A 92,723-nucleotide genomic window follows, 5' to 3' on the forward strand; every position below is an offset into this window, starting at 1 on the left:
GATACCCCCCACGCCCGCCAGCATGTTGGACAGAAACTTTTCATGCCCCGGAACATCAATAAAACCCAGCACGCGACCGTCAGGCTGGGGCCAGTAGGCATAGCCCAGATCGATGGTCATGCCGCGCTTTTTCTCTTCCGGCAGGCGGTCGGCGTTTATGCCGGTAATCGCCTGCAGCAACGTGGTTTTTCCGTGGTCGACATGACCGGCGGTGGCAATAATCATTTCAACAACATCTCCAGAAATCGCTCTTCATCTTCAAGGCAGCGCAGATCCAGCCACATTCGGCCATCGTAAATCCGCCCGATAACCGGCGCGGGCAGGCCACGCCAGCGCGCCGACAGGGCTTCAAGGTGGCTGCCGCGCCCGTCACGCGGGGTGAACGTGAGCGCTTCACTCGGCAGCCTGTCCACCGGCAGCGAACCGCTGCCAATCTGCGACTGGCAGGGTTCAATGCGAACGTCAAAATCGGGGTAGTGCGGGGCAATGCGCGGCAGCAGTAATTCGGCCTGGGCGCGAATGGAGGCGGCATCGCGGGTTAACAGACGCAGCGTGGGCAGGCGGTCGCCCAGTTTCTCCGGATGGAGATAGAGCCGCAGCGTCGCCTCCAGCGCGGCAAGCGTCATTTTATCGGCTCGCAGGGCGCGCTTGAGCGGATGCTGCTGCAGCCTCGCAATCAGCTCGCGCTTGCCGACGATAATTCCGGCCTGCGGCCCGCCAAGCAGCTTGTCGCCGGAAAAGCTGACCAGGCTGACGCCTGCGGCAATCATCTCTTGCGGCATCGGCTCTTTCGGCAACCCGTAAAGGCTCAGATCCACCAGCGAGCCGCTGCCGAGATCGGCAATCACCGGAATATTCAGTTCGCGGCCAATCGCCGCCAGCTCGCCCTCTTCAACCGTTTTGGTGAAGCCTTCAATATGGTAATTGCTGGTGTGAACCTTCATCAGCAGGGCGGTATTTTCATTCACCGCCGCGCGATAATCTTTCGCATGGGTACGGTTAGTGGTGCCCACTTCATGCAGCGTGCAGCCCGCCTGGCGCATCACGTCCGGAATACGAAACGCCCCGCCAATCTCCACCAGCTCGCCGCGGGAAACCACCACCTCTTTGCCGCTGGCGGTGGCCGCCAGCATCAGCAGCACCGCTGCGGCGTTGTTATTCACAATGCAGGCATCTTCCGCGCCGGTCAGCTGGCACAGCAGGTCCGCCAGCGCCCGGTCACGATGCCCGCGTCCGGCGCCGTCCAGATCGTACTCCAGCGTCACGGGCGCCCGCATGGCCTGCACAACCGCCGCGATAGCCTCTTCCGCCTGCTGCGCGCGGCCCAGGTTGGTATGCAGCACGGTACCGGTCAGGTTAATCACCGGGCGTAACGCGCTTTGCGCTTTCTCATCCAGCCGGTGCTCAACTTCCTGCTCCCACGCCGCGCACCATTCGGGCAAGGCGTTTTCTGACTGAATAGCGCATCGGGCTTCGTCCTGAAGCAGGCGTAACATCTCCACCGTCGCGGTATGGCCAAAACGCTCAACGGCAGCATGAATGCGGGGCTCGCGAAGGAGACGGTCGGTAGCGGGGATCTGGCTGTACAGCGAATGATGAGTAGTCATGAAAGCGCCTGGCGAGTAAATATCTTCCCCCCTCCCGACGGGAGAGGGAGTTAACATGTGGAGGGATTGTACCGCCTCCGACGCCGAAGTGTTATATACCCTAAATAATTCAAGTTGCATGAAGGCGGCGACGCAGTGAATCCCCAGGAGCGTACATGAGTACGTGACTGGGGTGAACGAGGAAAGCCAACGCACATGCAGCTTGAAGTATGACGGGTATAACCCGCGTCAAGCCTTTGGCGGTTCTGTCCGGGCAAAGCTCTCGCGGCTAAAAAGCGTGTCTGCCAGTTTCACCAGCAGCGGACGGTCGACGCACCAGCCAGGGGAAACCCGGCGGAAGTTGAGATAGCCGATGGCGCAGGCAATAGCGATAGTTGCCAGGTTCAGGCTGTCGGTTTGAATCTTTCCCTCCCGGATAAGCTGTTCGCACCTGTCCAGGCTGCGGCTGATTTTTTCCCGCTGGCGTAACAGTTCCGTTTCCGACTGCTGGGCGGCGGGCCTTGCCTGTTCACGCACGGAGGTTAACGCCGCATCCATAATGCCATCGGCCAGGGCTTCAATTTGCTTCACTGCCAGCGCCGCTTTTGGGTCAGCCGGCAGCATTGCAGGGGCAACGCCCAGCAGCTCGATATACTCCGCAATAATAGGGGAATCGAACCAGTATTCACCCTCGTCCGTCACCAGCGCCGGGACTTTCCCCAGCGGGTTGTACTGCGCGACGCCGTTTTCAGCGTTATAGGGCTGTTCATTGATGAATTCAAATTCAATCCCTTTCTCCAGCAGGAGAATCGAGATTTTTCGCACGAAGGGACTGGTGTAGCTACCGATGAGTTTCATTGCCTGATCCTTGATGCCGGAAAAAAGTCAGTATGGATCAAGCGATGAAAAAAGGGCAGGTATGCGTGTCGCATTCCTGCCCTGGAAGGATTAGTGATCGAGGTAGAGGTAGTGCATCCAGCTGGTCATGCGCAGCAATACTTTACGCATCACCGAGACGTGGGCGAAATGGTCCGAGTAGACCGCCACCTGGGCATAGATACCGTCTGGCAGCGCATCGACTTCCGCATTCGGATCCAGCTCAATCGTACCCAACACGCCGTCCGTTCCCGGCACCACCGTCAGCGACTGCAGCGCGCCCTGCGCCTGATAGGAGCCTCCCGGCACCACCGGCAGAATCGCGGTGAGCTTCCCGGAGAACACCTGGCCCGGCAGCGCGTTAAACACCACCTCCGCTTCATCGCCCGGCTTCAGACGCAGCAGCGAGTTCTGACGGAACTGGGCCACGATCTGACGCTTCTGTTCAGGAATAAAGACCATCACCGGACGCAGCGGCAGCGCGGCGGCGTACGTCCCCGGACGGATCAGCACCTGGGTGATGTAGCCATCGCTTGGCGCACGGACCACGGTCTGATCCAGATTGTATTTCGCTTCAGCAAGCTGCGCGCGTAAGGAGGCAATCTGCGACTGCTCGCCGTTCACCATGCTGTCCAGCTGGCTTTGAATCTGCGTCTGTTCGGCAACGGAGCCTTTCACCATCGCATCCTGTGCGAGATAATTTTGGCGCGCGTTGTCGATATCGCTTTCAGAAAACGGATTCACCTTTGCCTGGCTGCCTTTCAGGTAGCGCTGATAATCTTTAAACAGACGATCGCGTTCAGCCGACACGCGGGTGGTATTGGCGACCGCTTCCGAAAGCTGCGCTTTCAGATTGTCGATATTGTGCGTTGCGGTCACCAGGTCGGCCTGGAGTCTGTCGACGCGTGCCTGGTAGCGGCCCGGATCCAGTTTAAATAACACTTCGCCTTTTTTAATAAGCTGGTTATTTTTATCGGTCACTTCACTGACCACCCCGGTAACCTGCGGCGTAATTGGAATAGAAATAACCGCCTTTTGCGCCGTAAAGGTGTACGGATGGTTATAGTTCATTAACAGAATAAGCCCGGCAACAATAAACACCCCGCCTAATGTCGCGGTGGCAAGCGTCCACTGGTTTACCGGAATACGGAATATTTTAAAAATCACCCAGGCAAATGCCACATAGGTCAAAATAATTAACAGATCCATGATTAGCGCTCCAGCGTGTTCTTATCAGCGGTGGGCTGTACCGCGGCCAGCTTTTGTTCTAATTCGGCCACACGTTTGGCCAGCGCATCCATGCCCGGAACCTCATCAGGCTTGGTGATGTGGTTTTGCATCCCCCAGCCGCGATCTTCACGGTACAGCGTGGCCCATATCCACAGGAACGGCCAGATGGCATGGAGCGTAAACAGGCTAATCCAGCCTGCCGTGTGAATCGCATCGGCATGCGGATGGTTTCGCTTTTTGGCCATATTATAAGGAATGTCATGGATGGCGATGATTCCATAAAAGAGAACCAGAAATACAAAAATCAATACGCCCAGCGCAAAATAGTTGAGAAACATATTCTCCTCACTTAAACAACGTCAACTCATTGAATTAATAAAACAGTACGCAACCTAATTAATTTATTTTGAAATACAGAAGGTACACTGGTTATTTCAGAGCCGGGGAGTATCGTTTTTTATAATATCTCCGTGCAAGTTTATAAGCGTGTCAAAATATATCCTGAATAATAATATACTTAACCTTACAATATGAGCGTAATCCACGTTTTAACTTTTCGCCATACCACACATCAAAAGTGGTTTTTTAGCTTAACGTGTCGCGCTATGCCATCCTGACGCCGAATCGCTAAGCAGAGTTTGCCGCCGATCACAGCCGGAGAAATCTGCATAAAAATATTTTGTGAAATCAGTCACAATCCAGAAACAAACCCACAAAACCAAATCGTGACAACCATCACAGAAAAGGGTGGTTTTTGCCGCATTTCTCGCCATCGCATTTTTTTTACCCACCTTTTTTGTGACTAAGATCACTTCATTGACATCCACACCCCCTACCTTTACGTGATGTGCGTCACATAAATTTTCGCTGTCTGGACAGTTGAACGATTCAGTGCCAGATTTCACAGCATCAGAACAGGGCCCGGCTACCTCTGCCGCCTCATTAACAATAAACCTCGGGCCGCAAGCCTAAGCGTAAACAGAAGAAGGGGTGTTTTATGTCATCCGATTTCAAGATCAAAGTTCAAAGCTTTGGTCGTTTCCTCAGCAACATGGTGATGCCAAATATCGGCGCGTTTATCGCGTGGGGTATCATCACTGCATTGTTCATTCCGACAGGGTGGTTGCCTAACGAAACGCTGGCGAAACTTGTTGGCCCAATGATTACCTATCTCCTGCCGCTGCTCATCGGTTTCACCGGTGGTCGTCTGGTGGGCGGTGACCGTGGTGGCGTAGTGGGTGCCATCACGACCATGGGTGTTATCGTCGGTGCGGATATGCCGATGTTCCTCGGTGCAATGATTGCCGGTCCTCTGGGCGGCTGGGCGATTAAGAAATTCGACGTCTGGGTTGATGGTAAGATCAAATCCGGCTTCGAAATGCTGGTGAACAACTTCTCTGCGGGCATCATCGGGATGATCCTCGCGATTCTGGCGTTCCTCGGCATTGGCCCAGCGGTTGAAGTGCTGTCTAAAATTCTGGCGGCAGGCGTTAACTTTATGGTGGCGCACGACATGCTGCCGCTGGCGTCTATCTTCGTTGAACCGGCGAAAATCCTGTTCCTGAACAACGCCATCAACCACGGTATCTTCTCGCCGCTGGGTATTCAGCAGTCTCACGATCTCGGCAAGTCTATCTTCTTCCTGATTGAAGCCAACCCAGGTCCGGGTATGGGCGTACTGCTGGCGTACATGTTCTTTGGTCGCGGCAGCGCTAAGCAGTCTGCTGGCGGTGCGGCAATCATTCACTTCCTGGGCGGTATCCACGAAATTTACTTCCCGTACGTGCTGATGAACCCACGCCTGATCCTGGCCGTTATCCTTGGCGGTATGACCGGCGTGTTCACCCTGAGCGTGCTGGGCGGCGGTCTGGTGTCTCCAGCTTCTCCGGGTTCTATCCTGGCGGTGCTGGCGATGACGCCAAAAGGGGCGTACTTCGCGAACATCGCGGCCATCTGTGCGGCCATGGCCGTCTCCTTCGTGGTCTCTTCTATCCTGCTGAAAACCAGCAAAGTGAAAGAAGACGACGATATTGAAGCGGCGACCCGTCGTATGCACGACATGAAAGCCGAATCCAAAGGCGCGACCCCGCTGGCGGCTGGCGACGTGTCTAACGACCTGAGCCACGTGCGTAAAATCATCGTTGCCTGTGACGCCGGTATGGGTTCCAGCGCAATGGGTGCAGGCGTGCTGCGTAAGAAAGTGCAGGATGCGGGTCTGACCAACATCTCCGTCACCAACAGCGCCATTAACAGCCTGCCGCCGGACGTTGACCTGGTCATCACGCACCGCGACCTGACCGAACGCGCCATGCGCCAGGTGCCGCAGGCACAGCACATCTCGCTGACCAACTTCCTCGACAGCGGCCTGTACACCAGCCTGACCGAACGTCTGGTTGCGGCGCAGCGTCACGAAGACAACGAAGTGAAAGTGCGCTCAAGCCTGCAGGACAGCTTTGACGAAAGCAACGCCCACCTGTTCAAACTGGGTGCGGAAAACATCTTCCTCGGTCGCACAGCAGCAACCAAAGAAGAAGCGATTCGCTTTGCCGGCGAGCAGCTGGTGAAAGGCGGCTACGTTCAGCCTGAATATGTCGACGCAATGCTGGAACGCGAAAAACTGACGCCAACCTACCTGGGCGAATCCATCGCGGTGCCGCACGGTACGGTTGAAGCGAAAGATCGCGTCCTGAAAACCGGCGTCGTATTCTGTCAGTATCCGCAGGGCGTGCGCTTCGGTGAAGAAGAAGACGACATCGCCCGTCTGGTGATTGGTATCGCCGCTCGCAACAACGAGCACATTCAGGTGATTACCAGCCTGACCAACGCGCTGGACGATGAGTCTGTCATTGCGCGTCTGGCGAGCACCACCAGCGTGGAAGAAGTCCTGGCACTTCTTAACAAATAAGTCCTCTTCCCTCTCCCCCATGGGGGAGAGGGCTAGGGTGAGGGGAAAAAGTTCCTCACCCCAGCCCTCTCGGGTAAAAACATTGATGAAGGTTAACACTATGAAAGCATTACATTTTGGCGCAGGTAATATCGGTCGTGGTTTTATCGGTAAACTGCTGGCAGACGCGGGCATTACGCTGACATTCGCCGATGTGAATCAGGTGGTCCTGGATGCCCTGAATGCGCGTCATAGCTATCAGGTCCATGTAGTCGGTGAAAACGAGCAGGTTGAGACGGTATCCGGCGTCAACGCGGTCAGCAGCATCGGGGAAGACGTTATCGACCTGATTGCCAGCGTCGATCTGGTCACCACGGCCGTGGGTCCGGTCGTTCTTGAGCGCATCGCCCCTGCGGTTGCGAAAGGCCTGGCAAAACGTAAAGCGCAGGGCATCGACGCTCCGCTGAACATCATCGCCTGCGAAAACATGGTGCGCGGCACCACGCAGCTGAAAGGCCACGTGCTCAACGCTGTAGCCGACGAAGACAAAGCCTGGGTTGAAGCGCACGTTGGGTTTGTGGATTCCGCCGTGGATCGCATCGTTCCGCCGTCTGAATCCGCCACCAACGACCCGCTGGAAGTGACCGTGGAAACCTTCAGCGAGTGGATCGTGGATAAAACCCAGTTTAAAGGCGCCCTGCCGACCATTCCGGGAATGGAATTAACCGATAACCTGATGGCATTTGTCGAACGCAAACTCTTCACGCTGAACACCGGGCATGCTATAACCGCGTACCTCGGAAAATTGGCCGGTCATCAGACCATTCGTGATGCGATCCTCGATGAGAAGATCCGCGCGGTGGTAAAAGGGGCAATGGAAGAGAGCGGCGCGGTGCTGATCAAACGCTACGGTTTTGATGCTGATAAACACGCAGCATACATCCAGAAAATCCTCGGTCGCTTTGAAAATCCGTATCTGAAAGATGACGTTGAGCGCGTGGGCCGTCAGCCTCTGCGCAAACTGAGCGCGGGCGACCGTCTGATTAAGCCGCTGCTGGGCACGCTGGAATACGGCCTGCCGCACGCCAACCTGGTGAAAGGCATTGCCGCCGCGATGCACTACCGCAGCGAGCAGGACCCACAGGCGCAGGAACTGGCTCAGCTTATTGATGACAAAGGCGCGCAGGCTGCGCTGGCGCAGATTTCCGGTCTGGACGCCAACAGCGACGTGGTTGTGGAGGCGGTTAACGCATACAACGCAACCAAATGATGCACAGTGCGGCGCAGGTTAACCTGCGCCCAGATAATAGATTGTCAGATATGCAGGCAATAATGGAACAAACCCAGGCCTTTGAAAATCGTGTGCTTGAGCGTCTGAATGCTGGCAAAACCGTACGAAGTTTCCTGATTGCCGCCGTCGAGCTGTTAACCGAGGCGGTGAATATCCTGGTGCTTCAGGTGTTTCGCAAAGACGACTACGCGGTAAAGTATGCTGTAGAACCGTTACTGGACGGAGACGGACCGCTGGGCGATTTATCCGTGCGTCTGAAGCTGATTTATGGTCTTGGCGTGCTCAACCGACAAGAGTATGAAGATGCGGAGCTGTTAATGGCGCTGCGCGAAGAGCTCAATCATGACGGTAACGAGTACACCTTTACCGATGATGAGATCCTGGGGCCCTTCGGCGAACTGCACTGCGTCAGCGCGCTCCCCCCTGCTCCCCATTTTGACAACAGCGACCCTGAGCTCTACGCGATGCAAAAGCTGCGTTATCAACAGGTTGTCCGTTCCACGATGGTGCTCTCCCTGACTGAGCTGATTTCCCGGATCAGCTTAAAAAAAGCGTTTCAGAAGTAAGCCCGCTCACATTGGTGTATCCTTCCCTGTAAATTCCCCGTTTTCAGAGTTATTTGTCATGAAAGAAGTCGAAAAGAACGAAATTAAACGCCTGAGCGACCGCCTGGATCTGATCCGCCACCAGATGGCTGGCCTGTCACTGGTCGATTCCGCCGAGAAGTACGCCGAGCTGGAAAAAGAAGCCGCCACGCTGGAAACAGAAATCGAGCGCCTGCGCGAAGTGAAGGGCCAGAAGCTGAGCAAAGAAGCGCAGAAGCTGATGAACATGCCGCACCGCCGCGCGATCACCAAAAAAGAACAGGCCGACATGGGCAAGCTGAAAAAAAGCGTCCGTGGTCTGGTGGTGGTACACCCGATGACCGAGCTTGGCCGCGAAATGGGCCTGAAAGAGATGACGGGCTTTTGTAAGACCGCGTTCTGATACTTCCCCCTCTCCCTGTGGGAGAGGGCCGGGGTGAGGGCATCAGGCCCCACCCTGCTTCAAATTGGCCCTACCAATCCCCCTTTTCTTTCTTCCCCGGTTCACAATTCCATTATTTCCGCTCACAAACTCATTGCCTGACCATAACATTTGGTTAACCATTCATTGTCATTAACCCTACAACACAACATTGGCAGGACCACTTTTACACAACCTGTGACGCAGAGTTGAGCGGAGACTCACCCGCAGCGCAGGCTGTCTGGTCCCCAGGAGACCTGCATGAGCCTCTGGCAACAAAACTACGACCCGGCCGGAAATATCTGGCTGTCGAGCCTGATCGCATCGCTTCCGATCCTGTTCTTCTTCTTTGCGCTGATTAAGCTCAAGCTGAAGGGCTACCTCGCCGCGACGTATACCGTTGCCATCGCTCTGATGGTGGCGCTGTTCTTCTACAAAATGCCGGTCGATCGCGCGCTGGCCTCCGTCGTCTACGGTTTCTTCTACGGCCTGTGGCCGATTGCGTGGATCATCATCGCGGCGGTCTTTGTCTATAAAATCTCGGTGAAAACCGGGCAGTTCGACATAATCCGCTCGTCGATTCTTTCCATCACGCCGGACCAGCGCCTGCAGATGCTGATTGTCGGCTTCTCCTTCGGGGCATTTCTGGAAGGTGCGGCAGGCTTTGGCGCACCGGTGGCGATCACCGCCGCGCTGCTGGTCGGTCTGGGCTTTAACCCGCTCTATGCCGCTGGCCTGTGCCTGATTGTGAACACCGCGCCGGTTGCGTTTGGCGCGATGGGTATTCCGATTCTGGTGGCCGGACAGGTCACCGGGCTGGACAGCTTCGAGATCGGCCAGATGGTTGGCCGCCAGCTGCCCTTCCTGACCATTATCGTCCTGTTCTGGATCATGGCGATTATGGACGGCTGGCGCGGCGTGAAGGAGACCTGGCCTGCGGTGATGGTGGCGGGCGGTTCGTTCGCTATCGCTCAGTACCTCAGCTCGAACTTCCTCGGCCCGGAGCTGCCGGACATCATCTCTTCGCTGGTGTCGCTGGTCTGTCTGACGCTGTTCCTGAAACGCTGGCAGCCGGTGCGTATTTTCCGCTTCGCCGACATGGGCGCCTCGCAGGTCGATCAAACCCTGGCGCGTACGGGCTATACGGCAGGACAGGTGATCCGCGCCTGGTCGCCGTTCCTGTTCCTGACCGCAACGGTGACCCTGTGGAGCATCCCGCCGTTTAAAGCCCTGTTCGCCCCGGGCGGCGCGCTTTACGACATGGTGATTAACATCTCCGTACCGTTCCTCGACAAGATGGTCGCCCGTATGCCGCCGGTGGTGCACGCCGCTACGCCGTATGCCGCGGTCTATAAATTCGACTGGTTCTCCGCCACCGGTACCGCCATCCTGTTTGCCGCTATTCTTTCCGTGGTGTGGCTGCGCATGAAGCCTGCGGCCGCGGTGCAGACCTTTGCCGCGACCATTAAAGAGCTGATGCTGCCGATTTACTCCATCGGCATGGTGCTGGCGTTCGCGTTTATCTCGAACTACTCCGGCCTGTCATCGACGCTGGCGCTGGCGCTGGCCCATACCAGCCACGCCTTCACCTTCTTCTCGCCGTTCCTCGGCTGGCTGGGGGTGTTCCTGACCGGTTCCGATACCTCGTCTAACGCCCTGTTTGCCGCCCTGCAGGCAACGGCAGCCCAGCAGATTGGCGTGTCGGACGTCCTGCTGGTGGCCGCGAACACCACCGGCGGCGTGACCGGGAAAATGATCTCTCCACAATCCATCGCCATTGCCTGTGCGGCGGTGGGACTGGTCGGTAAAGAGTCGGATCTGTTCCGCTTTACCGTGAAACACAGCCTGATATTCACCTGTATGGTCGGGGTGATCACCACCCTGCAGGCCTATGTCTTAACCTGGATGATCCCATGATAGTGATGCCCAGACGCCTGTCCGACGAGATTGCCTCTCGCGTACGGGCGCTGATTGAAGAACAACAGCTTGAAGCGGGCATGAAGTTGCCCGCCGAACGCCAGCTTGCCGCCCAGCTTGGCGTGTCGCGCAATTCACTGCGCGAGGCGCTGGCGACGCTGGTCAGCGAAGGCGTGCTGGTGAGCCGTCGCGGCGGCGGCACCTTTGTGCGCTGGCAGCATGACGACTGGTCCGAGCAAAACATCGTGCAGCCCCTGAAGACGCTGATGGAGAACGACCCGGACTACAGCTTCGACATCCTTGAAGCGCGTCACGCCATCGAAACCAGTACCGCCTGGCACGCGGCCATGCGGGCAACCGACGCCGACAAAGAGAAACTCATCGCCTGCTTTGAGGCCACGCAAAGCAGCGACCCGGACATCGCCTCCCAGGCGGACGTCCGTTTTCACCTGGCGATTGCCGAGGCGTCGCACAACGTGGTGCTGCTTCAGACCATGCGCGGGTTCTTCGACCTGCTGCAATCCTCCGTGAAGCAGAGCCGCCAGCGCATGTATCTGGTTCCGCCGGTGTTTGCCCAGCTCACAGAACAGCACGAGGCGGTGCTCAACGCCATTCTGGCCGGTGATGCCGAGGCCGCACGCAAAGCGATGATGGCGCATCTCGGTTTCGTGCACACCACCATTAAACGATTCGATGAAGACCAGGCCCGACAGGCGCGTATTACCCGTCTGCCTGGCGACAGTGATATTTCCAGGGAGAACAAAGCATGATTATTTCAGCAGCCAGTGACTATCGCGCCGCGGCGCAGCGCATTTTGCCCCCGTTCCTGTTCCACTATATCGATGGTGGGGCGTATGCCGAATACACCCTGCGCCGCAACGTGGAAGATCTGTCGGAAGTGGCCCTGCGCCAGCGCGTGCTGAAGAATATGTCTGACCTGAGCCTTGAGACAAAGCTGTTCAACGAAACGCTCTCCATGCCCGTGGCGCTCGCGCCTGTGGGCTTATGCGGCATGTATGCCCGCCGCGGTGAAGTGCAGGCTGCCGCTGCGGCGGATGCCAAAGGCATTCCGTTTACCCTCTCCACCGTGTCCGTCTGCCCGATTGAAGAGGTCGCCCCGACCATCAAGCGCCCGATGTGGTTCCAGCTGTACGTGCTGCGCGATCGCGGCTTTATGCGCAACGCGCTCGAGCGAGCCAAAGCGGCGGGCTGCTCCACGCTGGTCTTTACCGTCGATATGCCGACTCCCGGCGCGCGCTATCGTGATGCCCACTCCGGCATGAGCGGTCCGAATGCCGCGCTCCGCCGCTACTGGCAGGCCATGACCCATCCGCAGTGGGCATGGGATGTCGGCCTGAACGGTCGTCCGCACGATCTGGGCAATATCTCGGCTTACCTCGGTAAACCGACCGGACTGGAGGATTACATCGGCTGGCTGGCGAACAACTTTGATCCGTCGATCTCGTGGAAAGACCTGGAGTGGATCCGCGAGTTCTGGGACGGCCCGATGGTGATCAAAGGGATCCTCGATCCGGAAGATGCCCGCGACGCGGTCCGCTTTGGCGCAGACGGGATTGTGGTCTCTAACCACGGCGGACGCCAGCTTGACGGTGTGCTCTCTTCCGCACGCGCCCTGCCGGCCATCGCCGATGCGGTGAAAGGCGATATTGCGATCCTGGCCGACAGCGGCATCCGCAACGGGCTGGACGTGGTGCGCATGATTGCGCTGGGCGCCGACAGCGTGCTGCTGGGGCGCGCGTATCTGTATGCGCTGGCGACGGCGGGCCAGGCAGGGGTGGCGAATCTGCTCAACCTGATCGAAAAAGAGATGAAGGTGGCGATGACGCTGACAGGAGCAAGAACGATTAGCGAAATCAGCAGAGATTCCCTGGTACAGGAGTTAAGCAAATTACCGGCGGCACTGGCGCCACTTGCTCAGGGAAACGCGGCGTAAATTCTCCTCCGTTAATACACCTTTCTCACGCGCCCGATTTCCCCCTCGGGCGCTTTTTTACGCCAAAAATAACATCCAGATAACATATTGGATAAGAAAATTTGACATCCACCTGCCGTCCGCAATTGTATAGACAAGCAAATACAAGAACACAAAAACAACATCAGATCGGAGTGGAGCGTATGGCGTATTCAGGTAAGGTGGATATTCAGCAGGTGATCGATGAGAGTCCCTTTTCAGGGTTTCACTGGCTGCTCATTGTGTTGGGCTTTCTGGTTCTGGCGATCGATGGTTTTGATACGGCGGCGATGGGTTACATCGCGCCTACGCTGTCGGCAGAATGGGGGATACACAAACAGGATCTGGGGCCGGTGCTGAGCGCGGCGCTGCTGGGGCTGTCGCTGGGCGCGCTGATTGCTGGTCCGGTATCGGACCGGATGGGTCGCAAGCGCGTGCTGGTCTTTTCGTGCCTGTTCTTCGGCCTTGCGAGCCTGGGGACGGCCTGGGCGCAAAGTCTGAATACGCTCACGCTGTGGCGCTTTCTGACGGGCCTGGGCCTCGGTGCCGCAATGCCTAACGCCATCACGCTGATCTCGGAGTTTGCCCCCCAGCGCTGTCGCGCCATGGCGATTGATACCATGTACTGCGGCTTCCCTCTGGGTGCGGCGGGCGGCGGCGCGATCTCTTCCTGGCTTATCCCCCATCACGGCTGGCGAAGCGTGCTGCTGACCGGGGCGATTGCGCCGCTGATTTTAACGCTGCTGCTGGCGCTGTTTTTACCGGAGTCCGTGAAGTTTCTGGTGCAGCGCGGGAAAGACGTCATGCAGGTCCGCCGTATCGCCAGCCGGTTCGCCCGCAGCACGCTGGATGGCGTCACGGGCTTTTTCCTGGCGGAGGAGAAAGTCGCCTCTAAAAAAGGGAGCGTGTCGCAGCTGTTTTCTATGCCCTGGCTGCCCGGCACCCTGATGCTGTGGGTGACCTATTTTATGGGGCTGGTGATTTACTACGTCCTGCTAAGCTGGATGCCGACGCTGATGCAGGGGATGGGCTATGCTCTGGCGGAATCCGCCTGGCTCACCTCGCTGTTCACCTTCGGCGGCACCGCAGGCATTCTGCTCGCGGGCTGGATGATGGACCGCTGGGAAGCGCATAAAGTTGTCGCGTGTGGTTTCGTGCTGACAATGGGCCTTATTCTTTTACTGGGTATTGAGCATAACCATATCGCCCTGTTTGGCGGGCTGATTTTCCTGATGGGGATCGCGATGAACGGCGCGCAATCGGGCATGCAAACCCTGGCCGCCACCTTTTACCCTACCGAGTGCCGCGCGACGGGCATCGCCTGGATGCAGGGGATCGGCCGCTTTGGCGGCGTGGCGGGAACCATGACCAGCGCCCAGCTTCTCTCTATGCAGTGGCAGGCAGACAGTATTTTAATGATCCTCAGCGTGCCCGCTCTGGTAGCCGCTGCGGCAACCGTCTACAAAATGCTGTACAGCCGCTCGCAGGAACCCGGCGTCGCGTAGTTCCTCTCTTTTCTGCTATTCTGCCCCCGCAATTAAGGGGGCAGCATGCTTAACATCGTTTTATTCGAACCAGAAATTCCGCCGAATACCGGCAATATTATCCGCCTGTGTGCCAACACCGGTTTTCGTCTGCATATCATTGAGCCGATGGGCTTTACGTGGGACGACAAACGTCTGCGTCGCGCAGGGCTGGATTATCATGAATTTACCGCCGTCGTTCGCCATCACGATTACGCCGCGTTTCTGGATGCAGAGAAGCCGCAGCGCATGTTCGCCCTGACCACCAAAGGCACGCCAGCGCATAGCGCCGTGAGCTATCAGGCAGGTGACTATCTGATGTTTGGCCCGGAAACTCGCGGCCTGCCGGCCACGATCCTGGATGCCCTGCCCGCCGAGCAGAAAATCCGTATTCCGATGATGCCGGACAGCCGCAGCATGAACCTGTCGAACGCGGTGTCGGTGGTGGTGTATGAAGCCTGGCGCCAGCTGGGGTATCCGGGCGCCATTCTCAGAAGTTAAATGCCGTCACCATACTCGAAGGTATGGTGAATGCCGTTGAAGTGCTGATCCATGTCCATGGAAGGCTTATCGCTGTCTGGTTTACCGACGATGCGCGCCGGTACGCCAGCGGCGGTGGTATGCGGCGGCACGGGCTGGAGCACCACGGAGCCTGCGCCGATCTTCGCGCCGCGCCCGACTTCGATATTGCCAAGGATTTTGGCACCCGCGCCAATCATCACCCCTTCACGGATTTTCGGATGGCGATCGCCGCTGGTTTTACCGGTACCGCCCAGGGTAACCGACTGCAGGATCGAGACGTCATCTTCAATGACCGCCGTTTCCCCGACGACAATCCCGGTGGCGTGGTCGAGCATGATCCCGCGGCCAATCTTTGCCGCCGGGTGAATATCGACCTGGAACGTCACGGAAACCTGGTTTTGCAGGAAGATCGCCAGCGCGCGGCGGCCTTCATTCCACAGCCAGTGGCCGATGCGGTAAGCCTGCAGCGCGTGGAAGCCTTTCAGGTACAGCAGCGGCGTAGAATATTTATCGACCGCGGGGTCACGCGTGCGCACGGCCTGAATATCGCAGGCGGCAGAGGCGATCATTTCCGGGTCTGCGGCGTACGCCTCTTCCACCACTTCACGAATGGCGATAGCTGGCATGATCGAGGAAGCCAGCTTGTTGGCGAGCATATAGCTCAGCGCGCTGCCGAGATTTTCGTGCTTGAGTAGCGTCGCGTGGTAGAAACTGGCCAGCATAGGCTCGCAGTCGGCCAGCGCCCGGGCTTCGGCTTTAATATTGTTCCAGACGATATCCAGTTCTTCACACGGCATTGCTTACTCCAGACGATAGTTAATGACCAGCCAGTTCTGCGCTGGCTGGGTCATTCAGGTGACAACGGTTCCGACTAGTTACTGCTGCGCTCGTCCTTGCGCGCGCGACCTAATAAGGTCAATGCTGCCTCGCGCGCATTTTTTCCGCAATACAATACCTGATAAATTTCCTCGGTTATTGGCATTTCGACACCGAAACGGTGCGCCAACTCGCGGACTTCTTTGGTATTGCGGTAGCCTTCAACCACCTGACCAATCTTCTCCTGCGCGCCTTTAACATCGCTGCCCTGTCCGAGCATCATGCCAAAACGGCGGTTACGAGACTGGTTATCGGTACAGGTCAGCACCAGGTCGCCCAGGCCAGCCATCCCCATAAAGGTGGCCGGATCGGCACCCAGCGCTTCGCCCAGGCGGGACATTTCGGTCAGTCCTCGGGTGATCAGCGCCGTACGCGCATTGGCACCAAAACCAATGCCGTCTGACATTCCGGCACCAATCGCAATCACGTTCTTCACCGCACCGCCCAGCTGCACGCCGATAAAATCGGGGTTGCTGTAGACGCGGAAGCTCTTGCCGCAGTGCAGCAGCTGTTGAAGATCGTCGGAGAAGGCCTGATCGGTGGAGGCCAGCGAAATCGCCGTTGGCAGGCCAGCGGCCAGCTCTTTGGCAAAGGTCGGGCCGGAGATGACCGCCAGCGGGATCTCATCACCCAGCGCTTCACGGGCAACGTCCTGCAGCAGGCGTCCGGTTTCGGCTTCCAGTCCTTTTGTCGCCCAGACAATGCGCGCATCCGGGCGCATCAGCGGCTTAATCTGACGGAGCACGTCGCCAAATACATGGCTCGGAACCACAATCAGAATGTTACGGCTGGCCGCCAGCGCGGTCGCAAGGTCGCTTTCAAGGTGCAGGGAGTCGGGGAACGGAACGTCCGGAAGAAACGCCACGTTACAACGGTCGCGTTGCAGCGTTGCGATATGTTTTGGATCGTGGCCCCAGAGAACCACTTCGTGACCATTTCTTGCCAGCGTGATGGCAAGAGCGGTGCCGTATGAGCCGGCACCGATCACAGTCATTGACGCATTAACAGTGCTCATCAGGCATCCTGATGTTGTTCAGCACCTTCGCCAGCTTGCTGCTGCAGATAGTTCATGAACAGCGCATCAAAGTTAACTGGCGCAAGGTTCAGTTGCGGGAATGTACCGCGAGAAACCAGGCTGGTGATGCATTCACGCGCATACGGGAACAGAATGTTCGGGCAGTACGCACCCAGGCAATGCGCCATCTGGTTGCCTTCGATACCGCCGATAGAGAAGATGCCGCCCTGCTGAACTTCACACAGGAATGCAGTTTCTTCACCCAGAGATGCGGTAACGGTCACACGCAGCACGACTTCATACACGTCATCTGCCAGTTGGGTAGATGCGGTATCCAGATCAAGTTTAACTTCTGGCTGCCAATCTTTCTGGAAAACATGTGGCGCATTTGGCGCTTCGAAAGAGACGTCCTTGGTGTAGATACGCTGGATCTGGAAAGTCATTTCGGTGTTGTTTTGTTCTGACATGGAAATACCCTTTTTAATTGTCCTAAAGTCTCTTAGCTCAGCAGCGGATCGAGTCCACCACGGGCGTCGAGCGCATACAAGTCATCACAGCCGCCAATGTGCTGCGCATCAATAAAAATCTGCGGAACCGTCGTGCGACCACTACGTTTGATCATCTCTTCGCGTTTAATCGCGTCACCGTCGATCGGCAGTTCCTGGAACGTGACGCCTTTGCTGTTCAGCAGCGCTTTCGCACGATGACAGAACGGGCACGTCGCTTTGGTATAGATCTCAATATTGGCCATGACTGAACTCCTTATTTACCGCGTACCAAAGGAAGATTTTCCCCGCTCCAGCCGGAAATACCTTCTTTCAGCACCGTTACGTTTTCGAAGCCTGCTTTATGAAGCGCGCTGGCAGATTCCTGTGCCTGCATGCCGGTCGCATCGACAACGATAATCGGCTGGGCTTTGTGTTTCTCAAGCTCACCGACGTTGTTCGCTTTGATTTCAGCTGGCAGCAGGTTGATTGCGCCCGCAATGTGACCTTTGCGGAAATCGTCACGCTGACGCAGATCGACCACGACGGCATCTTCTTTGTTAATCAGACGCGTCGCTTCACCACGGGTGATAACCTTAATTTTAGACGTCAGGCTCTTAAATGTGGTGAACAGCACAGCAGCCAGCAGGCCAATCCACGCGATGCTCAGAACCGGATGGCGGCTAACGAATTGCATAATTTCTTGCATGGAGGGTAACTACTCCCGACTAAGTGATAAAAAAAACCAGGACAGGAGTATACCTGTGCGTTCTGGCAAATACAGCCAGCGACCATAACCTAATCCATTTTCTGCGGCATGCCACCTAAAAAAAAGCCTCAAAATGGTCTGGTGAACATCTTGCCCCTGCGCTTTCTTTGATCTTCTGCGGCTATTTGATCGATTCAGCTGTAGTAAAATTACGCAAATTTTGACTCTTGAGCATGAGGTTGTCGCAATGTCGGTTTCTAAAAAACCTATGGTACTGGTGATTCTGGATGGCTATGGCTACCGTGAAGATAGCCAGGATAACGCTATTTTCAACGCCAAAACTCCGGTCATGGATGCCCTGTGGGCGAAACGTCCGCATACGCTGATTGACGCGTCTGGCCTGGAAGTGGGTCTGCCGGACCGCCAGATGGGCAACTCCGAAGTCGGTCACGTAAACCTGGGCGCCGGGCGTATTGTGTATCAGGATCTGACGCGTCTGGACGTTGAAATTAAAGAACGCACCTTCTTCTCCAACCCAACGCTGTCTGGCGCGGTCGATAAAGCCGTTGCCGCTGGCAAGGCCGTACACATCATGGGCCTGCTCTCTGCTGGCGGCGTTCACAGCCACGAAGATCACATCATGGCGATGGTTGAACTGGCCGCCGGGCGCGGTGCAGAAAAAATCTATCTGCACGCCTTCCTGGACGGTCGCGATACGCCACCACGTAGCGCAAAAGGCTCTCTGCAAGCCTTCGAAGAGAAATTCGCCGCGCTGGGTAAGGGCCGCGTAGCATCCATCATTGGCCGTTACTACGCTATGGACCGCGACAACCGCTGGGATCGCGTTGAACAGGCCTATGACCTGATGACCCTGGCAAAAGGTGAATTCCAGTTCGCGACCGCCGTTGAGGCGCTGGAAGCGGCCTATGCGCGTGATGAAAACGACGAATTCGTGAAAGCGTCCGTGATTCGCGCTGAAGGCCAGGCTGATGCCGCCATGGAAGATGGCGACGCGCTGATCTTCATGAACTTCCGCGCTGATCGCGCCCGTGAAATCACCCGTGCGTTCGTCAACAGCGACTTCGACGGTTTTGCCCGTAAGAAAGTGGTAAACCTCGATTTCATCCAGCTGACTGAATACGCCGCAGACATCAAAGCGCCTTGCGCGTATCCGCCAGCATCTCTGGCAAACACCTTTGGCGAGTGGATGGCGAAGAACGACAAAACGCAGCTGCGTATTTCCGAAACTGAAAAATACGCGCACGTGACCTTCTTCTTTAACGGCGGCGTTGAGGAGCCGTTCAAAGGCGAAGACCGCATTCTGATCAACTCTCCGAAAGTCGCTACCTACGATCTGCAGCCAGAAATGAGCTCTGCAGAATTGACTGAGAAACTGGTTGCGGCCATCAAGAGCGGTAAGTACGACACCATCATCTGTAACTACCCGAACGGCGACATGGTTGGGCATACTGGGGTGATGGAAGCGGCAGTGAAAGCGGTTGAAGCGCTGGACCACTGCGTTGAGCAGGTAGCGAAAGCGGTTGAATCCGTTGGCGGCCAGTTGCTGATCACCGCTGACCACGGTAACGCTGAACAGATGCGCGACCCGGCGACCGGCCAGGCCCACACGGCCCATACCAACCTGCCTGTTCCGCTGATTTATGTGGGTGATAAATCACTGAAAGCAGTGGAAGGCGGCAAGCTTTCTGACATCGCGCCAACCATGCTGTCGCTGATGGGTATGCCGATCCCTGAAGAGATGACTGGTAAGCCGCTGTTCATCGTGGAATAATCGCTCCCCATGAGGGGAAAGGCGATTTTTTCAATCACATGGGTCGTGAAGCCGCTTAGGTTATCAGTCAGACCTCTGTTTTACGCCAGCGCACTCAGCGCTGGCGTATTGCTGTGCGCCGCATCCGCCCACGCGGATGACCGCGACCAGCTGAAATCCATTCAGGCCGATATCGCCGCCAAAGAGCGTGCGGTACGCCAGCAGCAGCAGCAGCGCTCCGCCCTGCTCGCCCAGCTCAAGCAGCAGGAAGAGGCGATCTCCGCCGCCACGCGTAAACTCCGTGAAACGCAAAACACCCTCGCCCAGTTGAATAAACAGATCGACGAGATGAACGCGTCGATTGCCAAACTCGAGCGCCAGCGTGACGCGCAGGAGCGCAATCTTGCCGCACAGCTTGATGCCGCATTCCGTCAGGGTGAACATACCGGACTCCAGCTGATCCTCAGCGGCGAAGAGAGCCAGCGCGGCCAGCGCCTGCAGGCCTACTTTGGCTATCTCAACCAGGCGCGTCAGGAGACGATCGCGCAGCTGAAGCAGACGCGCGAAGAGGTCTCCACGCAAAAAGCCGAGCTGGAAGAGAAACAGAGCCAGCAACAAACTCTGCTCTACGATCAGCAGGCCCAGCAGGCGAAGCTTGAGCAGGCGCGCAACGAGCGTAAGAAAACCCTTTCCGGCCTTGAATCCTCCATTCAGGAAGGTCAGAGCCAGCTCAGCGAAATGCGCGCCAACGAATCAAAACTGCGTAACAGCATCGCCCGTGCGGAAGCGGCGGCGAAAGCGCGCGCCGAAAAAGAGGCTCGCGAGGCGCAGGCCGTTCGCGATAAGCAGCAGGAAGCATCCCGCAAAGGCACTACCTACAAGCCAAGCGAGAGCGAACGTTCCCTGATGTCGCGTACCGGCGGTTTGGGCTCTCCTCGCGGTCAGGCTTTCTGGCCCGTTCGCGGTTCAATTCTGCATCGCTATGGCGAACAGCTGCAGGGTGAGCTACGTTGGAAAGGGATAGTTATCGGTGCGTCTGAAGGTAGCGAAGTAAAAGCCATTGCCGATGGCCGCGTGATTCTGGCTGACTGGCTGCAGGGTTACGGTCTGGTGGTGGTGGTCGAACACGGTAAAGGTGACATGAGCCTTTACGGCTACAACCAGAGCGCGCTGGTCAGCGTCGGCACGCAGGTGCGCGCAGGCCAACCCATCGCCCTTGTGGGCAGCAGTGGCGGTCAGGGCCGCCCGTCACTCTATTTCGAAATTCGTCGCCAGGGTCAGGCGGTCAATCCACAGCCGTGGTTGGGAAGATAAGTTTTGCTTCAATTTCGTCGAATGGTTTTCTCCGTCGTCAGCGCGCTGGCGCTGGCTGCACCAGTATACGCAGGTAAACTCGCTATCGTGATTGATGACTTCGGTTATCGTCCACACTATGAAAATCAGGTGCTGGCGATGCCGTCGGCCATCTCTGTCGCCGTCCTTCCAAATGCGCCCCACGCGCGTGAGATGGCGACAAAAGCCCATAACAGCGGTCATCAGGTGCTGATCCACCTGCCGATGGCCCCGCTCAGCAAGCAGCCGCTGGAAAAAGACACCCTGCGCCCGGACATGAGCAGCGAGGAGATCGAGCGCATCATCCGCGACGCCTATAACAAAGTGCCGTATGCCGTAGGGCTGAACAACCATATGGGCAGCGCGATGACATCAAGCCTGTACGGGATGCTCAAAGTGATGCAGGCGCTGGAGCGTTACAACCTCTACTTCCTCGACAGCATGACCATCGGCAACAGCCAGGCGATGCGTGCCGCTCAGGGAACGGGCGTAAAGGTGATTAAGCGCAAAGTGTTCCTGGATGATACCCAGAATGAAGCCGATATCCGCATGCAGTTTAATCGCGCGGTACAGCTGGCCCGCCGCAATGGCTCAGCCATCGCCATCGGTCACCCGCACCCGTCTACCGTTCGCGTCCTGCAGCAAATGCTGCCGACCTTGCCTGCCGATATCACGCTGGTGCGTCCGAGCGATCTGCTGAACGAGCCGCAGGTAGATACCTCTACACCAAATTCTGCGCAGCCCGTCCCGACAGCGCCGCGTAATCCGTTCCGCGGCGTGAAGCGCTGTGTACCGAAGCAACCGCTTGAACCGGTCTATGCGACCCGCTTCTTCTCCGTCATCGGAGACAGCATCAGTAACAGTACCCTGGTGAAATACGTCCAGCAGCAGTGGCAGGGATGGGGTAAGAAAGCCTGACGCTTATTTCGCAATCTGAGAGTCCGTCTGCTCGTTAGCAACGGACTCTTTTTTTTCCTGATGCTGATACCAGGATTTGAAATACTTCAAAAAGCTATAGGCTGTGGCATACAGTCCCGTCGCCACCCCCACTTTGCCCTTACGCCAGGCGCCGCTAAACAGATACCATTTGAAAAAAGCCCCGATGGCGCTGATTACGCCGCGCCCTATAGAGGGCCGTATTTTTTGATGTTGAACCAGGCGGGTTGTATAACAATTTAATTTGTTAAAAAGCTCATGCAGCGTGGGAAACGTATCATGTTTTACATAACCCGGAATACGTTCACAACGGAGAAAACCTTCGACCTGATCGTCTACCGGCCTGTTATTAAACCGGGACTGTTTACGATTAAAAAGACGCACAGGATAATCAGGGGATGAAACTGGATAAATCGTCCGGACTTCTTCACCCAGAACAAACCAGTGGCGACATATTCGCCATGCCATTCCGGGGTCTGGCTCATCGCCTGCTTTTAACGTTAAAACGGCATTAACCGTTTCCTGGTCAAGAATTTCGTCGCTGTCGATGCACAGGACCCAGTCATTGCTGGCTAAGGATATGGCATGGTTCATCTGCTCGCCATGCCAGCCAAATTTTTTATAGACAGGTAGCAGTCCAAAACTTTCACAAATATATCGTGTTTTGTCCGTACTGCCAGAATCGACCACGACAATTTCATCCGCTATTTTCAAAAGAGGCGGAATAACATCGTGCAATAATCTTTCAGAATTAAACGTTAATAAGCAGACCGTTATTTTAAACATTTTCCCACTCTCAATAGCAGCCTAAATTAATATTATTAATACTATATAAATGAGGAGGGACGATTAAAGTCCTGAATCACACTTTTCAAATAAGCACGCTTGAAATTTTGTCTAATTCTGAAGAGCAATAAAATAGAAAAATCTATTTTATTTCAACAGATTCTTTATAATGCAGTCAGATGAAGGGTAGCACACGGATTCAGACATGCCGCACAAAAGTAAAATTCTCCTCCTGGATACGGGTAAAGAATGGGGGGGAGGCACCAACAGTATGCTTGAGCTCCTGAAGCGAATCAATCGCGATAAATTCGATATTACCTGTTGTTTTTACAGTGATTATAGTCGTGCTGAAGGTGAGACAATTGGCCAGGTGCTCAACGGCATCGGCATCCCGCTCATCGTGATCCCTCAACGTCCGCAGCCGGTCTGGGCCAAATTGTTGAAGGAAGCGGGACGTAGCCTGCTGTTTTTCTCACGCAGCGCCCGCAAGGCATTGACGCGTCACGTGGATATCATGTGGCGCATCAGGCCTAACGTCAGCAAAATCGAGACCCTTTTCACGCAGGGCGGTTTCGATACGCTCTATATGAATAACCAGCCGGGCTCAAACGAGGAAGGCTATCTGGCGGCGGCGAACCTGCAGGCGCGGTTGATCCAGCACTGCCGCATTGAGCCCGTTTTGACCCCGCCGCTGGTAAAGCTGGTTAATGCCCATGCCACAAAAATCATCGCCGTCTCGCACGGCGTTGAACGCGTGTTGCTTCAGCATGGCGTCCGGCCCGAACTGTGTACGACGGTCAATAATGCCATCGACATCCACCAGCCTTTACCTGACCGACGCGCGATGCGCCAGCGCCTGAACATTGATGACGACACGTTTGTGTTCGGCAGTATCGGGTCGTTAATCCCTCGCAAAGCCAACCACCACACGCTGGAGGCGCTGGCACAGTTCAGCCAGAAGCATCCCGAGGCGAAATGGAAAATGGTGCTGGTCGGCGAAGGTGCCGAACGCCGCGCTTTAGCGGAACAGGCCCGAACGCTGGGAATTGAAAACCACGTCATCTTCACCGGTTTTCAGAATACCCCATTTGATTACCTCGCTACGTTTGACGCCTTTATTCTGGCCTCAAAAAGCGAAGGGCTACCGCGCGTGGTGCTGGAAGCGATGCTTCTCAATATCCCCGTGATTGGCTCTCAGGTGACCGGCACGGCGGAATTGATTGACCATGATTCGACAGGGCTGCTCTTCCCCTGGAGCGATGTTTCACAGCTTGCACAGCATCTGGACAATATCTGGGCAGACGCGGATCTGCGGGCTCGACTGGCGGCAGCTGCATACCAGAACGTCTGTCATACCTATGCCATCGAAAACTATGTCAGCGGTGTCGAAGCCGTGCTTGGCGCGCACTAACCAAACGAGATAACTATGTTTAAATTTCTTAATGCTCGCTATCGTCATATCACCGGGCGACACAACATTCCTTACAGCTCTCTGCACGTGACGGGCGCACTTGCTGCGGTGGATTCTATTGTGATTCCGTGTACCGGCGCAGATTTCGTCGAAGAAGCATTACTCTCTGCCACCTTCGCGGAACGTTATGCCACCGGGGTAAGCGAAATCGTCATCGTCAGCGATCAGCCTGAATCCGCCTTTGGGATACTGCCGCCGAAAACACGCGTAGTGACCCTTAACCTTCCGGTTCGTGAGGAAGGTTACCGCTATAAGCAGATCTACCTCAGCCGTCTGGTGAAGCTTAACGCCCCGCTGCAGGCGCGCGGTGAAGGCGTATTGATGATCGATTCCGATCTCAACCTGCTCAAGATGCCCGAGATCAACATGGCCGATATGCACATCTACTCCAGCTTCCGTCAGGGCAAAATGATTGCCAAGCTGGACGGTGCGCCAGCGGAGAAAGTGCCGGCGTATTACAAAGAGACGGTGCGCCCATATCTGGTCGATCACGTTAACGGCGCGTTTCTTGCGGCAACTAAAAAAACCTGGCGCCGTATCTGCCCGCTGTGGCTGACGCTGTTCCAGGATACCTGGGAGCTGATGGACGACACGCAGCCGCCGACCGATCAGCTGCCGCTCGCCGCGCTGCTGGACATGCTGGATTTAAAAACGGTTAACCTGGGCGACTGGATGAACTGGCCAGTCTCCAAGAAGATCGGTGGTCAGGAAGCCGTTGTGCCGAAAGAGGTGATTGGCGCGCACGGCGGTTTCCCCCTCTCCGAATGGCAGAAGTATCTTGAATCGCCGGATAACAAACTGCTGTTCAAAGGTCAGGACTACACCCGCAAGGTGCGTTACCTGACGGACGAAGAGAAAAAGAATCAGTGAAAAAAGGGGCCTCAGGCCCCTTTTTGATTACTTATCCCAGCTCAGGATCACTTTCCCTGACTGGCCGGAACGCATCGCGTCAAAGCCCTGCTGGAACTCATCGATGGAGAAACGGTGAGTAATAATCGGGGACAGATCCAGACCGGACTGGATCAGCGCCGCCATCTTGTACCAGGTCTCGAACATCTCGCGGCCATAGATGCCCTTGATGAACAGCCCCTTGAAGATGACTTTGTTCCAGTCGATAGACATGTCTGACGGCGGAATACCTAGCATCGCGATACGGCCACCGTGGTTCATGGTGTCGAGCATGGTGCGAAATGCCGGCGGCGCGCCGGACATCTCCAGGCCAACGTCAAAGCCTTCGGTCATGCCCAGCTCTTCCATCACGTCGGTCAGGCTCTCTTTCGAGACATCTACCGCACGGGTGACGCCCATTTTGCGGGCCAGCGACAGACGGTATTCATTCACGTCGGTGATCACAACGTTGCGCGCGCCCACGTGCTTGGCCACAGCAGCGGCCATAATGCCGATTGGGCCCGCGCCGGAGACCAGCACGTCTTCACCGACCAGGTCGAAGGAAAGCGCCGTGTGCACCGCGTTGCCGAACGGGTCGAAGATGGAGGCCAGGTCGTCAGAGATATTGTCCGGAATTTTGAACGCGTTAAACGCCGGGATCACCAGGTATTCCGCGAAACAGCCCGGGCGGTTTACGCCCACGCCAATGGTATTACGGCACAGGTGCGTACGCCCGCCGCGGCAGTTACGGCAGTGGCCGCAGGTAATATGGCCTTCACCGGAGACGCGGTCGCCAATTTGGAAGCCTTTCACTTCCTGACCGATACCCACCACTTCACCGACATATTCGTGACCGACAACCATCGGTACCGGAATGGTTTTCTGCGACCACTGATCCCAGTTGTAGATGTGAACGTCAGTACCGCAGATGGCGGTTTTACGAATTTTGATCAGCAGATCGTTATGACCGACTTCCGGCTCCGGCACGTCGGTCATCCAAATCCCTTCTTCCGCTTTCAGTTTGGATAACGCTTTCATCACACGTCCTCAGGCAATTACGCCCAGCTGTTTGCCGATGCGGGTAAAGGCTTCCACCGCACGTTCAATTTGTTCAGGCGTATGCGCCGCAGACATCTGGGTGCGGATGCGCGCCTGACCTTTTGGTACCACCGGGAAGAAGAACCCGGTGACGTAAATCCCTTCTTTCTGCAGTTCGCGGGCAAATTGCTGCGCAACAACCGCATCGCCCAGCATCACCGGAATGATCGCGTGGTCAGCACCGGCCAGGGTAAACCCTGCGGCGCTCATTTTTTCACGGAACAGACGGGCGTTGGACCACAGGCGGTCGCGCAGCTCAGCGCCGGACTCCACCATCTCCAGCACCTTGATGGAGGCGGCAACAATGGCCGGCGCCAGGGAGTTGGAGAACAGGTACGGGCGAGAGCGCTGGCGCAGCCACTCGACCACCTCTTTACGCGCGGCGGTATAGCCGCCGGACGCGCCGCCGAGCGCTTTGCCCAGCGTACCGGTGATGATATCCACGCGGCCCATCACGTCACAGTATTCGTGGGAACCGCGGCCATTTTCGCCGACAAAACCGACCGCGTGAGAGTCATCGACCATCACCAGCGCGTCGTATTTATCCGCCAGGTCGCACACGCCCTTCAGGTTGGCGATCACGCCGTCCATGGAGAACACGCCGTCGGTGGCGATCAGCACGTGGCGAGCGCCCGCTTCACGCGCCTCTTTCAGGCGCGCTTCCAGCTCGACCATGTCGTTGTTGGCGTAGCGGAAACGCTTCGCTTTACACAGGCGTACGCCGTCGATGATGGAGGCGTGGTTCAGGGCGTCGGAGATAATGGCATCTTCTGCGCCAAGCAGGGTCTCAAACAGACCGCCGTTGGCGTCGAAGCAGGAGGAGTACAGAATCGCGTCTTCCATTCCGAGGAAGCTCGCCAGCTTTTGCTCAAGCTGCTTGTGGCTGTCCTGCGTACCGCAGATAAAGCGTACGGAGGCCATGCCGAAACCGTGGGTGTCCATGCCGTTTTTTGCAGCGGCAATCAGCTCAGGGTGATTCGCAAGACCTAAGTAGTTGTTCGCACAAAAGTTGATCACATGGCTGCCGTCGGCAACGGTGATGTCCGCCTGCTGGGCAGACGTGATAATACGCTCTTCCTTGAACAACCCTTCCGCACGTGCGGTGTCGAGGTCGCTGTTTAACTGTTTGTAAAAATCACCACGCATTGCAATTCTCCAGACTCGGCAAATTTCGGGACATATTACCCAAACCTATAGTTCATGACGAGATGACACGTCATCTCTTGTCGTTTTTGCAGCATAAATCACGCGTACCCCTGCGCTGTGAAGGTGAATGGCTGAAGGGCAGCCATACTAATGATATGATAGAGACATTAGCGTCCGGGATTGTCCCCGGGCTCCACACTTCAAAGGTTACAGTTATGATCATCGTTACCGGCGGCGCGGGCTTTATCGGCAGCAATATTGTTAAGGCTCTCAATGACAAAGGCATCACCGACATCCTGGTGGTTGACAACCTGAAAGACGGCACCAAGTTCGTCAACCTGGTGGATCTGAACATCGCTGACTACATGGATAAAGAAGACTTCCTTATCCAGATTATGGCAGGCGAAGAGTTCGGCGAGATCGAAGCTATCTTCCACGAAGGTGCGTGTTCTTCCACCACCGAGTGGGACGGCAAGTACATGATGGACAATAACTATCAGTACTCCAAAGAGATCCTGCACTACTGCCTGGAGCGTGAAATTCCGTTCCTGTATGCCTCGTCCGCGGCAACCTACGGCGGCCGCACCTCGGACTTTATCGAATCCCGCGAGTATGAACAGCCGCTGAACGTCTACGGTTACTCCAAATTCCTGTTCGACGAGTACGTGCGTCAGGTGCTGCCAGAAGCGAACTCGCAGATCGTCGGCTTCCGTTACTTCAACGTCTACGGACCGCGCGAAGGCCACAAAGGCAGCATGGCGAGCGTGGCATTCCACCTGAACACCCAGCTGAATAACGGCGAAAGCCCGAAACTGTTCGAGGGCAGCGACGGCTTTAAGCGCGACTTCGTTTACGTGGGCGACGTAGCCGCAGTGAACCTGTGGTTCTGGGAAAACGGCGTATCCGGCATCTTCAACCTGGGTACAGGCCGCGCGGAGTCCTTCCAGGCGGTGGCTGACGCAACGCTGGCGTATCACAAAAAAGGCAGCATCGAGTACATTCCGTTCCCTGACAAGCTGAAAGGCCGTTATCAGGCGTTCACCCAGGCCGATCTGACCAACCTGCGCGCCGCAGGCTACGACAAGCCGTTCAAGACCGTTGCCGAAGGCGTAACGGAATATATGGCCTGGCTGAACCGCGACGCATAAGTATGAAGATTCTGGTGATCGGCCCGTCATGGGTGGGCGACATGATGATGTCGCAAAGTCTCTATCGCACGCTCAAGGCGCGTTATCCCCAGGCGATAATCGACGTGATGGCACCCGCGTGGTGCCGTCCGCTGTTGTCGCGTATGCCGGAAGTGAACGAGGCGATCCCGATGCCGCTTGGCCACGGGGCGCTGGAAATTGGCGAACGCCGTAAACTCGGCCATAGACTGCGCGAGAAGCGCTACGATCGGGCGTATGTCCTGCCAAACTCCTTTAAATCCGCCCTGGTACCCTTTTTTGCAGGCATTCCACATCGCACCGGCTGGCGCGGTGAAATGCGCTACGGCCTGCTGAACGATGCGCGGGTGCTGGATAAAGAGGCCTGGCCGCTGATGGTGGAGCGCTATGTGGCGCTGGCCTACGACAAAGGCGTGATGCGCAGTGCGCAAGACCTGCCGCAGCCCCTGCTGTGGCCACAGCTTCAGGTTAACGACGGTGAAAAATCCCAGACCTGCAGCGCGTTTGGTCTTTCGTCTGAACGCCCGATGATTGGCTTCTGCCCCGGCGCCGAGTTCGGCCCGGCAAAACGCTGGCCGCACTACCACTATGCGGAGCTGGCGAAACAGCTGATTGACGAAGGCTACCAGATTGTCCTGTTCGGTTCGGCAAAGGACCACGAGGCAGGCAACGAAATTCTCGCGACGCTCAGTAATGAACAGCAGGCCTGGTGCCGCAACCTGGCGGGAGAAACGCAGCTTGAACAGGCTGTTATTCTGATTGCCGCCTGTGAGGCCGTGGTCAGCAACGATTCGGGCCTGATGCACGTCGCCGCCGCGCTAAACCGCCCGCTGGTGGCGCTGTATGGCCCAAGTAGCCCGGACTTCACGCCCCCGCTTTCTCATAAAGCGCGCGTCATCCGCCTGATCACCGGCTATCACAAAGTACGCAAGGGCGATACCGCAGAAGGCTACCATCAGAGCCTGATCGACATTACGCCAGAGCGCGTTCTCGAAGAGCTTAACGAACTGCTGTTGAGCGAAGAAGGATAACGAATGCGGGTACTGATCGTTAAAACCTCTTCGATGGGCGATGTTCTGCATACGCTCCCGTCACTGACGGACGCGATGCGGGCCGTTCCCGGCATTCGTTTTGACTGGGTGGTGGAGGAAGGCTTCGCGCAGATCCCCACCTGGCATGAATCGGTTGACCGCGTGATCCCGGTGGCGATCCGCCGCTGGCGCAAAGCGTGGTTCTCCGCGCCGATTAAAGCCGAACGCAAAGCCTTCCGTGAGGCGGTGCGGGCACAGCATTACGACGCCATCATCGACGCCCAGGGGCTGGTGAAAAGCGCCGCGCTGGTGACGCGTCTGGCACACGGCGTAAAGCACGGCATGGACTGGCATACCGCCCGCGAACCGCTGGCGAGCCTGTTCTATAACCGTCGGCACCACATCGTAAAGCAACAGCATGCCGTAGAACGTACCCGCGAGCTGTTTGCAAAAAGTCTGGGCTATGCGAAACCGGAAACCCAGGGCGACTACGCCATTGCGCAGCACTTTTTGCGCAATACAGATCCCTGTGCTCAGCCTTATCTTGTCTTCCTGCATGCCACAACGCGCGACGATAAACACTGGCCGGAAACGCACTGGCGAAGCCTGATTGAACTAATGCAACCTACCGGCATCCATATTAAACTGCCGTGGGGCGCTGAACATGAGCGGCAGCGTGCAGAGCGTCTGGCAGCAGGTTTTTCACACGTCGAGGTATTGCCGAAACTGACGCTGGCGCAGGTTGCCGCGCAGCTGGCGGGAGCGAATGCTGTTGTTTCCGTTGATACAGGTTTAAGCCATTTAACCGCGGCGCTGGATCGTCCGAATATCACGATTTTTGGTCCGACCGATCCCGGATTGATCGGGGGTTACGGTAAAAACCAGCATCAGATGGTCAGCCCGACCCAGCAAACGAAGGATATCAGCGCAGATGCTATTTTTTCATTTTTACAGGGCAGCCGTTGGCTTTCCAACAGGGATATCTAACGCATGAGTTACGTATTTCTGCTGATTTTACTCTTTCCGGTGAAGCTTATCCGGAAGCTGTTCCGCAAAGAGACAGGTAAAAACCTGGTCATTCAGACAGCAAAAATCGGCGATTTTGTTAATGCAACGCCCCTTCTGGCATACCTGCAAAAAAGCGACGTGCTCATCAGTCGTAGCGTGGGTGCGCTGGCGAAGCATGATGAGACGATCGATGAGATTTTTTTTATCGAGCAGCATAAGCGTAACCTGTGGCGAAAGCTGGTCTTTGCCTGCCGGATCATGAACCGCTATGACAATGTCTATCTCCTGCAACCCAATAGCGTGAACCTCTTTTTCGCCTCCGTGTGTAACGCTAAAAACAAACAGTTTTTAAGCACGTACACGCGCAGATGGTATCACGGTATTTTCTATGCAACGGCAGACGGTACTGTTGAACACGGTAAGAAGACTCTTTCAGTCACGAACTATCTCAAACTGGCCGATCGCACCTTAACCTGGCAAGACTCGCCAAAGCACGCCACAAAGCCACTTTTCAAACCTGCGACCTATCCGGCAATCCTCGATAAACCCGGCGTGATCCGCATTGGCATCAGCGTAGCCGCCGGGAATAAAGCGAAAACCGTTCCGCCGGTCATCTGGAAGCAAATTGCCGATCGTCTCGCCGACCTGCCCTGCGAATTTTATGTGTTTGGCGCCCCGAATGAACAATCGTGGATGGATGATATCACCCGCGCTTACGGTGAACTGCCCAACTTTATTAACCTGATTGGCAAAATCTCGCTTGAAGAGCTGCCGTGGGCCATTTCTAAAATGGATTGCTATATCGCGTCTGATTCGGGGAATGTCTACATTGCCGATGCGGTAGGCGTGCCGGTAATCTTACTGTTCGGGCCTTGTTGCCACTATGAACAGCGTCCGCTGGGCAACGTATTGCTGATTGGTAATGATGACAACATTTGCTCATATGTTTTTGAAACACGATATTACTTCTCACAGAGCCGGGCAGAACTCTTCGCTGTAACAGACGAAGCGCTACGTGAACTCAAACACTTCATTTGCGAGTTACCCACAATTAATACAGACGCATACTCCTTTGATGCTCAGGGAAACTAATTATTATGGCTTTTCTAAGCATCATTATTGCCGCGCATAACGCCAAAGATACGCTTCACACTACGCTAGAAAGCCTGCAAAACGCGATTGAGGGTGCGGGGGATGATGTAGAGATCATTATCTTTAACGACAGTTCAAACGACTCAACGCAGGATATTATTGAAGCGTGGCTGCCAATACTTCCGAATGCGCAATCCCGATACGTCGAGTACCGTAACGTAGGCCATGTTCGAAACAGTGCCCTCTCGCTGGCCACAGGTGAATACATCACCATGCTGGATAGCGATGACCGGATGAAACCGGGCAGCATCAGGGACGCTGTGGCGTTTCTCAAATCAGAGCGCCCTGAAATGCTCCTGACGCGCCTGCTGGAAATTCGCGACACCAAAAAAATTACAGCCGACTGGCAGGGGTTCTCTCCTGTTGCTTTGTCACAACATGAGGCAATAAAGCGGTTCCTGCAGCACAAAGATTTTCAGGCACATCTCATCGGGCAATTCATTCATCGGAAATTGTATGTAAATAACCCGATGCCTTCGATGATTTGTTATGAAGATTTCGCCGTGTTTCCCGGCATGCTGATGCAATCGCGTAAAATAGTCTATCAGCGTCAGGGACACTATTATTACATCAAACGTAACGACAGCTTGTCGAGCCGTCTCGACGCCAGTAAAATCGCTACGCTGGTTGATTGCACATTACAAATGGAAAAAACATTCCCTCGTTCTTTTAAGCATCTTGTTAATTGTCACTGGTTTGATATCTACAGAAACCACCGGCAGCATCTGACTGACCTGCAACTCAAACTGGTTAAACAGCGGGTCAATGCACTTTATTCTCTCTCTTTCTTCTTTACCAGAGATGTACGTTTCAGCTACAAAAAAAGGGTCATTGAGGCATTATGGAAAAAGTAAAACTGCGGCTTTATCAGCTGACGCTGATTTTGAGCCTTATTTCGCTTGCGCTGGCGCTGCTGAGTTCAGGTAAGCAGCGAGAGTTTTTCTATATTGCGATTTATGCCAGCATTATCGGCTTAGCGTGCGAATATAAAAAAATCACAGTGCGTCCTTTTTCTATCGCATTGCCGATTTTATTGATTGGCCTGCTTAATCTTGGCTGGTATCTGGTGTATGAATATCAGAGCGAAGGTCTGAACGTTTATAGCGATTATCTCGGTGCAAGTAAAAAATTAATTCTGGCAAGTATTCTCATTTTTTATCTTGACCGGTTTAAGTCTTATATTGATAAAACATCCTTCCAGAAATATTTTTTATACGCCTCTGGTGCAGGGTTTATACTCGCCACTGGCTATGGCTTATGGCAGGCTTCACAGGGTATGGGGCGTATCGAGATGGCCATAAACCGTGCGACCGTGTCGGCTTATGTTTATTCTGTATTATCACTGGCGTTTGTATACAGCCTTTATCTACAGAAAAATATAAAACTGTATGTAGCCGCAGGACTCATCATCTTAATATCTTATTTCGTCATTCTTTTAACGGGCACGCGTGCCGCAATGGGGTTATATCTACTCCTGGCGATTGTACTCACGCTTTATCACTTCAGAAGGATCCACCTTAAATCTACGCTGATTTTCTTATGTATTGTGGCGGGTATTGTTATCGTTAGCTACAAGCCATTAATCTTACCTAAGATACAACAAACACAAGCTGAAGTTGAAAGTTATCAGAAAGGCTATGATGCAACCTCACTCGGCGCACGTTTCTCTATGTGGAGTGTTGGCATTCAAAACGGGCTGGCCCATCCTTTAGGGCAATCAGTTGAAGACCGCGAAATATGGACACAGCAATATGTGAAAGATGGGCATCCACACCTCGCGGCTGCACTCGAGTTTATCAGGGTGCATCTGCACAATGAGTTTATTGAGAAATATTCTCTGCAGGGGATCCCAGGGCTGGCGATATTAGTGTTTTTCTATATATCGATGATCGTTTACGCCCTTAAAAACAGAAATGGCCTGCTGCTGACGACCATGCTTCTTTTATTACTCTATGGCCTGACTGACGTCATACTGTTGAGTTCTGAAGCTTTAATCTTCTTTGTCACCGTATTTGCGCTGAGTACCCCTTTTTCGCAAACCAGGCAACGCTAATGATAATGCCCGCCTGGCGGGCATTATTTTTTCTTGTACTGATAAAACTCCGCCAGCGTCATCCCTACCGTCTTATCGGATAACCAGCTAAAGAGCGTTTCTAAATCCTGATACAACCCTTCAATCGCCGCCTCATCTTTAAACGTTGGGCTTCCGCCAGGCATAAATTCCGACGAATGAAGCATAAACTCCACGTACTCACTTCCCTGCGACAGGCTTTGCTGTGCGACCTGAATCATTTGCGCCGCATTCCCACCGGACGGTCTTAGCCAGTTCACAGAGGGAGAGCGATATTTACCGCGAAGCCTGTCGTAACCCTGTTTGATCGTGTTCAACCACGCCGGGTGTTTATACTGAATGCTCATCGGCACTTCGAGTAATGGGCTATTGCCTGCCCGGGAAATATTGTCTAAATCCATGAAATAGGCGTGGTCGGGGAAATGTTGATAATCCGTTCCGCCATTACCCTGTGGGGCGCCTTTCGCATTGCGCCAGTTCACGCGTGGCGTCACGGAGCAATCCACCTGGTAGCCCAGTTCAACGAGCAATTTTGCGTAGCGACTGTCAAATGCCCAACGTCCGGCACGGTGGCTTAACATTTTGGTCTGGAAGGTCTCTTCCAGCAGGCGGGTCATGAACAGCACTTTTTCGCGCATCACCTCATCCGAAAATTCAACCAGATAAGGCTGCCATCGCCAGTCATCGCCCGTGAGATCGTGTTCCGGCGGGCTATTCCATGCGTGAAGGTGCATTCCCACCTCCCCCTGACCGCGGGCGATTGCGTCCCTGGCGAATTCGATGAAAACGGGTTCGATCGCCATCTCGTAATTGGTCAGCCACACGGGCTTAAAGCCGAAACGCTCACAAAGCGCCTGGAAACGCGCCAGATAACGCGCATTTTCCGTTTTAATGACGCGGTGATTTTGCCAGAGATTATCGCCCTCAGTATCAATTGTGATGATAAACGCTGGTTTGTTCATAATGAGTCCGCAAGACAGGAAAGTTAGCGCTATGTTACGCACTCTCCAAAGCATGAGTAAACCCTTCCAGGGAAATTACTGAGATTATGGAGAAAGAGTGCAAGTCGCTATCAGGTCTATTAGAATTGCCATCAGTACAACGCCGATAAGATGATGATGAATAACTTACCTGACACACCTGATTTGCGCATTTTACTTATCAAACTCCGCCATCATGGCGACATGTTGCTGACCACTCCCGTCATTGATTCGCTACGTCAAAAATGGCCGCAGGCGCAGATTGATGTCCTGCTGTATGAAGAAACGCGCGATATGCTCGCCGCGCATCCGGCGATCGGTACAATTTATGGAATCGATCGTAAATGGAAACAGCTTGGCACGCTGAAGCATCTTCAAAAAGAGTGGCAGTTGCTGCGTGCGTTAAGAAATCAGCATTATCATCTGGTGATTAACCTGGCCGATCAATGGCGTAGCGCGATCGTCACCCGTTTCACCGGTGCACCCGTTCGCCTCGGATTCGCGTTTAACAAACGCAACGGTGCATTCTGGCGTTTTTGTCACACCGTTCTGGTCTCTGTCGACGGCCACAAATCCCTGCATACGGTCGAACAGAATCTTTCCATTCTGGCGCCATTACCGGTCGCGCCGCAGCCTGCCGTCACCATGGCTTACACCGCAGAAGACTGGCATCATGCCCGCCAAAAGCTGACGCAGACGGCTGTGGGCGACAGCTATATCGTGATCCAGCCGACGTCCCGCTGGTTCTTTAAATGCTGGAGCGAAGACAAAATGGCGCAAACCATTACTGCACTGCAGCAGGATGGTCATACGGTTGTGCTCACCGCGGGGCCGGATAAAAAAGAGCTGGCGATGATCGATCGCATTCTCGCCGCCTCGCCGAAGACGGGAGTCGTCTCGCTGGCGGGCCAGCTAACGTTGCGCCAGCTGGCCTCACTCATAGATCATGCGCGTCTTTTTATCGGCGTTGACTCCGTTCCAATGCATATGGCCGCCGCGCTGCAAACGCCCTGCGTGGCGCTGTTTGGTCCTTCTAAACTCACGTTTTGGTCTCCATGGCAAGTCAACGGTGAAGTCATCTGGGCCGGCGATTACGGCCCGCTACCCGATCCGGATGCCATTGATACCAAAACGAAAGAACGCTATCTCGACGCCATTCCCGTTGATGCTGTCGTCTCCGCCGCAAGGAGATATCTGTCATGAAAAACCATCGTCTGGCCATTGTTCGCCAAAAGTATCGCCCTGATGGCGGAGCGGAACGCTTCGTTTCGCGCGCTCTCACCGCGCTGAGCAATCAGAACCTTGAGCTCAACGTCATCACGCGTGAGTGGCAGGGAGAGAAGCAAGACGACTGGCATATCCATATTTGCAACCCTCAAAAATGGGGCCGCATCAGTCGAGAGCGCGGATTTGCACAGGCCGCGCGCACGCTGTGGCAGCAACAGCAGTTTGATATTGTTCAAAGCCATGAGCGCATCCCGGGTTGTGATATCTATCGCGCGGGTGATGGGGTGCATCGTCGCTGGCTGCTTCAGCGCGCGCGCATTTTACCAGCCTGGCGTGCGCAAATGCTGATGTATGACCGCTATCACCGCTACGTGATGCGTGCGGAACGGGAAATGTATCAGGCGCCTGAGTTGAAAGCCGTAATCTGTAATGCGGAGATGATCAAACGCGAAATCGTTGAAGACTTTGATATTGACGCAAATAAAATTCATGTGATTTATAATTCTATTGATTCCAGCCGCTTCGTTCCGTCCCAGGAGGCACAGCGTGCGATTTTGCGCCAACAATTTGGTTTGCCAGCCGATGCCGTTGTGTTCTGTTTCGTAGGCTCAGGATTTGAACGAAAAGGATTAGCCAGCGCCATACGCGCTATCGCTGGAACATCAGCCTGGCTGATTGTGGTTGGGCAAGATAAAGCAGAGCGTCGCTATCGCGACCTCGCCCGTTCGTTAGGCTGCGAGGGGCAAATCCGTTTCATGGGGGTGCAAAAAGAAACTCTGCCTTTTTATCAGCTATCCGATGGTTTACTGTTGCCAACGCTGTATGATCCCTTTCCTAACGTCATTCTTGAAGCGATGGCCTGCGGCTTGCCCGTCATTACTTCAGAGAGTTGCGGTGGTGCAGAGTTTATTCAACAAGGCCAGAACGGATTTTATTGTGACGCACTTGATATCAGTACATTGAAGGAAGCGGTAGCCGCCATCCCTTCACTGGAAAAAAATAACAATATGGGACGAGCGGCACGTGAACGTGTAAAAGACGCCACTCCCGAAAAACTATCAAGTCAGCTTATTACGCTTTATCAAAAATTACTGGATTAAAAATGCGCATCCTAATGATTATTGATGGTTTACCCGGTGGAGGAGCTGAAAAAACGGTTCTTACACTCTCCCGTGGATTAATAGAAATGGGACATCAGGTCTCTCTATTCTCTCTGCGGAAAGTGTGCGACTACGCCATCCCGGAAGGCATCGATTATCAGGTTGTTCAGGATACATGTAAAAAACCGTGGCGAAAGCTGACGGAAATCCCACGCCGCGCCCAACTGCTGGATCAGGCGATTGAGCGAGCTGAGCGCAGCGGCAAATTTGATGTGGTGTTCTCTCACCTGCACAAAACCGACCGCATTGTGGCGCACTGCCGCGCGCTGGAACGTGACAAAGTCTGGTTCTGCGTGCACGGCATGTTCTCGTTTTCCTATCTTCGCCATCGCAGCGGACTTTCGCGCTGGTTTAAACATCTTAAAATCCGTCATACCTACGAAAACCGCAACGTTGTCGCCGTCTCAGGTGCCGTGTTGACAGATCTTTCCGAGACGCTGGCGCTCAATCTTCGACGCAAAGCGGTTATCCATAATCCTTTCGATATTCCTGAAATTCAGCGTCTGGCGGATGCGCCCTTCGAGATGCAGGGAAAGGATTACATTATTCATGTTGGCCGCTTCCATGAGCACAAACGCCACGACCGACTCTTACGTGCGTTCGCCCTGAGTAAAATTGACACCACGCTGGTCATGATGGGCAATGGATCTGACGCTCAAATTCAAAAACTCAAGCAGCTTGCTGCCGAGCTGGGTATTGAAAACAAAACGGTTTTCCGCCCGTTCGATTCCAATCCCTATCCCTGGATTAAAGGGGCACGCCTTTTAGTGTTAAGTTCTGACTGCGAAGGTTTTGGTAATGTGCTGGTCGAAGCCATTATCTGCCAGACGCCACCGGTCAGTACAAATTGCCCCGGAGGCCCTGCCGAAATCCTCACCGGCGCCTTAGCGCGCGGGCTGGCAGAGTTAAATGACGCGTCACTGGCAAAAACGCTGGCGGATATTTATACCGCCCCGCCGGTCGTTGGCGATGCAACCATCGCGTCGTTCGGTATCAGTGCCATTTGCCAGCAATATATTGCTCTGGTCGACAATCAAAAATAATCAGGTTTCTTATGCAAAATTCAGCCCCATTGTTAAGCGTGGTGGTTGCCGTTTATAACGGTGAAGCTTTCCTGGATCAGTTCTTTACCTGCCTTGTGAATCAACGCATCGACAGCATGGAAGTCATCATTGTCAATGACGGCTCTACTGACCGCTCGATGGAGATCGTCGAAAAATGGCGAGAAAAACTGCCGCAGCTGCAGGTCATAGAACAGCCAAACCAGGGCGTATCCATCGCGCGTAACACCGGTCTGGCCATTGCGACGGGTCAATATCTCTCTTTCCCGGATATTGATGATGTCTTTAAACCCGGCATGTACCAGCGCCTGCTGGATATGGCCGTCACGCAGGATCTGGATGTCGCCACCTGTAACGGGAACTACGTCTGGGAGAATAACAAGAAACCCTCGCGCCCGATCTTCCCTGAAGACAAACTGGCTTCGACTGGGGTCATGGCTGGCCCTGCGTGGTTAAAAATGGCGCTGGACTCTCGTAAATTCCTTCACGTCACCTGGTTGAACATCTATCGCCACGACTTTATCCGTAAACACAATTTCCATTTCGAACCCGGCTTGCGCCATCAGGATATTCCGTGGACCACCGAAGTGCTGCTCGCGGCAGAGCGGGTTCAGTACACCAGTGAACGTTATTACGACTACTACATTCACTCTGCATCGGTGTCCCATATGCCGGACAATGACGACACGCTGATTCGTTCCGCGCGTCACTACATGAAAATCCTGCAGATGCTCGACGCCATCAATCAGCGCTACCCGGATAAAGTGAAAGGGATCCCTGCCTGCCACTGGCAAATTGCCAAAGAGGGCCTGGGCATTATTCACACCTTCGACAACATGAAGGATGAGAAGAAGAAATCAATGATTATTAAAGAGTTCTTCGAAACAGGCATCTGGAAACTCATCTGGAAAAGTGCAAAAAGTCCGCGTCTGCGCTGGCGGCTGGGTCGACGTTATTTCCGTTTGAAACGGTATCTGGCATAAGAGATAGCTTTACCTGGCCTAAATGCTTAGAATTTGCCCGCCGAAACTAAAAAAACGGATAATCGCTTGGAATTGTTGTATACCGCTCTGCTCTACATCATTCAGCCACTGGTGTGGCTGAGACTGTTGCTTCGTAGCCGAAAAGCGCCTGCGTATCGTAAACGCTGGGCTGAACGCTATGGCTTCTGCCGCAATAAAGTCGTACCGGACGGTATTTTGCTGCATTCCGTTTCTGTCGGTGAAACGCTGGCGGCGATCCCGCTGGTTCGCGCCCTGCGTCACCGCTACCCTTCGCTGCCAATCACCGTCACGACGATGACGCCAACCGGCTCGGAGCGCGCGTTATCCGCTTTCGGTAAAGACGTGCAGCACGTCTATCTGCCTTACGATCTGCCCTGCGCCATGAATCGTTTCCTGAATACCGTTCGCCCGAAGCTGGTGATCGTGATGGAAACCGAACTGTGGCCGAATATGATTTCCGCCCTGCATGCCCGTAAAATCCCGCTGGTCATTGCCAACGCCCGCCTTTCAGAGCGCTCGGCGAAAGGTTACGGCAAGCTGGGTAAGTTTATGCGCCGCCTGCTGAGCAAAATTACGCTGATTGCCGCGCAGAACGAAGAGGATGCGGCACGCTTTATCGCGCTGGGCCTGAAACGCAACCAGCTTGCGGTAACGGGCAGCCTGAAATTTGATATTTCCGTTACCCCTGAACTCGCCGCCCGTGCGATCACGCTGCGTCGCCAGTGGGCCCCGCGTCGTCAGGTCTGGATTGCCACCAGTACTCATGATGGCGAAGAAGAGATCATTCTGCAGGCTCACCGCAAGCTGCTGGAAAAATTCCCTGATTTACTGCTGATCCTCGTGCCTCGCCATCCGGAGCGTTTTAAAGATGCCCGCGAAATGGTCCAGAAAGGCGGATTCAGCTTCACGCTGCGCAGCAGCGGTGAAATTCCTTCCGGCAGCACCCAGGTGGTGATTGGCGATACGATGGGCGAGCTGATGCTGCTGTACGGAATCGCTGACCTCGCGTTTGTCGGTGGCAGCCTGGTCGAACGCGGCGGTCATAACCCGCTGGAGCCGGCAGCCCACGCTATTCCGGTGCTGATGGGGCCGCACACGTTTAACTTCAAAGATATCTGCGCGAAACTACAGCAGGCCGATGGTTTAATTACCGTGACCGATGCGGATTCGGTGGTCAAAGAGGTATCGACCCTTCTGACTGACGAAGATTATCGCCTGTGGTACGGGCGCCATGCCGTCGAAGTGCTGCACCAGAACCAGGGCGCACTGACCCGACTGCTGCAGCTTCTGCAACCTTATCTGCCCCAGCGGAGCCACTGATGTCAACGCGTCTGTCGGTCGTCATGATCGCCAAAAACGCCGCCGACCTGCTTCCGGATTGCCTGGCGTCGGTTGCCTGGGCTGACGAAATAGTCATTCTTGACTCTGGAAGTACGGACAACACGGTGAACGTTGCCCGGGCAGCGGGCGCAAAAGTCTTTGTCGACGCTGACTGGCAAGGCTATGGCATCCAGCGCCAGCGCGCGCAGGGCTATGCCACAGGTGATTATGTCCTGATGCTCGACACCGACGAACGCATCACGCCTGAGCTTCAGCAGGCCATTCAGGCGGTGATTTCCTCGCCCCAGCCTGGCGCCGTATACAGCATTGCCCGCCGCAACTACTTCCTTGGCCGTTTTATGCGCCACAGCGGCTGGTATCCTGACCGCGTGATGCGCCTCTACGAGCGCGAGCGGTATCAATACAACGACAATCTGGTGCATGAATCCCTGAGCTGCGATAGCGCCCAGGTCATTCCCCTGACGGGCGATTTGCTGCACCTGACCTGCCGTGATTTCGCGAGCTTCCAGCGTAAACAGCTCAACTATGCCACCGCATGGGCTCAGGAGCGTCACCAGCGCGGCAAGAAGGCCTCGCTGACGGGTATCTTCACCCACACGCTGGGCGCGTTCCTGAAAACGCTGCTGCTGCGTGGTGGCGTCCTGGACGGCAAGCAGGGCTGGTTACTCGCGGTTGTGAATGCCCAGTATACTTTCAACAAATACACCGAGCTGTGGGCGCTCTGCCGCGGCTACTCAGAGAAAACGTGAGCCATGAGCACAAAAGCGATTTATCCGGGTACCTTCGATCCGATCACCAACGGTCATCTTGATATCATCACCCGTGCGGCGTGCATGTTCGACAAGGTGATCCTGGCCATTGCCGCCAGCCCCAGCAAAAAGCCGATGTTTGACCTCAACGAGCGCGTACAGCTCGCCACCGATGCCATTTCGCACCTGCCGAATGTTGAGGTGGTCGGGTTTAGCGACCTGATGGCAAACTTCGCCCGCGCTCAGCAGGCCAATATTCTGATCCGTGGTTTACGCGCGGTGGCAGACTTCGAGTACGAGATGCAGCTGGCGCACATGAACCGCCACCTGATGCCGGAGCTGGAGAGCGTGTTCCTGATGCCCTCCAAAGAGTGGTCGTTTATCTCTTCCACGCTGGTAAAAGAGGTGGCGCGTCATCACGGCGATGTCACCCATTTCCTGCCGACTAACGTCCACCATGCATTGATGGAAAAGCTAAAGTAACCTTATTTCTGGCACTGACGGCAGTAGAACGTGGCGCGCTGGGCGTGCTTCGTGGCAATCACTGGCGTGCCGCAAACTCTGCACGGTTCGCCTTTACGGCCATACACCTGCAGCTCCTGGGCAAAATAGCCCGGCTTGCCGTCACTTTGCAGGAAGTCCTTCAACGTTGTCCCGCCCTGCTCAATCGAGCGAAGTAATACGGCTTTAATCACCCGGACCAGCAGCTCGCACTCCTGCGCCGACAGCGAAGAGGCCAGCCGATCGGGATGGATCCCGGCCGCAAACAGCGATTCGCTGGCGTAGATATTCCCCACGCCGACCACCAGCTTGTTATCCATCAGCCAGGGCTTAATCGGGCTTTTCTTCTTCGCACACTTCGCCTTGAGGTATTCTGCGTTAAACGCGTCTGAGAGCGGCTCCGGGCCCAGATGCGCCAGCACGTTATGCCCTTCCAGCTCCTTCGTCCACAGCCACGCGCCAAAGCGCCGTGGGTCGGTGTAACGGAGCACTTTGCCGTTGCTCATCACCAGATCGACGTGGTCGTGCTTTTCCGCAGGCAGTTCTTCGGTAAGAATGCGCAGGCTCCCGGACATCCCCAGGTGGATAATAATCCAGCCGTCGGGCAGTTCCAGCAGCAGGTATTTCGCGCGACGCTGTACGCTAAGGACGGGTTTATCGCTCAGGGCATGGATCTCATCGGACACCGGCCAGCGCAGACGTCCATTGCGGACCACCGCGTGAAGAATCGTCGCGCCGACCAGATGGGGCTCAATGCCGCGACGGCTGGTTTCTACCTCAGGTAATTCAGGCATGGTTCCTCCGTTGAGATGCAGAATGCAAAAAACCCCGCAGTTGCGGGGTTTTTCGATACAAGGAGACTAAAATTATTTGATTTTAGCTTCTTTGTACAGTACGTGCTGGCGTACAACTGGATCGAATTTTTTCAGTTCCAGTTTTTCCGGCTTAGTACGTTTGTTCTTCGTGGTGGTGTAGAAGTGACCTGTACCAGCAGAAGAAACCAGCTTGATTTTCTCGCGAATACCTTTAGCCATGATTTATTTCCTCTTTAAGTACTTAGTACTTTTCGCCACGGGCACGCAGTTCGGACAGAACTGTATCGATGCCTTTCTTATCGATTACACGCATACCTTTAGCAGATACGCGCAGGGTGACAAAACGCTTCTCGCTCTCAACCCAGAAACGGTGAGAGTGCAGGTTCGGCAGGAAACGGCGTTTAGTCGCGTTCAGTGCGTGGGAACGGTTGTTACCGGTCACCGGACGCTTGCCAGTAACTTGGCAGACTCGGGACATGTCTATTCTCCAAAAATCAAATTAGCTCGAGCTTCGTATGGGGTATCGGCGCCTCGTCAGGCTTTACAGCCCGGTCATCGCATAGTTCTAAGTGAACTCTCGATTGCCAGGCCCAAATGCCAAACCCGAGATTCTCAAAGGTGGCGTAGTATACGCTGACTCGGCGGTGTGCTCAAGTCCCGAACAGACAAAGATCCCGATGGATCGCGAGAAATAGCCTAAATCCAGCCATGTTCTGCGAAAGAAATGTACTCACCGCGGCCAATTATCAGATGGTCCAGCACACGAATGTCCATGAATTGACAGCATTTGATAATGCGTTCGGTGATTTCTTTGTCCGCTCTGCTCGGTTCTGCACAGCCAGAGGGGTGATTATGCGCGAGGATCACGCCCGCTGCATTCACTTTTATCGCTTCCCGCACAATTTCACGCGGATGCACCTCAACGTGACTCAACGTGCCCGCAAAGAGACAGCTATGTTTCAGCACCCGATTTCTGTTATCGACAAAGATCACTATAAAGATCTCGCGTTCAATATCAGTTAACTGGCTTTGCAGGAATTCACGCGTCATTTCTGGCGTCAGGATCGGATCTTCCTTCTCCATGCGGACATTGTAAAAACGGCGGGCAAGTTCAGCAATGCCCCTCAGCTGGGCATATTTCGCCACGCCAATTCCCTCAACGTGCTTAAACTGCGCCATATCGGCGGTCAATAAACCGTACAGCGAACCGAAATGTGCGATCAGCTCTTTTGCCAGCGTAAATACCGTTTTTCCGGGCGTTCCGGTACGTAAAAAGAGCGCCAGCAGTTCATCGTCTTTTAACAGGCTAACGCCATAGCGCAGCAGTTTTTCGCGCGGCAGCAGCTCCTCATCCTCTTCTTCCATGCTCTTTCTCCCCTTTTTAACCTTATGCTGCCACAGGCCAATCCGTCGCTCGACGGCCACATTGCGTTCTTGCGTAGCGCCTCGCAAAGTGGTCGAAGGACAAAATCACCCCGCTTTGGGGATTGTGATAAAATGCCCGCTCTCTGGTGAAACCCAACAGGAAAGAATCATGATGAGCCTGGCCGGTAAAAAAATCGTTCTTGGCGTGAGCGGCGGCATTGCTGCTTATAAAGCGCCGGAGCTGGTGCGTCGTCTGCGCGAGCGCGGAGCTGACGTGCGGGTCGCGATAACCGAAGGCGGTAAAGCCTTTATCACTCCCCTGAGCCTGCAGGCCGTTTCAGGATACCCGGTATCTGACAGCCTGCTCGATCCGGCCGCCGAAGCCGCGATGGGCCATATTGAGCTGGGTAAATGGGCAGACCTGGTTATCCTCGCCCCCGCCACGGCTGATTTAATCGCTCGGGTAGCGGCCGGTATGGCAAACGATCTGGTCTCCACTATTTGTCTGGCCACGCCTGCGCCTGTTGCCGTCGTTCCTGCCATGAACCAGCAGATGTACCGTAACGCGGCCACCCAGCATAATCTTGAGACGCTGGCCTCACGCGGCCTGCTTATCTGGGGTCCGGACAGCGGCAGCCAGGCCTGCGGCGACGTTGGCCCGGGTCGCATGCTTGATCCGCTGACGATTGTTGATATGGCCGCAGCCCATTTTTCGCCTGTCAACGATCTGCAACATCTCAACATCATGATTACCGCGGGCCCCACGCGCGAGCCGCTGGATCCGGTGCGCTACATCACCAACCACAGCTCCGGCAAAATGGGCTTTGCGATTGCCGCCGCCGCCGCAAGGCGTGGCGCGAACGTCACGCTGGTGAGCGGCCCGGTATCGCTGCCTACCCCTGCGTTTGTGAAGCGAATTGACGTCACCACCGCGCTGGAGATGGAAGCCGCCGTGCAGGCACATGCGCAAAGCCAGCAGATTTTTATCGGCTGTGCGGCCGTCGCAGACTATCGTGCCGAGACTATCGCCGAGGCTAAAATTAAAAAGCAAGGCGATGAATTAACACTAAAAATGGTGAAAAACCCGGACATTGTCGCCGGTGTCGCCGCACTAAAAAGCCATCGTCCATACGTTGTTGGGTTTGCCGCAGAAACGAATAATGTGGAAGAATATGCCCGGCAAAAACGTACCCGCAAAAACCTCGATTTGATTTGCGCGAACGACGTATCGCTGGCCACACAAGGATTTAACAGCGACAGCAACGCACTGCACCTTTTCTGGCAGGATGGAGATAAAGTCTTACCGCTTGAGCGCAAGGAACTCCTGGGCCAACAATTACTCGACGAGATCGTTACCCGTTATGATGAAAAAAATCGACGTTAAGATTCTGGACCCGCGTGTTGGCGAGCAATTCCCGCTGCCAACCTATGCCACCTCCGGCTCTGCCGGTCTTGACCTGCGCGCCTGTCTCGATGACGCCGTAGAACTGGCTCCGGGTGCCACTACCCTGGTTCCAACTGGCCTGGCAATTCACATTGCTGACCCGTCGCTGGCAGCGGTGATCCTGCCGCGCTCTGGTCTGGGTCATAAGCACGGCGTTGTGCTGGGTAACCTGGTCGGCCTGATCGACTCCGACTACCAGGGTCAGCTGATGGTCTCCGTCTGGAACCGTGGTCAGGACAGCTTCACCATTGAACCGGGCGAGCGTATCGCCCAGATGGTCTTTGTACCGGTGGTACAGGCAGAATTTAACCTGGTGGCAGACTTTGACGCCACCGACCGTGGCGAAGGCGGCTTCGGCCATTCCGGGCGCAAATAACGGCCCGAAAGATACGTATCTCACAGCGTTATAATGCAATAACAAACCGCAAACGCCCGTTTGCGGTCGCTGTGTGGATGCCAGCCTGGCAAGTGCTTATTTTCAGGGGTATTTTGTAACATGGCAGAAAAACAAACCGCGAAAAGGAATCGTCGCGAAGAAATACTTCAATCTCTGGCTCTGATGCTTGAATCCAGCGATGGCAGTCAACGCATCACCACCGCTAAACTGGCCGCCTCTGTAGGCGTGTCTGAGGCGGCGCTATACCGTCATTTCCCGAGCAAGACCCGGATGTTCGACAGCCTGATCGAGTTTATTGAAGACAGCCTGATTACGCGCATCAACCTGATTCTGAAAGACGAAAAAGACACCACCGCGCGTCTGCGTCTGATTGTGCTGCTAATCCTGGGCTTCGGTGAACGCAATCCGGGCTTAACCCGTATCCTCACCGGCCACGCGCTGATGTTTGAACAGGACAGACTGCAGGGCCGCATTAACCAGCTTTTCGAGCGTATTGAAGCGCAGCTGCGCCAGGTACTACGCGAAAAGAAAATGCGTGAAGGCGAAGGTTACACCATTGATGAAACGCTGCTGGCGAGCCAGATTCTGGCGTTTTGTGAAGGGATGCTCTCCCGCTTTGTGCGTAGCGAATTCAAATACCGTCCAACGGACGATTTTGACGCCCGCTGGCCCTTAGTGGCTGCTCAGTTGCAGTAATCCGTAAGCCCGGTAAGCGTAGCGCCACCGGGCAATTTAATTACACCCCGAACTCTTCCCGGTACGCACGTACCGCCGCCAGATGGTCCGCCATCTCAGGCTTCTCTTCCAGATACGCAATCAGGTCTTTCAGGGTGATAATCGACGTCACTTTGCAGCTGTAATCACGTTCGACTTCCTGAATAGCGGAAATTTCACCGCGACCACGCTCCTGACGATCCAGAGAAATCAGCACGCCAGCAAGCGTCGCACCGTTGGCCTGGATAATCTCCATTGATTCGCGGATCGCCGTACCCGCGGTAATCACGTCATCGACCAGCATGACGCGGCCCTGCAGCGCGCTGCCGACCAGATTCCCGCCTTCACCATGGGTTTTAGCTTCTTTGCGGTTAAAGCAGTACGGCACGTCGCGGTCATGGTGTTCCGCCAGCGCCACCGCGGTGGTGGTCGCAATCGGAATGCCTTTATAGGCCGGGCCAAACAGCAGGTCAAAATCAATCCCGGAATCCACCAGCGCTTCGGCATAGAAACGGCCTAACAGTGCCAGATCGCGCCCGGTATTAAACAGCCCGGCGTTGAAGAAATAGGGACTTTTACGCCCGGATTTCAGCGTAAATTCGCCAAACTTAAGTACCTGCTTGTTAAGCGCAAACTCAATAAACTGGCGCTGATACGATTTCATGGATTTGCTCCTTTGGTTTTTCTGTCTTACAGGCAAAAAAAAGGCGACTCATTGGTCGCCTTTAAAATCAATTTTCTAACGCCGCTTTCTGCGTCGTTACAATGGATTCGATTCCCCCTCGGGCCAACGCCAGCAGGGAGAGAAGCTCTTCGTGGGTGAACGGCTCGCCTTCCGCCGTGCCCTGCACCTCAATGATGCGACCGTCTTCGGTCATCACCACGTTCATGTCGGTTTCGGCTGCGGAATCTTCAACGTATTCCAGATCGCAAAGCGATTCGCCGTTAACGATACCGACAGAAACCGCCGCAACCATGCCTTTCATTGGGTTGGTTTTCAGCTTACCGGCCGCAACCAGTTTGTTCAGGGCATCCGCCAGCGCCACGCAGGCACCGGTAATCGACGCCGTACGCGTACCACCGTCAGCCTGAATCACGTCGCAGTCCAGCGTGATGGTGAATTCGCCGAGGATTTTCAGGTCAACGGCGGCGCGCAGCGCACGCGCGATCAGACGCTGAATCTCCATGGTACGACCGCCCTGCTTACCCTTTGCCGCTTCACGGGCATTACGGGTATGGGTCGCACGCGGCAGCATGCCGTATTCTGCGGTGATCCACCCCTGGCCCTGACCTTTCAGGAAGCGCGGAACGCCTTCTTCGATGGAGGCGGTGCACAGCACTTTAGTGTCACCAAACTCAACCAGCACGGAGCCTTCAGCGTGTTTTGTATAGTTACGGGTCAGGGTGACGGGACGCACCTGGTTGGCGCTACGACCTGATGGACGCATGATGGATTCTCCGGCTTGAAACGAATGTGGCTGCGCATTATACGGATAAAGGACGCTTATTCCTATCCTGAGAAGCCCCCGAAAGCTATAATCCCCCCATCTCTCCTTTAAAAACGGGAATGTCTATGATCCGCAGTATGACCGCCTACGCCCGGCGTGAAATCAAGGGTAGCTGGGGTAGCGCCACATGGGAAATGCGCTCGGTAAACCAGCGTTACCTGGAAACGTATTTCCGTATGCCGGAGCAGTTCCGCAGCCTTGAGCCTGTCGTACGTGAACGTATCCGTACGCGTCTGACGCGCGGAAAAGTTGAATGTAACCTGCGCTTTGAGCCTGATGCGAGCGCACAGGGCGAGCTCATCCTCAACGAAAAACTGGCAAAACAGCTCGTGAATGCGGCGAACTGGGTCAAAATGCAGAGCGATGAAGGCGAAATCAACCCGGTTGATATTCTGCGCTGGCCTGGTGTCATGGCCGCCGGTGAGCAGGATCTGGACGCCATTGCCGCTGAAATCCTGGCAGCTCTCGACGGCACGCTGGACGACTTTATCGTTGCCCGCGAAACCGAAGGCCAGGCGCTGAAAGCGATGATTGAGCAGCGTCTTGAAGGCGTGAGCACCGAAGTTGCCAAAGTCCGCACCCATATGCCAGAAGTGCTGCAATGGCAGCGCGAGCGCCTTGTCGCCAAACTGGAAGAAGCGGAAGTTCAGCTGGAAAACACCCGCCTGGAACAAGAGCTGGTGCTGATGGCGCAGCGTATCGATGTCGCTGAAGAGCTGGACCGTCTGGAAGCGCACGTTAAAGAAACCTACAACATTCTGAAGAAAAAAGAAGCTGTGGGCCGCCGTCTGGACTTTATGATGCAGGAGTTCAACCGCGAGTCGAACACCCTGGCGTCTAAGTCGATCAATGCAGAAGTGACGAATTCAGCGATTGAGCTGAAAGTGCTGATTGAACAGATGCGCGAGCAGATCCAGAACATCGAGTAATGCCTTTCGGGTGGTGTCGAATGCACCACCCATTACTATTTCTAATCCATCTAAACGCCCATTTTGTCGCTTTACCGCCTTTCATAAAGCTTTCTCTATAGAACTTGATAAAAATTTATAGGGCAAACTGACTCGCCTTAGAAAATCTCAATCGTGATCTTGCGCACAAATCGCTAACCTCCCCCGCGTTCACACCGGAGGGTATATGCTGCTTCACATCCTTTATCTCATTGGCATCACCGCAGAAGCCATGACCGGCGCACTTGCCGCCGGACGTCGTCGTATGGATACCTTCGGCGTGATCATTATTGCTACAGCGACCGCACTGGGCGGCGGTTCCGTGCGCGATATTCTGCTTGGCCATTACCCGCTCGGCTGGGTTAAACACCCGGAGTACGTGATTATCGTGGCAACGGCCGCCGTGTTAACCACCATAGTGGCGCCCGTTATGCCCCATCTTCGCCGCCTGTTCCTGGTGCTTGATGCGCTGGGGCTGATTGTCTTTTCGATCATCGGCGCGCAAATCGCGCTCGATATGGGGGAAGGACCGGTTATCGCCACCATTGCTGCCGTGGTCACGGGCGTATTCGGCGGTGTGCTGCGCGATATGTTCTGCAAACGCATCCCCCTGGTCTTTCAAAAAGAGCTGTATGCCGGCATCTCCTTTGCGGCAGCGGTGCTCTATATCGCCCTGCAACATTACGTTTCAAACCATGATGTGGTGGTCATCTCAACGCTGCTGTTTGGCTTTACGGCCCGCATGCTGGCGCTGCGTCTGAAGCTCGGGCTGCCCGTTTTTCATTACAAACACAGCGCCCACTAGCTTCAGAACCCGTTGATGTGCTGTTCAGCGAGCCATTTCGCCAGCACATCAATCTGAGGCGCGTGAATCCAGTTAACGATTTGTCGCGCTTTCTCCTCTCCTGTTCCCGGCAGGGTCTGCCAGTCCTTAGCGTTGCGCCCGCTCATCTTCTGCCACGATATGTCTCCCATCGCCTTCAGCGAAGCCTGGGTCAATGGCACACCCATTGCCATGAGCCAGCGGATAAACGGCTTCTCGCGCACCAGATTAAATCGGTGCCAGAGCGCCAGCCCGCGTGCTGAGGAAAACCCCGGTGTAGCCTGCAGCTGCGCCTGCGTTAATAACAGCCATGAAAAGAGATGTTCAAAATGATGCGCCTGCCAGAGGGTCCGCCAGCCTGACTCGCCTACTCCTTCAATATCAAGTACCTGCTTTGAACTGAGCCAGGTTAGCCGGGCAAAGAACTGCTCCATACACTCCGGCGAAGCATAGAAACAGCTAAGAGCATGATGGCGTGAGGCCGGAGGCTCTGGTTTATGTCTGTCCGTTCCGCGCCAGAGCACCTTATCAAACCGGGGGATACCCTGCCCGGCCAGGCTGATCTGTATCTGATCCCCCGGAGCAATATCCAGACTCTGCCAGCGCCCAACCGAGCCCAGACTCACCCGCTGCACCTGTTTATCATCCAGTTGCACGGGTTCCAGCGCTGCTACAACGGAAATTTTGCCCGTGCGCCCCACGGAAAAATGAATATCACTCACCTCAGCGACCTGGGCTGCGGGAGGATATTTCCACGCGACAACCCAGATGCCTTCTCCCGGTAACCACTCTTCGCCCGCAGGTTCATCCTCCGAACGCACCACAATGCCATCCGTGGCAAAGGGTAATGCGGTCACGTGCCAGGCCGCGCGCTGCTTCTCGACGGCATCGACAGATTCGGCGGGTAGCGTGTACCGTGCCGACAGCGTAAAACCGGCCTGAGACAGTTCAGCTAAAGAGGTACGCATATCTTTCGGTCCGTCCGGCCAGGCCCAGATGAATACGCCGATCTTGCTTAATAGCGCGTTATCCTTTTGCCGCATCATCGCCCCCGCCACCTTGGCGCGAGCGTTCATTCCGCCCATCTGGTTCTGAATGTGGTTGTCGCGTAACCAGTAAAGCTCGCCCTGCAAGACGCTATTCGCCAGCGCGCCGGTGAGCTTTTGCGGAACCGACGGGATTAAACGCACCTTATCGGTCCAGTCTTCCCCTTTCAGGCCATCACCGCGACTGATAGCCTGGGTTAACTTTTCGTTGCGATAGACCAGCGTCACCGCCACACCGTCAACTTTGGGCTGCAGCCACAGATGCTGTCGGACACGCATCCACTGTCTCAACTCCTCTTTGCTGGTCACCTTATGCACACCCGTGTGGGCAACGGGATGTTTTACGCTTCCCGTCAGCGCCGGGAGTTTCTCTTCTGAAGGCTCACTGCCAAAACAGCGCTGCCACTGCGTTAACCGCCCGTGAAGCTGGTCGTAAGCCTCGTCGCTGATCTCGCTCACGCCCTGCTTCCAGTAAGCCTCATCCCAGCCTTTGATTTGGGCGCTTAACGACGCCATCTCTTTTTCTGCTTTTGCCTGCGACCACACCGGACACACCGCCGCGCCAGAGCCACACCACAACAGCATTAACCCGCTTATCCATCGCCACATCGCTACCCCTCCTTTGCATTGCAGGAGGTATACCCGGATGCCTGAAACAACGCTAACGACAACGTTTCACAATGCGAGACGCTATCCGGTGTTTCTTTTGGTTGCTGAAAACCACAGATAAAACCTGAAAACGGCACGCAAAATTCAATAATCCAGGGGAAAAAGTGTGACAAAGGCTACGTCACGGTGCGCCGACGTGTATAATAAGCCCGTATGTAGGACTTCTTCGTTAACACATACAAAAGACTCTCATGGCTCAAGGCACGCTTTATATTGTTTCTGCCCCTAGTGGCGCGGGTAAATCCAGCCTTATTCAGGCACTGTTAAAAACCCAACCGTTGTACGACACACAGGTTTCTGTTTCTCACACCACGCGAGCGCCGCGTCCGGGTGAAGTGCACGGTGAACACTATTTCTTTGTGGATCACGACGAATTCAGAGCGATGATCGGCAGAGACGCGTTTCTTGAACACGCTGAAGTATTTGGTAATTACTACGGTACCTCGCGTGAAACCATTGAGCAGGTTCTGGCCACGGGCGTGAATGTGTTCCTGGATATCGACTGGCAGGGCGCACAGCAAATTCGTAAGAAAATGCCTGATTCGCGCAGTATCTTTATTTTACCGCCATCGAAAGATGAGCTGGATCGCCGCCTGCGTGGCCGCGGTCAGGACAGCGAAGAAGTGATCGCAAAGCGTATGGAACAGGCTGTTGCAGAAATGAGCCATTACGCGGAATATGATTACCTTATTGTGAATGATGATTTTGATGCCGCACTGAGCGATCTCAAAACCATTCTTCGTGCAGAACGTCTGCGTATGAGCCGCCAGAAGCAGCGACATGACGCATTAATCACCAAACTGTTGGCAGACTGAACCCACTTTCAGTATCATGCCCAGTCATTTCTTCACCTGTGGAGCATTTTAAGTATGGCACGCGTAACTGTTCAGGACGCTGTAGAGAAAATTGGTAACCGTTTTGACCTGGTGCTGGTCGCCGCGCGTCGCGCTCGTCAGATGCAGGTAGGCGGTAAAGATCCGCTGGTACCGGAAGAAAACGATAAAACCACCGTTATTGCACTTCGCGAAATCGAAGAAGGTCTGATCAACAACCAGATCCTCGACGTGCGTGAGCGCCAGGAGCAGCAAGAGCAGGAAGCCGCAGAACTGCAGGCCGTAACCGCTATTGCTGAAGGTCGTCGTTAATTAAACCTGCGGGTCGCCCTTGTATCTGTTTGAAAGCCTGAATCAACTGATTCAAACCTACCTGCCTGAAGACCAGATTAAGCGTCTTCAGCAGGCGTATCTCGTTGCACGTGACGCTCACGAGGGCCAGACACGTTCAAGCGGTGAACCCTATATCACGCACCCGGTAGCGGTGGCCTGTATTCTGGCCGAGATGAAACTCGACTACGAAACGCTGATGGCCGCTCTGCTGCATGACGTGATCGAAGATACCCCTGCCACTTATCAGGACATGGAACAGCTGTTTGGCAAAAGCGTTGCCGAACTGGTGGAAGGGGTCTCTAAGCTTGATAAGCTGAATTTCCGCGACAAGAAAGAGGCGCAAGCCGAAAACTTCCGCAAGATGATTATGGCGATGGTGCAGGATATCCGCGTCATTCTCATCAAACTCGCTGACCGTACCCACAACATGCGCACGCTGGGCTCACTTCGCCCGGATAAACGTCGCCGCATTGCCCGTGAAACCCTCGAAATCTACAGTCCGCTGGCGCACCGTTTAGGTATTCACCACATTAAAACCGAGCTGGAAGAGTTGGGTTTTGAAGCGTTGTACCCGAACCGCTATCGCGTGATTAAAGAGGTGGTGAAAGCCGCACGCGGTAACCGCAAAGAGATGATTCAAAAAATCCTCTCGGAAATTGAAGGGCGCTTACAGGAAGCGGGAATTCCGTGCCGCGTCAGCGGTCGCGAAAAACATTTGTACTCCATCTACTGCAAAATGGTGCTCAAAGAGCAGCGTTTTCACTCGATCATGGATATCTACGCCTTCCGCGTAATTGTCCACGACTCGGACACCTGCTATCGCGTGCTGGGGCAGATGCACAGCCTCTACAAACCGCGTCCGGGCCGCATGAAAGATTACATCGCCATTCCAAAAGCGAACGGCTATCAATCTTTGCACACCTCGATGATCGGGCCACATGGCGTACCTGTTGAGGTGCAAATTCGCACCGAAGACATGGACCAGATGGCAGAGATGGGTGTTGCCGCACACTGGGCGTATAAAGAGCACGGTGGCGAAAGCAGCACGACCGCACAAATCCGCGCCCAGCGCTGGATGCAGAGTCTGCTAGAGCTTCAGCAGAGTGCGGGTAGCTCATTTGAATTTATCGAGAGCGTTAAATCCGATCTCTTCCCGGATGAGATTTACGTTTTCACCCCAGAAGGCCGCATTGTCGAACTGCCTGCGGGCGCAACGCCGGTCGACTTCGCTTACGCCGTGCATACCGATATCGGGCATGCCTGCGTCGGCGCGCGCGTCGACAGACAGCCTTATCCGCTCTCTCAGCCGCTCTCCAGCGGCCAGACGGTAGAAATTATTACCGCGCCGGGCGCACGTCCGAACGCGGCCTGGCTGAACTTTGTCGTGAGCTCCAAAGCACGCGCCAAAATTCGCCAGCTGCTGAAAAACCTCAAGCGCGATGATTCCGTCAGCCTGGGGCGTCGTCTGCTCAACCATGCGTTGGGCGGTAGCCGTAAGCTGGCTGAAATTCCGCAGGAGAACGTCCAGCGCGAGCTGGAGCGCATGAAGCTTGCGTCGCTTGACGACCTGCTGGCAGAGATTGGCCTCGGCAACGCCATGAGCGTGGTGGTGGCGAAGAACCTGCAGCAAGGCGACACGACAGCGGTGCCTGCAACCACGCAAAGCCACGGACACCTGCCGATTAAAGGCGCAGACGGGGTGCTGATCACCTTCGCGAAATGCTGTCGTCCAATCCCTGGCGACCCGATTATTGCGCACGTCAGCCCGGGTAAAGGGCTGGTTATCCACCACGAGTCCTGTCGTAACATTCGCGGCTACCAGAAAGAAGCCGAGAAGTTTATGGCGGTCGAGTGGGATAAAGAGACCGCGCAGGAATTTATCACCGAAATTAAGGTGGATATGTTCAACCATCAGGGTGCTCTGGCGAACCTGACGGCAGCGATCAACACGGCTTCTTCCAACATTCAGAGCCTGAATACGGAAGAAAAAGATGGCCGCGTGTACAGCGCCTTTATTCGTCTGACCGCCCGTGACCGCGTGCATCTGGCGAATATTATGCGCAAGATCCGCGTCATGCCGGACGTGATTAAAGTCACCCGAAACCGAAACTAGGTTTATGAATTCACAACGTTATGCACGTATCTGCGAAATGCTCGCCAGGCGTCAGCCTGACCTGACGGTCTGCATGGAGCAGGTACATAAACCTCATAACGTCTCTGCTATCGTCCGTACCGCAGATGCCGTCGGTGTGCATGAAGTGCACGCCGTCTGGCCGGACGGCCGTATGCGCAATACGGTCTCGGCGGCGGCAGGCAGCAACAGCTGGGTGTCTGTCAAAAATCATCACACCATTGGCGAAGCCGTATCGCACCTGAAAGGGCGCGGGATGCAGATCCTCGCCACTAACCTGTCCGCTAAAGCCGTAGATTTCCGCGAGATCGACTACACCCGCCCGACCTGCATTTTGATGGGTCAGGAGAAAACCGGGATCACCCAGGAAGCGTTGGATCTGGCGGATCGTGACATCATCATTCCGATGATCGGCATGGTCCAGTCTCTCAACGTCTCCGTGGCGTCCGCGCTCATTCTGTATGAAGCGCAGCGCCAGCGTCAGAACGCCGGGATGTACGAGCGCAGCAACAGCATGCTGCCGGAAGATGAGCAGCAGCGCCTGCTGTTTGAAGGTGGTTATCCGGTGCTGGCTCGCGTTGCGAAGCAGAAAAAATTGCCTTACCCCCACGTCAACGCGCAGGGCGAAATTGAAGCCGATGCCGAGTGGTGGGCCACCATGCAGTACGCTGGGTAAGCGATGAAAGGCCGCCTGCTGGATGCTATCCCGCTTAACAGCCTGACGGGCGTGGGCGCAGCGCAAAGTAATAAGCTGGCAAAAATTGGCCTGCACACCGTTCAGGATCTCCTGCTTCACCTCCCCCTGCGTTACGAAGACCGCACCCAGCTCTACAAGATTGGCGATCTCCTTCCCGCCATTTACGCCACCGTTGAAGGCGAAGTCCTGAACTGCAACATCACCTTCGGCGGACGCCGGATGATGACCTGCCAGATCAGCGACGGCACCGGCATTCTCACCATGCGTTTTTTCAACTTCAGCGCGGCGATGAAAAACAGCCTGGCGACGGGCCGCAGGGTGCTGGCCTATGGCGAAGCCAAACGCGGGAAATACGGCGCAGAGATGATCCACCCGGAGTACCGCGTGCAGGGCGATCTCAGCACGCCGGAAATGCAGGAGACGCTCACTCCGGTTTACCCGACGACCGAAGGCATCAAGCAGGCGACGCTGCGCAAGCTCACCGATCAGGCGCTGGAGCTGCTGGATACCTGCGCCATTACCGAGCTGCTGCCGCCAGAGCTGGCGCAGGGCATGATGAGCCTACCCGAGGCGCTGCGAACCCTGCATCGACCGCCGCCAACGCTGCAGCTCAGCGATTTAGAAAGCGGCAAACACCCCGCACAACAGCGTCTTATCCTTGAGGAATTACTGGCACATAACCTGAGCATGCTGGCGCTTCGCGCGGGCGCGCAGCGTTTCCACGCTCAGCCGTTAAGCCAGAACGATGCGCTCAAAGATAAGCTGCTGGCCTCGCTGCCGTTTAAACCCACCGGCGCGCAGGCGCGCGTTACCGCCGAGATTGAACGCGATATGGCGCTCGACGTGCCGATGATGCGTCTGGTGCAGGGCGACGTGGGCTCCGGTAAAACGCTGGTTGCCGCCCTGGCGGCCCTGCGCGCGATTGCTAACGGTAAACAGGTGGCGCTAATGGCGCCGACCGAGCTGCTGGCTGAACAGCACGCCAACAATTTCCGCGCCTGGTTTGCGCCACTCGGAATTGAAGTGGGCTGGCTTGCCGGGAAGCAAAAAGGCAAAGCGCGCCTTGCGCAACAGGAGGCTATTGCCAGCGGGCAGGTGCAGATGATTGTCGGCACGCACGCCATCTTCCAGGAGCAGGTGCAGTTTAACGGTCTTGCGCTGGTGATAATCGACGAGCAGCATCGCTTCGGCGTGCATCAGCGTCTGGCGCTCTGGGAGAAAGGGCTGCAGCAGGGCTTCCACCCGCATCAGCTGATCATGACCGCTACGCCGATCCCGCGTACCCTGGCGATGACCGCCTACGCCGATCTGGATACCTCCACCATCGACGAACTGCCGCCGGGCCGTACGCCGGTCACAACGGTCGCCATTCCCGACACGCGCCGCAGCGATATCATCGACCGCGTGCGCAACGCCTGCACCCAGGAAGGGCGTCAGGCCTACTGGGTCTGTACGCTGATTGAAGAGTCTGAACTGCTGGAAGCGCAGGCTGCCGAAGCAACGTGGGAAGAGCTTAAGCTGGCGCTGCCCGAGCTGAACGTGGGTCTGGTTCACGGACGCATGAAGCCCGCCGAAAAACAGGCGGTGATGCAGTCGTTCAAACAGGGTGATTTACATCTGCTGATCGCCACCACGGTGATCGAAGTCGGCGTGGACGTCCCCAATTCCAGCCTGATGATCATCGAAAACCCGGAGCGTCTCGGCCTTGCCCAGCTCCACCAGCTGCGCGGGCGCGTCGGTCGTGGCGCGGTGGCGTCCCACTGCGTACTGCTCTACAAAGCCCCGCTTTCCAAAACCGCCCAGATGCGTCTGCAGGTGCTGCGCGACAGCAACGACGGTTTTGTTATTGCGCAAAAAGACCTGGAGATCCGCGGCCCGGGCGAACTGCTGGGCACGCGTCAGACGGGTAATGCGGAATTCAAAGTAGCGGATTTGCTGCGCGATCAGGCCATGATCCCCGAGGTTCAGCGGCTCGCCCGCCATATTCATGAACGCTACCCCGAACAGGCGGCAGCGTTAATTGAGCGCTGGATGCCGGAAACCGAGCGGTATTCCAACGCCTGATCTCAGGCAAACATCGGCAGCATCAGGTACAGCTTGATAACCAGCGCGTTCACGATATCAATAAAGAACGCCCCAACCATCGGGACCACCAGAAACGCCATGTGCGATGGTCCGAACCGTTCGGTGATCGCCTGCATGTTGGCTATAGCCGTTGGGGTAGCCCCCAGACCAAACCCGCAGTGACCCGCTGCCAGCACCGCCGCATCGTAGTTTTTGCCCATCATGCGCCAGGTCACGAACATGGCGTACAGCGCCATAAACAGCGCCTGTACCGCCAGAATCGCCACCATCGGCAGCGCCAGCGAGGCCAGCTCCCACAGCTTAAGGCTCATCAGCGCCATCGCCAGAAACAGCGACAGGCAGACATTGCCGAGCACCGATACCGCCCGTTCAAACACGCGGTAGAAGCCCATCAGCGCCAGACCGTTGCTCAGGATCACCCCGATAAACAGCACGCAGACAAACGTCGGCAGTTCAAATGCGGAACCCGCAAGCCATTGCGCAACCACTTTGCCCACGGTCAGGCAGATGGCGATCGTCGCGATAGTTTCAATCAGCACCAGCGAGGTGATGCTGCGGCCAACGTCCGGCTTTTCGAAGGCGGTCGGCACCAGCTCATCGTCCGGCCTGCCGTTCGGCGTGGTGGAGTGCTTAACCAGATACCGCGCCACCGGACCGCCAATCAGGCCACCCAGCACCAGGCCAAAGGTCGCACAGGCCATCGCCACTTCCGTCGCGTTTTCAAACCCGTAGCGCTCGATGAACAGCTTGCTCCACGCGGCCCCGGTTCCGTGACCGCCCGAAAGGGTAATCGACCCCGCCAGCAGACCCATCAGCGGATCCAGCCCCAGCAGCGTTGCCATGCCGATGCCAATGGCGTTTTGCATCAGCAGCAGCCCCACCACCACAATCAGGAATACGCCGAGCACCTTACCGCCCGAGCGCAGGCTCGCCAGGTTGGCGTTCAGGCCGATAGTGGCAAAGAAGGCCAGCATCAGCGGGTCTTTCAGGGACATATCAAAATCGATTTCCCAGCCCATACTTTTTTTCAGTATCAGCAGGGCCAGCGCCACCAGCAGACCGCCGGCGACGGGTTCAGGAATGGTGTATTTCTTCAGAAGGGAAACGCTATGTACCAGCTTGCGACCAAGCAGAAGAACCAGCGTTGCGGCAACAAGGGTCGACAACGTATCGAGATGAATCATAAAAGGCTCCTGTTATGCGCGTGTTCCATACACACGCGGCGTTATCCTGGGCCGGTTTGCGCTCTTCATGAGCCCCCGGCGCAAAAAGTGTAATTTTTTTTCCCCACGCGTTGTAGAAAACCTGCTCACAGCGGCAGATTTTCTTCCCTTTTTTTGCTGGCAATCGTTTGCTTTTACCAAGTGGTCAGATAAAATGCCCGCTTTTCCACCGTGGGATTGCCGCCGATGTCCGTTAACACCATAGAGTCGCCTGATGCGCAACCGATTGCGCAGAAGCAAAATAGCGAACTGATTTACCGCCTTGAGGATCGCCCGCCGCTGCCGCAAACGCTTTTCGCCGCCTGCCAGCATCTTCTGGCGATGTTTGTTGCGGTGATCACCCCGGCGCTGCTGATTTGCCAGGCGCTCGGTTTACCGGCGCAGGACACGCAGCACATTATCAGCATGTCTCTCTTCGCCTCCGGCGTGGCCTCGATTATTCAAATTAAAGCGTGGGGGCCGGTGGGGTCGGGATTATTGTCGATTCAGGGCACCAGCTTTAACTTCGTGGCACCGCTGATCATGGGCGGTACGGCGCTAAAAACCGGCGGTGCGGATGTCCCAACCATGATGGCGGCGCTGTTCGGCACCCTGATGCTGGCCAGCTGTACGGAGATGGTCATCTCCCGCGTTCTGCATCTGGCTCGCCGCGTCATCACCCCGCTGGTTTCCGGCGTGGTGGTGATGATTATCGGGCTGTCGCTGATTCAGGTGGGCCTGACCTCCATTGGCGGCGGTTATGCCGCAATGAGCGACCACACCTTCGGCGCGCCGAAAAACCTGCTGCTGGCGGGTGTCGTGCTGGCGATCATTATTCTGCTTAACCGTCAGCGTAATCCTTACCTGCGCGTCGCCTCGCTGGTGATCGCCATGGCGGCGGGCTACCTGCTGGCGTGGGCGCTGGGCATGCTGCCGGAGAACACCGCGCCGACCAACAGCGCGCTGATCACTGTCCCCACGCCGCTGTACTACGGTCTGGGCATTGACTGGGGCCTGCTCCTGCCGCTGATGCTGGTCTTTATGATCACCTCTCTGGAAACCATCGGCGATATCACCGCTACCTCCGACGTCTCCGAGCAGCCGGTGTCCGGCCCGCTGTACATGAAGCGTCTGAAAGGCGGCGTGCTGGCGAACGGCCTGAACTCGTTTGTCTCTGCGGTATTCAACACCTTCCCGAACTCCTGCTTCGGCCAGAACAACGGCGTGATCCAGCTGACCGGGGTTGCCAGCCGCTACGTCGGTTTTGTGGTGGCGCTGATGCTGATCGTCCTCGGCCTGTTCCCGGCGGTAAGCGGCTTTGTGCAGCACATTCCTGAGCCGGTGCTGGGCGGCGCAACGCTGGTAATGTTCGGGACCATCGCGGCCTCCGGCGTGCGTATCGTCTCCCGCGAGCCGCTGAACCGCCGCGCGATCATGATTATCGCGCTGTCGCTGGCCGTCGGTCTGGGTGTTTCCCAGCAGCCGCTGATCCTGCAGTTTGCGCCTGACTGGGTGAAAAACCTGCTCTCTTCCGGCATTGCCGCGGGCGGTATCACCGCTATCGTTCTGAACCTCGTTTTCCCGCCTGAAAAGAACTGATCCTCTTCACGGCAGGCAGCCAATGCCTGCCGTGACATCTAATTACACCATTCCCGCCTTGAGGATTGCGCATAAATCGTGCATAACTCCCTTATGTGCGTTTTGCGGGATGGAAGACCATGAAATTTATTGGAAAGCTCCTCATCTATCTTCTGGTAGCCCTGCTCATTGTGCTGCTGGCGTTCTACATTTTGCTCCAGACCCGCTGGGGCGCGTCTCAGGTCAGCAGCTGGGTGACGGTGAATACCGACTACGAACTCAGTTTCGACAAGATGAATCACCGCTTTTCGTCGCCTTCCCACATCATTCTGGAAAACGTCACCTTCGGTCGGGACGGTAAACCCGCCACGCTGGTAGCCAAAAAAGTCGATATCGGCCTGAGCAGCCGCCAGATAACCGATCCGCTGCATATGGACACCATCACCCTGTTCGACGGCACGCTGAATCTCTCGCCCCAAACGGCACCGCTGCCTTTCCAGGCGGATCGCCTGCAGCTGAACAACATGGCCTTTAACAGCCCGAATACTGAATGGGACTTGAGCGCGCAGAAGGTCACGGGCGGCGTCAGCCCGTGGCAGCCGGAAGCGGGCAACGTGCTGGGGAACAACGCGCAGATCCAGATGAGCGCGGGCTCGCTGACCCTGAACGGCGTACCGGCGACCAACGTGCTGATCGAGGGCCAGCTCAACGGCAAGGAAGTGGTGCTGAAAACGATTGGTGCCGACATGGCCCGTGGCTCGCTTACCGGCTCCGCCCTGCGCAACGCCGACGGGAGCTGGATTATCGACACGATGCGCCTGAACGAAATTCGCCTGCAGAGCGATAAAACGCTGATGGCGTTCTTCGCGCCGCTGGCCACTATTCCCTCTCTGCAGATTGGTCGTCTGGACGTGACCGACGCCCGGCTTCAGGGCCCGGACTGGGCGGTGACCGATCTCGATTTAAGCCTGCGCAACCTGACTCTCAGCAAAGGCGACTGGCAGAGCCAGGAAGGCCGTCTGTCCATGAACGCCAGCGAGTTTATCTACGGCTCGCTGCATCTTTTCGACCCGATCCTGAATGCGGAGTTTTCCCCGCAGGGCATGGCGCTGCGACAGTTCACCTCCCGCTGGGAAGGCGGCATGGTGCGCACGTCCGGTAACTGGCTGCGCGACGGTAAAGCGCTGGTGCTGGACGATGTTGCCATCGCCGGGCTGGAGTACACCCTGCCGCAGAACTGGAAAACGCTGTGGATGGAGCCTCTGCCGGAATGGCTGAACAGCGTCACGCTGCAAAAATTCGGCCTGAGCCGCAACCTGGTGATCGACATCGATCCCGCCTTCCCGTGGCAGATCACCTCTCTGGACGGCTATGGCGCAAACCTGCAGCTGGTGAAAGATCGCCAGTGGGGCATCTGGGGCGGCAGCGCAACCTTCAACGGCGCGGCGGCGACCTTTAACCGCGTGGACGTGCGCCGTCCGTCGCTGGCGCTGAATGCGAACGCCGCCACGGTGAACATTACCGACCTGAGCGCCTTTACCGAGAAAGGCATTCTGGAAGCCACGGCGACGGTTTCTCAGCTGCCGCAGCGACAGACCACGGTGAGCCTGAACGGGCGCGGCGTGCCGCTCAACGTGCTGCAGCAGTGGGGCTGGCCTGCGCTGCCGATTACGGGCGACGGCAATATTCAGCTCACCGCCAGCGGCAGCGTGCAGGCCAGCGCACCGTTGAAGCCAACGGTGAACGGCAAGCTGAACGCGGTAAATATGGATAAACAGCAGGTGCAGCAGACGATGACGGGCGGTGTGGTTTCAACACCACCCTCACCCCAGCCCTCTCCCTGAAAGGGAGAGGGAGCAAACCATTCCCTCGCCCCTTTGGGGAGAGGGTTAGGGTGAGGGGATTCAGAGGTGAACCACTACCTCATCCCCCTCCGCTTTCACCACCACACCCCATTCGCTGCCCGCGTGTGAACCACCTTTTACGCCGCTCACCTTCTGTACGTTGCGCAAGCACACGGACCAGTTTTGCGCGTCTCCCGCGCCGGTAAAGGTCACGATGTCGCCCCGACGTGACGCCTTCAGCGTAAACGCCACTGAGCCGTCCGCCGCAGGCACTTCGCTCACCGCCGTTGCGCCATCGTCCAGGTTAAACAGCTGGAAGGCCGTCCCCGCGTTCCACGCGTAGTCCGGCTTCTGATTATTGTTGCCCAGCGCCAGCAGGGTGTTGTCGCGCACGTAGACCGGCAGGCTCATGAAATCGTGCTGCTGCTTATGCCAGCGGCTGCCCTGAATTTCGTCGTTATGCCACAGATGCGTCCAGCGTCCTTCCGGCAGGTAGAACTGCACGTCGCCCGCCTCGGAGAACACCGGCGCGACCATCACCGCATCCCCCAGCATGTACTGGCGGTCGAGGTAATCGCATGCCGGATCGTCCGGGAACTCCAGCATCATCGCCCGCAGCATCGGCGTGCCGAACTCGCGGGCCAGCGCCGCCTGACGATACAGGTACGGCATCAGCTGACACTTCTGCTGGGTGAAGTGGCGCACCACGTCGCAGGACTCGTCATCGTACGCCCACGGCACGCGGTAGGATTTGCTGCCGTGCAGGCGGCTGTGGCTGGAGAACAGCCCGAACGCGCACCAGCGCTTATAGACGTGCGCCGGAGCGGTGTTTTCGAACCCGCCGATATCGTGGCTCCAGAACCCGAAGCCGGACAGGCCAATCGACAGCCCGCCGCGCAGGCTTTCGGCCATGGATTCATAGTTGGCGTAGCAGTCGCCGCCCCAGTGCACCGGGAACTGCTGCGCACCCACGGACGCCGAACGGGCAAACAGCACCGCCTCTTCCTCCCCCACCGTCTCTTTCAGCACGTTCCACACCAGCTCGTTATAGATGTAGGCGTAGTGGTTGTGCATTTTCTGCGGATCGGAACCGTCGAACCACTGCACGTCGGTCGGGATACGCTCGCCGAAGTCGGTCTTGAAGCAGTCGACGCCGATCTCCACCAGGCCTTTCAGCCTGTCGGCATACCACCGGCACGCTTCCGGGTTGGTGAAGTCATAGATCGCCAGTCCCGGCTGCCATTTGTCCCACTGCCACAGGGAGCCGTCCGGGCGCCTGAGCAGGTAGCCCTTCTCTTTCAGCTCCCGGAAGATCGGGGATTTCTGGCCAATGTATGGGTTAATCCACACGCAGACCTTCAGCCCTTTCTCCTTCAGGCGGCGGATCATCCCTTCCGGATCCGGGAAGGTCACCGGGTCCCACTCGAAATCGCACCACTGAAAGGCCTTCATCCAGAAGCAGTCGAAGTGGAAGACGTGCAGCGGCAGGTCGCGCTCGGCCATGCCGTCGATAAAGCTGTTTACCGTCGCTTCGTCGTAGTTGGTGGTGAACGAGGTGGTGAGCCACAGGCCGAACGACCAGGCAGGCGGCAGCGCCGGACGCCCGGTTAACCGCGTATAGCGGTTCAGCACCTCTTTCGGCGTCGGGCCGTCGATCACGAAGTACTCGAGGTACTCCCCTTCCACGCTGAACTGCACTTTGGAGACCTTCTCGGAGCCGACTTCAAACGAGACGTTCTCGGGGTGATTCACCAGCACGCCGTAGCCGCGGTTGGTCAGGTAGAAAGGGATATTTTTGTAGGACTGCTCGGTGCTGGTGCCGCCGTCGCGGTTCCAGGTTTCGACCGTCTGGCCGTTGCGCACCAGCGCGGTAAAGCGCTCGCCCAGTCCGTAGACCGTTTCCCCCACACCCAGATCCAGACGTTCGAAAATGTAATTGCGGTCGGTATTGCTGTCCTGCACGTAGCCGTTATTTTTCAGCTGGCTGCCGGTAATACGCTGGCCGTTGCGCAGGAAATCCAGCGCCCAGAACTCGCCTTTGGTGACGCGCACGCTGACGCTGCCGCTTTTCAGCTCGGCAAACCCGGCGTTGTTTTCAATCTCTACCTTCACGTCTTTCAGAACGTTCAGCGGATAGTGCGGGCCGTTATTCAGCGCGCCCTGGAAGTGCTCGATGCGCACCCCGACAATCCCTTCCTGCGGGGAAAACAGGCGCACTGTGAACATCAACGTGTCGAGCTGCCAGGTGCGTTCGCGCACGTCGCGCGGCGCCACGTACACCACCAGGTCATTCCCCTGCTGCTCCACGTCGAACACCTGAACCGGATACGTCACGTTCAGGCCCGGTTGAATAAGCCAGTTTCCATCACCGATTTTCATGCTTGCGTCCTCTTAGTTCTGTAATTCTTTGCTGACCGGCAGGGTTTCAAACTCCTGCTGATTGCGGCGCGCGCCCTGCGCCAGCTCGCCCAGAATTTTGGTCAGGAAGGGGGTTTTCAGCGTGTAGTAGCGCTTGGCGATAATGGCGCTCAGCACGTAGCAGACCGCCGGGGCCAGGGTAAACAGGCCGATAATGATGCTGATGGTCGCGCTGTTCTGGGTTTTGGCTGCCGCGTCGTAGCCGCCGCCAGCCAGCATCCAGCCGATCATCGCTCCGCCCAGCGCCAGGCCGAGCTTCAGCACGAACAGCGTGCCCGCAAAGCTGATGCCGGTCAGGCGTTTGCCGTTGGTCCATTCGCCGTAGTCGACGGTATCGGACATCATCACCCACTGAATCGGCGTCACCAGCTGGTGCAATACGCCAATGACGAAGATAAAGGCGAACATCAGCACGGTGGCGTGCATCGGGACGAAGAACATCGCCACGCTGACCACTGCCAGCGCGGCGTTGGTCCACCAGAAGATGCTGACCTTGCACTTCCAGTCGGTGAGCGGTTTCGCCAGCGCGGAGCCGATCAGGTTGCCGACGCAGTAGGTGGTGAGGAACGCGACGAACACCTCCGGCGAACCCATGATCCAGGTGCAGTAGTACATCATCGCGCCGCCGCGCACGCAGACGGCGAGGATGTTGAGGATGGTGAGCACGCCGACGATGCGCCACTGGTCGTTGTGCCAGATGTCGCGCAGGTCTTCCCGCATGGAGGTGGTGCTCGGTGGCACCTGGATGCGCTCTTTGGTGGTAAAGAAGCAGAACGCCAGCATCAGGAACGCGACGACCGACAGCACGGCAATCCCGCCCTGGAAGCCGAACGCCTTATCGTCGCCGCCAATAAGGTTCACCAGCGGCATCATCAGCACCGTGGAGAGCATGCCGCCCGCCGTCGCCAACACAAAGCGCCAGGACTGAAGGGAGATACGCTGCGTCGGGTCGTTGGTGATCACGCCGCCGAGCGCGCAGTAGGGGATGTTGACCACGGTATAGAGCAGGGTCAGCAGGGTGTAGGTAACGGCGGCGTAAACCATTTTGCCGCTGAGGCTGAGGTCCGGCGTGGTGTAGGCCAGCACGCAGACGATGCCGAACGGGATGGCGCCGAACAGGATCCACGGTCGGAACTTGCCCCAGCGGCTGCGGGTGCGGTCGGCAATCAGCCCCATGCACGGGTCGGAGATCGCATCCAGCGCGCGCGCCAGCAGGAACATGGTGCCGACAAACCCGGCGGGAATGCCGAAAATATCGGTGTAGAAAAACATCATGTACAACATGACGTTATCAAAAATGATGTGGCTGGCGGCGTCTCCCATGCCGTAGCCAATCTTCTCTTTTACTGACAACACTTCGCTCATCTTTTTTTATCCTTCACGCTGTAGGGGGCGCTGAGACCGGTTACAGAGTTTTAAACCATTGTTTCAGGAGCGGGTATTGCGTTTTCTGGTTAGCAGATTACGTTTCTTGTTTTTTGTGATCGCGGTAAATGTTGGGAACCCGAGGGGCTAACATGAGGATTTTCTTAGGAATTAACTGAAACAGGGGTGTGCAGGTCAAAAGAGAGGTGAAAAAAGTGTGTCTGGGTATGTGGTAAATGCCTGAAAGTAGCTATAATGCGCCCCGCCTCCATGTAGCAATCGAGGCGCGGAAGATCGTCATCTCCGGTGAGGTGGCTGGACTTCAAATCCAGTTGGGGACGCCAGCGTTCCCGGGCAGGTTCGACTCCTGTGATCTTCCGCCAAAAGTTGAATTAGTGCATTTTGGCGTTTCAGCTTCTTTAATCCCCGTTTTCACTAATAGAAAATATACACAAGCTTTTTTTTATGGCAGAATAAATTTATTGGCTGATTACATGAAGACGAAAAAAAATGTCCGTACACATGCCTATAAATATAGAGTCATTTTCAGATCAAGATTTAAGAAAGTATATTGACTCCATCATAAACATTATTACAAATGGTATTAATGATACAAAAAAAGTTATCTTTATTTGTGGAAAAGATAAATCTGACAAAGAAAGTTTTCGCTTTAAAATATCTCAACTACTAGAACAAAAAACTAATTATCAGCTGGCATATCCCGAAGATCTTTTTGAAGATCTATTAGAGGGGCAAGCAAGTAACAGCTTATTATCTTTAGAGCAACAATTAGCTGAAGCAGTAGACTTAATAATCCTAATCCCAGAAAGCCCTGGTTCTTTCGCAGAGCTTGGTGCTTTTTCAACGCAAAAAGAACTAGCAGAAAAAATGCTCGTATTGCGGCCTAAAAAATATAAAAGCGATAAGAGCTTCATTAATCATGGCCCGATCAGACTTGTCAGATCTTATAAAGGAAAAATATTAGACATACAAAGTAAATTTGATAATCAAAAAATAGAGCATACATCTTCGATATTGAAGACTGTAAAAAAAATGATCCCATCAGGAAGAAAATCCAAATCAATAAATAACATCCTGTTGTATCAAAACCATATATTATTATTAATCTATCTTTTCGATAGCTTATCTATGAATGCTATCCATAAATTAATGGCATTAATACTTACCAAAAGAAAACTAACCAATCAAGAGGTTATTGGATGTAAAGCGGCCATACATTCACTTACAAGATCTTTATTTATCGAGAAGATTGGCGATGAATTCTCAATTACTAGCCGTGGTTTTTTGGACATACAAAATAAATATTATGCATTAAATGAAATAAGTAGCTTAAGAGTTACCATAATGAATAAACAATTGTCTCCTTAGGGGTAGACATTCATTTCTGTTTATAGAATAATGACTAAGCTAACTCCTAAGCGGGAACTAATCATACGCGCAAGGCCTTAAATGCGGTGTGACGTTCCAGAGGATAGAGAAGCATTACCTCTAGTCCTACAATTTAGCTGTAACATGGTAATGCGATCGATTCGCCAAACCCACCCCCAGTGGTTTTGGCGCCTCGTGCGCATTACGAGCCAATCAGGGCTTAAAAACCCTGTGCGCCAGGGTTTTTAAGCCCTGCCTGGCTCTCCTTAGCCGTTAGGAGTTAGCACCATTTACGCTTTATTAATTTGGAGCTTATTTTGGCCAAACACTCTCAAAGCTTATATACTCAAAGGTTACTTTCCTTACCCATCTTACAAAGCATAGAAGATCTTTCCGTTAAGACACGACTGCCACATGCATTGCTTTCGCAATATTTAACTGATAACTCTCGATACTATTGTCACATCAAAGTACCAAAAAAAACTAGTGGTTATAGGTCAATTGATAGCCCAAATCGACAGTTAAAAGCTTTGCAACGATGGATATTACGTAATATTCTCGAAAAACTGCAGTCATCACCATATGCCACTGGTTTTATATCAGGCATATCATTAAAACAAAACGTTCAGCCGCATTCCGGAAATCAATATATTCTAAAATTGGATATAAAAGATTTTTTCCCTAGCATTAAAGCGAGCTATGTTTACTCTATTTTCAGAGCCGCTGGTTACTCCAAAAAAATAGCTTTCCATTTAACATCTATATGTACTTTAAACGGCTATCTACCACAAGGTGCCCCCTCTTCTCCTTGCTTATCAAATCTTGTTTCTTTGAGAATGGATCAGCGAATTGGGAAATATTGTGATAGACATGCGCTTACCTATACCAGATATGCAGATGATATATCAATATCAGGTAATAAACTTAGTGTTATAAAAAAAGCTTGGACCGTTGTTAAGTTAATCATTTGTGAGGAGGGTTACTCAATAAACAAAAAGAAAGAAATGCTTTCTGGACCACGCTCCCGAAGAGAAATTACTGGAATTATAGCAACCCCTAAATTGGGCATCGGTCAGAACAGTTATAACTCTTATAGAAATAAAATATTTCACCTTTCTAAGAAAGGTGATCCTAATAGCAAAGAAATTATTCTTGGCATCTTAGCTTTTATTAAAAGCGTTGATTTAGAAAGGCATGATAAGCTATTACGATACTATAAAAAGTTGTAATTAGGATTATTAAGCTTAATACTTTCCAAAATTTTATCTTATTTTATCCTTTTGGAGTTACTCCCTTTTGCCTCAGAGCCTCCCTCGCTAGCTCCTTTAACCAGCTGGCGAGGCTCACACCTTCCTCAGCCGCCACAGCATCCAACTGCTCCTTCAATGCCGGATCAATACGCATCTTAAACTGCGGAGACTGCCCACCGCCTTTTGGTTTTTTTTCGCGCGATATGATTGACATGAGGCCACCTAAACCTCCTGTATTTGCAACGCTCCGATGTGCGGGAACACAACCGGAGCGTCTAACCTCACCAACTATCAAGGAGTTGATTATGGCTGATTCGCATTCTACCCCAGACACCGACCAATCCGGAACCGAGCGTTCGTTAATTGTGGGATACCGCCCGAATGTTTTCGACAAATCCACGCCGAAAATCATCCTTTCCGGCAAGTGGCTGCGCGCAGCGGGTTTTGATACCGGACAGCAGGTCACGGTAAAGGTGATGAAAGGGTGCATCGTTCTGGTGGCGTATAACGAGCAGGAGCAAAGGATTCTGGACGATTACAAACGCACTAAAGCAAAGTTATGCCAGATCGAGAGCACGCTGGCGAGCCTGCAATTATCATAATCGTTCCTGCTGTTATCCAGTTGGCTGCTGAGTATGCAGCCAACATAAAAAACAATATGGAATGCCAGATTTCTTCCATAACCTCCAAAAAGCAATCGAACCCAACATGTAATGCTAACTTACAAGTTCAATATTTGATGACATTCATCATTTCAATACCTGATGCTATTTTAAGTTAGCATTTCTCTTACGATGGCAACGAAATCATAATTCAACGTTATAATCTTTAAAAACCCATCTGAGAAACTTATACGTCGCAAAGAGCAATTTTAAGTCCCACTTCCATATTTTATTTTCTATTTTGAAATGAAAGTCACAATTTAAATCCATAATGAAGAGTAGTTTCCCTCAGTCTATAAAAGGAGATTGAGATGGCTATACCTGTTTACTTATGGCTTGAGGATGATTCAGGTCGGAGGATTAATGGATCTGTCGATATAAAGGATCGCGAAGGTTCAATAGAAGTGATTGAATTTATGCATTCTATAGAACAACCTATAGATAAATTCTCCGGTAAAATCACTGCAAAACGCATTTGTAGTACCTATGCATTCATGAAAGAGATTGATTCATCATCCTCTTATCTATACAAAGCCTTGTGTACTGGGCAAACACTTAAAAAGGCAGATTTCATATTTTACAGAATCAACTATAACGGACTCGAAGAGGCTTACTTTAAGACAACATTAGAAAACGCAAGAGTAGTTCAAATTGAACCTATCATGTTTGATATTAAACATCCGCAAAACGAACACTATACACACCATGAATATGTAGATCTGACATATGAAAAAATCACATGGCACTACATTGATGGAAACATCATTCACTCTGATACCTGGAAAGAACGCGCTTAAGGAGAAAGTATGTCCTGGGAATATGATGTAAAAGAGCATAAATTTTATCTGGATGGTGTCTACCAATTTGATGCTGATTACGCAGGTGCAAGTGGTTACAAAAACGATCCGTCACAAGAATGTGTAAAAAATAGCGGACCGCTGCCACGAGGTACCTACACTATTGGGTCCCCTCATAATTCAGCCCACACCGGGAAATATACTCTCAGCCTCACACCCTATTCGACAAATGATATGTGTGGTAGGGACTCATTTAAAATACATGGTAAAAGCAGTTTGCACCCTGACGACTCTTCAGAAGGATGCATCATTGCTCCTCTGAGCGCCAGAAGAAGTATCTGGAAAAGCAACGATACGGTATTAATTGTCAAATGAAGCGTTTATTTTGTTTATTGCCGTTACTCGTTGCAGTGAGTTCGCACGTCTCAGCAACGGGAATGACCGGCTTTGCGGCCCAGTATTACGATGAAGACGGCTCGCTGACGGAAATTTCTACAACAGTGCCCCTTTCCCCAACCATCACTATAGGCAAGCAAGCCGTACGAATGGAAGTTACTCATCTGGCAGACATCTCCATCACACCGGTCAACAAAGACAGTTCCGCACGCTGGGTCTGTCTTCATGACGACGATGGCACGAATTACTGGTTCATTTCTGATAACGAAATGGGTGCAGGGTTGTTAACTGCGCTAGTTATAGCCAAAGATGGCATCCATAACGAGTGTGCTAAAACAACGGAACCTGTCAGAGTCTCGGTCGCTAATGTTCCATTATTAAATGCGACGCATGGCAATTTAGTCGCATTGTTCGGCAAGAAAGAGATAGCCAAAAAGAAAGCGATGCTTTTTTATCAGGAGACGCCAGTACAGAATGGATTCATCCAGAGTAATACGGTCTCTTATTACTTCGATGGCGAAAAAGTGCGTGGCGTAATCATCGGGCAAATTACCAGTAACTAGCTTGCAGACTCCCTCTCCAGAGGGAGAGGGCGTTAAACCTGCTCACCCAACCGCATATGCAACAGCGGAAACGGATTCCCCTGCCCGTCCAGTTCCGAGCGCCCGACCTGCTCAAACCCCATATGGCGATAAAATCCCACGCCCTGCGGGTTCTGCTCATTCACGTCCACTTCGTTCGCGCCGAACGCTGCGGTGGCGTGTTGCAGCAGCAATTTCCCGACGCCCTTCCCGCGACTCGCGTCATCAACAAACAGCATTTCAATGCGGTTTTCATCCACGCCTAAAAAGCCGTGAATAACGCCTGCGTCATCGCGAGCGATCACGACCTTGAGGTTAGGCAGATAGGCGTTAAGCAATAGCGGGCGCAACGCCGCAATATCGCTTTCCTGTAAAAAGTGATGGGTGGCGCGGACGGAGGATTCCCAGATCGCGACCAGACGTTCAAAGTGTGTAGGGAGTGCGGTTTCTATTTTCATGGGGGGATCATTATAGAGCGCAGAGATTAAATCAAGTATCCAGAAGCATGGAGGCAATAAAACGAAGACCTTAAATGAAGTTATAAACTCTGGTACATCTGAAAGTAGAGAGCGTATCAAGGAAATGGCCCTAAAGTTGGTTCAGGAAACCAGGCAAATGATAGATCATGGCAAGTAAGAATCATCACCTGGGAATGAGAACAGGGAAACGAGTCAATCCTTCATGACAGTTGTTCGGTTTAACCGAACAACTGAGGAACGGTAAATATTGTTGCGCCCTGTTCCCCCTCACCCTAGCCCTCTCCCTCAAGGGAGAGGGAACCGATTGTGCGGTTTGTCATCCCACACCGTTCGAGCTAAACCTTAATCTCCATCACCGCGTACACCCCGTCCTTCGGCACCACCACGGTGACGTTTTCCACCGGTACGCCCGCCGCGAGGTGAATATCCTGCAGCTGCTGTAACGATCTCGGGTGAATATCCTCCCAGCCGATACCCCGCAGCACAAAGTCAATTTGCGGGCTGCTGGTGAGCATGTTCGACACAATCACCGCGCCGCCGGGCTTAACCAGCCGCAGCGCGCGCTGGAGAAAAATCACCGCATCGGTATCGTTGAAGTATTCAAAAATCCCCAGCGCGTCGACCAGTTCGGCCTGATGCTCGCCCAGCTCCAGCAGCAGGTCCTCGTTACGCACCAGCGTATGGAGCAGGTTGCGCCTGAGCAGCGTCAGCTGTTCGCCCACCACAATCCCTTCCTGCGCCGCCATGGTTTCGGCCCAGCTGAGCGCCACCGGGTCTTTGTCCACCAGCGTGAGATATACACGCTGGCCGTCGAGCTTTGCTTCGCGCAGCGCCTCCAGCACCGGGATGGCGGCACCGCTCGCGAGGCTAACCCAGTTGTTCTCGCTCTCATTATGAATGTACTTATCCACCAGCGCGGCCAGCACCCTGGCGCGGGATCGCACGCCAACCGCATCGTTAGCGTGGATAAACCACTGGCGGCTGTCGCTGTCCATTTTCGTGCCGTCGGGCAGGCGGTCCTCCAGCGGGTTTTGCACCACAAACAGCGCCAGCGCGGAGGGCACCAGCCGGGTGCGCCACGCGGTGAGCGCCGGGCGGTTGCGGAAGGCCTGTTCGGAATAGCGGTTCTGCGGGACAAGCACGGCCTGCCCCCCTTCGTCGTATTCCACCCTCGGAGGCCGGAGCGCAGGCTCGGCTTTCAGGGCGCGGTCAAGGGAGGCGATTTCACGGGCAGCGTCGTCTTTCATCGGCCACTGGTCGCTGACGTCGGGAAATGACGCGCTGAAAATCGTCATATTTTCCGGTGCATCGCCGCGAAAAGGCTGCCAGTTCATGTCGTCTTCCCTCCGTTAGGCTTTTAACGGAAGTCTATCCAGGCGAGCCAGTAATACCCTACGAAGAAAGCACGAAATAGGTGCATCAGTTCTGCGACGTGCGCCATACCCCCGGCGTGCAGCCGTACTCGGTCTGAAAATGACGAATAAAATGGGCGCAGTCGCTAAACCGCATCCGCCGCGCAATATCCGTCACGCTTTGCTGAGAGTTTTTCAGCAGCCAGCAGGCATAGCGCAGCCTGGCGCTGCGAATAAATTCCCGCGCCGTTTTGCCAAACTCGGCGTGAAACAGGCGGTTAAGCTGGCGTTCGCTCAGCTTAACGTCCTGCGCGAGCCTGGCGGCGTTCAGCGGGTGAGTCAGATACTGTTCGACGATCGTCACCGCCCTGCGCAGCCGTGAATCAGGGATCATGGCGATATTCGCGGGCCGCGGCGTGGCGGCGTCATGCGGAGGAAGGGACAGCCGCCGGGAGGTGGTGGCCGCAATGTCGTCTCCCCCGTGGGCGCGGATCAGCGCCGTTACCAGGGTGAGCGTTGAGATCCCGCCCGGGCAGGTCAGCACATCGCCTTCGTCGATAAAATCGAGGCCTTGCTCAGCATAAACCTGCGGAAAGCGTTGCGTGAAAACGTCATGGTGATGAGGATGAATCGAGGCGCGGCGCTCGTTCAGTAAGCCTTCCTCCGCCAGAATAAAGCTGCCGGTACCAATACCGATCAGGGGAACGTTGTTGTGATAAGCCTCCGTGAGAAACGCTCTGTCGCCACGGTGTCCCTGGTGAAGATGCTCCAGACCTCCGCCGATCGCCGCAATATAGTCGAAGTCGCCGGGCGGCGCATGGGCGGCCTCGGGCCGCACGCTGAGCCCTGAGCTGCTGACTACCGGTAAGTCGGGATAGGTGCTTATCAGGCTGAGTTTAAAGCGTATTTTCTGGCTACGCTTCTGGACGCTGGATGCAATACGTAACGCCTCTATTAATCCTGAATATGCGAAAAGCGAGAAATGGGGCCACAGGAGTAAACCCATATGCAGGGATTTATTCCGTGCAGGCGTCATACTGACGCTATCATCAATTATATTTTTCATTAACTTGCCGAAGAATAATTACATTATCGCAACATTATTGCCGCTGTTATATTTTCCTAAGATAGGTCCTGGCTGTTAAATCAAGCATAAATGATGCCCGCAAAAACTTAAAAACATTTCTCCCTGTCGCTATCCGTTTTTTGACGTGTGGCACACATAGGTCGGCAGCGTTCCCAGAATAAATAAATAATTCTCATTCTGCTGTTTCTTAATACGCATATAAATATTCTTATTCGGATAGATAAAAAATAAGGGCTCGTACTTCTCCAGCCAGCTGTCGCTGATGTTGTCGTCCGGAAATTTCATATTGCGTATGGACGTCAGATTATAGACGCTGTCTTTGCGCTCAATCTGAAAGAAAACTTTGCGATTCAGGGTCTTCGTAGGATCGCTTTTCAACCGGCCATTCATACTGAGTATTCCGCTGTTGCCCTCCACGGTGTAATTCAGCCACAGCGAGAGCGTTTCATCACGGTGATGCTGAATAAAGTTCGCCTGGCAGGAAAAGGGCTGGATGTAATGGCGATGCCAGAGGTAATACGCTGCCACGACAGCCCCCATCAACAGGCACAGGCAGAGCGCAACAAGCGTTTGACGGTAGCGAACCATACTAGCGATCCTCTATAAAATAATCGGACATACAGCGGTTGGGTTCCGTCATTGGCCTGTCACAGCGAATGACCGATGCGCGAGGCAGCAGGATGTAGCCGCTGACGTAAACCCAGGGATAGTTAGCGCACTGGTCCTTAAACGGGGCGGCATAGGCCAGGGCTTTATCCCTGTCGCGCTGCGTTTCAATATCGCGAGAAAAATAGAGCTGGCATTCGCCCATCTTCATCGCGAAGCGGTACCCGTCGACGAAATAGCTGTCATGCAGCAGGTTATGGCTGATAACGCTCACGCCAGCCAGCATCAGCAATAGCACCAGCGCGCCCGGCAGCCAGAAGCGGCGTGTCGGGGCCGTCGGGGCGACGGTCTCTTCGGCGGCATCCGGAGCAGCACGTTCTTCCTCATCAGCCTGCGGCTGCGTCTCTTTAACGGTGATTTGCGTATCGCTTGCGAGCGTCAGTCCAATGCGCGGGATAGTGACAATCGGATCGGTTTCAAACCCCACTTTCTTCAGCCCCTTACGCAGAATAGAAATATTCTGGTAGTAGGTATTAGGCGAAACCAGCATCCCCCGGCGCTGCCAGACAATATCCATGCACTCCTGTTGAGTCACAATACTTCCGACTCTTTCTATTAATAACAACAAACAGCGCCCCGCCGGGGAATTTAATACCACCACCCGGTCAGGATTGTTGAGATCGCGTAATGTGCTGGCCGCTGGATGAAACTCTACCAGGCCATTAATAATGTAATGCTTATGCATAGAATGGGCTAAATACCTCCGGTCAACGCCTGTTGCTCCAGTAGATTCCCTTCACGGTTAACCTGCGTATCCCTCGCCTGTGTAAGGATTAATGTGACGGATAAATGCGCAACTGTATATCCTGGCGCCTGGCGAAAAATCTTATTTTTCCTTTCTCTTTATCTGACCAGTCTGAAGTTTTCTTAACCGCCATTTTAAGCCGTCTTGACACTGACAAAACTCGACAAAGGCGCCCGTTGAACGCTTTAGCCATCATTGTCTGAATTATTCAGCGCGCTTAATTTGTTTTTTTAATCAAAAGCAGAGAGGACGCGCTCTGCCAGCGGGTTTCGAAATTACGACCAATTCGAAAGCTGTCGTCTTAATTAACAATTTCGGTGCGAAACTGTTAGCCACCGTCAGTAACAACCCTCGTCGCATGACGTCTCCAGACTATTTCCTTACAAAACATTTATTAAAGCCAACTTTTCAATAAAAACTACCGGTATGATTATTTACAGGCAAATAAGCAAAAGCCGGTTCAGCGAGGAGAAATTGACGCTACACCTAAACCGTACTTAAAACAAATTAAGATTAATTCAGGTTACCTCTTTTACGCCCTGAGTATAGTGGGCTCACACCGTGCAATGCTTAATTGCTTCGAAAATACAGGCATCGTTCTGCCAGACAGACGAGTCTCATTACAATTATAAATCGAGGGAATGACATGGCGAATAAGCTCAACAACACACGTCATTTAAATATCGCGCTATTGGGTGGAGATCACTTTGCGCGCCAGGGGATCGCCGCGTTATTAAAAAATATTGTCCCGGCTATGCAGATTACAGCATCGATCGATAATTACGCGGAGATCGAAACGATACTCGCAGCCGCACCGGTAGACGTGATTTTTTTATCCGGCATGGAGAAATATCACGCGGGATATGACTGCCTGAAATATATCAGGAAGATGAAAGTACTTTATCCCGACGTACTTATTTGCATGTATTCCGCACCGGCAAATTCCTGGCTGTGGATACGCGGTGAAATAGACGCCTATCTCTCGCTGCAGGACCCGCTTTATCACTGGCGAGCCAGCGTATTAAAAATGGTCGATAGCCGTTATCGCCCACTAAAAAAACCCACGGCGTTATCGCTGACGCCGGGTGAATGGAGGGTATTGAAGGAACTGCGAAAGGGTCTGGATATGCGTTACATCGCCGAAACAGAGCAGCTTTCTTACCGTCGTGTCAGCGCGTTAAAAAGCTCAGCGATAAGAAAACTCGGGCTCAGGAACAAGACAGATTTGCTGGTCTTTTTAACCAGTTAGACCTGCTGCTTTCAGAGCAAATCTCGACATAACACCATAATGGAATCAGGACAATGAAAGCTCAATTCAATAATAAAACGCTGCTCGCGATCGCTATTGCGGCATTACTGCCAGCGGGCACGGCCCTGGCTGCCGGCACCAGCGGCGGCACGGTGAACTTTAGCGGCAAAGTGGTGACCTCCGCCTGCGCCATCAGCGCAGGAAGCGCCAACATTGACGTGGACATGGGTGAAGTGCGTACCGCAACGCTGAAGACGGCAGGCAGCGTTGCCAGCACGGCAAAAGCGTTTGCCATCACCCTGGAAGATTGCGAAATCGCCGATACCTCAGCCTCTACGGATGAGAACCCGATTGCCGCCACAACCGTGGCCGTCACCTTCACCGGCACGCCGGACACTTCCGATGTTAATAGCTTGTCCGTCGGAGCAAACGGCAGCGCCAACTCTGCGCAAAACGTGGCTATTCGCCTTTATGACGAGCAGGGCAACGTGGTGAACCTGGGTGAACCTGCTGCGGCCATCCCTCTGCGTAAGGGTGCCAACACCCTGAACTTCAGCGCGAAATATTACTCGCCGAAGGGCGGCGCCACCGCGGGTGATGCCAGCGCCGTCGCAACCTACACCGTGACCTATTCGTAATCTTCAGGCCCGGTCTGCGGCCGGGCCTGTCTTAGCTTTCAGGAGAAACACTATGCGCGTAAACACATGGATTTGCCTGGCGGGTGCGTTATGTTCCTCCGCCGTCTATGCCGGCGGCGTGGGGCTGGGCGCAACGCGAATGGTCTACTCCAGCGCCACCAGCCAGGCCATGATGCAGGTGAGAAACACCCATCCCGACGCTACGTTCCTCATCCAGTCGTGGATGGAGAATGAGAAAGGCGAGCGCACCAACGACTTCGCGATCACGCCGCCGCTGTACGTCATAAAACCGGCCAGCGAAAGCGCGGTGAAAATCATGTTTAACGGCAAAGCCCTGCCAGCGGATCGGGAGACGCTCTACTGGATGACGGTCAAAGCCATCCCCCAGCAGGCGAAAAGCGGCGCCGGGAATACGCTGCAGTTTGCGTCGGCTAACCGCATCAAGGTCTTTTATCGCCCGGAGGGACTCAGCGAGAGCCCGGGAGAGGCGTGGAAAAAACTGGCCGGTGCCTACCGCGCCGGAAAAGTCACGCTCAGCAACCCCACGCCGTACTACCTCACCACCATCAACGTGAAAATTGACGGTATGCCGGTGCAGCCGGTGATGGTGCCCCCGAAAGGCAGCGTGACCCTGGCCGAAACCTTCAGCCATGCGGGCAGCATGAGCTATCAGACCATTAACGATTACGGGGCATGGACCCCCGCCACGCGCGCGTCGTTATCCCAATAATAAAAACAGTAAGGCGTGACCACGTGAAAATAAAAATCCTGTGCGCCACGGTGATCTCCCTGGTGATTCGGCAAGCCGTGGCTGCTGAAAGCGAGCTGCAATTTAACCCCGCGTTCCTCAACGGCGAGAGCGCAAACAGCGCCGATCTCGCCTGGGTCAACGCCGGGAGCGCGTTGCCGCCGGGTGATTACAACCTCAACGTGTATATCAATACGAATTATGCGTTCACGGGAAACGTCACGTTCCGCCTTGCTGAAGACGGCACGGGTGAAGCGCTGCCCTGCCTCACGCCTGAACAATTCGCCGCGCTGGGCATCGATAGCCATCAGGCGAAGGGCGGCGACCTGCCGCTGGCGCAGCGCTGCATCTTCCTAACGAAGGCATTTGCGGATACGCAGTTTGATCTGGACCAGAAGACGCTCACCCTGAGCTTCACCGTACCGCAAAGTGCGATGCGCAATTTGCCGCGCGGGTACGTCAGCCCGGAAAGCTGGGAGGCGGGCATTCCTGCCGCGTGGCTGAATTACGTGGTCAATGGCTCGAACAATGAGTATCGCGGCGAGACGCGCACGCGGGAACAGCAGCTGTTTGCGAGCCTCAACAGCGGCGTCAACCTGGGCGCGTGGCGGCTGCGTGATTTCACCACGTGGACCAAAGACAGCAATGAGCTCACCCACGTGCAGACCTGGCTGCAGCGCGATATTCACGCCCTGCGCGCGCAGGTGTATGCCGGGGAAACGTACACCTCGGCGCAGGTGTTCGACTCCGTGGGCCTGCGCGGTATCGCCCTGAAAACCGATGACAACATGCTGCCCGCCAGCCTCAGCGGCTATGCACCTGAAGTTCGCGGCATCGCGCGCAGCAACGCCACGGTCACGGTTCGCCAGAACGGCAACATCATCTATCAAACCTCCGTCCCGCCGGGGGCGTTTGTGCTGAAAGATCTCTACCCGACCTCCTCGGGAGGCGATCTGGCGGTCACCATTCAGGAGAACGACGGCAGCAAAACGCAATACACGCTCCCCTTTGCCAGCGTGCCGAACCTGGTGCGTAACGGACAGGTGAAATATGCCCTCGGCGCCGGGAAATACCGTCCGACGGGCAATCAGGACACGCCCGCTTTCGCGCAGGGCGAGCTGTTCTACGGCTGGCGATACGGCCTGACGTTTTACGGCGGGGCGCAGTTTGCCGATCGCTATAACGGCCTGGCCCTCGGTTTTGGGCAAAACCTCGGCCGCTTTGGCGCCTACTCCATCGACCTGACCCACGCCCGCAGCCAGCTGGCGGACGATCGGCACTATACCGGTGATTCGGTGCGCCTGCGCTACAGCAAGCTGCTGAACGACATTGGCACGCGGGTGAATTTCTTCTCGCTGCGCTACTCCACGAAAGGGTTTTATACCCTCAGCGACACCACGTACAAAGGCATGTCGGGCGGATCGCCAAAGCAGACGGTGGAAGACGATGGCACCGTCACCACCCAATACGACACCGTGTACAACCTGCGCATGTCGCGTAAGGCAAAAAACCAGCTGCTGCTGTCGCAGCCGATGGGACAATACGGCTCGCTGTCGCTGTCGTGGGATCAGCAGACCTACTGGAACACGTCAAATACCACGCAAAGCCTGCAGTTTGCGTGGAACGCCACGTTTCGCAACGTGTCGCTTGGCGTCAGCGTCCAGCGAAGCTCGAGCCTGTATGACGACAAGAAAGATAACATCCTGTCGATGTCGATTTCGGTCCCGCTGGGCAACCCGACGCTGTCGACCCGCGCGCGCTTTACCACGACCCATGCGGATTCCACCGGCACAACCACCAGCACGGGCGTGAGCGGCTACCTGCCGGGTGAGGAGAATCTGTTCTATAGCGTCAACCAGCGCTACAGCTCCCGACAGCACTACGGCGGCGATGCCACCCTGCAGTACGAAGGCGCGTGGGGAGACTACAACCTGGGCTACAGCTACGCCAGCGACTCCCGCAACCTCAGCTACGGCATCAGCGGCGGCGCGGTAGTGCATGAAGATGGCCTGACGCTGAGCCAGCCGCTCGGAAATACCAACATTCTGGTGAAAGCGCCGGGGGCCAGCAATGTCGCCGTGCTTAACCATAAGGGCATCAAAACGGACGGCCGTGGCTACGCGGTGATCCCGTACGCCACGCCGTACCGCGTTAACCAGGTCGCGCTGGACGTGACGACCGCCGGCAACGACGTGGAGCTGGAAAACGCCATCGCCAACAAAACGCCTACCGATGGCGCCCTGGTTCGCGCCACCTTCACCACGCACCAGGGGGCAAAAGCGATGTTTATCGTACGTCACGGCAACGACGTGCTCCCCTTCGGCACGCTGGTCTCGCTCGATGATGACAAAACCAGCGGCATCGTTGGCGATGGCGGCAGCCTGTATCTCTCCGGTTTGTCAGAGAAGGGCACGCTGAACGCCGTGTGGGGCCGCGGCAGCCGCCAGCGCTGCGCCATTACCTACGCCTTAAACAAGCAGAACTATAACGTCCGCACCGGTCTTTATTCTCAGGAGGTGGTATGTCAGTAACGCTTCGGATCGGCTGCCTTGCGCTGCTGTTGGTTTTCACGCTCCCCGTTCGCGGATATGACGTGCTGGTTTCCGTCACCGGCAATTTGATCGGCAACACCTGCGTGGTGGCGCAGGACTCCGGGGAGCAGAACGTGCCGCTGGGCACCATTGGTATTAAACAGTTCAGCCGTGCCGGGGCCGTCAGCAATATCAAAACGCCCTTCACGCTCAGGCTTGAAGCGTGCGGGCCAACCTTTGCTGGCGTAAAAATCCGCTTCAGCGGTACGCCGGATGATGCCAACCCGCAGCTGCTGAAAATTGCCGACGGTGGCGCTACCGGCGTGGCGGTACAGATCCTCGATAAAGAGAGCGTACTCATTCCCCTGAATACAAAGACCACCGCATACGGAACGGCGGGGGATGACAGCGTACAGATGACCTTCTACGCGCAGCTGGTTGCCACTGGCGCACCCGTGAGCGCCGGTGATGTGTCAGCCCTCGCCACCTGGACAACGGAGTATCTATGATGCGTTTAGCGTTTCTTCTCAGCGGATTACTTTTCTGCGCCAGCGTGCAGGCTCTGGACTGGAAATCGGACATTACGCTCTCCCCTCAGCCGATGACCTACAGCGGGCCAGCGGATTCCGTGGTGCCGGGCAGCATTATCGGCTCGACCTGGAGCGCCACCGCCAGCGTGCAGCAGGTGTTCTGGTGCGGGCTTATTTTTACCTGCAACAAAGGCACGCTGCAGCCCAGCAGCAGCGCCATCTCAAGCGGTGCGACGGTCACCGTCGACGGCGCGAATTACACCATTTTTGAGACCGGCGTACCGGGCGTGGGGTATATCATCGGGCTGAAGGATTTTAAGAGTACGCAATATATTCCCCTGCAAACCGGTATCACGCAAAGCTACCCGGCAGAGGGCACCAGTGGGTTTGCCCAGGATCTGGGATGGTCAGCAAAGGTCACCTTTATTAAAACCGGTGCCGCCCTGAAATCCGGCGTCTATAACATCCCGACCATCAACGCCGCGGTGCTCACCGCCTATAACAACGAAACGAAAACGGCGCAGGTGATCATCAGCCCGACCACCATCACGGTGACCGCCAGCGGGTGTACGGTCGGCAGCAAAAACGCCAGCGTGGCGCTGGGCACCATTGATATTCGCCCCCTGCCCACGGTGGGAAGCACGTCGCCATCGGGGACGTTTACCGTCGGCCTGACCTGCGACGCGAACGTAGCGGTTCACGCCGTGATGACCGATCAGACCACGCCGTCGAACACCTCGTCGGTGGTGACCCTGACCGGAGATTCCACGGCGTCCGGCGTTGGGGTGCAGTTTTTCTACAACGGCAGCGGGCCGCTGACGATGGGGCCGGACAGCTCGGCCGCGGGTGCGACCGGCCAGTTCTTCATCCAGAGCACCACGGCGGCGCAGACGCTCACGTTACCGTTCCAGGCGCAGTACATCCGAACCGGCGAACTGGTCCCCGGCTCGGCCAACGCGCTGGCCAGCATTACGTTTTCCTACCAGTAGGGCTACTGCTTCACCCACACCAGCTGATCGGTTCGGAAGCCCAGACCGCGCGCGGTGTTCAGGTAATCCTGCTTCACCGCATCCGGAATGGTTGGCGTGCGCGACAGGATCCACAGGTAGTCGCGGTTCGGGCCGCTGACCAGGGCGTACTGGTACTTATCGTCCAGCCTGATCACGTTATAGCCGCCGTAGAACGGGCCGAAGAAGGACACCTTCAGCGCGGCGGTGGTTGGCTCGCCGGTAAAGTACGCTTTGCCTTCGCTCTCGTTCCACTTGTTCTTCACCGGATCGTAGCCCCGGTTGAGCACGCTGATGCCGCCGTCGCTGCGTTTGCCGTAGGTGGCGGTTACCTGCTCCAGCCCGCGTTCAAAGCGGTTTTCCAGACGGGCGACCTCGTACCATTTGCCAAGATAGCGGCTGGCGTCAAAACCGGAAATCGGCTGCACGCCCTTCGGCGGCGTGGGGGATTTACAGGCGACCAGCGTCAGCGCAATGGCAACACCGGTCACTACAGGCCATAGCTTCATGAGAATTCCTTTCATTTGCACGGTTGGACGTTAAGTGTAGTGCACCGTTTCGGCGCTTCATCCCGTTCGGGAAAATTCGTAGTATATTGAGAGTATTCCTCCACTCTGGACACGGACATGGCTTACTCCATCGGCGAATTCGCCAGACTCAGCGGCATCACCGCCACCACCCTGCGGGCGTGGCAGCGTCGCTATGGTTTACTCAAGCCACAGCGCACGGAAGGCGGCCACCGCCAGTACAGCGACGAGGACGTCCAGCAGGCGCTAAAAATTCTCGACTGGGTCAAAAAAGGCGTCCCGATCGGCCAGGTCAAACCGCTGCTGGAACGCCCGATGCCGGGTCGGACCAACAACTGGCAAACCCTGCAGCAGAACATGCTGCAACGCCTGCAGGACGGCAAGGTCGAGTCCCTGCGCCAGATGATTTACGACGCCGGACGCGAATACCCAAGGCCGGAGCTGGTCGCGAACGTGCTGCGCCCGCTGCGCAGCCAGGTCTCGGCCAACGTCGCCGCCGCCATGACCCTGCGCGCGATCCTCGACGGCATCATCATCGCCTACACCTCGTTTTGCCTCGAAGGCGATAAAAAAGCGCCGGGCGATAACATTCTGCTCAGCGGCTGGCACCTGAACGACCCGTGCGAGATCTGGCTCGAAGCCTTAACGCGCACCGGGCAGGGCCACCGAATCGACATCCTGCCGGTTCCGCCTGACGCGCTGGCACCGGAAATTTTCCCGGAGCGCAAATGGCTTCTGGTCACCAGCGGCAAACTCACCGCCGGGCGGAAAAAACAGGTGGAGCAGTGGCAGCAGCAGGTATCGCTTGAAGTGATTATCCTCTGATAATTTTCTCCTGCGGGAATCTTCACGAAAAGTTGAATATTTTCCCGCGCCGCAGATGCTAACGTTTTCCTGTAACGAATAACTCAACAGGAAAACACCATGAAAAAAACTGCCCCTCTGCTGATCCTGGCCTCGATGGCCTTTGCCCCTGCTGCCTTTAGCGCCCCTGCCGGCACGCTGAGCGTCCACATTCTCGACCAGCAAACCGGGATGCCGCCATCAGACGTGACCGTTACGCTGGAGAAACAGCAGCAGGACAAATGGACCCCGATTGCCAGCGGTAAAACCGACCACGACGGCCGCATCAAATCGCTCTATCCGCAGGATCAAGACATGCAGCCTGGCGTGTATAAAGTGACCTTCAAAACCGCAGAGTACTTCCACGGCAAAAAGCTGGACTCCTTCTTCCCGGAGATCCCGGTGCTGTTTACCGTGACCCGCACCAACGAGAAGCTGCACATCCCGCTTCTGCTGAGCCAGTACGGTTACTCGACCTACAAGGGCAGTTAAGACGCATTGATTTTAAAGGAATAAAAAAAATAGTTCCGCTAATACTTGGACAAATTAGTCATGTTGTGTAAGTTTTAATTATATGAACGGGAGGACTACACCATGACAACGAAACCTGTGCTCGGTATTAGCGGATGTTTGACCGGATCCGCCGTTCGCTTTGACGGCGGACACAAGCGTATGGGCTTCGTCATGGATGAGCTGGCCCAGTGGGTGAATTTCAGGCCCGTCTGCCCTGAAATGGCCATCGGCCTGCCGACGCCTCGCCCGGCCATACGCCTGACGCTGACGGACAGCGGCGAAACGCAGCTCCGTTTCAGCAAGCCGCCTCATGATGACCTCACGCAGAAAATGGCCGACTTTACGGCGGACTATCTGCCAAAAATCGGCGATCTGTCGGGATTTATCGTCTGTGCAAAATCCCCAAGCTGCGGCCTGGAACGCGTGCGGCTGTACGATGAAAACGGCAACCGGGGCCGCAAGGAGGGCGTCGGGCTGTTCACCGCCGCCCTTCTTGAAACCTACCCGTGGCTGCCCGTCGAGGAAGACGGTCGGCTGCACGACCCGGTGCTGCGGGAAAACTTTATCGAGCGGGTATTTGCCCTGCACGAGCTAAACACGCTGCGCGCCAAAGGTCTGACGCGGCGTGGGCTGCTGGATTTTCACAGCCGCTATAAGCTTCAGCTACTGGCGCACCATCAGGCGGGCTACCGCGAAATCGGCCCGTTCGTTGCCTCGCTGCACGAGTGGGAAGACCTGGACGCCTTCTTCGTGGCGTATCGGGAAAAGCTGATGACCATCCTGAAAAAACCCGCCTCGCGGAAGAATCACACCAACGTGCTGATGCATATTCAGGGGTATTTCCGTAACCAGCTGAACACCCGCCAGCGCGGCGAGCTGCGCGACGTGATCCTGCACTATCGCAACGGACAGTTGCCTATTCTCGCCCCGATCACGCTGCTGAAGCACTACCTGGCCGAATACCCCGACCGGTATCTGATGACGCAAAACTACTTTGATCCCTATCCTGATGATTTGGGTCTGCGTCTGGCAGTCAAGTGATCATAAAAATGCGAAGGCCCCATTGACCCGTAGAGGCCCAAAGCAGTACCCCGTTTAGACGACATCCTCACTGTCGTCTCTTTTTTGCATTTCATCTCAAAGACTGTGATTATATACAGGCTTATTCTGCAAAAGGGGCCTGCCTGTGATCAACACCCTGCACATTCAAAACTACCGCTCCATCCGCGACATGTCGCTGGAGCTGGAGCAGCTCAACATCGTCTTCGGGCCGAACGGCACCGGGAAATCCAATATCTACAAGGCGATACACCTGATGCACAGCGCCGCCCAGGGACAATTTTCCCAGGCGCTGGCAAACGAGGGCGGCATTCTGAAGGTGTTCTGGGCAGGTAAAACCCGCAGCGACCAGCTGCGGCGGATGAATCTGGCGGTGGAAACAGAGACCTACGAATACGAGCTGCAGGTCGGGTTTGTGGAGAAGCTGCCCTATCCCTCGCAGTTTCAGCTCGACCCGGTGATCAAAGAGGAGTCCATCTGGCTGAGCGGCCAGCACCGTCGGCCTTCGTCACAGCTGATGAAGCGTAAGAACCAGGCGGTGTTTCTCAACAACGTGCATCACGAGAAAGTGACCCATAGCGGCACGCTGTACGAGAACGAATCGGTGTTCGGGCAGCTCGGCGAACCGCATCTTTACCCGGAAGTGTCGCAGATGCGCGAGTCCCTGCGTAACTGGCGCTTTTATCATGAGTTTTCCGTCTCGTCTGGCTCGGCGATGCGCGCCCCGCAGGTCGGCTTCCGCTCCCCGGTGCTGGCCAGCGACGGCGCCAACCTGGCGGCCGCGTTTCAGACCATCGTCGAGATCGGCGACGAGCTGCTGCTGATGCGCATCCTTGACCAGGCCTTCCCCGGCTGCGTGTTTTACAGCGACAACACCGGCGGACGTTTTCGCATGATGATGCAGCGCGAGGGGCTGAGCAGGCCGCTGGAACCGGCGGAGTTCTCCGACGGCACCCTGCGCTTTCTGTGCCTGACGGTGGCGCTGTTAAGCCCGCGCCCACCGGCGTTTATCGCGTTGAACGAACCGGAAAACAGCCTGCACCCGCAGATGCTTCCCGCGCTGGCGAGCTTAATCGCCGAGGCCAGCCGCTACTCGCAGATCTGGCTCACCAGCCACTCGCCGGAGCTGGCGAAGTTGATTGAGAAGCAGAGGTCGTTTTCGCTGTATCAGCTGTCAATGGTGGAGGGGGGGACTAGGGTGGAGAGGCTGGGGTAGGTCGGTTAGAAAAAATCGCAAGGAAAGTCTCGTTTGTAGCGAAGTTATGCCTGGAAAGAATATTTCCCAGGCATATCAAATGTCCATTCAACCCGGATTGGTCTGTCAATTAGTGGCGATATATTCAGGATGATTTTCTAGCTTTGCGTTCATCTAACTTTGCAAAGAGCCATACTCTGGCACCAGCGGCGACGCCAACTATAGCGCTCACCACAGATAGATAAATTAATGATTTTGATGATAAATCAATCTTTCCAGAACTTATAAACTCGATCAGTACATTGTTTACAATAAAAATAAATGCAAAAAAAAACACACCGTAATAAAAGGTACTAAGCAGAAAAACCAAAAACGTAGCCCGATGAAACGCCTTATTATTTGCCATTAACTTTATCCTTAACTTTATCGCCGATTAACTCCCCTCCCAAACCACCTATCAGATCATTAACTTCCCCTGGGAAAGGTGCTAGTTCACCGAGTTTACCGCCAGCCCATGAACCTAATGCTGAACCAATAAGCGATCCCGTATTTGGGCCATCAGTAAAGAATGCCCCTCCCATAGCTATGCCGATGTTTTGCCAGGTATTCCTTCCCGGAGCAAGCATCCCCCCCACGCCAGCACTAATGCTGCTTTTATAATCCCACGATTTGTTTTCATTGCCTGGCTGACTCAGGTTAAACCACTGGTACCCTCCGTTGGCGATTTCCGCAATCACTCCCCCGCCAACAACTTTACCCACCGACGCCGCAGGTCCTAAATACCAGGCGGCTCCGATCATTACCCCATCCTGGTAACCTTCGACAATCACTTTTGTGATGTTAGCCCCCTCAGGTAAGTCGCCTTTCGCCAGTTTATCCAAACCTGCCTGTTTTTCTTCTACAGATAAGCCCTTATTTTCGGCATATTGATTCCATGAACCCACGGCGTTCATGTAGTTATTCAGGCCAGAGGGGAGAGGAATGGAGGTAGCATTATTCTCAGCCGCGTTCTTTCCTCCTTGCGCCCCAGCAGCTGCCGAAGCCGTACTACCTCCCGCCAACCCACCAGCCATCCCCGCCGATACAGATGCCAGCGTAATGACCGTCTGCTTTTGATCTTCGCTCAATGTCGACAGGTCTTTCACATCCGGATAGAGCAGGCTGGCTATAGCATGCGCAGCCAGCTCACCCGTCGCGGCACCTGCCGCACCCGCCGCTGCGCTATTCCCCTGCAGTACCGCAACTGCGCCACCCAGTATCGCGTGCGCAATCGTGTTGATAGCCGGGTTATCCTCTGTCGATTTCAGCAGATGCGCCAGCTCCGGTGCCGACGCGCCCGCCAGCGCCCCTCCGATATTGCCGCCCGCCAGTCCCTGCAGCGCTGCCGTGGCCGCCTGGATGCCGCGCTGCATATCGCTGCCGGTTCCGTACGTCACCATCACGTTTTTGTATGCCTGGGTATCTCGCAGTTTCGCCAGATAATCCTGGCGCTGTTTCTCTGTCGCGTTTGCGGGGAGTGTTGCGCCGGTTTCTTTCTGGGCCGCCTTCAGCCCGTTCAGGTCACCCTGCGTCCTGGCAATATCCGCCACCTGGCTACCAATGTCGCTGATCATCCCAACCGCGTTCAGGCGGTTCTGCTCTTTCTCCTTGTCGAAGATCGGGCTGATGCTGTCGTTAGCATGTTCGGTGTCGCGACTCAGTTCGGCCACGTCCTGCTTCTGGTTTGCCTTGTCGCGGATAGTGAGGGAGCCCTCTGCCACGGCGGCCTGCGTGGTGCCTTCCTTATGGCCTTTATTACCCGCAGCGGAGATCATGCCACCCGGCAGGTTGCCCTGGAATTTATCCCCGAAGCTGCCGCCGCCGCTCAGGCTGATACCGGAGTGCGAGGTTTTAAAGTCCGCTTCGTTGTGGATATCGCTGAAGCCGAGCGTTCCGGTATCGAGGCTGTTTTTGTCCGGCGTGGCGGTGGACGCGATAACCGCGCCATCAAGCTGGGTGTGATGCCCCACGGTGATGTCGAAGCCGCCATCCCCGGCATACAGCCCGGTCTGTTCGGCCACCGAATCAAAGCGGCTCTTCATCTTGTCCTGGCTGGCGTTGATATAGCCTGAACCGGACATGGTGCCGAAGGTGAAGCTGCCCCCGGCCGCAACGCTGGTCTGCTTGCTGTCGTAGTCGCTGTTGTTCTGCTGGCTGCGCATCAGCAGGTCGTGACCAACGTCTGCCACGATTTTATTGCCGTTAACCTGAGCGCCATCAAGCACGGTGTCGTGCCCGCTTTTAAGGGTGACGTTTTTGCCGCTGTCGATTGTGGTTTCGGTCCAGTCGGTACCGTTACCTTTATCCTTGCCGTGCGCGGCGTTAACGTTGGCAAACACGCTGATACCCGCGCCGTTGCCTCCGGCACCGATGCTTACCCCAATACCGCCACCGCTGCTGCTGTTCTTGCCGCTGGTCTTTTGGGTATTCGCCGCGCCGGACAGCAGAATATCGTTCTGTGCATCCAGCGTGGTATCACCCCCGGCTTTCAGCTGGCTGCCCGCAATCACGATGTCGCCGCTGTTCGCGCCTTTGTTTGTGCCGTTCGCGGTGATGGAGAGATTATTGCCTGCGTTCAGCGTGCTGCCTGCCACCGCATCACTCTCAGCATGCTGCTGTGATTTCGACTTCTGGGTCGTCAGCGAGAGGCTCACACCCATTGCGTTCGGGTCGCCGGTGGTTGCCGCCATATCCGCAGCCTGCCCGGCCTGCACGCCGGACAGCACCGTTTTGGTGGCCTGAAGGGCTTTCAGACGGCCATCACTTTGCTCTTTGGTCTCCTGCGCCGCGCTCACGGCATTGTTAATAGCGCTACCGACGGTGCCGGAGAGCGCCACGGTGAGCCCACTTTTCTTCTGCTCGAAGGTTTCATCCCGGGTGCGCCTGTCGTGCCCCGGCTCGATGATGACGCTGTCGCCGCTGAGGCTTAAATCCTTCCCGGCGATAAGATCCGCGCCGCCGACATGGGCCTGGTTTCCGGCAGAAATCGCGACGTTACCCCCCGTCGAGCCCACCGTACTGAAGCTCTGGCTCTGGGTGGTGCCCTTCTCACGGAGATCGTGCGTGCTTTTGCTGCTTCCGATGGTGAAGCCAATCCCACCCGAGCCCATCAGGCCGGATTTTTTCTCTTCCTTAAAGCGCCAGGAGGTGTCGCTGTTCGTGGCCGCAACGATATCAACATTGTTGCCCGCCTTAAGCTGCACGTCGCCATCGCCCGCCACGGCGGAGCCGAACACCCGCAGGTTATTGCCCGCCACCACCTGCACGTTATCGCCGCTCAGCAAGGAGCCGGATTCACGCGTCGCGCTGTCCTCCTCGATGGTGTGGGTGGTTTTCTTGCTGAGGAAACCTTTTTTGGTTTTGGTCTGCTCTTTGTAGTGATAATCGCTTTCGGTTGCGGTATTGAGGCTGACGTCGCGGCCTGCCGCCACGCCGATATCGCCCTTCGCCGTCACCTGCGCGGCTTCGGTGGTGACATCGCGTCCGGCGAGGATTTGGGTATTCGCCCCGCTGGCGATCTCGGTTCCCTGCTGGCGCACCGATTCGTTAATAACGGTTTTCTTGCCTGACCTATAGCTGTCGCCCTGTGTGGTCTCTTCCGCAGCCAGATTCACGTCGCGACCCGCCTGCAGCCCGACGTTTTTCTCCGCCGCCAGCGCGGCGGCCCGGGCGTTGATATCCTGCCCGGCCTTCAGGACCAGGTTATCGCCTGCGGAAATCGTGGTGCGGTCGAGCCCGGTGCTGTGGGATTCGCTTTTCCCTTTCCGGCTGCTTTCGCTGGTCTGTGCCGCGTTCAGGTTCAGATCGTTGCCCGCGCTCAGCCCCGCGCTGCCGCCCGCCTTCAGGTCGCTGGCGGTCACGTCAAGGTTGTGCCCGGCATTCACCAGCAGGTTGCCGCCCGCACTGACGTTACTTCCCTGATACGTGACGGAGGAACGGCTGGTTTTCTCCCGGCTGGAGCTGAATGCGTCGTTGATCTGATTCGCGTTGACGGCAATATCGCCCCACGCGTTCAGCAGCATATCGCCGCCGGAGGCCAGGTTCGCCCCGGTGACGGTGATGTTTTTCCCCGCCTCAAGCGACAGGCCATCCTGCGCGGTAATCGACGCCGTGTTGCCCAGCAGGGTGTCCTTCAGGCCGATGTTGCCGTACTTCCCGCCGGCGTTGATATCAATCTGCTCAACCTGCGTCAGGTTGTTGATGCTGCCGTCCAGGCTCTCCAGCGCGACCGTTTTGCCGCTGATGGTGGAGCTGATGTTATTGATATCGCCGATGGCGCTCAGGTTCAGGTCGCCGCCCGCTTTCATCAGGCCGTTGCTGAGGTTGCTGATGCTGTTCTGGCTGTCGAGCGTCAGGCTGTTTTTCGCCAGCAGCGAGCTGCCGCCGTTGGTGATGCTGCCGCCCTTCAGGGCGACGTTGTTGCCCGCGATCACGCTGCCGTTGTTGACGGTGACGTCCTTCGGCGACAGGTAGAGCTTCGGCACCATCACCGTTTCGCCGTTGACGGTGGCTTTCTCCCACCACAGCAGGCTGTGGTCGAGCGCGGCAATCTGATCGGCGGTCAGCGAGACGCCAAACTGCAGGCCCAGCGACTGCTGCGCCGCCGCGGCGTTGTCCATCAGATAGCGCATCTGATCCAGATCGGAGCCGATGCCGTTCAGGTAGCGGTTACCGGTCTGGTTGAGCACCACGTTGGAAACGTAGCGGGTATCGAACGCCGCATCGCCGAGGAAGCGGTAGTCGTAGTCCGGGTTCAGGTTGAGGCGCCCCAGCATATAGGACGAGCCGAGGAACTGCTTCTCGTCGGTAAACGCCAGCCGCGTCTCCTGCGGCGCCGTGGACGACGGTTTGATCCCGAGCATCGCGTTCAGGTCGGCAAACAGGGCGGGATCAAGCTGTCCGAGACCGTTCAGTTTCGGGTTGATGCCGATCAGGTACGGGCTTTTCGGGTTGTCGGAGAAGACAAAATAGCCGTTGTTGCCCGACGGCAGCGGGTAAGCGCTGGTATCGACGCGCTGGCCCTGATAATGCCCGACGGCGCCGCCCTGCGCGGTTCGGAGATCGGCGGTGGTGACCCCGGCGTTCGCCAGCGCGCCCAGCTGACCAAGGTTCGCGTTGCCTTTCTGCGTGGTGGCAACGTTGCTGAGAGGCGTGCCGGACGCGCCGCCGTTTTCCAGCGCGCCGCCGCCGTTAAGCTGCTGCAGCGCCCCCTGAAGCCGATCGTTCCACTGCGGCGAGGTCACCGCCACGCTGCCGGTAGCGCTCAGGCCCTGTTTTTGAACGCCGCTGCCGACAGTCTGGTTGCTGAGGGTGTTCAGCGACGGGGTGGAGATAACGTTGCTGACGCCGCCCGCGTTGGCGGTGGTATTAGTGTTGCTGATGTTGCTGGTGAAGTTTGCGGTGACGTTGCCGCCCGCCTGGATGACGGCGCGGTATGTTTCACCATTTTCACTTTCTGTGACATGCCCATCTAATACATAGGTTACGTCATTGTCGTAGTAAGTATTGCGATGGGTTGGAGAGTAGGAGCCAGGAGAACCCCCGCCATATGAGGGGCTTACATATTTATATACAGCATATTCTGTATAAGTTCCGCTCTGATAGCTCTGATTATTCAGCGTGTTTCCTGCAAGCGTAATATTGCTATTCGCCAGGATTGTACTCGCCTGATTGTTCAACTCTGCGGCAGTGATAGTCAGGTTACGCCCGGAAGAAATACGAGCGCTTCCACCCTCAGCATTTACAACCTGCGCTATCTGATTTAGTGCATATTTACGTGTTTCATAGCCTGTAATTGGTTTGTAATAGTAATGGGTATCCTCATACAAGAAACAGGGAACTCCTCCACATGTACCTGAACCGTCATGGGTATAAGTGCTGTATTTATCCCGAACAAGCGTATCGATTCCGAGAACCGACACAGGTATGTCAACAGTTGCCTGCCCAACCCAACCATACGCTGGCGACGCACTTGTTGTTGTGGTTGACGTTAATCCATCACGCTGATTTAACAGGCTGGCAGTTTTAACCGTAATATCCCCATTCTGCGTCTCAATATTCCCCGACGTGTTCACCACCTGGCTGTTGGCATTCCCCGCCGCATCACGCTGCATCCACAGGTTGTTCCCCGCCATGATGTCGCCGCGCCGGTTGGTGATGCTGTCAGCAAACAGCGCCAGATTATTCGCCGCGTACAGCAGCGCGGTGTTGACGATGGACCCCGGCGCGCTCAGGGTCAGCGAGCCGCGCGTGCCGGTGAAGCCGTCGACGGTAATGTTGCTCCGGCTGGCGACGGTGATGTCGCCCCCGCCCTGCACCGTGCCCGCGGCATTGAGCGCCACGCTGCTGCCGGAGAGCGTGCTGGTGCCGCCGCCGGTGGTGATTTGTCCGTTGTTGCTGAGCTGCCCGCCCGCGCTGAGGTTAACCGCCTGCCCCTGCAGCACGCTGCGGTTATCG

At 55.4% G+C, this 92,723-nt stretch carries 89 protein-coding genes and 1 tRNA gene (1 of these 90 only partly in view); 56 read left to right on the plus strand and 34 right to left on the minus strand.

Going from position 1 to position 92,723, the window contains the following annotated elements:
- The 6 genes from selB to SPH27_RS18375 form a co-directional block, all read right to left on the minus strand.
- On the minus strand, positions 1 to 225 hold the 5' portion of the coding sequence (gene selB, locus SPH27_RS18350) for a selenocysteine-specific translation elongation factor (protein WP_182071951.1). 1,623 nt of this gene lie to the left of the window's left edge; 225 of the gene's 1,848 nt are visible here — the first part of the coding sequence; the start codon lies at positions 223 to 225; its stop codon lies beyond the left edge, outside the window.
- Positions 222 to 1,607, minus strand: coding sequence for an L-seryl-tRNA(Sec) selenium transferase (gene selA / locus SPH27_RS18355; protein ID WP_182071949.1), 1,386 nt, complete (start codon positions 1,605 to 1,607; stop codon positions 222 to 224). The genes selB and selA overlap by 4 nt, the downstream gene beginning before the upstream one ends.
- Positions 1,608 to 1,835: 228 nt before the next feature.
- The gene (locus SPH27_RS18360) at positions 1,836 to 2,444 is read right to left on the minus strand and encodes a glutathione S-transferase (RefSeq protein ID WP_033147022.1); all 609 of its coding nucleotides are present in this window, start codon (positions 2,442 to 2,444) and stop codon (positions 1,836 to 1,838) included.
- 90 nt (positions 2,445 to 2,534) lie between these two features.
- On the minus strand, positions 2,535 to 3,671 hold the full coding sequence (locus tag SPH27_RS18365) for an HlyD family secretion protein (protein ID WP_045887682.1): 1,137 nt from the start codon (positions 3,669 to 3,671) through the stop codon (positions 2,535 to 2,537).
- A 2-nt stretch (positions 3,672 to 3,673) separates the two neighbouring features.
- Complete coding sequence (locus SPH27_RS18370; RefSeq protein WP_008502729.1) at positions 3,674 to 4,030, minus strand: DUF3302 domain-containing protein; 357 nt, start codon at positions 4,028 to 4,030, stop codon at positions 3,674 to 3,676.
- Between the two features lie 252 nt (positions 4,031 to 4,282).
- Positions 4,283 to 4,519 carry a hypothetical protein gene (locus SPH27_RS18375; protein WP_143345925.1) on the minus strand — a complete coding sequence of 79 codons (237 nt, stop codon included), beginning with the start codon at positions 4,517 to 4,519 and terminating at the stop codon, positions 4,283 to 4,285.
- Positions 4,520 to 4,689: 170 nt separating this feature from the next.
- On the opposite strand from SPH27_RS18375, the gene SPH27_RS18380 reads away from it, so the two are divergent.
- The 9 genes from SPH27_RS18380 (at position 4,690) to trmL (ending at position 14,785) form a co-directional block, all read left to right on the plus strand.
- Positions 4,690 to 6,597, plus strand: a complete 1,908-nt coding sequence (locus SPH27_RS18380; protein WP_023309922.1) for a PTS mannitol transporter subunit IICBA — start codon at positions 4,690 to 4,692, stop codon at positions 6,595 to 6,597.
- A 100-nt stretch (positions 6,598 to 6,697) separates the two neighbouring features.
- The gene (gene mtlD, locus SPH27_RS18385; RefSeq protein ID WP_032665121.1) at positions 6,698 to 7,846 is read left to right on the plus strand and encodes a mannitol-1-phosphate 5-dehydrogenase; all 1,149 of its coding nucleotides are present in this window, start codon (positions 6,698 to 6,700) and stop codon (positions 7,844 to 7,846) included.
- Positions 7,843 to 8,433, plus strand: a complete 591-nt coding sequence (gene mtlR / locus SPH27_RS18390; protein WP_033147025.1) for a mannitol operon repressor MtlR — start codon at positions 7,843 to 7,845, stop codon at positions 8,431 to 8,433. Before mtlD ends, mtlR begins: the two co-directional genes overlap by 4 nt.
- Positions 8,434 to 8,491: 58 nt before the next feature.
- A complete protein-coding gene (locus SPH27_RS18395) occupies positions 8,492 to 8,854 on the plus strand; it encodes a YibL family ribosome-associated protein (RefSeq protein ID WP_010436679.1) in 363 nt (120 codons plus the stop codon).
- Between the two features lie 279 nt (positions 8,855 to 9,133).
- Positions 9,134 to 10,789, plus strand: coding sequence for an L-lactate permease (lldP, locus tag SPH27_RS18400; RefSeq protein ID WP_032650757.1), 1,656 nt, complete (start codon positions 9,134 to 9,136; stop codon positions 10,787 to 10,789).
- Positions 10,786 to 11,559, plus strand: a complete 774-nt coding sequence (gene lldR, locus SPH27_RS18405; RefSeq protein ID WP_023294814.1) for a transcriptional regulator LldR — start codon at positions 10,786 to 10,788, stop codon at positions 11,557 to 11,559. Before lldP ends, lldR begins: the two co-directional genes overlap by 4 nt.
- Positions 11,556 to 12,743, plus strand: a complete 1,188-nt coding sequence (gene lldD, locus SPH27_RS18410; RefSeq protein WP_182071945.1) for an FMN-dependent L-lactate dehydrogenase LldD — start codon at positions 11,556 to 11,558, stop codon at positions 12,741 to 12,743. Before lldR ends, lldD begins: the two co-directional genes overlap by 4 nt.
- Before the next feature lie 182 nt (positions 12,744 to 12,925).
- A complete protein-coding gene (locus SPH27_RS18415) occupies positions 12,926 to 14,266 on the plus strand; it encodes an MFS transporter (protein ID WP_182071937.1) in 1,341 nt (446 codons plus the stop codon).
- A 45-nt stretch (positions 14,267 to 14,311) separates the two neighbouring features.
- Complete coding sequence (trmL, locus tag SPH27_RS18420; protein WP_182071935.1) at positions 14,312 to 14,785, plus strand: tRNA (uridine(34)/cytosine(34)/5-carboxymethylaminomethyluridine(34)-2'-O)-methyltransferase TrmL; 474 nt, start codon at positions 14,312 to 14,314, stop codon at positions 14,783 to 14,785.
- On the opposite strand, the gene cysE is transcribed toward trmL, so the two are convergent.
- From cysE to SPH27_RS18445, 5 genes are all read right to left on the minus strand, one after another.
- Positions 14,782 to 15,603, minus strand: coding sequence for a serine O-acetyltransferase (cysE, locus tag SPH27_RS18425; protein WP_008502718.1), 822 nt, complete (start codon positions 15,601 to 15,603; stop codon positions 14,782 to 14,784). The two genes, trmL and cysE, sit on opposite strands and share 4 nt — an antisense overlap.
- Before the next feature lie 74 nt (positions 15,604 to 15,677).
- Positions 15,678 to 16,697 carry an NAD(P)H-dependent glycerol-3-phosphate dehydrogenase gene (gene gpsA, locus SPH27_RS18430; RefSeq protein WP_023309915.1) on the minus strand — a complete coding sequence of 340 codons (1,020 nt, stop codon included), beginning with the start codon at positions 16,695 to 16,697 and terminating at the stop codon, positions 15,678 to 15,680.
- Positions 16,697 to 17,164 carry a protein-export chaperone SecB gene (secB, locus tag SPH27_RS18435; RefSeq protein ID WP_003860835.1) on the minus strand — a complete coding sequence of 156 codons (468 nt, stop codon included), beginning with the start codon at positions 17,162 to 17,164 and terminating at the stop codon, positions 16,697 to 16,699. Before secB ends, gpsA begins: the two co-directional genes overlap by 1 nt.
- Positions 17,165 to 17,196: 32 nt before the next feature.
- Positions 17,197 to 17,448 carry a glutaredoxin 3 gene (gene grxC / locus SPH27_RS18440; protein WP_023309914.1) on the minus strand — a complete coding sequence of 84 codons (252 nt, stop codon included), beginning with the start codon at positions 17,446 to 17,448 and terminating at the stop codon, positions 17,197 to 17,199.
- 11 nt (positions 17,449 to 17,459) lie between these two features.
- Positions 17,460 to 17,891, minus strand: a complete 432-nt coding sequence (locus SPH27_RS18445; protein WP_023309913.1) for a rhodanese-like domain-containing protein — start codon at positions 17,889 to 17,891, stop codon at positions 17,460 to 17,462.
- 247 nt (positions 17,892 to 18,138) lie between these two features.
- Between SPH27_RS18445 and gpmM the strand changes: the two genes are divergently transcribed.
- From gpmM to SPH27_RS18460, 3 genes are read left to right on the plus strand one after another with little or no spacing between them, the layout of a single operon-like run.
- Complete coding sequence (gpmM, locus tag SPH27_RS18450) at positions 18,139 to 19,683, plus strand: 2,3-bisphosphoglycerate-independent phosphoglycerate mutase (protein ID WP_182071933.1); 1,545 nt, start codon at positions 18,139 to 18,141, stop codon at positions 19,681 to 19,683.
- A gap of 33 nt (positions 19,684 to 19,716) precedes the next feature.
- Positions 19,717 to 20,976 (plus strand): murein hydrolase activator EnvC, encoded by a 1,260-nt coding sequence (gene envC, locus SPH27_RS18455; protein ID WP_229231479.1) that lies wholly within the window; start codon positions 19,717 to 19,719, stop codon positions 20,974 to 20,976.
- A 3-nt stretch (positions 20,977 to 20,979) separates the two neighbouring features.
- Positions 20,980 to 21,912 (plus strand): divergent polysaccharide deacetylase family protein, encoded by a 933-nt coding sequence (locus SPH27_RS18460; protein ID WP_047059721.1) that lies wholly within the window; start codon positions 20,980 to 20,982, stop codon positions 21,910 to 21,912.
- Positions 21,913 to 21,915: 3 nt separating this feature from the next.
- On the opposite strand, the gene SPH27_RS18465 is transcribed toward SPH27_RS18460, so the two are convergent.
- The gene (locus SPH27_RS18465) at positions 21,916 to 22,716 is read right to left on the minus strand and encodes a glycosyltransferase family 2 protein (RefSeq protein WP_182071931.1); all 801 of its coding nucleotides are present in this window, start codon (positions 22,714 to 22,716) and stop codon (positions 21,916 to 21,918) included.
- 205 nt (positions 22,717 to 22,921) lie between these two features.
- On the opposite strand from SPH27_RS18465, the gene SPH27_RS18470 reads away from it, so the two are divergent.
- Positions 22,922 to 24,127, plus strand: coding sequence for a glycosyltransferase (locus SPH27_RS18470; protein WP_048975598.1), 1,206 nt, complete (start codon positions 22,922 to 22,924; stop codon positions 24,125 to 24,127).
- A gap of 15 nt (positions 24,128 to 24,142) precedes the next feature.
- Entirely contained in the window at positions 24,143 to 25,057 is a 915-nt protein-coding gene (locus SPH27_RS18475; protein ID WP_182071929.1) for a hypothetical protein, read from the plus strand.
- Positions 25,058 to 25,084: 27 nt separating this feature from the next.
- Here SPH27_RS18475 and tdh read toward each other — a convergent pair whose 3' ends face one another.
- Positions 25,085 to 26,113: an L-threonine 3-dehydrogenase gene (gene tdh / locus SPH27_RS18480; protein WP_023309906.1), complete on the minus strand. Its 1,029-nt coding sequence runs from the start codon at positions 26,111 to 26,113 to the stop codon at positions 25,085 to 25,087.
- A 9-nt stretch (positions 26,114 to 26,122) separates the two neighbouring features.
- Positions 26,123 to 27,319 carry a glycine C-acetyltransferase gene (gene kbl / locus SPH27_RS18485; RefSeq protein ID WP_024906617.1) on the minus strand — a complete coding sequence of 399 codons (1,197 nt, stop codon included), beginning with the start codon at positions 27,317 to 27,319 and terminating at the stop codon, positions 26,123 to 26,125.
- A gap of 215 nt (positions 27,320 to 27,534) precedes the next feature.
- Here kbl and rfaD point away from each other — a divergent pair, with 215 nt between their 5' ends.
- The 6 genes from rfaD to SPH27_RS18515 are packed head-to-tail and all read left to right on the plus strand — an operon-like array spanning position 27,535 to position 33,729.
- A complete protein-coding gene (rfaD, locus tag SPH27_RS18490; protein ID WP_008502707.1) occupies positions 27,535 to 28,467 on the plus strand; it encodes an ADP-glyceromanno-heptose 6-epimerase in 933 nt (310 codons plus the stop codon).
- Between the two features lie 2 nt (positions 28,468 to 28,469).
- Positions 28,470 to 29,516: an ADP-heptose--LPS heptosyltransferase RfaF gene (gene rfaF / locus SPH27_RS18495; protein WP_096150881.1), complete on the plus strand. Its 1,047-nt coding sequence runs from the start codon at positions 28,470 to 28,472 to the stop codon at positions 29,514 to 29,516.
- A 3-nt stretch (positions 29,517 to 29,519) separates the two neighbouring features.
- Positions 29,520 to 30,503 carry a lipopolysaccharide heptosyltransferase RfaC gene (gene rfaC, locus SPH27_RS18500; RefSeq protein WP_096150880.1) on the plus strand — a complete coding sequence of 328 codons (984 nt, stop codon included), beginning with the start codon at positions 29,520 to 29,522 and terminating at the stop codon, positions 30,501 to 30,503.
- A gap of 3 nt (positions 30,504 to 30,506) precedes the next feature.
- Complete coding sequence (locus SPH27_RS18505) at positions 30,507 to 31,616, plus strand: glycosyltransferase family 9 protein (protein WP_096150879.1); 1,110 nt, start codon at positions 30,507 to 30,509, stop codon at positions 31,614 to 31,616.
- A 5-nt stretch (positions 31,617 to 31,621) separates the two neighbouring features.
- Positions 31,622 to 32,530 carry a glycosyltransferase family 2 protein gene (locus SPH27_RS18510; protein ID WP_096150878.1) on the plus strand — a complete coding sequence of 303 codons (909 nt, stop codon included), beginning with the start codon at positions 31,622 to 31,624 and terminating at the stop codon, positions 32,528 to 32,530.
- A complete protein-coding gene (locus SPH27_RS18515; protein ID WP_322435760.1) occupies positions 32,518 to 33,729 on the plus strand; it encodes an O-antigen ligase family protein in 1,212 nt (403 codons plus the stop codon). Before SPH27_RS18510 ends, SPH27_RS18515 begins: the two co-directional genes overlap by 13 nt.
- 23 nt (positions 33,730 to 33,752) lie before the next feature.
- Here the strand turns inward: SPH27_RS18515 and SPH27_RS18520 are convergent, their stop codons facing one another.
- The gene (locus SPH27_RS18520) at positions 33,753 to 34,709 is read right to left on the minus strand and encodes a polysaccharide deacetylase family protein (RefSeq protein ID WP_048975608.1); all 957 of its coding nucleotides are present in this window, start codon (positions 34,707 to 34,709) and stop codon (positions 33,753 to 33,755) included.
- A gap of 150 nt (positions 34,710 to 34,859) precedes the next feature.
- Between SPH27_RS18520 and rfaQ the strand changes: the two genes are divergently transcribed.
- The 7 genes from rfaQ to coaD all read left to right on the plus strand — a co-directional run bounded on the left by rfaQ (position 34,860) and on the right by coaD (position 41,752).
- On the plus strand, positions 34,860 to 35,930 hold the full coding sequence (rfaQ, locus tag SPH27_RS18525) for a putative lipopolysaccharide heptosyltransferase III (RefSeq protein WP_182071927.1): 1,071 nt from the start codon (positions 34,860 to 34,862) through the stop codon (positions 35,928 to 35,930).
- Positions 35,927 to 37,054, plus strand: a complete 1,128-nt coding sequence (locus tag SPH27_RS18530; RefSeq protein ID WP_182071925.1) for a glycosyltransferase family 4 protein — start codon at positions 35,927 to 35,929, stop codon at positions 37,052 to 37,054. Before rfaQ ends, SPH27_RS18530 begins: the two co-directional genes overlap by 4 nt.
- Positions 37,055 to 37,056: 2 nt before the next feature.
- Positions 37,057 to 38,157, plus strand: coding sequence for a glycosyltransferase (locus tag SPH27_RS18535; protein WP_048975611.1), 1,101 nt, complete (start codon positions 37,057 to 37,059; stop codon positions 38,155 to 38,157).
- An 11-nt stretch (positions 38,158 to 38,168) separates the two neighbouring features.
- A complete protein-coding gene (locus SPH27_RS18540; protein WP_182071923.1) occupies positions 38,169 to 39,158 on the plus strand; it encodes a glycosyltransferase in 990 nt (329 codons plus the stop codon).
- A 66-nt stretch (positions 39,159 to 39,224) separates the two neighbouring features.
- Positions 39,225 to 40,499 carry a lipid IV(A) 3-deoxy-D-manno-octulosonic acid transferase gene (waaA, locus tag SPH27_RS18545; protein ID WP_032661923.1) on the plus strand — a complete coding sequence of 425 codons (1,275 nt, stop codon included), beginning with the start codon at positions 39,225 to 39,227 and terminating at the stop codon, positions 40,497 to 40,499.
- A complete protein-coding gene (locus SPH27_RS18550; RefSeq protein WP_182071921.1) occupies positions 40,499 to 41,269 on the plus strand; it encodes a glycosyltransferase family 2 protein in 771 nt (256 codons plus the stop codon). Before waaA ends, SPH27_RS18550 begins: the two co-directional genes overlap by 1 nt.
- Before the next feature lie 3 nt (positions 41,270 to 41,272).
- Positions 41,273 to 41,752, plus strand: coding sequence for a pantetheine-phosphate adenylyltransferase (gene coaD, locus SPH27_RS18555; RefSeq protein WP_063408583.1), 480 nt, complete (start codon positions 41,273 to 41,275; stop codon positions 41,750 to 41,752).
- A 2-nt stretch (positions 41,753 to 41,754) separates the two neighbouring features.
- Here the strand turns inward: coaD and mutM are convergent, their stop codons facing one another.
- The 4 genes from mutM to radC all read right to left on the minus strand — a co-directional run bounded on the left by mutM (position 41,755) and on the right by radC (position 43,950).
- Entirely contained in the window at positions 41,755 to 42,564 is an 810-nt protein-coding gene (mutM, locus tag SPH27_RS18560) for a bifunctional DNA-formamidopyrimidine glycosylase/DNA-(apurinic or apyrimidinic site) lyase (RefSeq protein ID WP_023309890.1), read from the minus strand.
- A 72-nt stretch (positions 42,565 to 42,636) separates the two neighbouring features.
- Positions 42,637 to 42,804: a 50S ribosomal protein L33 gene (gene rpmG, locus SPH27_RS18565; RefSeq protein ID WP_003024094.1), complete on the minus strand. Its 168-nt coding sequence runs from the start codon at positions 42,802 to 42,804 to the stop codon at positions 42,637 to 42,639.
- A 22-nt stretch (positions 42,805 to 42,826) separates the two neighbouring features.
- Positions 42,827 to 43,063 carry a 50S ribosomal protein L28 gene (gene rpmB / locus SPH27_RS18570; RefSeq protein ID WP_002436699.1) on the minus strand — a complete coding sequence of 79 codons (237 nt, stop codon included), beginning with the start codon at positions 43,061 to 43,063 and terminating at the stop codon, positions 42,827 to 42,829.
- A gap of 218 nt (positions 43,064 to 43,281) precedes the next feature.
- Positions 43,282 to 43,950, minus strand: a complete 669-nt coding sequence (gene radC, locus SPH27_RS18575; RefSeq protein WP_048980254.1) for a RadC family protein — start codon at positions 43,948 to 43,950, stop codon at positions 43,282 to 43,284.
- A 172-nt stretch (positions 43,951 to 44,122) separates the two neighbouring features.
- On the opposite strand from radC, the gene coaBC reads away from it, so the two are divergent.
- The 3 genes from coaBC to slmA all read left to right on the plus strand — a co-directional run bounded on the left by coaBC (position 44,123) and on the right by slmA (position 46,487).
- Entirely contained in the window at positions 44,123 to 45,334 is a 1,212-nt protein-coding gene (coaBC, locus tag SPH27_RS18580) for a bifunctional phosphopantothenoylcysteine decarboxylase/phosphopantothenate--cysteine ligase CoaBC (RefSeq protein WP_087823747.1), read from the plus strand.
- Positions 45,312 to 45,770 (plus strand): dUTP diphosphatase, encoded by a 459-nt coding sequence (gene dut / locus SPH27_RS18585; RefSeq protein ID WP_008502691.1) that lies wholly within the window; start codon positions 45,312 to 45,314, stop codon positions 45,768 to 45,770. The genes coaBC and dut overlap by 23 nt, the downstream gene beginning before the upstream one ends.
- A gap of 120 nt (positions 45,771 to 45,890) precedes the next feature.
- Positions 45,891 to 46,487: a nucleoid occlusion factor SlmA gene (gene slmA, locus SPH27_RS18590; RefSeq protein ID WP_010426428.1), complete on the plus strand. Its 597-nt coding sequence runs from the start codon at positions 45,891 to 45,893 to the stop codon at positions 46,485 to 46,487.
- A gap of 40 nt (positions 46,488 to 46,527) precedes the next feature.
- Here the strand turns inward: slmA and pyrE are convergent, their stop codons facing one another.
- A complete protein-coding gene (pyrE, locus tag SPH27_RS18595) occupies positions 46,528 to 47,169 on the minus strand; it encodes an orotate phosphoribosyltransferase (protein ID WP_010426430.1) in 642 nt (213 codons plus the stop codon).
- A gap of 67 nt (positions 47,170 to 47,236) precedes the next feature.
- Positions 47,237 to 47,953, minus strand: a complete 717-nt coding sequence (gene rph / locus SPH27_RS18600) for a ribonuclease PH (RefSeq protein WP_096150875.1) — start codon at positions 47,951 to 47,953, stop codon at positions 47,237 to 47,239.
- Between the two features lie 125 nt (positions 47,954 to 48,078).
- Here rph and SPH27_RS18605 point away from each other — a divergent pair, with 125 nt between their 5' ends.
- Together SPH27_RS18605 and SPH27_RS18610 are read left to right on the plus strand one after the other, a co-directional pair.
- Complete coding sequence (locus tag SPH27_RS18605) at positions 48,079 to 48,942, plus strand: YicC/YloC family endoribonuclease (RefSeq protein WP_023309886.1); 864 nt, start codon at positions 48,079 to 48,081, stop codon at positions 48,940 to 48,942.
- A 205-nt stretch (positions 48,943 to 49,147) separates the two neighbouring features.
- Positions 49,148 to 49,765 carry a trimeric intracellular cation channel family protein gene (locus SPH27_RS18610; protein WP_023334014.1) on the plus strand — a complete coding sequence of 206 codons (618 nt, stop codon included), beginning with the start codon at positions 49,148 to 49,150 and terminating at the stop codon, positions 49,763 to 49,765.
- A 2-nt stretch (positions 49,766 to 49,767) separates the two neighbouring features.
- Here SPH27_RS18610 and ligB read toward each other — a convergent pair whose 3' ends face one another.
- Positions 49,768 to 51,438, minus strand: coding sequence for an NAD-dependent DNA ligase LigB (ligB, locus tag SPH27_RS18615; protein WP_182071919.1), 1,671 nt, complete (start codon positions 51,436 to 51,438; stop codon positions 49,768 to 49,770).
- A gap of 251 nt (positions 51,439 to 51,689) precedes the next feature.
- Here ligB and gmk point away from each other — a divergent pair, with 251 nt between their 5' ends.
- From gmk to recG, 5 genes are read left to right on the plus strand one after another with little or no spacing between them, the layout of a single operon-like run.
- Positions 51,690 to 52,313, plus strand: a complete 624-nt coding sequence (gene gmk / locus SPH27_RS18620; RefSeq protein WP_010426438.1) for a guanylate kinase — start codon at positions 51,690 to 51,692, stop codon at positions 52,311 to 52,313.
- Between the two features lie 54 nt (positions 52,314 to 52,367).
- Complete coding sequence (gene rpoZ, locus SPH27_RS18625; protein ID WP_000135058.1) at positions 52,368 to 52,643, plus strand: DNA-directed RNA polymerase subunit omega; 276 nt, start codon at positions 52,368 to 52,370, stop codon at positions 52,641 to 52,643.
- Positions 52,644 to 52,662: 19 nt separating this feature from the next.
- Positions 52,663 to 54,777: a bifunctional GTP diphosphokinase/guanosine-3',5'-bis pyrophosphate 3'-pyrophosphohydrolase gene (gene spoT, locus SPH27_RS18630; RefSeq protein ID WP_023309883.1), complete on the plus strand. Its 2,115-nt coding sequence runs from the start codon at positions 52,663 to 52,665 to the stop codon at positions 54,775 to 54,777.
- Between the two features lie 4 nt (positions 54,778 to 54,781).
- The gene (trmH, locus tag SPH27_RS18635) at positions 54,782 to 55,471 is read left to right on the plus strand and encodes a tRNA (guanosine(18)-2'-O)-methyltransferase TrmH (RefSeq protein WP_064673820.1); all 690 of its coding nucleotides are present in this window, start codon (positions 54,782 to 54,784) and stop codon (positions 55,469 to 55,471) included.
- A 3-nt stretch (positions 55,472 to 55,474) separates the two neighbouring features.
- Positions 55,475 to 57,556 carry an ATP-dependent DNA helicase RecG gene (gene recG / locus SPH27_RS18640; protein ID WP_045887663.1) on the plus strand — a complete coding sequence of 694 codons (2,082 nt, stop codon included), beginning with the start codon at positions 55,475 to 55,477 and terminating at the stop codon, positions 57,554 to 57,556.
- Between the two features lie 2 nt (positions 57,557 to 57,558).
- Here recG and gltS read toward each other — a convergent pair whose 3' ends face one another.
- Positions 57,559 to 58,761 carry a sodium/glutamate symporter gene (gene gltS, locus SPH27_RS18645; protein ID WP_023309880.1) on the minus strand — a complete coding sequence of 401 codons (1,203 nt, stop codon included), beginning with the start codon at positions 58,759 to 58,761 and terminating at the stop codon, positions 57,559 to 57,561.
- 225 nt (positions 58,762 to 58,986) lie between these two features.
- On the opposite strand from gltS, the gene xanP reads away from it, so the two are divergent.
- Positions 58,987 to 60,378 (plus strand): xanthine/proton symporter XanP, encoded by a 1,392-nt coding sequence (xanP, locus tag SPH27_RS18650; protein WP_014881972.1) that lies wholly within the window; start codon positions 58,987 to 58,989, stop codon positions 60,376 to 60,378.
- Between the two features lie 119 nt (positions 60,379 to 60,497).
- Entirely contained in the window at positions 60,498 to 62,201 is a 1,704-nt protein-coding gene (locus tag SPH27_RS18655; protein WP_182071917.1) for an AsmA family protein, read from the plus strand.
- A 60-nt stretch (positions 62,202 to 62,261) separates the two neighbouring features.
- Here SPH27_RS18655 and yicI read toward each other — a convergent pair whose 3' ends face one another.
- Positions 62,262 to 64,580, minus strand: coding sequence for an alpha-xylosidase (yicI, locus tag SPH27_RS18660; RefSeq protein ID WP_182071916.1), 2,319 nt, complete (start codon positions 64,578 to 64,580; stop codon positions 62,262 to 62,264).
- Positions 64,581 to 64,592: 12 nt separating this feature from the next.
- Positions 64,593 to 65,984, minus strand: a complete 1,392-nt coding sequence (locus SPH27_RS18665; RefSeq protein ID WP_182071913.1) for a glycoside-pentoside-hexuronide family transporter — start codon at positions 65,982 to 65,984, stop codon at positions 64,593 to 64,595.
- Between the two features lie 288 nt (positions 65,985 to 66,272).
- Here SPH27_RS18665 and SPH27_RS18670 point away from each other — a divergent pair.
- From SPH27_RS18670 to SPH27_RS18680, 3 genes are all read left to right on the plus strand, one after another.
- Positions 66,273 to 66,367 (plus strand) — tRNA-Sec (locus SPH27_RS18670).
- Between the two features lie 127 nt (positions 66,368 to 66,494).
- The gene (locus SPH27_RS18675) at positions 66,495 to 67,373 is read left to right on the plus strand and encodes a retron St85 family effector protein (RefSeq protein ID WP_069303464.1); all 879 of its coding nucleotides are present in this window, start codon (positions 66,495 to 66,497) and stop codon (positions 67,371 to 67,373) included.
- Between the two features lie 317 nt (positions 67,374 to 67,690).
- Positions 67,691 to 68,602 carry a retron St85 family RNA-directed DNA polymerase gene (locus tag SPH27_RS18680; protein WP_071891649.1) on the plus strand — a complete coding sequence of 304 codons (912 nt, stop codon included), beginning with the start codon at positions 67,691 to 67,693 and terminating at the stop codon, positions 68,600 to 68,602.
- 43 nt (positions 68,603 to 68,645) lie between these two features.
- Here SPH27_RS18680 and SPH27_RS18685 read toward each other — a convergent pair whose 3' ends face one another.
- On the minus strand, positions 68,646 to 68,837 hold the full coding sequence (locus tag SPH27_RS18685; protein WP_045631216.1) for a toxin-antitoxin system HicB family antitoxin: 192 nt from the start codon (positions 68,835 to 68,837) through the stop codon (positions 68,646 to 68,648).
- Between the two features lie 91 nt (positions 68,838 to 68,928).
- Between SPH27_RS18685 and SPH27_RS18690 the strand changes: the two genes are divergently transcribed.
- From SPH27_RS18690 to SPH27_RS18705, 4 genes are all read left to right on the plus strand, one after another.
- Positions 68,929 to 69,225: a SymE family type I addiction module toxin gene (locus tag SPH27_RS18690; RefSeq protein WP_069733369.1), complete on the plus strand. Its 297-nt coding sequence runs from the start codon at positions 68,929 to 68,931 to the stop codon at positions 69,223 to 69,225.
- A 371-nt stretch (positions 69,226 to 69,596) separates the two neighbouring features.
- The gene (gene tssD / locus SPH27_RS18695; protein ID WP_182071911.1) at positions 69,597 to 70,082 is read left to right on the plus strand and encodes a type VI secretion system tube protein TssD; all 486 of its coding nucleotides are present in this window, start codon (positions 69,597 to 69,599) and stop codon (positions 70,080 to 70,082) included.
- A 9-nt stretch (positions 70,083 to 70,091) separates the two neighbouring features.
- Positions 70,092 to 70,457 carry a tlde1 domain-containing protein gene (locus SPH27_RS18700; protein WP_072051083.1) on the plus strand — a complete coding sequence of 122 codons (366 nt, stop codon included), beginning with the start codon at positions 70,092 to 70,094 and terminating at the stop codon, positions 70,455 to 70,457.
- Complete coding sequence (locus SPH27_RS18705) at positions 70,454 to 71,041, plus strand: hypothetical protein (protein WP_233476969.1); 588 nt, start codon at positions 70,454 to 70,456, stop codon at positions 71,039 to 71,041. Before SPH27_RS18700 ends, SPH27_RS18705 begins: the two co-directional genes overlap by 4 nt.
- Before the next feature lie 32 nt (positions 71,042 to 71,073).
- Here SPH27_RS18705 and SPH27_RS18710 read toward each other — a convergent pair whose 3' ends face one another.
- From SPH27_RS18710 to SPH27_RS18730, 5 genes are all read right to left on the minus strand, one after another.
- Complete coding sequence (locus SPH27_RS18710; protein ID WP_182071909.1) at positions 71,074 to 71,517, minus strand: acetyltransferase; 444 nt, start codon at positions 71,515 to 71,517, stop codon at positions 71,074 to 71,076.
- Positions 71,518 to 71,873: 356 nt separating this feature from the next.
- Entirely contained in the window at positions 71,874 to 72,872 is a 999-nt protein-coding gene (locus tag SPH27_RS18715; protein ID WP_167819659.1) for a class I SAM-dependent methyltransferase, read from the minus strand.
- 85 nt (positions 72,873 to 72,957) lie between these two features.
- Positions 72,958 to 73,956 carry a GlxA family transcriptional regulator gene (locus tag SPH27_RS18720; protein ID WP_232938874.1) on the minus strand — a complete coding sequence of 333 codons (999 nt, stop codon included), beginning with the start codon at positions 73,954 to 73,956 and terminating at the stop codon, positions 72,958 to 72,960.
- Between the two features lie 129 nt (positions 73,957 to 74,085).
- Positions 74,086 to 74,565, minus strand: coding sequence for a hypothetical protein (locus SPH27_RS18725; RefSeq protein ID WP_023309865.1), 480 nt, complete (start codon positions 74,563 to 74,565; stop codon positions 74,086 to 74,088).
- 1 nt (position 74,566) lies between these two features.
- Complete coding sequence (locus SPH27_RS18730; RefSeq protein ID WP_182071908.1) at positions 74,567 to 75,328, minus strand: winged helix-turn-helix domain-containing protein; 762 nt, start codon at positions 75,326 to 75,328, stop codon at positions 74,567 to 74,569.
- Positions 75,329 to 76,034: 706 nt separating this feature from the next.
- Between SPH27_RS18730 and SPH27_RS18735 the strand changes: the two genes are divergently transcribed.
- Genes SPH27_RS18735 through SPH27_RS18760 form a run of 6 tightly spaced genes read left to right on the plus strand, consistent with a single transcriptional unit; the run spans position 76,035 to position 82,073 of the window.
- Positions 76,035 to 76,637, plus strand: coding sequence for a helix-turn-helix transcriptional regulator (locus SPH27_RS18735; RefSeq protein ID WP_087823667.1), 603 nt, complete (start codon positions 76,035 to 76,037; stop codon positions 76,635 to 76,637).
- Between the two features lie 53 nt (positions 76,638 to 76,690).
- Complete coding sequence (locus SPH27_RS18740; RefSeq protein ID WP_032661969.1) at positions 76,691 to 77,275, plus strand: fimbrial protein; 585 nt, start codon at positions 76,691 to 76,693, stop codon at positions 77,273 to 77,275.
- 52 nt (positions 77,276 to 77,327) lie between these two features.
- The gene (locus SPH27_RS18745; protein WP_087823666.1) at positions 77,328 to 78,005 is read left to right on the plus strand and encodes a molecular chaperone; all 678 of its coding nucleotides are present in this window, start codon (positions 77,328 to 77,330) and stop codon (positions 78,003 to 78,005) included.
- Between the two features lie 23 nt (positions 78,006 to 78,028).
- Positions 78,029 to 80,554 carry a fimbria/pilus outer membrane usher protein gene (locus SPH27_RS18750; RefSeq protein WP_182071907.1) on the plus strand — a complete coding sequence of 842 codons (2,526 nt, stop codon included), beginning with the start codon at positions 78,029 to 78,031 and terminating at the stop codon, positions 80,552 to 80,554.
- Positions 80,545 to 81,063: a fimbrial protein gene (locus tag SPH27_RS18755; RefSeq protein WP_182071906.1), complete on the plus strand. Its 519-nt coding sequence runs from the start codon at positions 80,545 to 80,547 to the stop codon at positions 81,061 to 81,063. The genes SPH27_RS18750 and SPH27_RS18755 overlap by 10 nt, the downstream gene beginning before the upstream one ends.
- Positions 81,063 to 82,073 (plus strand): fimbrial protein, encoded by a 1,011-nt coding sequence (locus tag SPH27_RS18760; protein ID WP_322435763.1) that lies wholly within the window; start codon positions 81,063 to 81,065, stop codon positions 82,071 to 82,073. The genes SPH27_RS18755 and SPH27_RS18760 overlap by 1 nt, the downstream gene beginning before the upstream one ends.
- Positions 82,074 to 82,075: 2 nt before the next feature.
- On the opposite strand, the gene SPH27_RS18765 is transcribed toward SPH27_RS18760, so the two are convergent.
- Positions 82,076 to 82,600 (minus strand): lipocalin family protein, encoded by a 525-nt coding sequence (locus SPH27_RS18765; protein ID WP_047059663.1) that lies wholly within the window; start codon positions 82,598 to 82,600, stop codon positions 82,076 to 82,078.
- A gap of 117 nt (positions 82,601 to 82,717) precedes the next feature.
- Here SPH27_RS18765 and SPH27_RS18770 point away from each other — a divergent pair, with 117 nt between their 5' ends.
- From SPH27_RS18770 to SPH27_RS18785, 4 genes are all read left to right on the plus strand, one after another.
- Positions 82,718 to 83,443, plus strand: coding sequence for a MerR family transcriptional regulator (locus tag SPH27_RS18770; RefSeq protein ID WP_032661978.1), 726 nt, complete (start codon positions 82,718 to 82,720; stop codon positions 83,441 to 83,443).
- 99 nt (positions 83,444 to 83,542) lie between these two features.
- Positions 83,543 to 83,953 (plus strand): hydroxyisourate hydrolase, encoded by a 411-nt coding sequence (uraH, locus tag SPH27_RS18775; RefSeq protein ID WP_033147068.1) that lies wholly within the window; start codon positions 83,543 to 83,545, stop codon positions 83,951 to 83,953.
- A gap of 102 nt (positions 83,954 to 84,055) precedes the next feature.
- Complete coding sequence (locus SPH27_RS18780) at positions 84,056 to 85,015, plus strand: YbgA family protein (protein WP_023333995.1); 960 nt, start codon at positions 84,056 to 84,058, stop codon at positions 85,013 to 85,015.
- Positions 85,016 to 85,160: 145 nt separating this feature from the next.
- Positions 85,161 to 86,249 carry an AAA family ATPase gene (locus SPH27_RS18785; RefSeq protein ID WP_048980217.1) on the plus strand — a complete coding sequence of 363 codons (1,089 nt, stop codon included), beginning with the start codon at positions 85,161 to 85,163 and terminating at the stop codon, positions 86,247 to 86,249.
- 124 nt (positions 86,250 to 86,373) lie between these two features.
- On the opposite strand, the gene SPH27_RS18790 is transcribed toward SPH27_RS18785, so the two are convergent.
- Together SPH27_RS18790 and SPH27_RS18795 are read right to left on the minus strand one after the other, a co-directional pair.
- Positions 86,374 to 86,634 (minus strand): hypothetical protein, encoded by a 261-nt coding sequence (locus tag SPH27_RS18790; protein ID WP_182071905.1) that lies wholly within the window; start codon positions 86,632 to 86,634, stop codon positions 86,374 to 86,376.
- Positions 86,624 to 92,723, minus strand: a 6,100-nt coding sequence (locus tag SPH27_RS18795) for a hemagglutinin repeat-containing protein (protein WP_322435762.1), incomplete at its 5' end; no start/stop codon positions are given. The genes SPH27_RS18795 and SPH27_RS18790, both read right to left, overlap by 11 nt.

The sequence above is a fragment of the Enterobacter sp. A103 genome, assembly GCF_034427535.1.
Taxonomy (GTDB): Bacteria; Pseudomonadota; Gammaproteobacteria; order Enterobacterales; family Enterobacteriaceae; genus Enterobacter; species Enterobacter asburiae_B.

Coding starts and splice junctions, on each gene's coding strand:
- selA (WP_182071949.1), bottom strand. CDS start 1,607: ATGACTACTCATCATTCGCTGTACAGCCAGATCCCCGCTACCGACCGT.
- SPH27_RS18360 (WP_033147022.1), bottom strand. CDS start 2,444: ATGAAACTCATCGGTAGCTACACCAGTCCCTTCGTGCGAAAAATCTCG.
- SPH27_RS18365 (WP_045887682.1), bottom strand. CDS start 3,671: ATGGATCTGTTAATTATTTTGACCTATGTGGCATTTGCCTGGGTGATT.
- SPH27_RS18370 (WP_008502729.1), bottom strand. CDS start 4,030: ATGTTTCTCAACTATTTTGCGCTGGGCGTATTGATTTTTGTATTTCTG.
- SPH27_RS18380 (WP_023309922.1), top strand. CDS start 4,690: ATGTCATCCGATTTCAAGATCAAAGTTCAAAGCTTTGGTCGTTTCCTC.
- mtlD (WP_032665121.1), top strand. CDS start 6,698: ATGAAAGCATTACATTTTGGCGCAGGTAATATCGGTCGTGGTTTTATC.
- mtlR (WP_033147025.1), top strand. CDS start 7,843: ATGATGCACAGTGCGGCGCAGGTTAACCTGCGCCCAGATAATAGATTG.
- SPH27_RS18395 (WP_010436679.1), top strand. CDS start 8,492: ATGAAAGAAGTCGAAAAGAACGAAATTAAACGCCTGAGCGACCGCCTG.
- lldP (WP_032650757.1), top strand. CDS start 9,134: ATGAGCCTCTGGCAACAAAACTACGACCCGGCCGGAAATATCTGGCTG.
- lldR (WP_023294814.1), top strand. CDS start 10,786: ATGATAGTGATGCCCAGACGCCTGTCCGACGAGATTGCCTCTCGCGTA.
- lldD (WP_182071945.1), top strand. CDS start 11,556: ATGATTATTTCAGCAGCCAGTGACTATCGCGCCGCGGCGCAGCGCATT.
- SPH27_RS18415 (WP_182071937.1), top strand. CDS start 12,926: ATGGCGTATTCAGGTAAGGTGGATATTCAGCAGGTGATCGATGAGAGT.
- trmL (WP_182071935.1), top strand. CDS start 14,312: ATGCTTAACATCGTTTTATTCGAACCAGAAATTCCGCCGAATACCGGC.
- cysE (WP_008502718.1), bottom strand. CDS start 15,603: ATGCCGTGTGAAGAACTGGATATCGTCTGGAACAATATTAAAGCCGAA.
- gpsA (WP_023309915.1), bottom strand. CDS start 16,697: ATGAGCACTGTTAATGCGTCAATGACTGTGATCGGTGCCGGCTCATAC.
- secB (WP_003860835.1), bottom strand. CDS start 17,164: ATGTCAGAACAAAACAACACCGAAATGACTTTCCAGATCCAGCGTATC.
- grxC (WP_023309914.1), bottom strand. CDS start 17,448: ATGGCCAATATTGAGATCTATACCAAAGCGACGTGCCCGTTCTGTCAT.
- SPH27_RS18445 (WP_023309913.1), bottom strand. CDS start 17,891: ATGCAAGAAATTATGCAATTCGTTAGCCGCCATCCGGTTCTGAGCATC.
- gpmM (WP_182071933.1), top strand. CDS start 18,139: ATGTCGGTTTCTAAAAAACCTATGGTACTGGTGATTCTGGATGGCTAT.
- SPH27_RS18465 (WP_182071931.1), bottom strand. CDS start 22,716: ATGTTTAAAATAACGGTCTGCTTATTAACGTTTAATTCTGAAAGATTA.
- SPH27_RS18470 (WP_048975598.1), top strand. CDS start 22,922: ATGCCGCACAAAAGTAAAATTCTCCTCCTGGATACGGGTAAAGAATGG.
- SPH27_RS18475 (WP_182071929.1), top strand. CDS start 24,143: ATGTTTAAATTTCTTAATGCTCGCTATCGTCATATCACCGGGCGACAC.
- tdh (WP_023309906.1), bottom strand. CDS start 26,113: ATGAAAGCGTTATCCAAACTGAAAGCGGAAGAAGGGATTTGGATGACC.
- kbl (WP_024906617.1), bottom strand. CDS start 27,319: ATGCGTGGTGATTTTTACAAACAGTTAAACAGCGACCTCGACACCGCA.
- rfaD (WP_008502707.1), top strand. CDS start 27,535: ATGATCATCGTTACCGGCGGCGCGGGCTTTATCGGCAGCAATATTGTT.
- rfaF (WP_096150881.1), top strand. CDS start 28,470: ATGAAGATTCTGGTGATCGGCCCGTCATGGGTGGGCGACATGATGATG.
- rfaC (WP_096150880.1), top strand. CDS start 29,520: ATGCGGGTACTGATCGTTAAAACCTCTTCGATGGGCGATGTTCTGCAT.
- SPH27_RS18505 (WP_096150879.1), top strand. CDS start 30,507: ATGAGTTACGTATTTCTGCTGATTTTACTCTTTCCGGTGAAGCTTATC.
- SPH27_RS18510 (WP_096150878.1), top strand. CDS start 31,622: ATGGCTTTTCTAAGCATCATTATTGCCGCGCATAACGCCAAAGATACG.
- SPH27_RS18515 (WP_322435760.1), top strand. CDS start 32,518: ATGGAAAAAGTAAAACTGCGGCTTTATCAGCTGACGCTGATTTTGAGC.
- SPH27_RS18520 (WP_048975608.1), bottom strand. CDS start 34,709: ATGAACAAACCAGCGTTTATCATCACAATTGATACTGAGGGCGATAAT.
- rfaQ (WP_182071927.1), top strand. CDS start 34,860: ATGATGATGAATAACTTACCTGACACACCTGATTTGCGCATTTTACTT.
- SPH27_RS18530 (WP_182071925.1), top strand. CDS start 35,927: ATGAAAAACCATCGTCTGGCCATTGTTCGCCAAAAGTATCGCCCTGAT.
- SPH27_RS18535 (WP_048975611.1), top strand. CDS start 37,057: ATGCGCATCCTAATGATTATTGATGGTTTACCCGGTGGAGGAGCTGAA.
- SPH27_RS18540 (WP_182071923.1), top strand. CDS start 38,169: ATGCAAAATTCAGCCCCATTGTTAAGCGTGGTGGTTGCCGTTTATAAC.
- SPH27_RS18550 (WP_182071921.1), top strand. CDS start 40,499: ATGTCAACGCGTCTGTCGGTCGTCATGATCGCCAAAAACGCCGCCGAC.
- coaD (WP_063408583.1), top strand. CDS start 41,273: ATGAGCACAAAAGCGATTTATCCGGGTACCTTCGATCCGATCACCAAC.
- mutM (WP_023309890.1), bottom strand. CDS start 42,564: ATGCCTGAATTACCTGAGGTAGAAACCAGCCGTCGCGGCATTGAGCCC.
- rpmG (WP_003024094.1), bottom strand. CDS start 42,804: ATGGCTAAAGGTATTCGCGAGAAAATCAAGCTGGTTTCTTCTGCTGGT.
- rpmB (WP_002436699.1), bottom strand. CDS start 43,063: ATGTCCCGAGTCTGCCAAGTTACTGGCAAGCGTCCGGTGACCGGTAAC.
- radC (WP_048980254.1), bottom strand. CDS start 43,950: ATGGAAGAAGAGGATGAGGAGCTGCTGCCGCGCGAAAAACTGCTGCGC.
- coaBC (WP_087823747.1), top strand. CDS start 44,123: ATGAGCCTGGCCGGTAAAAAAATCGTTCTTGGCGTGAGCGGCGGCATT.
- dut (WP_008502691.1), top strand. CDS start 45,312: ATGATGAAAAAAATCGACGTTAAGATTCTGGACCCGCGTGTTGGCGAG.
- slmA (WP_010426428.1), top strand. CDS start 45,891: ATGGCAGAAAAACAAACCGCGAAAAGGAATCGTCGCGAAGAAATACTT.
- pyrE (WP_010426430.1), bottom strand. CDS start 47,169: ATGAAATCGTATCAGCGCCAGTTTATTGAGTTTGCGCTTAACAAGCAG.
- rph (WP_096150875.1), bottom strand. CDS start 47,953: ATGCGTCCATCAGGTCGTAGCGCCAACCAGGTGCGTCCCGTCACCCTG.
- SPH27_RS18605 (WP_023309886.1), top strand. CDS start 48,079: ATGATCCGCAGTATGACCGCCTACGCCCGGCGTGAAATCAAGGGTAGC.
- SPH27_RS18610 (WP_023334014.1), top strand. CDS start 49,148: ATGCTGCTTCACATCCTTTATCTCATTGGCATCACCGCAGAAGCCATG.
- ligB (WP_182071919.1), bottom strand. CDS start 51,438: ATGTGGCGATGGATAAGCGGGTTAATGCTGTTGTGGTGTGGCTCTGGC.
- gmk (WP_010426438.1), top strand. CDS start 51,690: ATGGCTCAAGGCACGCTTTATATTGTTTCTGCCCCTAGTGGCGCGGGT.
- rpoZ (WP_000135058.1), top strand. CDS start 52,368: ATGGCACGCGTAACTGTTCAGGACGCTGTAGAGAAAATTGGTAACCGT.
- trmH (WP_064673820.1), top strand. CDS start 54,782: ATGAATTCACAACGTTATGCACGTATCTGCGAAATGCTCGCCAGGCGT.
- recG (WP_045887663.1), top strand. CDS start 55,475: ATGAAAGGCCGCCTGCTGGATGCTATCCCGCTTAACAGCCTGACGGGC.
- gltS (WP_023309880.1), bottom strand. CDS start 58,761: ATGATTCATCTCGATACGTTGTCGACCCTTGTTGCCGCAACGCTGGTT.
- xanP (WP_014881972.1), top strand. CDS start 58,987: ATGTCCGTTAACACCATAGAGTCGCCTGATGCGCAACCGATTGCGCAG.
- SPH27_RS18655 (WP_182071917.1), top strand. CDS start 60,498: ATGAAATTTATTGGAAAGCTCCTCATCTATCTTCTGGTAGCCCTGCTC.
- yicI (WP_182071916.1), bottom strand. CDS start 64,580: ATGAAAATCGGTGATGGAAACTGGCTTATTCAACCGGGCCTGAACGTG.
- SPH27_RS18665 (WP_182071913.1), bottom strand. CDS start 65,984: ATGAGCGAAGTGTTGTCAGTAAAAGAGAAGATTGGCTACGGCATGGGA.
- SPH27_RS18675 (WP_069303464.1), top strand. CDS start 66,495: ATGTCCGTACACATGCCTATAAATATAGAGTCATTTTCAGATCAAGAT.
- SPH27_RS18685 (WP_045631216.1), bottom strand. CDS start 68,837: ATGTCAATCATATCGCGCGAAAAAAAACCAAAAGGCGGTGGGCAGTCT.
- SPH27_RS18690 (WP_069733369.1), top strand. CDS start 68,929: ATGGCTGATTCGCATTCTACCCCAGACACCGACCAATCCGGAACCGAG.
- tssD (WP_182071911.1), top strand. CDS start 69,597: ATGGCTATACCTGTTTACTTATGGCTTGAGGATGATTCAGGTCGGAGG.
- SPH27_RS18700 (WP_072051083.1), top strand. CDS start 70,092: ATGTCCTGGGAATATGATGTAAAAGAGCATAAATTTTATCTGGATGGT.
- SPH27_RS18705 (WP_233476969.1), top strand. CDS start 70,454: ATGAAGCGTTTATTTTGTTTATTGCCGTTACTCGTTGCAGTGAGTTCG.
- SPH27_RS18710 (WP_182071909.1), bottom strand. CDS start 71,517: ATGAAAATAGAAACCGCACTCCCTACACACTTTGAACGTCTGGTCGCG.
- SPH27_RS18715 (WP_167819659.1), bottom strand. CDS start 72,872: ATGAACTGGCAGCCTTTTCGCGGCGATGCACCGGAAAATATGACGATT.
- SPH27_RS18720 (WP_232938874.1), bottom strand. CDS start 73,956: ATGAAAAATATAATTGATGATAGCGTCAGTATGACGCCTGCACGGAAT.
- SPH27_RS18725 (WP_023309865.1), bottom strand. CDS start 74,565: ATGGTTCGCTACCGTCAAACGCTTGTTGCGCTCTGCCTGTGCCTGTTG.
- SPH27_RS18730 (WP_182071908.1), bottom strand. CDS start 75,328: ATGCATAAGCATTACATTATTAATGGCCTGGTAGAGTTTCATCCAGCG.
- SPH27_RS18735 (WP_087823667.1), top strand. CDS start 76,035: ATGGCGAATAAGCTCAACAACACACGTCATTTAAATATCGCGCTATTG.
- SPH27_RS18740 (WP_032661969.1), top strand. CDS start 76,691: ATGAAAGCTCAATTCAATAATAAAACGCTGCTCGCGATCGCTATTGCG.
- SPH27_RS18745 (WP_087823666.1), top strand. CDS start 77,328: ATGCGCGTAAACACATGGATTTGCCTGGCGGGTGCGTTATGTTCCTCC.
- SPH27_RS18755 (WP_182071906.1), top strand. CDS start 80,545: ATGTCAGTAACGCTTCGGATCGGCTGCCTTGCGCTGCTGTTGGTTTTC.
- SPH27_RS18760 (WP_322435763.1), top strand. CDS start 81,063: ATGCGTTTAGCGTTTCTTCTCAGCGGATTACTTTTCTGCGCCAGCGTG.
- SPH27_RS18765 (WP_047059663.1), bottom strand. CDS start 82,600: ATGAAGCTATGGCCTGTAGTGACCGGTGTTGCCATTGCGCTGACGCTG.
- SPH27_RS18770 (WP_032661978.1), top strand. CDS start 82,718: ATGGCTTACTCCATCGGCGAATTCGCCAGACTCAGCGGCATCACCGCC.
- uraH (WP_033147068.1), top strand. CDS start 83,543: ATGAAAAAAACTGCCCCTCTGCTGATCCTGGCCTCGATGGCCTTTGCC.
- SPH27_RS18780 (WP_023333995.1), top strand. CDS start 84,056: ATGACAACGAAACCTGTGCTCGGTATTAGCGGATGTTTGACCGGATCC.
- SPH27_RS18790 (WP_182071905.1), bottom strand. CDS start 86,634: ATGGCAAATAATAAGGCGTTTCATCGGGCTACGTTTTTGGTTTTTCTG.